This is a genomic window from Aliirhizobium sp. YIM B11859 (genome assembly GCF_057163345.1).
The window spans coordinates 557601-672943 of sequence record NZ_JBXHAY010000002.1; the positions used below are offsets into that span (position 1 = coordinate 557601).

At 60.3% G+C, this 115343-nt stretch carries 105 protein-coding genes and 3 tRNA genes (2 of these 108 cut by a window edge); 36 read left to right on the forward strand and 72 right to left on the reverse strand.

The window, feature by feature from the left end; genetic code table 11:
* Both AC2GXZ_RS08945 and AC2GXZ_RS08950 read right to left on the reverse strand, forming a co-directional pair.
* A protein-coding gene (locus tag AC2GXZ_RS08945; RefSeq protein ID WP_483758802.1) for a GumC domain-containing protein crosses the window boundary here: on the reverse strand, positions 1-690 show its start. It extends 1080 nt beyond the left edge of the window; 690 of the gene's 1770 nt are visible here — the first part of the coding sequence; its start codon is at positions 688-690; the stop codon falls past the left edge of the window.
* 88 nt (positions 691-778) lie between these two features.
* Positions 779-1420, reverse strand: a complete 642-nt coding sequence (locus AC2GXZ_RS08950; protein WP_483758803.1) for a hypothetical protein — start codon at positions 1418-1420, stop codon at positions 779-781.
* A gap of 239 nt (positions 1421-1659) precedes the next feature.
* On the opposite strand from AC2GXZ_RS08950, the gene AC2GXZ_RS08955 reads away from it, so the two are divergent.
* A complete protein-coding gene (locus tag AC2GXZ_RS08955) occupies positions 1660-3699 on the forward strand; it encodes an O-linked N-acetylglucosamine transferase, SPINDLY family protein (protein ID WP_483758804.1) in 2040 nt (679 codons plus the stop codon).
* 43 nt (positions 3700-3742) lie between these two features.
* Here the strand turns inward: AC2GXZ_RS08955 and AC2GXZ_RS08960 are convergent, their stop codons facing one another.
* From AC2GXZ_RS08960 to flhA, 17 genes are all read right to left on the reverse strand, one after another.
* A complete protein-coding gene (locus AC2GXZ_RS08960) occupies positions 3743-11062 on the reverse strand; it encodes a beta strand repeat-containing protein (protein WP_483758805.1) in 7320 nt (2439 codons plus the stop codon).
* Between the two features lie 284 nt (positions 11063-11346).
* Positions 11347-11613, reverse strand: a complete 267-nt coding sequence (fliQ, locus tag AC2GXZ_RS08965) for a flagellar biosynthesis protein FliQ (RefSeq protein WP_483758806.1) — start codon at positions 11611-11613, stop codon at positions 11347-11349.
* A 99-nt stretch (positions 11614-11712) separates the two neighbouring features.
* Positions 11713-12150: a flagellar hook assembly protein FlgD gene (gene flgD, locus AC2GXZ_RS08970; RefSeq protein WP_483758807.1), complete on the reverse strand. Its 438-nt coding sequence runs from the start codon at positions 12148-12150 to the stop codon at positions 11713-11715.
* Positions 12144-12590, reverse strand: coding sequence for a flagellar biosynthesis repressor FlbT (gene flbT, locus AC2GXZ_RS08975; protein ID WP_483758808.1), 447 nt, complete (start codon positions 12588-12590; stop codon positions 12144-12146). The genes flgD and flbT overlap by 7 nt, the downstream gene beginning before the upstream one ends.
* Positions 12587-12934 (reverse strand): flagellar biosynthesis regulator FlaF, encoded by a 348-nt coding sequence (gene flaF / locus AC2GXZ_RS08980; RefSeq protein WP_483758809.1) that lies wholly within the window; start codon positions 12932-12934, stop codon positions 12587-12589. The genes flbT and flaF overlap by 4 nt, the downstream gene beginning before the upstream one ends.
* 48 nt (positions 12935-12982) lie before the next feature.
* On the reverse strand, positions 12983-14002 hold the full coding sequence (locus AC2GXZ_RS08985) for a flagellar hook-associated family protein (protein WP_483758810.1): 1020 nt from the start codon (positions 14000-14002) through the stop codon (positions 12983-12985).
* Between the two features lie 2 nt (positions 14003-14004).
* Positions 14005-15456 carry a flagellar hook-associated protein FlgK gene (gene flgK / locus AC2GXZ_RS08990; protein ID WP_483758811.1) on the reverse strand — a complete coding sequence of 484 codons (1452 nt, stop codon included), beginning with the start codon at positions 15454-15456 and terminating at the stop codon, positions 14005-14007.
* 18 nt (positions 15457-15474) lie between these two features.
* Positions 15475-16734, reverse strand: coding sequence for a flagellar hook protein FlgE (locus AC2GXZ_RS08995; RefSeq protein ID WP_483758812.1), 1260 nt, complete (start codon positions 16732-16734; stop codon positions 15475-15477).
* Between the two features lie 220 nt (positions 16735-16954).
* Positions 16955-17626: a winged helix-turn-helix domain-containing protein gene (locus tag AC2GXZ_RS09000; protein WP_483758813.1), complete on the reverse strand. Its 672-nt coding sequence runs from the start codon at positions 17624-17626 to the stop codon at positions 16955-16957.
* A 589-nt stretch (positions 17627-18215) separates the two neighbouring features.
* Positions 18216-19364 carry a UDP-galactopyranose mutase gene (gene glf, locus AC2GXZ_RS09005; RefSeq protein ID WP_483758814.1) on the reverse strand — a complete coding sequence of 383 codons (1149 nt, stop codon included), beginning with the start codon at positions 19362-19364 and terminating at the stop codon, positions 18216-18218.
* A gap of 17 nt (positions 19365-19381) precedes the next feature.
* Positions 19382-20587 carry a glycosyltransferase family 2 protein gene (locus AC2GXZ_RS09010; protein WP_483758815.1) on the reverse strand — a complete coding sequence of 402 codons (1206 nt, stop codon included), beginning with the start codon at positions 20585-20587 and terminating at the stop codon, positions 19382-19384.
* Positions 20588-20698: 111 nt separating this feature from the next.
* A complete protein-coding gene (locus AC2GXZ_RS09015; RefSeq protein ID WP_483758816.1) occupies positions 20699-21250 on the reverse strand; it encodes a hypothetical protein in 552 nt (183 codons plus the stop codon).
* A complete protein-coding gene (locus AC2GXZ_RS09020; protein WP_483758817.1) occupies positions 21247-21615 on the reverse strand; it encodes a hypothetical protein in 369 nt (122 codons plus the stop codon). Before AC2GXZ_RS09020 ends, AC2GXZ_RS09015 begins: the two co-directional genes overlap by 4 nt.
* Before the next feature lie 31 nt (positions 21616-21646).
* Complete coding sequence (locus AC2GXZ_RS09025) at positions 21647-22213, reverse strand: rod-binding protein (RefSeq protein ID WP_483758818.1); 567 nt, start codon at positions 22211-22213, stop codon at positions 21647-21649.
* A 43-nt stretch (positions 22214-22256) separates the two neighbouring features.
* A complete protein-coding gene (locus AC2GXZ_RS09030; RefSeq protein WP_483758819.1) occupies positions 22257-22667 on the reverse strand; it encodes a hypothetical protein in 411 nt (136 codons plus the stop codon).
* An 8-nt stretch (positions 22668-22675) separates the two neighbouring features.
* A complete protein-coding gene (gene fliR / locus AC2GXZ_RS09035) occupies positions 22676-23428 on the reverse strand; it encodes a flagellar biosynthetic protein FliR (protein ID WP_483758820.1) in 753 nt (250 codons plus the stop codon).
* A complete protein-coding gene (gene flhA, locus AC2GXZ_RS09040) occupies positions 23425-25515 on the reverse strand; it encodes a flagellar biosynthesis protein FlhA (RefSeq protein WP_483758821.1) in 2091 nt (696 codons plus the stop codon). Before flhA ends, fliR begins: the two co-directional genes overlap by 4 nt.
* A 322-nt stretch (positions 25516-25837) precedes the next feature.
* Between flhA and AC2GXZ_RS09045 the strand changes: the two genes are divergently transcribed.
* The gene (locus tag AC2GXZ_RS09045) at positions 25838-28036 is read left to right on the forward strand and encodes a DUF1217 domain-containing protein (protein WP_483758822.1); all 2199 of its coding nucleotides are present in this window, start codon (positions 25838-25840) and stop codon (positions 28034-28036) included.
* Positions 28037-28159: 123 nt separating this feature from the next.
* Here AC2GXZ_RS09045 and AC2GXZ_RS09050 read toward each other — a convergent pair whose 3' ends face one another.
* From AC2GXZ_RS09050 to AC2GXZ_RS09100, 11 genes are all read right to left on the reverse strand, one after another.
* On the reverse strand, positions 28160-28831 hold the full coding sequence (locus AC2GXZ_RS09050) for a winged helix-turn-helix domain-containing protein (RefSeq protein ID WP_483758823.1): 672 nt from the start codon (positions 28829-28831) through the stop codon (positions 28160-28162).
* Between the two features lie 266 nt (positions 28832-29097).
* The gene (locus AC2GXZ_RS09055; protein ID WP_483758824.1) at positions 29098-29694 is read right to left on the reverse strand and encodes a lytic transglycosylase domain-containing protein; all 597 of its coding nucleotides are present in this window, start codon (positions 29692-29694) and stop codon (positions 29098-29100) included.
* On the reverse strand, positions 29627-31144 hold the full coding sequence (fliK, locus tag AC2GXZ_RS09060; RefSeq protein ID WP_483758825.1) for a flagellar hook-length control protein FliK: 1518 nt from the start codon (positions 31142-31144) through the stop codon (positions 29627-29629). The genes AC2GXZ_RS09055 and fliK overlap by 68 nt, the downstream gene beginning before the upstream one ends.
* Positions 31141-32415 (reverse strand): chemotaxis protein, encoded by a 1275-nt coding sequence (locus AC2GXZ_RS09065; RefSeq protein WP_483758826.1) that lies wholly within the window; start codon positions 32413-32415, stop codon positions 31141-31143. Before AC2GXZ_RS09065 ends, fliK begins: the two co-directional genes overlap by 4 nt.
* A gap of 12 nt (positions 32416-32427) precedes the next feature.
* Positions 32428-33744, reverse strand: coding sequence for a MotB family protein (locus AC2GXZ_RS09070; RefSeq protein WP_483758827.1), 1317 nt, complete (start codon positions 33742-33744; stop codon positions 32428-32430).
* The gene (locus AC2GXZ_RS09075) at positions 33737-34378 is read right to left on the reverse strand and encodes a hypothetical protein (protein WP_483758828.1); all 642 of its coding nucleotides are present in this window, start codon (positions 34376-34378) and stop codon (positions 33737-33739) included. Before AC2GXZ_RS09075 ends, AC2GXZ_RS09070 begins: the two co-directional genes overlap by 8 nt.
* Positions 34379-34569: 191 nt before the next feature.
* Complete coding sequence (locus AC2GXZ_RS09080; RefSeq protein ID WP_483758829.1) at positions 34570-35535, reverse strand: flagellin N-terminal helical domain-containing protein; 966 nt, start codon at positions 35533-35535, stop codon at positions 34570-34572.
* A gap of 286 nt (positions 35536-35821) precedes the next feature.
* On the reverse strand, positions 35822-36703 hold the full coding sequence (locus AC2GXZ_RS09085; RefSeq protein WP_483758830.1) for a flagellin N-terminal helical domain-containing protein: 882 nt from the start codon (positions 36701-36703) through the stop codon (positions 35822-35824).
* A gap of 298 nt (positions 36704-37001) precedes the next feature.
* Complete coding sequence (locus AC2GXZ_RS09090) at positions 37002-37877, reverse strand: flagellin N-terminal helical domain-containing protein (protein WP_483758831.1); 876 nt, start codon at positions 37875-37877, stop codon at positions 37002-37004.
* 339 nt (positions 37878-38216) lie between these two features.
* Positions 38217-39092 carry a flagellin N-terminal helical domain-containing protein gene (locus AC2GXZ_RS09095; protein WP_483758832.1) on the reverse strand — a complete coding sequence of 292 codons (876 nt, stop codon included), beginning with the start codon at positions 39090-39092 and terminating at the stop codon, positions 38217-38219.
* Positions 39093-39431: 339 nt separating this feature from the next.
* Entirely contained in the window at positions 39432-40307 is an 876-nt protein-coding gene (locus AC2GXZ_RS09100; RefSeq protein WP_483758833.1) for a flagellin N-terminal helical domain-containing protein, read from the reverse strand.
* Between the two features lie 389 nt (positions 40308-40696).
* Between AC2GXZ_RS09100 and AC2GXZ_RS09105 the strand changes: the two genes are divergently transcribed.
* A complete protein-coding gene (locus AC2GXZ_RS09105; protein ID WP_483758834.1) occupies positions 40697-42622 on the forward strand; it encodes an O-linked N-acetylglucosamine transferase, SPINDLY family protein in 1926 nt (641 codons plus the stop codon).
* Between the two features lie 366 nt (positions 42623-42988).
* Entirely contained in the window at positions 42989-43450 is a 462-nt protein-coding gene (locus AC2GXZ_RS09110; protein WP_483758835.1) for a hypothetical protein, read from the forward strand.
* Positions 43451-44012: 562 nt separating this feature from the next.
* On the opposite strand, the gene fliP is transcribed toward AC2GXZ_RS09110, so the two are convergent.
* From fliP to flgB, 10 genes are read right to left on the reverse strand one after another with little or no spacing between them, the layout of a single operon-like run.
* Positions 44013-44747 carry a flagellar type III secretion system pore protein FliP gene (gene fliP, locus AC2GXZ_RS09115; RefSeq protein ID WP_483758836.1) on the reverse strand — a complete coding sequence of 245 codons (735 nt, stop codon included), beginning with the start codon at positions 44745-44747 and terminating at the stop codon, positions 44013-44015.
* A complete protein-coding gene (locus AC2GXZ_RS09120; RefSeq protein ID WP_483758837.1) occupies positions 44744-45244 on the reverse strand; it encodes a flagellar basal body-associated FliL family protein in 501 nt (166 codons plus the stop codon). Before AC2GXZ_RS09120 ends, fliP begins: the two co-directional genes overlap by 4 nt.
* 34 nt (positions 45245-45278) lie before the next feature.
* Complete coding sequence (gene flgH, locus AC2GXZ_RS09125; RefSeq protein WP_483758838.1) at positions 45279-45995, reverse strand: flagellar basal body L-ring protein FlgH; 717 nt, start codon at positions 45993-45995, stop codon at positions 45279-45281.
* Positions 45992-46546, reverse strand: a complete 555-nt coding sequence (locus AC2GXZ_RS09130) for a MotE family protein (protein ID WP_483758839.1) — start codon at positions 46544-46546, stop codon at positions 45992-45994. Before AC2GXZ_RS09130 ends, flgH begins: the two co-directional genes overlap by 4 nt.
* Complete coding sequence (locus tag AC2GXZ_RS09135; protein WP_483758840.1) at positions 46543-47664, reverse strand: flagellar basal body P-ring protein FlgI; 1122 nt, start codon at positions 47662-47664, stop codon at positions 46543-46545. The genes AC2GXZ_RS09130 and AC2GXZ_RS09135 overlap by 4 nt, the downstream gene beginning before the upstream one ends.
* A complete protein-coding gene (gene flgA, locus AC2GXZ_RS09140; protein WP_483758841.1) occupies positions 47661-48149 on the reverse strand; it encodes a flagellar basal body P-ring formation chaperone FlgA in 489 nt (162 codons plus the stop codon). Before flgA ends, AC2GXZ_RS09135 begins: the two co-directional genes overlap by 4 nt.
* A 21-nt stretch (positions 48150-48170) precedes the next feature.
* Positions 48171-48959, reverse strand: coding sequence for a flagellar basal-body rod protein FlgG (flgG, locus tag AC2GXZ_RS09145; protein ID WP_483758842.1), 789 nt, complete (start codon positions 48957-48959; stop codon positions 48171-48173).
* A gap of 20 nt (positions 48960-48979) precedes the next feature.
* The gene (gene fliE / locus AC2GXZ_RS09150) at positions 48980-49327 is read right to left on the reverse strand and encodes a flagellar hook-basal body complex protein FliE (protein ID WP_483758843.1); all 348 of its coding nucleotides are present in this window, start codon (positions 49325-49327) and stop codon (positions 48980-48982) included.
* Between the two features lie 2 nt (positions 49328-49329).
* The gene (flgC, locus tag AC2GXZ_RS09155; RefSeq protein WP_483758844.1) at positions 49330-49743 is read right to left on the reverse strand and encodes a flagellar basal body rod protein FlgC; all 414 of its coding nucleotides are present in this window, start codon (positions 49741-49743) and stop codon (positions 49330-49332) included.
* 1 nt (position 49744) lies between these two features.
* Positions 49745-50152 carry a flagellar basal body rod protein FlgB gene (gene flgB, locus AC2GXZ_RS09160; protein WP_483758846.1) on the reverse strand — a complete coding sequence of 136 codons (408 nt, stop codon included), beginning with the start codon at positions 50150-50152 and terminating at the stop codon, positions 49745-49747.
* A gap of 215 nt (positions 50153-50367) precedes the next feature.
* On the opposite strand from flgB, the gene flgF reads away from it, so the two are divergent.
* The 8 genes from flgF to flhB all read left to right on the forward strand — a co-directional run bounded on the left by flgF (position 50368) and on the right by flhB (position 58177).
* Positions 50368-51099: a flagellar basal-body rod protein FlgF gene (flgF, locus tag AC2GXZ_RS09165; protein ID WP_483758848.1), complete on the forward strand. Its 732-nt coding sequence runs from the start codon at positions 50368-50370 to the stop codon at positions 51097-51099.
* A gap of 11 nt (positions 51100-51110) precedes the next feature.
* Positions 51111-52523, forward strand: coding sequence for a flagellar protein export ATPase FliI (gene fliI, locus AC2GXZ_RS09170; protein ID WP_483758849.1), 1413 nt, complete (start codon positions 51111-51113; stop codon positions 52521-52523).
* Complete coding sequence (locus AC2GXZ_RS09175; RefSeq protein ID WP_483758850.1) at positions 52523-53089, forward strand: hypothetical protein; 567 nt, start codon at positions 52523-52525, stop codon at positions 53087-53089. Before fliI ends, AC2GXZ_RS09175 begins: the two co-directional genes overlap by 1 nt.
* A gap of 107 nt (positions 53090-53196) precedes the next feature.
* Positions 53197-54069 (forward strand): flagellar motor stator protein MotA, encoded by an 873-nt coding sequence (gene motA / locus AC2GXZ_RS09180; RefSeq protein WP_483758851.1) that lies wholly within the window; start codon positions 53197-53199, stop codon positions 54067-54069.
* 47 nt (positions 54070-54116) lie between these two features.
* Entirely contained in the window at positions 54117-55031 is a 915-nt protein-coding gene (locus AC2GXZ_RS09185; protein ID WP_483758852.1) for a FliM/FliN family flagellar motor switch protein, read from the forward strand.
* A gap of 72 nt (positions 55032-55103) precedes the next feature.
* The gene (gene fliN / locus AC2GXZ_RS09190) at positions 55104-55631 is read left to right on the forward strand and encodes a flagellar motor switch protein FliN (protein WP_483758853.1); all 528 of its coding nucleotides are present in this window, start codon (positions 55104-55106) and stop codon (positions 55629-55631) included.
* A gap of 31 nt (positions 55632-55662) precedes the next feature.
* Positions 55663-56706, forward strand: a complete 1044-nt coding sequence (gene fliG / locus AC2GXZ_RS09195; protein WP_483758854.1) for a flagellar motor switch protein FliG — start codon at positions 55663-55665, stop codon at positions 56704-56706.
* 388 nt (positions 56707-57094) lie between these two features.
* Positions 57095-58177, forward strand: coding sequence for a flagellar biosynthesis protein FlhB (gene flhB / locus AC2GXZ_RS09200; RefSeq protein ID WP_483758856.1), 1083 nt, complete (start codon positions 57095-57097; stop codon positions 58175-58177).
* A gap of 116 nt (positions 58178-58293) precedes the next feature.
* Here flhB and visR read toward each other — a convergent pair whose 3' ends face one another.
* The 14 genes from visR to AC2GXZ_RS09270 form a co-directional block, all read right to left on the reverse strand.
* Positions 58294-59040 carry a transcriptional regulator VisR gene (gene visR, locus AC2GXZ_RS09205; protein ID WP_483758857.1) on the reverse strand — a complete coding sequence of 249 codons (747 nt, stop codon included), beginning with the start codon at positions 59038-59040 and terminating at the stop codon, positions 58294-58296.
* Between the two features lie 12 nt (positions 59041-59052).
* Positions 59053-59775: a transcriptional regulator VisN gene (gene visN, locus AC2GXZ_RS09210; RefSeq protein ID WP_483758858.1), complete on the reverse strand. Its 723-nt coding sequence runs from the start codon at positions 59773-59775 to the stop codon at positions 59053-59055.
* 310 nt (positions 59776-60085) lie between these two features.
* Positions 60086-61759 carry a flagellar basal-body MS-ring/collar protein FliF gene (gene fliF / locus AC2GXZ_RS09215; protein ID WP_483758859.1) on the reverse strand — a complete coding sequence of 558 codons (1674 nt, stop codon included), beginning with the start codon at positions 61757-61759 and terminating at the stop codon, positions 60086-60088.
* A 143-nt stretch (positions 61760-61902) separates the two neighbouring features.
* Positions 61903-62292 (reverse strand): chemotaxis protein CheT, encoded by a 390-nt coding sequence (gene cheT, locus AC2GXZ_RS09220; protein WP_483758860.1) that lies wholly within the window; start codon positions 62290-62292, stop codon positions 61903-61905.
* A 31-nt stretch (positions 62293-62323) separates the two neighbouring features.
* Positions 62324-62881, reverse strand: a complete 558-nt coding sequence (gene cheD, locus AC2GXZ_RS09225) for a chemoreceptor glutamine deamidase CheD (protein WP_483758861.1) — start codon at positions 62879-62881, stop codon at positions 62324-62326.
* Positions 62878-63267: a response regulator gene (locus AC2GXZ_RS09230; RefSeq protein WP_483758862.1), complete on the reverse strand. Its 390-nt coding sequence runs from the start codon at positions 63265-63267 to the stop codon at positions 62878-62880. The genes cheD and AC2GXZ_RS09230 overlap by 4 nt, the downstream gene beginning before the upstream one ends.
* Positions 63268-64320 carry a protein-glutamate O-methylesterase CheB gene (gene cheB, locus AC2GXZ_RS09235; protein ID WP_483758863.1) on the reverse strand — a complete coding sequence of 351 codons (1053 nt, stop codon included), beginning with the start codon at positions 64318-64320 and terminating at the stop codon, positions 63268-63270.
* Positions 64317-65225 (reverse strand): protein-glutamate O-methyltransferase CheR, encoded by a 909-nt coding sequence (cheR, locus tag AC2GXZ_RS09240; RefSeq protein WP_483758864.1) that lies wholly within the window; start codon positions 65223-65225, stop codon positions 64317-64319. Before cheR ends, cheB begins: the two co-directional genes overlap by 4 nt.
* The gene (locus AC2GXZ_RS09245; protein ID WP_483759388.1) at positions 65222-65701 is read right to left on the reverse strand and encodes a chemotaxis protein CheW; all 480 of its coding nucleotides are present in this window, start codon (positions 65699-65701) and stop codon (positions 65222-65224) included. The genes cheR and AC2GXZ_RS09245 overlap by 4 nt, the downstream gene beginning before the upstream one ends.
* Before the next feature lie 14 nt (positions 65702-65715).
* Entirely contained in the window at positions 65716-67944 is a 2229-nt protein-coding gene (locus tag AC2GXZ_RS09250; protein WP_483758865.1) for a chemotaxis protein CheA, read from the reverse strand.
* Between the two features lie 16 nt (positions 67945-67960).
* A complete protein-coding gene (cheY1, locus tag AC2GXZ_RS09255) occupies positions 67961-68326 on the reverse strand; it encodes a chemotaxis response regulator CheY1 (RefSeq protein WP_119938787.1) in 366 nt (121 codons plus the stop codon).
* Between the two features lie 2 nt (positions 68327-68328).
* Positions 68329-68622, reverse strand: coding sequence for an STAS domain-containing protein (locus tag AC2GXZ_RS09260; protein WP_483758866.1), 294 nt, complete (start codon positions 68620-68622; stop codon positions 68329-68331).
* Entirely contained in the window at positions 68622-70244 is a 1623-nt protein-coding gene (locus tag AC2GXZ_RS09265) for a globin-coupled sensor protein (protein WP_483759389.1), read from the reverse strand. Before AC2GXZ_RS09265 ends, AC2GXZ_RS09260 begins: the two co-directional genes overlap by 1 nt.
* 372 nt (positions 70245-70616) lie before the next feature.
* Positions 70617-72902 carry a tetratricopeptide repeat protein gene (locus AC2GXZ_RS09270; RefSeq protein WP_483758867.1) on the reverse strand — a complete coding sequence of 762 codons (2286 nt, stop codon included), beginning with the start codon at positions 72900-72902 and terminating at the stop codon, positions 70617-70619.
* Positions 72903-73151: 249 nt separating this feature from the next.
* On the opposite strand from AC2GXZ_RS09270, the gene bcsN reads away from it, so the two are divergent.
* Genes bcsN through AC2GXZ_RS09285 form a run of 3 tightly spaced genes read left to right on the forward strand, consistent with a single transcriptional unit; the run spans position 73152 to position 78993 of the window.
* Entirely contained in the window at positions 73152-74219 is a 1068-nt protein-coding gene (gene bcsN, locus AC2GXZ_RS09275) for a cellulose biosynthesis protein BcsN (protein WP_483758868.1), read from the forward strand.
* Positions 74220-74259: 40 nt separating this feature from the next.
* Positions 74260-76437, forward strand: coding sequence for a UDP-forming cellulose synthase catalytic subunit (gene bcsA, locus AC2GXZ_RS09280; RefSeq protein ID WP_483758869.1), 2178 nt, complete (start codon positions 74260-74262; stop codon positions 76435-76437).
* 9 nt (positions 76438-76446) lie between these two features.
* Positions 76447-78993 carry a cellulose biosynthesis cyclic di-GMP-binding regulatory protein BcsB gene (locus AC2GXZ_RS09285; RefSeq protein WP_483758870.1) on the forward strand — a complete coding sequence of 849 codons (2547 nt, stop codon included), beginning with the start codon at positions 76447-76449 and terminating at the stop codon, positions 78991-78993.
* Positions 78994-79033: 40 nt separating this feature from the next.
* On the opposite strand, the gene AC2GXZ_RS09290 is transcribed toward AC2GXZ_RS09285, so the two are convergent.
* Positions 79034-79255: a hypothetical protein gene (locus AC2GXZ_RS09290; protein ID WP_483758871.1), complete on the reverse strand. Its 222-nt coding sequence runs from the start codon at positions 79253-79255 to the stop codon at positions 79034-79036.
* Positions 79256-79372: 117 nt separating this feature from the next.
* Entirely contained in the window at positions 79373-79921 is a 549-nt protein-coding gene (locus tag AC2GXZ_RS09295; protein WP_483758872.1) for a DNA-3-methyladenine glycosylase, read from the reverse strand.
* 152 nt (positions 79922-80073) lie between these two features.
* Here AC2GXZ_RS09295 and AC2GXZ_RS09300 point away from each other — a divergent pair, with 152 nt between their 5' ends.
* The 13 genes from AC2GXZ_RS09300 (at position 80074) to AC2GXZ_RS09360 (ending at position 89744) form a co-directional block, all read left to right on the forward strand.
* Positions 80074-80322: a hypothetical protein gene (locus AC2GXZ_RS09300; RefSeq protein ID WP_483758873.1), complete on the forward strand. Its 249-nt coding sequence runs from the start codon at positions 80074-80076 to the stop codon at positions 80320-80322.
* A gap of 169 nt (positions 80323-80491) precedes the next feature.
* Positions 80492-80923 (forward strand): DUF2948 family protein, encoded by a 432-nt coding sequence (locus AC2GXZ_RS09305; RefSeq protein ID WP_483758874.1) that lies wholly within the window; start codon positions 80492-80494, stop codon positions 80921-80923.
* 56 nt (positions 80924-80979) lie between these two features.
* Positions 80980-82278, forward strand: a complete 1299-nt coding sequence (gene hisD / locus AC2GXZ_RS09310; RefSeq protein ID WP_483758875.1) for a histidinol dehydrogenase — start codon at positions 80980-80982, stop codon at positions 82276-82278.
* A gap of 3 nt (positions 82279-82281) precedes the next feature.
* Positions 82282-82755 (forward strand): UPF0262 family protein, encoded by a 474-nt coding sequence (locus AC2GXZ_RS09315; protein WP_483758876.1) that lies wholly within the window; start codon positions 82282-82284, stop codon positions 82753-82755.
* A gap of 2 nt (positions 82756-82757) precedes the next feature.
* The gene (locus AC2GXZ_RS09320; protein ID WP_483758877.1) at positions 82758-83249 is read left to right on the forward strand and encodes an arsenate-mycothiol transferase ArsC; all 492 of its coding nucleotides are present in this window, start codon (positions 82758-82760) and stop codon (positions 83247-83249) included.
* 132 nt (positions 83250-83381) lie between these two features.
* Complete coding sequence (infA, locus tag AC2GXZ_RS09325; RefSeq protein ID WP_004435948.1) at positions 83382-83600, forward strand: translation initiation factor IF-1; 219 nt, start codon at positions 83382-83384, stop codon at positions 83598-83600.
* A gap of 26 nt (positions 83601-83626) precedes the next feature.
* On the forward strand, positions 83627-84247 hold the full coding sequence (locus AC2GXZ_RS09330; protein ID WP_483758878.1) for a Maf-like protein: 621 nt from the start codon (positions 83627-83629) through the stop codon (positions 84245-84247).
* 77 nt (positions 84248-84324) lie between these two features.
* Complete coding sequence (gene yacG, locus AC2GXZ_RS09335) at positions 84325-84540, forward strand: DNA gyrase inhibitor YacG (protein WP_483758879.1); 216 nt, start codon at positions 84325-84327, stop codon at positions 84538-84540.
* 237 nt (positions 84541-84777) lie between these two features.
* A tRNA-Phe gene (locus AC2GXZ_RS09340) sits at positions 84778-84853 on the forward strand.
* A gap of 337 nt (positions 84854-85190) precedes the next feature.
* Positions 85191-86387 (forward strand): right-handed parallel beta-helix repeat-containing protein, encoded by a 1197-nt coding sequence (locus AC2GXZ_RS09345; RefSeq protein ID WP_483758880.1) that lies wholly within the window; start codon positions 85191-85193, stop codon positions 86385-86387.
* Positions 86388-86626: 239 nt separating this feature from the next.
* On the forward strand, positions 86627-87331 hold the full coding sequence (locus tag AC2GXZ_RS09350) for a GntR family transcriptional regulator (protein WP_483758881.1): 705 nt from the start codon (positions 86627-86629) through the stop codon (positions 87329-87331).
* Between the two features lie 102 nt (positions 87332-87433).
* On the forward strand, positions 87434-88396 hold the full coding sequence (locus AC2GXZ_RS09355; protein ID WP_483758882.1) for a dihydrodipicolinate synthase family protein: 963 nt from the start codon (positions 87434-87436) through the stop codon (positions 88394-88396).
* Positions 88397-88442: 46 nt separating this feature from the next.
* The gene (locus tag AC2GXZ_RS09360) at positions 88443-89744 is read left to right on the forward strand and encodes an NAD(P)/FAD-dependent oxidoreductase (RefSeq protein WP_483758883.1); all 1302 of its coding nucleotides are present in this window, start codon (positions 88443-88445) and stop codon (positions 89742-89744) included.
* 17 nt (positions 89745-89761) lie between these two features.
* Here AC2GXZ_RS09360 and AC2GXZ_RS09365 read toward each other — a convergent pair whose 3' ends face one another.
* Positions 89762-90337, reverse strand: a complete 576-nt coding sequence (locus tag AC2GXZ_RS09365; protein ID WP_483758884.1) for a LysE family translocator — start codon at positions 90335-90337, stop codon at positions 89762-89764.
* Between the two features lie 224 nt (positions 90338-90561).
* Here AC2GXZ_RS09365 and AC2GXZ_RS09370 point away from each other — a divergent pair, with 224 nt between their 5' ends.
* The gene (locus AC2GXZ_RS09370; protein ID WP_483758885.1) at positions 90562-92382 is read left to right on the forward strand and encodes a bifunctional diguanylate cyclase/phosphodiesterase; all 1821 of its coding nucleotides are present in this window, start codon (positions 90562-90564) and stop codon (positions 92380-92382) included.
* A 56-nt stretch (positions 92383-92438) separates the two neighbouring features.
* On the opposite strand, the gene AC2GXZ_RS09375 is transcribed toward AC2GXZ_RS09370, so the two are convergent.
* The 3 genes from AC2GXZ_RS09375 to AC2GXZ_RS09385 all read right to left on the reverse strand — a co-directional run bounded on the left by AC2GXZ_RS09375 (position 92439) and on the right by AC2GXZ_RS09385 (position 95051).
* Positions 92439-93281 carry an oxidoreductase gene (locus AC2GXZ_RS09375; RefSeq protein ID WP_483758886.1) on the reverse strand — a complete coding sequence of 281 codons (843 nt, stop codon included), beginning with the start codon at positions 93279-93281 and terminating at the stop codon, positions 92439-92441.
* Positions 93282-93422: 141 nt separating this feature from the next.
* Positions 93423-94715, reverse strand: a complete 1293-nt coding sequence (gene murA / locus AC2GXZ_RS09380; protein ID WP_483758887.1) for a UDP-N-acetylglucosamine 1-carboxyvinyltransferase — start codon at positions 94713-94715, stop codon at positions 93423-93425.
* A gap of 108 nt (positions 94716-94823) precedes the next feature.
* Entirely contained in the window at positions 94824-95051 is a 228-nt protein-coding gene (locus tag AC2GXZ_RS09385; protein ID WP_483758888.1) for a hypothetical protein, read from the reverse strand.
* Between the two features lie 155 nt (positions 95052-95206).
* On the opposite strand from AC2GXZ_RS09385, the gene AC2GXZ_RS09390 reads away from it, so the two are divergent.
* Positions 95207-95281, forward strand: a tRNA-Thr gene (locus tag AC2GXZ_RS09390).
* Between the two features lie 317 nt (positions 95282-95598).
* Here the strand turns inward: AC2GXZ_RS09390 and AC2GXZ_RS09395 are convergent.
* A tRNA-Thr gene (locus tag AC2GXZ_RS09395) sits at positions 95599-95674 on the reverse strand.
* Positions 95675-96107: 433 nt separating this feature from the next.
* Between AC2GXZ_RS09395 and AC2GXZ_RS09400 the strand changes: the two genes are divergently transcribed.
* The gene (locus AC2GXZ_RS09400) at positions 96108-96767 is read left to right on the forward strand and encodes a LuxR C-terminal-related transcriptional regulator (protein ID WP_483758889.1); all 660 of its coding nucleotides are present in this window, start codon (positions 96108-96110) and stop codon (positions 96765-96767) included.
* A gap of 81 nt (positions 96768-96848) precedes the next feature.
* Here AC2GXZ_RS09400 and AC2GXZ_RS09405 read toward each other — a convergent pair whose 3' ends face one another.
* From AC2GXZ_RS09405 to mscL, 4 genes are all read right to left on the reverse strand, one after another.
* Positions 96849-97721 carry a polysaccharide deacetylase family protein gene (locus AC2GXZ_RS09405; protein WP_483758890.1) on the reverse strand — a complete coding sequence of 291 codons (873 nt, stop codon included), beginning with the start codon at positions 97719-97721 and terminating at the stop codon, positions 96849-96851.
* A gap of 130 nt (positions 97722-97851) precedes the next feature.
* Positions 97852-98886, reverse strand: coding sequence for a UDP-glucose 4-epimerase GalE (gene galE, locus AC2GXZ_RS09410; protein WP_483758891.1), 1035 nt, complete (start codon positions 98884-98886; stop codon positions 97852-97854).
* Between the two features lie 155 nt (positions 98887-99041).
* Positions 99042-100217: a pyridoxal phosphate-dependent aminotransferase gene (locus AC2GXZ_RS09415; RefSeq protein WP_483758892.1), complete on the reverse strand. Its 1176-nt coding sequence runs from the start codon at positions 100215-100217 to the stop codon at positions 99042-99044.
* A gap of 118 nt (positions 100218-100335) precedes the next feature.
* Entirely contained in the window at positions 100336-100767 is a 432-nt protein-coding gene (gene mscL / locus AC2GXZ_RS09420; protein ID WP_483758893.1) for a large conductance mechanosensitive channel protein MscL, read from the reverse strand.
* A 211-nt stretch (positions 100768-100978) separates the two neighbouring features.
* Between mscL and AC2GXZ_RS09425 the strand changes: the two genes are divergently transcribed.
* Both AC2GXZ_RS09425 and AC2GXZ_RS09430 read left to right on the forward strand, forming a co-directional pair.
* Positions 100979-104491, forward strand: coding sequence for a PAS domain-containing hybrid sensor histidine kinase/response regulator (locus tag AC2GXZ_RS09425; RefSeq protein WP_483758894.1), 3513 nt, complete (start codon positions 100979-100981; stop codon positions 104489-104491).
* 209 nt (positions 104492-104700) lie between these two features.
* Positions 104701-105948, forward strand: coding sequence for an OpgC family protein (locus AC2GXZ_RS09430; RefSeq protein ID WP_483758895.1), 1248 nt, complete (start codon positions 104701-104703; stop codon positions 105946-105948).
* An 80-nt stretch (positions 105949-106028) separates the two neighbouring features.
* Here AC2GXZ_RS09430 and AC2GXZ_RS09435 read toward each other — a convergent pair whose 3' ends face one another.
* The 6 genes from AC2GXZ_RS09435 to AC2GXZ_RS09460 form a co-directional block, all read right to left on the reverse strand.
* Positions 106029-107003, reverse strand: coding sequence for a bile acid:sodium symporter family protein (locus AC2GXZ_RS09435; RefSeq protein ID WP_483758896.1), 975 nt, complete (start codon positions 107001-107003; stop codon positions 106029-106031).
* Positions 107004-107176: 173 nt separating this feature from the next.
* Positions 107177-107548: a PAS domain-containing protein gene (locus AC2GXZ_RS09440; RefSeq protein WP_483758897.1), complete on the reverse strand. Its 372-nt coding sequence runs from the start codon at positions 107546-107548 to the stop codon at positions 107177-107179.
* Between the two features lie 128 nt (positions 107549-107676).
* On the reverse strand, positions 107677-108447 hold the full coding sequence (locus AC2GXZ_RS09445) for an amino acid ABC transporter ATP-binding protein (protein ID WP_483758898.1): 771 nt from the start codon (positions 108445-108447) through the stop codon (positions 107677-107679).
* Complete coding sequence (locus AC2GXZ_RS09450) at positions 108444-109124, reverse strand: amino acid ABC transporter permease (protein WP_483758899.1); 681 nt, start codon at positions 109122-109124, stop codon at positions 108444-108446. Before AC2GXZ_RS09450 ends, AC2GXZ_RS09445 begins: the two co-directional genes overlap by 4 nt.
* 123 nt (positions 109125-109247) lie before the next feature.
* Positions 109248-110021 (reverse strand): amino acid ABC transporter substrate-binding protein, encoded by a 774-nt coding sequence (locus AC2GXZ_RS09455; RefSeq protein ID WP_483758900.1) that lies wholly within the window; start codon positions 110019-110021, stop codon positions 109248-109250.
* Between the two features lie 152 nt (positions 110022-110173).
* Positions 110174-110563, reverse strand: a complete 390-nt coding sequence (locus AC2GXZ_RS09460) for a hypothetical protein (protein WP_483758901.1) — start codon at positions 110561-110563, stop codon at positions 110174-110176.
* Positions 110564-111212: 649 nt separating this feature from the next.
* Here AC2GXZ_RS09460 and AC2GXZ_RS09465 point away from each other — a divergent pair.
* From AC2GXZ_RS09465 to AC2GXZ_RS09475, 3 genes are all read left to right on the forward strand, one after another.
* Positions 111213-111809: an ABC transporter ATP-binding protein gene (locus AC2GXZ_RS09465; protein WP_483758902.1), complete on the forward strand. Its 597-nt coding sequence runs from the start codon at positions 111213-111215 to the stop codon at positions 111807-111809.
* Entirely contained in the window at positions 111806-112609 is an 804-nt protein-coding gene (locus AC2GXZ_RS09470) for an ABC transporter permease (protein ID WP_483758903.1), read from the forward strand. The genes AC2GXZ_RS09465 and AC2GXZ_RS09470 overlap by 4 nt, the downstream gene beginning before the upstream one ends.
* A 150-nt stretch (positions 112610-112759) precedes the next feature.
* Entirely contained in the window at positions 112760-114880 is a 2121-nt protein-coding gene (locus AC2GXZ_RS09475; protein ID WP_483758904.1) for a bifunctional diguanylate cyclase/phosphodiesterase, read from the forward strand.
* Positions 114881-114973: 93 nt separating this feature from the next.
* Here AC2GXZ_RS09475 and AC2GXZ_RS09480 read toward each other — a convergent pair whose 3' ends face one another.
* Positions 114974-115343, reverse strand: partial view of a 3-hydroxyacyl-CoA dehydrogenase NAD-binding domain-containing protein gene (locus AC2GXZ_RS09480; RefSeq protein ID WP_483758905.1) — the final stretch only. 1847 nt of this gene lie beyond the right edge of the window; the window shows 370 of its 2217 coding nt (coding positions 1848-2217); the start codon falls outside the window, past its right edge; it ends in the stop codon at positions 114974-114976.

The window sequence follows — 115343 nt, forward strand, 5'->3', positions numbered from 1 at the left end:
ATTGCCAAGATCGGCGTCGATAGCGCGGCGGTCCTCCGCAAGCTTGTTCAGCCTTGCCCGTGTCGGATCATCGAGTTTGGCGGTGAAGCCCGCAAGTGCAGCCTGCGTCCTTGCGGCGGCGCTGCGCATCGCTTCGACTTGCGGGTTGCGCATCTGGCTGTCATTCGAGGCGAGCAGGCGACGAAGCTCATCGCCAAGATGGTTGGCAATCGTTGCGGCCTTTGCCGGATCGCCGGACACCGCATCCAGAAGAATTCGCTTGCCGCTTGCATCGTAACTGACGGAAAGGGCGTTGCGCAGCCGGTCGCGCACCGCATCCTCGGCCTGCGAAACCGTGGTCACCTCACCGGACAGGACTTCGGAAACGACTCGCGAGACGGTTGGGCGATTGGCCGAAAATTCGTCGCCGCTGCCGAGGTTGAGGGCGCGGATGACAGTGTCTAGGACAGGTTTGGAGCGCAGTTCCTGCATGGCGGAACGGATATGATCCGGGCCGCCATTGTCCGCGGCGATCTGGGTCTGCGCCCGGAAGCTGACATCGAGATATTTGGTGGCGGCGAGAGGAACCGCCGCACCGAGGCCTGCGGTAAGGCCGACGACGAGAAAAGCCGGTCTCAGGCGGCGAAGAACCGACGGCGCGGCCTCAGACGCCTGCCCGCCTCGTCGATCGGCATCCATCGGCCCGTACATCGATTACCACCTCTGCGCGCAGCGAGGCTGATTTTCCCCGCATTGATTAACGCAGTCTAAATTTTTGTGGCAAACAAAAGGTTAATTCTCAGGCGGCCATCGGCGTAGAGACATTGGACTGGGAGCTGGCCGGGACCGGATGCCGACCGATCAGGCGGGAAAGGCCGTTGCCGGCCATGATGACAAGGCCCGCATCCGATCCGGCAAGATGCTGCGCGATGCGGTTCTGGTCTGCCTGCCCAGCGGCATCGACAATCACCAGATCGAAGCGGCCGGACAGGGCAGCATTGCCTGCGACGGCCGAGACGTCGTGCCAAGGTGCATGACGGGTGAAATGCGCGCAGAGGGCATCGAGCCTTGCGGAATCGTCACCGACGATGGCTATGCGGCGACGTTCGCCGAGATAGGTCAGCAAGGCCGAAATGAAGGTCGCGGCCGAAAACCTGGCGGTTTCAGCCGCTTTTCCGCCGACCAACCTTAGCAGGAGCCGAACGAGCGGCCCGCCTGCGGGCAATAACAAAGACGGCGTTGATGGGTTTTTCGGCGCGGGCGTCAGCAACGCACCGGCAAGCTTGCCGTCATCGAGAAAACCGAGCGTCGCAGAAGCATCCCTGGCCGAAATCAGGGCCTGGGCACCCGCCAGTGCCGAATTCCAGCCGGAAGCCAGAACCTTCATGCCAAGCAGCATGACGTCGTGTTCACCGGAAGCTGATTTTTCGAATACGCGCATCGTTGTCTCTGTGCCAGGAACCATCGCTGTCCGATCTCATAACAGTGCGTCATCAACACCGGTTGAATTCGAACGCTCAAATGCGACCTTTTCCGCGTTTATGCGGGACAGGCGCAGGTTCCTGTGAATCCGATGGGGACACAGATTGGCGCAGCCTTGCCGTTCATCCGCCCGGAGCGATATGACGGCTAGGGTCAATGATTGCCTGCCACATAATCCCTTTGAATTTTATGGATGCGATGGTCGAGAACATGAGTTTAGCCGCCGATACCCCGCTTGCCGAAATCCTCGAACTCGCACGCACCCAGCGTCTTGCCTTCACGGATCTCTTCAATATCGCCGAAAGCCGCAGTGCTGCCGGGCAGAAGGAGGAAGCGGCCGATATTTACAAGGCGTGGATCGCATTCAACGACAGCAATCCGTTTCTCCATCTCGTCTATTTCAACTATTCCGTGACGCTGCGCCAGTTGAACGATCTTGCCGGTTCGATCAATGCTCTCAGGGCCTGCCTGAAGCTCGATCCGGCTTTCGGCCCGGCGCATATCAATCTGGGCCGGGCGCTGGAAGACGGCGGGCTGGCCGTACAGGCGATCCAGCAATGGCAGAGCTTTACGGCGATGACGGCGGAAAGCTCCGCGGATCGTGTCAGCCACCGGCTGATGACGCTGCAGCATATCGGCCGGGTGATGGAAAATGCCGGGTTGATGGAAGAGGCGGAAGCCGCCTTGTGGCAGGCGATCGAACTTCGTCCCGACAAGCCGGAAGCCGGCCAGCACTGGAGCGCGCTTCGGCAGCGTCAATGCAAATGGCCGATCCTGACACCATCGACGCATGCGACGCCGCGGCAGATGATCGATTCGATGTCGCCCTTGACGCTTTCCTGCTACTCGGACGATCCGATGTTCCAGCTGGCCAAGGCCTATCGCTACAACAAATCGCTGGTCGGGCGCGTCGAGACGAGCGCCTTGCAGCGCCGCACGGCGACGATGAAGACGGGCAGCGGCAAGCGGCTCAGGGTCGGTTACGTGTCGTCCGACCTGCGCGACCACGCCGTTGGTTTCGCGCTGCGGGAAGTGCTCGAACTGCACGACAAGGATAGCGTCGAGATCTACGCCTATTACTGCGGCGAGCCGGTGATCAACGATGCGACGCAGATACGGATGAAGAAGGCCGTCGATTGCTGGCGCGAGATCGCCGCGCTGAGCGACCTCGAGGCGGCAAAGCTTATCCATGACGACGAGATCGACGTATTGGTCGACGTCAATGGTTACACCAAGCATGCGCGGACGAAGATCTTCGCCTACCGCCCTGCCCCGGTCATCGTCAATTTCTGCGGTTATCCCGGGTCAATGGGCAGCCCGTTCCATCAATACATGATCACCGACGAGCATATCGTACCGCCGGAAAGCGAAGTCTATTATTCGGAAAAGGTCTTGCGCATCGCCTGCGACCAGCCGATCGACCGCAAGCGGGTGATCGCCACCAAGCCATCGCGCGATGAGGCCGGGCTGCCGAAAAACAAGTTCGTCTTCGCCTGCTTCAACGGCATGCAGAAGATCACCGAAACCACATTCGGCCACTGGACCAGGATCCTCAACGAAACACCAAGCAGCGTGTTGTGGCTGCTGACCGGCGGCGACAAGGTGGACCAGCGCCTGCACGAGATCGGCGAGAAGGCCGGCATTGCCAGGGACCGGATCATCTTCGCACCGAAGGCCCCAAATGCCGCGCATCTGGCGCGTATCGCGCTTGCCGACCTGTTTCTCGACACGTTCCCCTATGGCGCCCATTCGACGGGCGCCGATGCGCTGACGATGGGCTTACCGGTTTTGACCTTCCCCGGACGCAGCTTCGCCGCGCGTTTCTGCGCCAGCATCGTGCATGCCGCGGGCGTTCCGGAACTGATCTGCGACGATCCCGACAGTTATGTCCGCAAGGCGATCGGTTTTGCCAAGGATCCGGCGAGCCTGAAAAAGATCCGCGAGGCGCTGCAGGACAGGCGCGAGACGAGCGTGTTGCGCGACATTCCAGCCCTTGCCCGCCGTCTGGAAGCGATCTTCTGGGAGATGCAGGGAGAATGCGAACGCGGCGAGACGCCGGTGCCCGACCTTGCCAATCTCGACATCTATTACGAGATCGGCGCGGACCTTGTTCAGGCCCATACCGGCTTCGTCGACGAGGCCAGCTATCGGCAGCACTACCACGCGCGGCTTGCCGAATGGCATGACCATGCGGCGATTGCAGCAGACAGTCGCCTGTGGCCGGCGACGACCGCCTGACCGCTCAAGCCATGCCGCCTGTCCCGCAGGACAGGCGATAGTCTTATGCCGCCAGATAGAGTGAAATGATCGTCGAGACCTGGGCGGGGGTTAGTGCCGCCATATGGGTTTCGATCAGCGTGTCACGCTGTTCGCTCGACATGGCAGCGATGCTGTCGGTCGAGAGGCCCGGAAGCGCCGTGCTGTTGAAGGCGGCGATATCCGCCGTCGAGAAGGTCGCAAGATCGTCGTTGGACAGAGCCGCGAGCTGGCTGGAGGTCAGCGCATTGACCTGTTCGGGGGTCAGCGCTTCGGCCTGCGCCGTCGTCAGCTGCGAGATGACGCCGGTGGTGAGGCCAGCGATCGCACCAGTGCTCAGCGCCACGATCTCGTCGGTCGTCAGGACTGCGACATCGTCGGTACCCAGCGCTGCCGCCTGCAGCGCATTCAGAGCGTGAAGCTGGGCAGTCGACAGCGATGCCACCTGGGTCGTGGAGAGCGCCACGATCTGGTTATAGTTCAACCCACCGACCTGGTTTGCCGAAAGGGCAGCGATCTGATCCGTGGTGAATGCCGCGATGATGGCGGTCGACAGGCCCTTGATCGCCGCCGTGCCGATAGCGGCGAGATCGTCGGTCGAGAATGCCGCCATGTCGTCGGTCGAAAGGCCTGAAAGGCCGGCGGAACTGAAGGCCGCGATCTGCGTGGTCGACAGCGAGTCGAGCTGTTCGGCCGTCAGCGCATTGACCTGGGCACTCGTCAATCCGGCGATACCGGCCGTGCCGAGCGAGGCAAGTTCCTGCGTCGAAAGTGCCGCGATGAAGCCGGTCGGCAATCCGGCGATTGCGCTGGAATTGATCGCAGCCAGCTTTTCCGCAGAGAAGCTTTCGAGATCGTCGACCGTCAGGCCGGTCAGCGCCGTCGAGGTGAGCGCCCCGATCTGGGTGGTGGTGAGCGCCCCGATCTGCTCGAGGGTCAGCGCCTCCGCCTGGCTGCTGGTCAGGCCGGCGATACCGGCTGTGCTGAGCGCTGCGACTTGGGCGGTCGTCAATGCCGCAATGTCGGCGGTGCTGAGGACCGCGACCTGGCCAGAAGACAATGCACCGATCTGCGCGGTCGACAGAACTTCGAACTGGTCGAGGCTCAGCGCAGCGATCTGGCTGGTGGTGAGGCCCGAAATGGCAGCGGTGCCAAGGGCGGCGATCTGTTCCGTCGTCAATGCGGCGACGATCGCCGTCGGCAGTCCGGATATGGCGGCCGAGCCGATGGCTGCGATTTCTTCCGTCGTGAAGGTCCCGAGATCGTCGAGGCCGAGGGCGCTGATCTGCCTGGAACTCAAGGCGGAAATCTGCGTCGTCGTCAGCGCCTCTGCCTGACTGGTGCTGAGGAGGGCGATCTGGCTGGTTGTCAGCCCGGCAATGCCTGCTGTTCCGAGAGAAGCAACCTGTTCGGTGGTGAGCGCCATCAGCACGGCGCTGGACAGGCCTGAGGCGCCGCTGGAGCTGAGGGCCGCAATATCTGCGGTCGAGAAAACCGCGATATCATCGGTGCCGAGCGAGGCGACCTGGGCCGAAGTCAGCGCCGCGACCTGCGTCGTGGTCAGGGCCTCGACCTGGCTTGTCGACAGCGTCACGATCTGGTCCGAGGTCAGGCCGGCAATGCCGGCCGTGCCGAAGGCAGCAATCTGGGCCGTCGAAAGGCCCGCAAGGCTTGCGGTGCTGAGAACGGCGACCTGCTTCGAACCGAGGGCGCCGATCTGGGCCGTCGTCATGGCATCGACCTGAGCGCTGCTGAGAGCGGCGATCTGGCCGGTTGTCAGCCCGCCGATTGCGGCAGCACTCAGTGATGCCACGTCTTCGGTCGAGAGAGCTGCCAGAACCGCCGTGGAAATGCCGGCAATCGCTGTGGAACTCAGCGCCGAAAGTTCCTTGGTCGAGAAGACGGCAAGGTCATCAGTGCCGAGTGCCGAAACCTGCGTCGACGTGAAGGCCGCGACCTGCGTGCTGGTCAACGCTTCGACCTGTATCGTGGTCAGGGCCGCGACCTGCGTCGACGAAAGCCCGGCCAGTGCCGCCGTGCTCATGGCGGCGATCTGGCCGGTGGACAACACGGCCGCCCCGACGGTGCCGAGCGCCGTGATCTGCCTCGAAGACAGGGCGCCAACCTGCGCGGTCGTCAGGGATTCCAGCTGGGTGCTGGTGAGAGACGCGACCTGTGTCGTCGACAGGCCGACGATCGCCGCGGTGCTCAGCGCTTCGACCTGGTCGCCGGAGAGCGACGACAGGACTGCAGTCGACAGGCCTGCAAGCGCCGCCGAGCCAAGTGCGGCAATCTCGCGCGTCGAAAAGAGTGCAAGATCATCGCTGCCGAGTGAGGCGACCTGACTCGAACTCAGGACTGCGATCTGAGTACTGGTGAGCGCTTCGGCCTGGGCCGTCGAAAGCGCCGCGATCTGGGCCGTCGAAAGCCCGACGATGACGGCCGTCGTGAGTGAGGCGATCTCGTCGGTGGAAAGGGATGCGATATAGCTGGTTCCCAGCGATTCGAGCTGCTTGGAACTTAGCGCGCTGACCTGGCTGCTGGTCAGTGCCGCAAGCTGCGTGGACGAAAGTGCCGCCATCTGATCGGTCGACAGACTGGTGATCGCAGCGGTGGAAAGGGCAGCAACAAGATCCGTCGAGAACGAGGCAAGCGTCGCCGTCGAGAGCCCGGCGACAGCGCCGGACCCGAGTGCGGCGATCTCCTTGGTCGAAAACAGCGCAAGGTCGTCGGCACCGAGTGCGGCTACCTGCTTGGACGTGAGTGCCGCGACCTGGGTGCTGGTCAAAGCCTCGGTCTGGCCGGTCGACAGTGCCTGGATCTGCGTGCTCGAAAGACCCGATATGCCGGCGGTGCTGAGGGAGGCAACCTGCAGCGTGGAAAGGGCTGCAAGGTCGTTCGTCGTCAATGCACCGACCTGCGCAGAGCTCAACCTGGCAATCTGCTTGGTCGACAGTGCCTCGATCTGGTCGGTGCTCAACACCGAGATCTGCTTCGTGGTGAGGCCGGCAATCGCCGTCGTGCCGAGGCCCGCGATCGCTTCGGTGGAAAGCGAAGCCAGAGCGGAGGTCGACAATCCGGCAATGGCGCCGGAGCTGATTGCGGAGAGTGCCGAGGTCGACAATGCCTCCAGATCGTCAGCGCCGAGCGCGGCGACCTGCTGGGACGTCAGGGCAGCAGCCTGTTTGCTCGACAGGGCGGCGATCTGGCCGGTACTGAATGCACCGATCTGCTTGGTGGTGAGAGATGCGATGGCGCTGGTGGAGAGAGACGCGATCTGGGTGGTGGACAGCGAAGCGATCGCTTCCGTGGTCAGGCTGGATATCGCATCTGTATTGATTGCAGCGACGTCGGAGGTCGAGAACTTGGAAAGGTTCTCGGTTCCGATGACGGCGATCTGGGCCGAACTCAGGGCTGCGACCTGAACACTGGTCAGCGCGCCGGCCTGCGCCGTGGAAAGGGCCGCAACCTGCTTGGTTGTGAGACCGGCAACGCCCCCCGTACTGAATGCTGCGACCTGCGCCGTCGACAGGGCCGCAATATCGTCGGTGCCGAAGACGGCGGCCTGCTCCGAACTCAGGGCTGCGACCTGCTTGGTGGTCAGCGCCGCGGTCTGGCTTGTCGACAGGGCGGCGACCTGTGCCGTGGTCAGGCCACCGACACCGCTGGCGCTCATGGCCGCGACCTGCGCGGTCGACATGGATGCCATGACCGCCGTCGTTAGCCCCGATATGGCGCTCGAGCGGATCGCGGCGATTTCTTTGGTGGTGAACGTTGCGATATCGGCAGCGTCGAACATTTCGAGCTGCTCGGCGCTCAAAGCGGCGGCCTGGGTACTGGTCAAGGCTTCGACCTGCGCATTCGACAGGACCGCGACCTGCCTGGTCGACAGACCCGAGACGCCCCCGGTGCTCATCGCCGCGATCTGCGTCGTGGACAGAGCCGCGATGTCATTTGTGCCCAATGCCGCGACCTGCACCGACGTCAGCACGGCCATCTGTTTGGTCGAAAGGGCAGCGACCTGCGCGGTCGTCAGCGCTGATATCTGATCGTCGGACAAGGTCGCGACGGCAGCCGTGCCGAGTGCGGCTATCTGGGAGGAATCGAGTTGAGCGAGCGTGGCGGTGCTCATTGCCGCGATCTGGGTCGAGGTCAACGCACTAACCTGCTTGGTCGACAGGCTGCCGATCTGGGCTGAACCCAGCACGTCGATCTGGTCGCCCGTCAGGTTCGCGATGGAACTGGCGCTCAATACGGCGATCTGAGCGGTGGAAAGCGAGGCGATGGCGCTGGTGCTCAGGCCCGAAATGGCCTTGGTGCCGATTGCCGCCATGTCGGCGGTCGAGAAGGTGGCGAGATCGGCAGAGCTCAGCGCCGACAGCTGGGTCGTTTTCAGGACGCTGATCTGAAGTGTCGACAAGGCATCGACCTGAGCGGTCGACAGCGCGGCCAGCTGATCGGTCGTCAGGCTTGCGATGCCGGCAGTGCTTAAGGCCGCGATCTGGTTCGTCGACAGCGCAGCGACCACGTCGGTGGACAACGCCGCCACCGCGGAACCGCTCAGAACAGAAAGGCGGGCAGCCGAGAAACCGGCGATCGTCGCGGGAGCGAGGGCGGCAACCTGGGTCGATGTAAGCTTTGCCACCTGGGCGGTGGACAGGGCTGCGATCTGGGCGGAGGAAAGGGACGCGACCTGCTCGGTCGTCAGATTGGCAACGGCCGAGGTCGACAGGGATACGACCTGGGCGGTGGACAGGGCCACCAGGATTTCCGTGGGCAGTGAGCCGATCTGCTTGGAGGTCAGCGCCTTGACCTGGGCAGTGGACAAGGAAGCGGCCTGATCACTCGACAGAACAGCAATCTGGGCGGTGGACAGCGCAGCGATCGCCGTCGAACTCAGCGCGGCGATCTGGGCGGTCGAAAGAGCTGCGATGGTGCTGGTCGGCAGGCCGGTTATCGCCTTGCTGCTGATCGAGGCAAGATAAGTGCCCGGAAGCGCGATGAAATCTTCCGGCTTGATGGCGGCCAGCTGCGCCGACGTCAGGACAGCGACCTGCGTGCTGGCGAGCGCTGCGATCTGGCTGCTCGTCAGAACCGAGACCTGATCGGTGGTGAGACTGGCGACAGCGCTGGTGTTGAGGGCCGCAATCTGCGCCGTCGTGAGCGCTTCCATGATGCCAGTGTTCAGGCCGGTTATCGCCTTGCTGGTGATGGCGGCCATGTCGGCGGTCGAGAATGTCGCAATATCCTCGGGGTCCAGCGCGGCGATCTGGTTGGAACTCAGGACCTTGACCTGGGCCGATGAGAGCGCCTCGGCCTGGCTGGAACTCAATGCCGCAACCTGGACGACCTGAAGGCTGGCTATCGCGGCGGTCGTCAGTGCCGCAATCTGATCCGTGGAAAGTGCCGCGACGCCGTCGCTGCCGAGCGCCACGACCTGTGCGGTCTTCAACGCCTTGACCTGCGCGGTCGTCATGTTGCTGATCTGCGCCGTCGACAGGATGTCGATCTGCTCGGTGGTCATGCCGCTGACGGCACTGGAACTCAGGCTGGCAATCTGCGCGGTCGAAAGCGACGCCACGACGCCGGCACTGAGGCCGGAGATCGCGCTGCTGACGATTGCCGCCATATCGTCGGTCGAGAATGTCGCCAGTTGATCAGCGCTCAACATGGCCAGCTGCTTGGAACTCAGCACCTTCACCTGAGCGGAAGAAAGGGCTTCGGCCTGATCGACAGACAAGACGCTCATCTGGTCCGTCGACAGCCGCGCGACGGCGCTGGTGTTCAACACCGCAATCTGCGCGGTCGAGAGCGATGCAACGACATCTGTGCCGAGACCGAGAATACCCTTGCTGCTGATCGCCGCGATATTGGCCGTCGAGAAGGCCCCGAAGTCGGCGGAATCGAGAACGGCGATCTGGGTCGAGCTGAGGACGTAGACCTGGGAGGTCGTCAGCGCAGCGATCTGGGTGTTCTTCAGGGCATCGACCTGGTCGGTCGAGAGTGCCGCGACGGCACTGGTGTTCAGCGACGCCACCTGCGCCGTCGACAGCGATGCGATGACGCTGTTGGTCAGGCCGAGGACCGCCTTATTGGTGATCGCGGCCATTTCCGCCGTCGAGAAGGTGGCGAGATCGTCAGCACCGAGCGCTGCAACCTGGGTCGACGACAGGGCCTTGATCTGTGTCGATGTCAGCGCCTCGACCTGGGCTGTCGAAAGTGCGCCGACCTGGTCGGAAGAAAGGCCCGCAACCGCCTTGGTGGAGAGCGCGGCAATTTGCGCGGTCGTCAGTCCCGCCACATCGCCCGTCGACAGGACGGCGATCTGCGTTGCCTTGAGAACGTTGATCTGCGCCGTGGTCAGCGCCAGCAACTGCTTGCGCGACAGCGCATCCATCTGGTCGGTGGTGAGGGTTGCCACGCCACCCGTGCTGAGCGACGCGATCTGGCCGGTGGACAGGGCACCGATCGCAGCCGTGCTCAAGACAATGACCTGGGCCGCTTTCAGGGCAGCGACCTGATCGACGGTCAATGCCGCGATCTGGCCGGTGGACAGGGTCGTGATCTGCGCCGTCGACAGGGTTGCGATTGCACCGGTGCTGAGGGCGGCGACCTGAGATGTGGAAAGCCCGGCGATCTGGGTCGAGCTCAGACCAGTTACAGCATTATTGCTGAGCGCCGCAATGCTGGCTGTCGACAATGCCGCGATATCGTTGGTGCCGAGTACCGCGATCTGCAGCGACTTCAGAGCGCCGACCTGTGCGGTGGTCAATGCGGAGACCTGCGCGGTGGTGAGCGCTGCCATCTGATCTGTGGTCAGCCTGGCAACCGCTGCGGTAGAGAGCGCTGCAACTTGCGCTGTCTTCAGCGAAGCAACGACCGCGGTGCTCAGCCCTACCACGGCAGCCGCGTTGATCGCGGCCATGTCCTCGGTCGAGAAGGTGGCAATATCCGCGGTGCTCAAAGCTGCGAGCTGCGCTGTCGTCAATGCGCCGACCTGCGACGAGGTCAGCGCCTCGGCCTGACCGGTGGACAATGCGCTCATCTGCGCGGTGGTCAATGCCGCCACCTGACCGGTGCTCAGGCTTTCGATCGCAATTTTGCTCAGAACCGCAAGCTGATCTATCGTCAGACCGACGATCGCACTGGTCGCGATCGCGCTCAACTGTTTTGAATCAAGCGTCTCGATATCCTCGGCGTCGAGGGCGCCGACCTGATCGGAGGACAGAGCCTTGATCTGCGCCGTGGATAATGACGCCACATCCTCCGTCGACCATGCCGCAACCGCTGCGGTCGAAAGCGACCTGATCTGCGTGACGCTGAGCGAAGAAATGGTAGAGGTCATGTGCGGAGCCTTGACGCTTGATCAAATGCCTAAAACAAATCGAGACAATTCCCCCGTGCGGGCGACCGACACAGGGAAGCCGGAACCTCCATCCTCATCTGCCAGAGGCGCAGTGAGCTGCAATCGGTGGTTCATGCCGATTGTTACCGGAGGATGTAGGAAAGCCGCCTTGTGCGAGGCTGAACGCAGAGCGACAGCCTCGGCAAAATCCGTCATTCAATCATATTTTGAAAAGTGATTTTGTTCACGCCGGATATCATGTCGCGGCGGAGGCGGGACGGATGTCAGAAGCCGCTTTGAATGCGGGAGAAAACAAGGTCTGCGAACAATGTGATCTGGCCACCGATAAAGGACGCCGAAAGCCCGATGGCCACCATGACTGCGACGATCTTGGGGACGAAGGTCAACGTCATTTCCTGGACCTGCGTCAGCGCCTGGATCAGGGCGATGGTCACGCCGACGATCATCGCCGCGAGAACGGCCGGTCCTGCAGCCACCAGGATCGTCCACACGGCGTTACGCATGATGTCGAGCGCATCTGCCTCGTTCATCGCATCTTACCCTTCATAGGTACCGGCCAATAATATATCTCGCGCCTTCGCGCCGACAGACCGTCACAGTACCGTCTTTAGGGGATTCGCTCGCTTCCTTTAAGAGGAAGTTTCAGTCGTCGTCGCAGAAATCGTAATTCCCTCGCCGATCGCGATTTCCTTGCCAGCGACGGTCGTCGCGGTGAGGCCATCGGAGGTGACTTCGACGGAGGCGATGACGCCACTCGTCTTGCCATCCGCGCTGGTGATCGTCTTGCCGATATAAGACGAAGCGTTCGACAGGTTGGACTGGCTGATCAGGCTTTCCAGATTGGTATTCGTCTGGATCGTCTGTTCAACCTGGGAGAAAGTCGCCAGCTGCGAGATCTGCTCGGATGCGTCCATGGGATCGGTCGGATCCTGGTTCTGCATCTGGGCGATCAGCAATTGGAGAAAGTTGTCGTAATCGAGCGAAGCCGAGGCCGAAGCACTGGACGAGGCAGATGTCGAGCTGGACGTCGTTGCCGTCGTCGAGGTCGCAGAAGTAATCGTCACCATAGGGCAATTTCCTTTCGCAGTTCCATAACGGCTGCGGGCGTGATCTCGTTCTTGTTCAGAATGGATTCTTCTATCGGGTAGAGGGCGCGGATCGCCTTGAGGGCATCGAAAGGACGCCCCGAAGACACGAGCGTATCGACGCGCTTCAGCTCGGCACGGACTTCCTCATTCTGGAAGCACGCCATCAGCATGGTGATCGACTTGCGGAAGAGCACCATTGAATGCTCCTTGCCCTCGGGATTGATCAGCATCATCTGGGCGATGAAATAGAGCTGCCGAAGCGGCGTCGTCGTCTGCTCCGGCTGAAGCACATGGTTTTCCAGCAGGAACGTCACGTCGTTAAGGAATTCGATCGAGACCTTCCGATCCACCCGAAGGACGGCACCGTTGACGAAGATCTTTTCCCCGGATTTCAGCGAGAGGCGTAGCGTACTTTTCATTTCAATCCATCCCGGATGATGATGGTTATGTCTATGATACCCTGGTAATTGGTGGAGATTCGGCGACGAATATTCTCCAATTCCTTCAGTATCCATATGGCGATAGATATAAGGTTGGCCCTGACTTCCGTACTGAGCTGGTTGTCGGAGCTTCTGAGATCTTCGATGAAGCGCATCCACACCCGTCTGGTGTAGTAAATCGCTTCGATCGAAGCCTTGTCGTACTTGGCGCTCTGCGTTGCCGCCTCCAAAAGTTCGATCGATCGTGTCAGGATCTGACGTTCTCTTTCGCGGGCGACAGTGAGGTCATCCTCCATGACCTCCGCGTATGAAAACTGAAACATTCAATTACCCTTCATGGTAGAGCGCCCATCGTCGGTTCATGCCGATGACTAGAGATAGTCCGCCAGGCTCATGCCCAGTATTCGCGATGTGATGGAGTAGGAAGTCTCGACCTGGTTCAACAATGTCGACAGCCGTACCGAGACCTCCTCCGTGTTGACACCGACAAGGTCCGTCAGCTGCGTATCGATGATCGTGATCTGGTTGCTCATATACGTGTTCGCTTTGTCGATCCGCTCCTGGGACAAGCCAAGGGCCGACTGCTGAGCGGTGACACCCGAGATCGCGGTGCCGGCATATTCCGTCGCCTTCTGGCTCACTACGGACAAGGCTCCACTTCCGAGCCCGGCATTCGTCAGCTGCGACGATATCACGGACGAGAGCACAAGTTTCTCGAAACCGTCGGAATTGGCGCTGGTTGATGTCGCTACGGTTTCCGAAGAGCTTATGCGTGTCGACATGACTGTGTCAGACGCACCACTATAGTCCGACAAATCGAAAGATGCTTCATAATCGGACAAAAACTGGGTCATCTGGTCGGCGGTCACCTCGCCGACCGGTGTCGCACCCCGGAATGCCGTGAAGGCATCATTGAAGTCGGTCGTCACATTGGAGATGAAATCGTCGTCGAACGTCTGCACATCAGTCGAAATGCCCGAGAAGAGATACTCGCCGTTCGCAGCAGTGTTGGCGTAGCCGGTAAAGTTTTCCAGAACCGACATGGCGGTGTCGGAAGCGACCTGGAGGCTGTTGACATCCGAGTTGCCGCTGAGTGCCGTCAAACTATCAAGCAGCGACTGCCCTGCAGTGGAAATGTTGGTCAGCGCCAGCTGGGACGCATCCATTCGGGTTTCCGCAAAGGAATTCGCATCGATGACCGACTGAAGCCGGCTGCTTTCGCGCGAATAGTCGAGGCTGGTCGAGGTCCGCGTGCCGAGTTCCAACCCGACATCCGCATAGGTGCCCGTCACGGCCTCATCCTGCAGCTTGGTCACCTCGGTCATGGCGTTGGAGACCGTCGACTGCATCGACTGGCTTATGGCAAGAGATGAGATAGATGTGGTTTTCATGACTAGCTAGCCGCCTCCATCAATGAGTCGAGCATTTCGCCAATCGTCGTCAGCAGCTTGGTGGCCGCCTTGTACGACTGTTCGACATCCAGGAGAAGAATGAGCTCTTCATCGAGATTGACGCCGGTCGAGTTGGAATAGGCTTCCTTCGCCCGCGATTGCATCGCCGATGTATCCTCCGCTGCGGAACTCGCGTTGCTTCGGTATTCCTGAACCCAGCCGACCGAGTCGTTCGCATAGTCGAGCAGTGTGGCGCTCGTCGAGGTGCCGGCATCGCCATCGAAGGAAACGGTTTGCTCGAAGCCTGCGAGATAATCGTAAAGAAGATCCGAAAAGCCGCTGGCGCCTTCGGTATTCTGGCTGACGCCGGACACATTGCCATCCCGAAGCGTGGTCGGATCGTCCTGCGCGTTCGAATTGACGGTGATCAGACCGGCAAGACCCGAAATGACCGTGGCGTCATCGGGATCAAGGGTCAGGCCAGCCACTGCCGTCGTGGTGGTGAAGAGACCGGTGACCGGATCGCCGGCACTGTCTTCTTCAGCGAAGATATTGATGGTGGCGCGTGCAATCTCGTCGAGCTGATCCTGATAACCGGGATAAACTTCGTCGCGAAGCTGCAGAAGCGCCTGCAGCGAACCGTTGGCACTGGTGCTGCTGCCTTTGCCGGCGGCCAGGGCGACACCATCGATATAGATCGCATTGCCTGTGGTCGTCGCGTCATAGGCCGGCATCGACTCGAAAGTCACCGCACGCGGCGTCGTCTCGAACAGGGTGATCCCGTCGCTGGTGTAGAGCACCATGTCGTTGTTGTCGCGGGTCGAGGTGTTCACGCCGACGATCTCAGAGATCTGCTTGACCAGGCCTTCGCGCGTATCGAGCGCGTTGTTGGCATCCGTGCCGGCAGCAGTCGCCTGCTTGACGGCATTATTGGCCTTTTCGAAATCCTTGAGAAGCTGATTGAGCTTGTCGACGGTATTGGCGATTTCGCCGTCGGCCTCGGTGCGCAGCCCCTGCACGGCGGCAGTCTGCTGGTTGAGCGACGTTGCGACATCGCTGCCGGCGGCAACGGCCGCCGACGCAAGGGTCAGGTCAGAAGGAGACGAGGCATAGGTGTCCATCGCTTCGACGAATGCCGAAAGATACTGCGAAGGCGTCGAGGTGTATTCGTCGCCTCCCATCGCCGCGTCGAGAGATTCCAGGCCCGAAAGAAGCTTCTGCTGGCCCGCATCATCGGTGATCGCCGACAGTGTCTGCTTCAGCAGAGCCGCATCCTCGGTACGCTCGGTCTTGACCGTGGTCGCGCCGGTATAGGCATTGGTCGTCGTGATCGCAGTCCGGCGATTGTAATCCTCAGTATTGGTATTGGACGTGTTGGTCGACAACACCGACGTCTGTGTAGACGTGTTGCTCAGGATCGACTTCGTCGTGTTGATTGCGGACGCGAGTGACATTCAGCGGACTCCTACACCTTACCGGACGAGATTGATCAGGACATCCATCAGGTCAGAACCGGTCTGGAAAACCTTGGAGTTTGCCGTGTAGCTGCGCTGCGCCTGGATCATTTCGGTCAGCTCGCTGGCCAGATCGACGTTGGATGTTTCCAGCGCACCGGAGATGATCTCGCCGAAGCCGGTCATGCCCGCAAAGCCGATGGTGACAACACCGGAGTCGGCGCTCGGCTTGTAGACATTGCCCGACAGGACGGTGAGGTTGTCCGGGCTTGCAACGGTTGCGATGGCGATCTGATACAGAGCCTTCGGATCGCTCTTGGCGTAGGTTGCGTAAACGGTGCCATCGGAATCGATCTCGATGCCGGTCATCGCCTCGGCGGCGCTGCCATTGGCGCTGCCGTCGGTGATCGCGGAACTGGTGGCGAGCTGGCTCATGCCGGAAAGATCGAAGGATATACCATTGACGTCGATCGACAGATCAGTGGAACCGCCGACTGTCTGCAGGCCGGTCGAGTCGAACGCCAATTCCGACGTCGTGATCGCCGCGCTGGAATAGGGGAAGCTGCCGCTGCCCGATGTGCTTGCATCGGCCGCATTGTAGACCGAAACTTCCCAGGTGTTATCCGCCGTCTTTGTGTAGTAGAAATCGTAGGTAACGGACGCGCCATATTCGTCATAGGTGGTGACCGACGTCTTCAGGACGCTGTCCATATCGACGGTGGCATTGTTGTCGCTGGCGTAGCTTCCGACGTCCACGACATCGGCCGCCTGGTTGAGGTTACCGGTCAGCGAGCCGGCGGTCGTTGCAACTGCCGTGATGCTGGCATCGTTGGCCTTTACCGGCACGAGGCCGTCATAGGAGTTGACGACGGTGGTCGGCGTGCCGCCATCGGCCGAGTAACCCATCAACGTGTAACCCGAGTCGTTGACCAGATAGCCATTCTCGTCGGCCGTGAACGAACCGTCGCGCGTCAGGAAAATATTTCCGGCAGTATCCTGAACGATGAAGAAACCATTGCCCTGGATCGCAAGGTCGGAACCGGACGTCGTATATTCGAGCGCACCCTGTTCGGAGATGGAATAGGAAACATTGGTCTCGACGCCGCCGGAATTGTAGCTGCCATTGGTGGAAGGCAGAACCAACGACGAGAACGAGGTCGACGCGCCTTTGTAACCGGTCGTGCTCGAGTTCGCGATGTTGTCACCGACCGTCCCCAGGCGGTTTGCCTGGGCATTCATACCGGATACGGCGGTCTTCATGGTTCCAAAAAGGCTCATTTCGAATCCTCGCTGTGATAGTTGCTCCATCTTAGGGAGCGGTGCTTGCGTGAAGCTGTCTGAAAATGTGGGCCGGAAATTAAGAGAACTCTTTTCGAAGGCCCGATGGCCGCCAGCTGCGGGCGGAAAAACCAACACTCGAAACTACTAAAACCAACGGGCGCCGAGCGCCCCGTAGACCTTGCAAAAACGGGGGCAGGTAAACCCGCCCCCATCAATCTCAATTCCAGTCGATGCAGTAACCGAGGAAGCGCTTTGAATCGATCGGATCGGTTCCGAGCTTCTTGCGGAGTTTCTTGCGCAGCTTGCTGATATGGCTCTCGACGACGTTTTCCTCGACGTCCTCGTCGAAAATGCCGTAGATGGCCGAAAAGATCTGCGCCTTGGAAACCCGGCGTCCGCGGTTGGCGACCAGATATTCAAGAATGCGACGCTCGCGGCGCGGCAGTGGGAAAACTTCACCGGCAATCTCGGGATCACGGCCGTCGGAATAGACGCGGATCGAACCGATATCGGTGTGATTGGAAATGGCCGAGAGACGACGGCGGATGGCGGCGGCTCTTGCCAGGATCTCGCGGGGATGGACAGGCTTCCTGACGACATCGTCGACGCCGGCATCGAAGAGGGCAAGCGTCGCGTCGAGCGAGGGCTGGTCGGAGACGGCGATGACGGGAGCCTGCGAGCGATCGCGGATCGCTTTCGGCAGATCGCTTGCATTCCTGGTCTGACCGATGAGGAAGGCCTCGATGGCGCGGATATCGGCATCGGCTGCGGAATTGACCCATTCGCCGAACTCGACGGGATCGAAGCCTGCCGAGGGAATGCCCTCGCGGCCGAACAGGGATGTGTAACCTTCCGTTACGAGCTCTCGCTCATCAACCACGACGATCATTCACCCATCTCCGAATCAGCCCGTTCATTTGCTGATGCCATGAGTACGAATCGGGTGAGTCAGCGACAACTATGGAAAGTTGCGGGGACTAATTAATAATTGATTAACCATGCCTATCCGATTTGCCCCATATCTAGTGGGTACAAACGAAGATGGCACAAATCTCCTGGGGGAATCTGCCGCATCGCCGAGCGATCCCGAAGACTCCATTTGACACGCCTCATTGTCGTCAAATTCGAAACAGCATTGCCAACAAGCAATGGATTACCCCTTAGGGTTGCATATCGCGTCTTCCGCGAACCGCTTTTCGCTCCCTCCAAGACGAATCGCTTGCTTACAATCAAGTTTCAAACTTGACGCAGGCTGGTGTGATGTAGGGATTTCTCTGCTCTAGTGGGTCGGCCATCCGGCGCACCCGGCGTTTGCCACGACGACAACACGGAACACCGGGTAGAGTTTATTACCGGCCGAAAGGCAGCACTGTGCGCTGCTAAAACCTGGCGACAATCATATGCGCGACCCTCGCAAGAGAAGTGCTGAAGATCTGCATCGGCTCCATGCGGGAGGTCGAACCGGCTGCCGATCGAAATCAGGGCTCGGCGCTGAATACCGGCATGGCCGATCCGGCGGTGATATTCGCAAGGCAGGTCCGCGCGGTATCCAGTGCCTCGCGGATCGTCACGTCCATGTCGAGGTAACGGTAGGTCCCGAGGCGACCGACGAAAGTGACGGCCTTTTCACGCCGGGCGAGTGCAACATATTGCGAAAGCAGCGCCTGTTCGCCACTCAATCGTATCGGATAATAGGGTGTGTCGTCAGGACCGCAGGCGCGGGAGAACTCGCGGTAGCAGATACTCTTCTGATGGCTTTCCCAGGGCGAGAAATGTTTGTGCTCGGTAATGCGTGTATGCGGCACATCCGCATCCCCGTAATTCATCACCGCACAGCCCTGATAATCGCCATCGTGACGGAATGGCTCGAAATCCAGCGTGCGATATCCCAGACGGCCGAGTTCATAGTCGAAATAGCCGTCGAGCGGGCCGGAATAGAAGACATGGGCGAAGTTTTCGGCATCGGCACGGGAGAAATCCCGCTCAAGCTCCACCTCGATATTGTCATGCGAGAGGATGCTGGCGACCATTTCGGTATAGCCGTTCTCCGGCATGCCCTGGAACTTGTGGGCGAAATAGTTGTCGTCGTAGTTGAACCGCACAGGCAGGCGCTTCAGAATGCTGGCCGGCAGGTCGGCAGGCGAACAGCCCCATTGCTTGCGCGTATACCCCTCGAAGAAAGCCTCATAGAGATCACGCCCGACGAATTTCAGCGCCTGGTCTTCAAAGGTGACCGGCTCGCCGATCGACGGGTCGGAGAGGGACACAATGAAGTCCCTGGCCTCGTCCGGACGCAGCGTCTTGCCGAAAAACTGATTGATCGTGTGAAGGTTCACCGGCAGCGAGTAGACCCTGTCGCGGCTCGTCGTCTTCACCCTGTTGACATAGGGCATGAAAGGCATGTGCCGATTGACGTAGGCCCAGACTTCCTCATCATTGGTGTGGAAGATGTGCGGCCCGTAGACATGCACCATCACGCCGGTCGCTTCGTCGCGCTCGGTGTGGCAATTGCCGGCGATATGGGAGCGGCGGTCGATGATCTTCACCGCGTGGCCGGCCTCCGCGAGCTCGCGGCCAATGACGGCACCGGACAGCCCGGCTCCGACGATCAGCACCGATTTCGACATGACCGAGCTTCCACCCATCAGATGAACTGCTCGATATAGCTGCGAACATCGAAGGCGGCATCCTGTGGCCGCATCGGCTCGCCAAATCCGGGATCGAGCTTGAGCCAGGCCCGACCGCCTGCCTCCTGGGCGGCAGGAACAGTTCTCGTCAGCCTTTCCTGTACCTTTGCCGGCAGAAGATTGATGAGTTCGGCCGTCACGGCCGGATCGACAATGGCCGGCAGGGCGCTGAAATTGGCAGCTTCGGATGCGGCCATCGCGACACCAGCCAGCTGGCGCAACATGTCAACGGACGTGCCCGGCAGGGTGATCTGCCGATAGGCAGCCATTCTGTGGTAGAGAATGTACGCCTCGACCCAGTTCTTCGTCTGGATGTGCAAGCGCAGTGCCACCGACTGGCGCTTGTACATGAATTCCATGATCTTCTGGGTAATTTCCTGATAGTCGAAAGCCGTCGGCTGCTGGTCTTTCCATCGCTGCGAGGCGAGATATTCAAGCCCGCCGCGATAGGTATCCCACTGGAACATGCATTCGTTGTTGCCCTGCTGCATGCGCGGATCGTCGGACACCGCCGTCACCCGTGCAAAGGGCTCGGGCATGAACATCACGCCGGCCTTGTCCAGCGCGCGGGTGGTGTAGAGATAGGCCCAGAAGATGAAGGGCGTGCCGCTCGATATCGACTTTTCCAGGACATCCCGGCGGACGATGAGGAATTCGGGAAAAATGTGGTAGGAAAAGATAAATTCGAGGAGGCCGCGGAAATCTCCCTTGGCAAAACGCGTCGGGCCGGGCATCCGATAGAACGGTCCGATATCGCCACGGCCGGGACGGGCATCGACCAGCAGCCAGGGAGCCTGGATCATGCCCAGGTCCGGGTCGGCTTCCATTACGCGCAGATATTCGACCACCTTTTCCGGGATCAGCAGATCGTCGTCACCGAGAAAGACCGCGTAGCGCCCCTTGGCCCTGCGCATGGCAAAAGCGTAATTGCTGACGAAGCCGGAATTGCTGGCCCGGCGAAATGCCGAGATCTCGGGCTCATGCGCCAGAGACTTCATATAGTCTGCGGTGCCATCAGTGGAGCAATCATCAACGACGACGATCTCGAAGGAAATCCCGAGTTCGCGAAACGACTTCAGGTGGAACGAGACATTCCGCTGGAGAAGGAACTGGCGATTGTAGGTCGGCACGCAGATGGACAGCAGGAGTTCGGTATCGGACATGGCTGGAACCGCTTGAGAGTTGTTGTTGAACACCGCAGGCAGTCTGCCGATGCTTAAGGTGCCGGCTTCTGCAAGGTCCTGGCCGCCGGCGCAGCCAGAACAGCGACCGCATCAATGCGACTGAGCCGGAGCGCCTTTCCCGGAGCTGGCGCCGGCACCGGCAGGTGCAGCTTCCGGCGGGATGATCTTCTTGGTCGCCGTTCGCTGGCTCGGCCTGCCGTTCAGATCGGTCTTGGACAGATAATCGAGCTGCTCAAAGATCACCGACGTGACGAGCTCGTCCTTGGCCTTGGCGTTGAGGTCGGTCTTGATCTTGGCTCGAAGTCCCTCGACATCGATATGCCCCGCTTTCGGCAGGTCGATCATCTTGTCGCCGACCAGCAGGGTGTAAAGTTCGTCGGTGATATAGGGGCCCATCGGGATATGCGTCTTTGCCGCCTTCTCCTGATCGATCATCACCGAGACCTTGGTGAGGAAATAACCGGTCACCGCCCCGTCGGACAGGACGGGGATGCTGAGGACCTCACCGGCAACGTAGGCCGGCGGGATCTCCTGCTTGGCGGCCGCGCTGTCTGCGCCGCCACCCGCCAGGGTGACGGCCGCATAAACGCCACCGAGCGAGATGATGCAGACCCAGGCGCCGATCAGGACAATCTTGATCATCTATCGGTCCGGACCATGAACTGTTCCTGCGAATAGGTGCCATCGTCATCGGCGCTGCGGACGGCGTTCTTCAGCAGTTCGGCAACGGCACGGACAGCACGCATATGCGCTTCGACACGGCGCTCGTTGAGCTTCAGCTTGGCCTTCAGCGCGTGCAACTGTTCCACATGCGCAGCGGTGATCTCGTTTCGATCGCTGTTGCGAAACAGCATGGTCAGTTCATAGAGGCAACGGCTCTTATGGGCGTTCGACAGCTTGAAGTCGAAATCCGCATCCGTGCCAATCCGCTGGTTTTCGTTCTCGATGATCACATCAAGCCGACCAAGAACCGCCTTGATGCGGTATTCGCTATTCAGAACTTCCATAGAGACCTTCTCCCTCGAATTGTTGTTTTATTCAGGCCGCATCGCTATCGGTTTTGCCCGCAGCGTCCGGCGATATCAGCGTCCGGCGCTCGAAGTCGGTGATCATGTTGAGCGCCATGTTGCGGTCTTTCTGATCGGTTTCGAGATTCGGCGCTTCGACACGCTGCTTGTTCAGTGCCTGCTGGAAGACCTGCTGGGCGATGCCGATGCCACCGTGTTTGGAGACGGAATCGGCCATCTGTTCGGCCATCATGCCTTTCCAGAAATCGCCGGCCGAGCCCTTGCCGTAGACCGCCTCGCTGTCCTTCGGCATCATGTCCTTAAAGAAGGTCGACAGGATGCTGGCTTCGAACTTGCGGTAGACTTCAGGAACTTTTTCGGTGCCATTGACGGGATGAGCATTGCCAAGACCGGCCTTCGTCGCGTCGCTTGAGCCCGTGCCGATCATCGATGCGAAGCCCGCGTTGCTGGCCGTCAGTACCGCAGCCTCTTTCTCCGCGCTTGCAGAACGCAGCTTTTCACGTGCTGCCAGCATGCTGCCGGGATCGGCGGCCTTGACGACATCGAGCACGAGATCGCTGGGAGGAGATATAGCCACTTCGTTTTCCTATTTGCTGAAAATCGAAGTCGATGTTGGCATCCTAACCTTGCTGGAAGCTGGCGTCCTTCAAGGTGATCATCATCTCCAGCAGGTTATAGACCGCGTCGTCCTCGCGCGCCCGCTGTTCCTGCTCCACGGCTTCCTTGCGCCGCTCGTCCAGTTTGTCGCCCTTGCTGCGCTCTTTTGCGAGCCGCGCCTCCTGCGCCTTGCGCGCGGCAGTCAGCTGCTTTTCCTCCGATGCGAGACGCGAAAACCGACCAAGATAGTGACGCGACAATCCGCGATGAATGGGATCGAGCGACGTCATGACATTCGCCGTCATGTCCATCGCTGCGGCCACTTCCTCACGCTGGCGGACAACCATCGCAAGATCGTTCTCGATGATCTTTTCCATGTGCCGCTGGACCCTTACCAGCCGCTTGAGCTTCTTCGATCTTTCAAGGTCCGCCATCGTCGATCCTAGATGTTGTTGAAGATGACGAAGAAGCCGTCGGCGAACTGGCCGAGCATCGCGGCTATGGCGAAATAGAGGAGCAGGATACCGCCTGCGAGAGCATAAGGGGTCGAAATGAAATAGAGGGGTATCTGCGGCGCAAGCTTGTTCACCAGGCCGACCACGACGTTGAACAGCAGGCCGTAGAGAATGAAGGGGCTCGCCAGACGCAGCATGATCTTGAAGGATGCAGACAGCGTATCGGTCAGGCTGATCAACGATCTCTGGGCACCGATCAGGGTACCGACCGGAATGGTGACGTAGGACTCCGCCACCGCCTTGATCATGTAGTGATGGAAATCGAGGATGAAGAGAATGAGCAGCGCGCCGGTTGCGAGCAGGCTGGTGAGCTGATTGTCCGACGTTTCTTCGAATATGTCGCCCGACGGGCTCGAATTGAAGGCGATCGCCATGCCGATCACCGAGCCGGCAAACTGCATGCCGAGGACATATATGCGCGCGACAAGGCCGAAGATCACGCCGGTTATCGTTTCCGAGAAGATCGTCGTCAGATAGACTTCCGGTGCTGCCGAGGCCGGCGGATAAAGGACATCCCAGAACATAGGCAAAAGCGCCAGCGATAACGCCAGCGCTATAAAGAGCCTTATCTGCATCGGCAATCTTGCCGATGCGAACCCGGGCATCACCATCAGGCATCCGCCGATGCGGCAGAATGCCAGGAAAAGCGCCATAATGGCGCCTTGCGGGTCGGGGATCATGAAATCGAACCGAGTATCTTGATTTCCGTGCCTTTCGCCAACTCGACGTGAGAAAGTACCGGCAGCGTCGAAAACAGCCGCTCGGTGATCATGCGGACATAGGAGCGCGTTTCGGGCAGGGTCACAAGTACAAAAGGCAGGCCCTCGTCCATGAATTCACGGATAACCTTGCTTGCCTCGTTGCTGAACTCTTCAAGGTGGCGCGGATCGATGTCGAACTCGATGACTTCGCCCTTGGCATCACGCTTCAGCGCCTGCTGGAAGATCAGGTCCCATTTGGTGCCGATGCGCACGACACGCAGGACGCCGTTGTCGGAAAGATCACCGCAGATCTGCTGTGCCATGCGAACGCGCACGTGCTCGACGATCTGCTCCGCCTTCTTGAGATGCGGGGCAAGCTCGGCCACGGCTTCGAGGATCAGGTGCAGGTTGCGGATCGAAACACGTTCGGCGAGCAGCAGCTTCAGGATGGCCTGCAGGCCGGAATAGGACATGTGCGACGAGCAGATCTCGTCGGCAAGCTTCTTGTATTCGGGGTCCAGCCGGTCGATGAGGATCTTGACATCCTTGAACGACAGCAGCGACGGCAGATTGTTGCGGATCACCTCGCTGACATGCGTCAGGAGTGCCGAAATATTGTCGATCGGGTGGAAGCCTTCGCGCTTCAGGTCGTCGACGAAATGTTCGAGAACGGAAACCGCCGGCATGCCGAATGCGGGTTCGCGAACCTCGTCGCCCGGAACCGACGGCTTGTGCCTTTTGCCGGTGATGACCAGCACTTCCCCGACGCGCAGCGTGCTTGCCGCCACCGTCGTGCCATGGATGCGGATCTGGTAGGACTTCTCGGGAATGGCGATATCGTCGGTGACCTTGATCTCGGGTACGACAAAACCATACTGGACGGCAAATTTCTTGCGCATCTTGCTGACGCGGAAGGCCAGTTCCTGATGGGCACCGAGCAGGCGCGGCGAAACCAGCTTGCCGAGCGCCAATTCGATTTCCGTCGTCCTGAGGACGTTCTTGACGGTATCGCGCTCGACCTCCTGCTTGTGGACGGCCTTCTTTTCTTCCTCTTCACGCAGAGCCTTGTTCTGCGCTTCGACCTGACGCGGGACGACCCAGGCACCTGCGGCCAGAAGACCACCAAGGACGGTGAACGGCAGGAATGGCAGTCCCGGCATCAAGGCCAGAAGGAACATCAGTCCCGCAGCAACCGACATCGCCTTCGGGTAGCCGCTGAGCTGGCCGATAACGGCCGTGTCGGTGGAACCCTGGGCGCCGCCACGCGTGACGATCAGGCCGGCGGCGAGCGAGACGATCAGCGCCGGGATCTGCGAAACGATACCGTCACCGACGGAGAGCTTGACGAACACGTCGGCCGCTTCGCCGATATCCATGCCGTGGCGGAAATAACCGATGATGATGCCGCCGAAAACGTTGATGGAGGTGATCAAAAGACCGGCCACCGCATCACCGCGAACAAACTTGGAGGCACCATCCATCGCGCCGTAGAAGGAGCTCTCTTCTTCGAGTTCGCGCCGGCGGCGCTGGGCTTCCTTCTCGTCGATCGTGCCGGATGAAAGATCCGCGTCGATCGACATCTGCTTGCCGGGGATGGCGTCGAGGGTGAAGCGGGCGCCGACTTCCGCGATACGCGTGGCGCCCTTGGTGATGACGATGAAGTTGACGACGATCAGGATCAGGAAGACGATCAGACCGATGACGAAATCGCCGGACATCACGAGGCTGGAGAAACCGGCGATCACGCCACCGGCCGCATTATGCCCCTCATGACCGTGAGACAGGATGACACGCGTCGTGGCGATATTGAGCGACAGGCGGATCATCGTGGCGATCAGCAGGATGGTCGGAAAGGACGAGAAGTCCAACGGACGCTGAATCCACAACGCGACCATTAGGATCAGCACGGACAAGGCGATGGAAAACGCCAGGCCGATATCAATCATGAAGGCCGGTATCGGCAGGAAGAGAATGCACAGGATCGTGACTATGCCGATGGCAAATCCGACGTCACGGCCTCGCGCGGCAACCTTCGGCAGCGGCAGGATACTTGGAGGGGTGGCCATTTCTGCTCCGTCTCGTCATGAGATGCGGAAACCGCCTGAGGCGCTTTCGCTTACAACTTCCTTAGACACCGGCGACCATCGCAACATCCGAGAGCCGGCCGGTTTGGTTGAAATCTAGGAAACGAAGCTTGCGTGAGAGTGACCGGAGCAAACCCGAATGCCCGAATAGGTTGGCAATGGGGATGACAAAAGGTCGTTTTTCATCTATGGTCACCTGAAAATCAGGACGCGTGGCATACAGGCCGTGCGGACTCATGCGCGATGGAAGCGCAAGGCTAGGCCATGATATCGGCCGCTGTAGCAAGCAAGAGGCCTCCATCGCATGACGTCGACTACCCTTTCCACGTATACCAGCTACCTGATCGTCAACAGGGACATGAAGTCTTCGTTGTCGCGTGTCGCAAGTGAAGGTGACGTGGCGAGTAACACCGCCTACTACAAGGAAAACATCGACAAGGTGACCAGCGTCGACGACTTCGTCGGCGACTACCGGCTGTTTTCCTACGCGATGAAGTCCTATGGCCTGGAGGACATGACCTACGCCAAGGCCTTCATGAAGAAGATCCTTGAGAGCGATCTCAGCGACGATTCCAGCTTCGCCAACTCGCTGACCGATACCCGCTACAAGGAATTCGCGTCGGCCTACAATTTTTCCGGCGATACCGCGACGGCGCAGACATCTGCCCAGACCGACGCCCTGACGACGGCCTACCAGGATTCGTTCGAGCAGGAAGAGACGGATATCAAGACCGAGGTATCCTATTTCGCCAACCAGATCGGCAAGGTCGACGACGTCAACGACATCATCGGCAATGACCGGCTGAGAAGCTACGTACTCGATTCCTTCGGCCTCGATTCCACCTACACGTCCAAGACCTATCTGAAGCAGGTCCTGACCAGCGATCTCGACGATCCCGACAGCGTGGCCAATACGGCGAGCAGCGATGCCTGGCGGCAATTGGCGGCAGCCTTCAATTTCAGCAGCGACGGCACGGTGCCTGACGGAGAAAGCGCGCAGACTGCGGACCAGACGGAAGACCTGCGGCTCGACTATATCTACAACAAGTCGACCTATCCTTCCGACCTTCTGCTCGACGCCAACCAGGAATACTGGGAGAAGCATGTCGCAGATGCAAGCACTGCGACCGAGATCACATCCGACGATCGCATGCTCGATTATGTCAAGACGGCCTTTGGCCTGCGTGACACGTTGATGGCATCGAGCGTCGCCAGTATGATGTATAGCCAGACCTTTGCGGAGACGATCGGCAACACCGAACTGCTCGACTATTTCAATTTCCAGAGCGACAATACTCTCGCCGACGGCGATACGGCGCAGACGGCCACACAGATCTCCAGCCTCGCCTCGAAATACAAGACGGCCTTCCTGGCAAACCAGACGGACGCGATGGACACCGCCGTTTCGAACTTCGAGACCCGCATCGCAACCGTCACCAATCTCGACGACTTCCTCACCTCCAATGCGGATGACGAAGACGAGAACAACGACGATGTGACCGAGATCTGGGATGTTGCGCTACGGGCCTACGGCATCGATCCGGATGAAGTTTCGACCTCGGGGCTGCGCAAGATCCTGTCCAGCGATCTCGACGACAAGGACAGCTACGTCAATCAGCTCGGCGATGAACGTTACGTCAACCTGGTCAAGGCTTTCAATTTCGATAGCGAAGGCGATGTGGACGTTCCGCTGCTTGCGCAGTCGGAAAACGTCACCGACGATTACGCAGACGACTATCTCAGCCAGAAGACGCGCTTCCTGAAGGGCTCGGACTATACGGATGCCGAGGACGCGGCGAATGAAGAGATCGATTATTTCAAGAAGCAGATGGAAACGATTACCAGCGCGGACCAGTTTCTGTCCGACGACCGGCTGGTGAAATTCGTTCTCGAAAGCCAGGATATCGATCCGGACAGCGTCACGACCGACGAGCTGAAGCAAATGTTCGCCTCGGATCTCGACGACAAGGACAGCTACGTCAACCAGCAATCGAACACCGCGTTCGCCAAGATCGTCTCGTCGTTCAACTTCGATATCGAAGGTAATATCACGACCGAGACGCTGGGCACGGTCCAGCAGAGAGGCGACGTCTACAATACGGTCAACAACTATTACCGGCAGACGATGGAAGAGGAACAGGGCGATTCCAACGAGGGCGTCCGACTGGCACTGTATTTCCAGCGCCAGGCTCCGACGATCACCAGCGCCTACGATATTCTCGGCGATACGGCACTGCTGCAGTTCTTTACCAGCGCCTACAGCCTGTCGGACTATTTCTCCAGCCAGGATCTGGAAAAACAGGCCTCGACCGTCAAGAACTTTATCGATCTCGACCAGCTGACCGATCCCGATTATGTCGAAAAGATCATCCAGCGCTTCACGGCTCTTTACGACACCGAGAATGGCACCGCGAATTCCCCCGCGCTCAGCATCCTTCAAGGGGGATCGACCTCGATCAGTGCAGACACGTTGCTCGCGGTGGCACAGCTCTCCGCCGGCTGAATGGGATAAGACACACAAACACGCAGGCTTTGGCCTTCGCAAACGAAAACACCGCCCGATGCGATCGGGCGGTGTTTTTGTTTGGTCACGACCTTGCGGATGCAGGCCTCAAGGTCGTCGCGGTCAACCCCAGTCGATGCAGTAACCGAGGAAGCGCTTTGAATCGATCGGATCGGTTCCGAGCTTCTTGCGGAGTTTCTTGCGCAGCTTGCTGATATGGCTCTCGACGACGTTTTCCTCGACGTCCTCGTCGAAAATGCCGTAGATGGCCGAAAAGATCTGCGCCTTGGAAACCCGGCGTCCGCGGTTGGCGACCAGATATTCGAGAATGCGACGCTCGCGGCGCGGCAGTGGGAAAACTTCACCGGCAATCTCGGGATCACGGCCGTCGGAATAGACGCGGATGGAACCGATATCGGTGTGATTGGAAATTGCCGAGAGACGACGGCGGATGGCGGCGGCTCTTGCCAGGATCTCGCGGGGATGGACAGGCTTCCTGACGACATCGTCGACGCCGGCATCGAAGAGGGCAAGCGTCGCGTCGAGCGACGGCTGGTCGGAGACGGCGATGACGGGAGCCTGCGAACGGTCGCGGATCGCTTTCGGCAGATCGCTTGCATTCCTGGTCTGGCCGATGAGGAAGGCCTCGATGGCGCGGATATCGGCATCGGCTGCGGAATTGACCCATTCGCCGAACTCGACGGGATCGAAGCCTGCCGAGGGAATGCCCTCGCGGCCGAACAGGGATGTGTAACCTTCCGTTACGAGCTCTCGCTCATCAACCACGACGATCATTCACCCATCTCCGAATCAGCCCGTTCATTTGCTGATGCCATGAGTACGAATCGCGTGAGTCAGCGACAACTATGGAAAGTTGCGGGGACTAATTAATAATTGATTAACCATGCCTATCCGATTTGCCCCATATCTAGTGGGTACAAACGAAGATGGCACAAATCTCCTGGGGGAATCTGCCGCATCGCCGAGCGATCCTGAAGACTCCATTTGACACGCCTCATTGTCGCCATACTCGGAACGGTGGAAGAAATCCGGACGAAACTCTACTTCCAGTTGCCGCCGGCGCAGAAGGTGGATGCGCCGCTGGTCCACTGTCCGTAGCCCGACGCGACCAGGTTTGCGATGACCCGACAGACGTAACGCTGCTGTGCGGGATCGTTGTTGGGGCCGGCATGGTAACGGGCGACCGCCATCGTCCAGGTTTCGTGACGATCATAGAGTTCTCGCAGGAAGCGCGCCGCATAAGCGACGTTCTTCGCCGGGTCGAACATGTCCTGCAGCGAGGAGAACCGCTCGCCGTGATACATGAGGTTGATCTGCATGCACCCGATGTCGATCAGTTTTGCCCCCTGCCCTCTCGCCGTCGCGACCTGAGCGAAGGCTTCCTGCAACGAGCCGGGGAAATAAGCCTTTCCCTCGACGTTCAGGGCATAGGGGCTGAGCGATCCCTTGCGCCCCGTTTCCGTGAGGCCGACGGAATAGAGAATTCCCTCCGGGATGCCATATTGTGCCGCAGCGTTCTGTATCTGCCGTTCACATGCGAGGCTCGGGCTGATCGCCGCCTTACCCTGCTCAGAGATAAACGTGGTCGGGGCGACTATCAGTGCGGCCGCCAGCGGTACCCTGAGCCAAGCTGTCATCACTACCTCCGGAAGAGCTGCCGCGCACGGTGATTTCCGGCGTGTCAGTCATGCTGCGGCCGAAATTGCCCCCCTGGCGGCCGCTCTGCTGCTGCTGTTGCTGCTGTGCCTGCCCCATATCGGAAGACTGCCTTCCGTTGGCAGACTGGTCATCGCCCTTGTCGGACGATGTCGAGCTGCTGCTGGCAATGCTGACGGTGATCTGGTCAACGCTATAGCCCTGCGCCTTCAGGCTGTCCAACATCGAGGAACTGTCCGTGAGGAGCTGCTTGTAAGCCTTGCTGCTCTCTACCGACAGGTGGATGTTCAGCTCTTCGCCGACCATGCGCATGGTGGCCGTCACATGCCCGAGACCGTTCGGATTGAGTTCGATCTTGAGCGTATTCACCACCTTGCCGGTGCTGGCGTAAAGCGCCTCGTTGGACAGTTTGGCGCTGGGGTCCATGGCTGCCGACCAATCGGGGTCCTTACCGAAGGCGGTGGCGAGCGACAGGGCATTCGAGCTCGGTGCCAGGCCGACAAAACGCCGGCTTTCACTGACGGTCACGGACGGCATCTCGATATCGGAGGAGAGGTCGTCATCATGATCGAGCGCGTCGTGGACGGCCGCAACGGAATCCGCTGCAGAGGCGGTCGCCTTGGCCGTGCGATTGCTATCGGATGTCGTCGCGGGAGTGGTGGTTGCCGAAGAACTGTCGGAAGCAATTGCCTGGCCCGTGGCACTTGCACGCGAGGCGAGAACGTCCGTATCGACCTTCGTCCCGACACTGTCGACCTGCGACTGAACGGCCTGCTGCGGATCGACGACTGCGTCTGACTGCGTTGGCTGGGCAACCGGCACTTCCGACGTGGCCTGAAGAATTGCCAGCGCATCCTCAGCCACGGCATCACCGGTGCCGGTACCGGCATCCGTCGCATCGGCATCGGCCTGATCCGTCCTCGGCTGGTCCGTCGTCGTATTGCGCACCTGCGTACCCTGGGCCTTGGCCGGAACGGGGATTGCCGCCTGCAGGTCGGCAAGCAGATCGGTCGCGGCGCTGAGATCCGCATCCGCGGCATCGGCCGTGACAGGCTGCTGAGGCAATTGAGCGTCGTCTGCGGGCAATTCCACCGCCGCATCAAGAAGCGCCTGATCCAAGGCCTGCCCGTCCTGAACAGGGACCGTCTGCGACAAGGCATTTGCGGTCGCGGCAGCCGATTGGTTGGCACTATCGCCTGTCTTGGCGCCAGTGGTGTCGGCTGCAGATTTTCCCTGCCCGGACTGGGCCGATGCCGTCGAGCCGTCGTCGCCTGCGGACTTTGAGCTTTTTCCCTGCCCGTCCCCGTAGGAATTGAGCGTCTTGGCAAACCCATCGTCCCCGGTCGAGCGCGTTCCCTTGCCGGAAGCCGAGGAGGCCGCCGTCGCCGCATCGGCCTTCGACGCAACAGCACTATTGACTACATTCATCATCGGTCACCATCCTCCTTCGCAAGGAGCGTATCTATCTCGCCCAGCTTGTTTCTGCCTTGCGTGACAAAATTATCGACCACAGCATCCTGCGCTGCTGCCGCCGTCACTGCAGGCGCTTTTGCGCCAGAAGGGGCAGGCGCGGCAGCTTTGGCCACAGGCATTGTGTCGCGGGCATTCGCTTCGTTCGTGGAATTTACGTCTTCACTGGCAACGGGAGCCGCCACGGGCTTGACGATCTCCTCGCCTATTCTTTTTGCAGCGTCGAGCAACGCCCTGTCGCGGTCCGACAATCCTTCCCGCGGAATCGACGACAAGCCGCCGATCACGTCGGACACATTGGAAGACGAGACCTTGGCGATCTGCTCGTAGAGGCCCGGCAGCACCGCCATTCCCTTGCCGCCAAGGACATCGTTCAACTTGCTAGCCTGTTCGGCCGCAAAGCTTGCCAGCTCATATTTCCCCTTGAGCGTCGCCAGCCTGGATATGCGCAGATAAAGCTCCTGCGCGCGGTCCGCGTCCATCAGCGCCGCCACTTCCGAAACGCGGTCCTGGCCGATGACCGGCTGCCCGGTTACGGCAAGATCGACGAAAAGATCGGCAAACTGGCTGGCATAGGGCGAATGAAGGAAACGCCGCGCATAGCGTACCGAATAACCGAAAGCCCGTTCGGTATCCTTGAGGCCGACGCTGGCGACGATCGAACGGCGCAGTGCCGCCTCTTCCAGAATGGTGCCAGGCGCATTCAGCCGCGTGCGGTCATAGAAGGTCAGGGCCTGCCCGGGATTGGTGGAATAGGTGACATTGCCTGCGACGAGGTTGAGATAGGGGCCGATCGTCGAACTCTGATATTCGTCGGCGAGCGCGGCAATCGAATTCGACACCTGGGCGCCTCGTCCGTCGAGATATTTCTGCAGGACGTTGACCACCCGGGCATCGAGATAACCCTGCGTATCGCGCGCCGCCAGGAAATTGAGTGTGGCGGGGTTGCCGCCGCTCATGACGTAAATGAAAACAGCATCGGCGTTGCGGGTATCGGAAAGCGAGGCGTTTTCGGCCGATCGCAGCCTCTGGTCCAGCGAATCAAGAAGATAACGCTGGAGCTCCGAGGCGGAATGATCGCCGAGCACCAGGGAATCCTGGACGAATTGCAGGGACCGCAGGATCTTGTAGGCGTCGAGCGACTGGTCCTGGGCGCGCACATCCGTCGACCATGCTGCCAGCGCGGCGGCAAGGAAGGTGAAACGGGCAAACCAGGGTCTACGAGCGAACATCAGCGCTTACCTTCAACCATCGGCAATCAGGATTTCGATGCGGCGGTTCGTTCCGTCCTCGGGATTGTCGACGGCCTGGGGTCGCCGGTCAGCGAAACCGGAAAGCTGCTTTACCCTGCTTTCGTCAAGCCCGCCGCGCATGAGCATGAAATAGGCGGCGTGGGCGCGTTCCATCGAGAGCGTCCAGTTGTCGTCCTTTCCGCCGCGATAGGGCTTGCTGTCGGTATGGCCGCGGATAACGATGGAGCCCGCCTTGGCTTTCAGCACTTCGGCGACCTTTGCCATCGCCAGCACGGTTTCCCGCCGCGGCACGGCCGAGCCGAGATCAAACATCGGCGTTGCGGCCTGATCCGAGATGCTGACCAGCAACCCGCCCTCAGAAGGCGTGACGACGATGCCTTCGGCAAGCTTGCCGGGCACGCCGCTCATGGCCTTGACGATCTCGGTCCTGAGTTCGTCGGCCTTTTTGGTTTCCTCTGCAGAAGCCTTGTGATCTTCGGTCTTGTCGGCAGTCTTGTCAGCCGTATTGGCTTCCGGCTTACCGCCGACAGTGGCGTCCTGGCTGCGGGCAGCCTCCGGTGGGGTGTCGGCGCCGGCCGGTCCCTGAAGCGCGGCCATCTGCTGTGCTTCAGCCTTCGACTGGTTCGGGTTCTGCTGCTGCGCTTCGGCGGCTTCCGCCTTGGCCTGCTTGCTCTCCAGCGTTTCGGGCAATTTGCTGTCCTGGGTGACGGCGATCGCGCCACCCTGTCCCGATTGCGAGCCAGAGGCCTGCTTGCTCCAGAAATCCGGATCGAAGGGGTCGCGATAGGCCTCGCCGCCGGATGCTCCAGTGGATGGGCCTGAATTGGCGGCGCCACCCTCACCCTTGACGCTGACATTCGCCTGCTGGCCGACTTCCTGGGCGATCTCCGCCAGAACCGCGTAGGGGTTCTGGAAAAATGCATCCTCGGAGAAGCTGGTATTATCGCCGGTCGAGGCTGCAAGGTCCTCGCCGGATGCAGCTGCTGCCCCCTCCTGCGACTTGTCCGCCTTGACGTCCGAACGCTGGCCGTCCTGCTCGCCTTCGGCCTCGTTCGCCGGATTCTTGACACCTTCCGATGCCGGAACCTCGTCGGTCAGCTTGATCGGATTGAAATAGCTCGCGATCGAGGCCTTGGTTTCCTCGTTGGAAGCGTTGACGAGCCACATGACCAGAAAGAAGGCCATCATTGCCGTCATGAAGTCCGCATAGGCAATCTTCCAGGCACCGCCATGAGCACCGTCGTGGTCACCCTTGTGGCGCTTGACGACAATGATCTCGTTCTTGCCGTGATGGTGGCTCTCACTCATCTATCTGCTCTTCCATCGCTTCGACACAAGTCTTCAGACGTGTCACCAGAACCGTGTCGCCAATTTCCAGCGTCATGTCGATTTCCGAAGACTCCTTGTAGTCGACCTCGGTAACCAGCGGATCGAGCCGTTTGCGCATCAGGTCGATGAATGTGCCGGGGCCAGTCACGGCCAGCTTGACCGTCCTGCCCTGACCTATCTCTTCGGCGACGTCCTCGGCAAATTTTGCACCGGCAGCGCGGGCGACCTGATCCTCGACGAAAGGCGTCAACACGCGAACGACCGACATCTCGACGGAGCCGGCAAGCGACACATGCATCTGTTTGAGGAATTCCCCGACGCGTTCTGCGACCGCCTCTTCGTATTTCCCGGCAAGCGCATCGATTTCCTGACGATGCCGGGCGGAAAGCTCTGCCAGTTGTTCTTCATGGCGCGCTGCCATGTCGCGCACGGCGGCTTCATGGCCTTCGGCATAGGCCTGGGCTTTCTCCGCCTCGATGTCGATGGCTGGCTCGACGGAAACCTCGGGCATATCGAACGCGTTGTCGGGGAAATCGAAATCCGAGACGAAGTCCTGCGGCTGCGGCTGAGGCGCGCCAAAATCCTTCAAGTAACGGGCAAGCGGCACACTCATGGCAGTTTCCTTACCGGGCCGACATGCGGATAATGAAAAGGCTTACCGTAAAATATATCAAGAGAACCCCTTCCTTCGCGCCATAGAAAGGCTCGCGTCGAAATCAACGGTCGAACCACCCGGGAACGGACGCATCACCGCCAGAGATCAGCTACGATGCCAAACTTGTGCGAGGATGAAGAGGCTCATATTCACTCGAAAAGAACCCGGGCGCTCTGCTGGTGGCTGTTCAGCATCGAGAGCAGCTGGGACGACAGCGACTGCTGGGTCTGATAGGCCGTCAGCTTGGTAGACTCTTCTTCCATGTCGGCATCCACAAGACGGCCGACCCCCGTATCCAGAATATCCTGAAGCGATGCAACGAAGCTCGTCTGCTGTTCGATGTTGCTGGACATGGTACCAAGCGAGCTTGCAAGCTGATTGAGCTGGTCGGTCAGAGTGCCGACAACCGACACCATGTCGTCGAGCTCCGATTGTGTCGTATCGTCCGATATCGCGATCGCCGTGCCGCCGGCGGGAATGTCGGATCCTACGTCGAGCAGATAATAGTTCCGGGCCGTCGTGGTGCCATCCGGGTTCAGGCTATTGGCGTCGATTGCCCCGGTCAGCAGCCCGCGGCTTGCATCCGCGGTGTCGACCAGCGTCGTATCTGCTGTGTCGATCGAGACGTAGCTGAGGGAAACCGCCCCCGAGACGCTGCGCTGAAAGGATGTCGGAATTGATTTCGACGCGCCGAGGATGGCGTCGTCATTGTAAAGCCAATTATCGCCGGAAAAACTGGCCGCGTGAAGAACCGAAGACAGGTTATCCTTCAGCGAGCTGATGCGGCTGTTCAATGCGTCGCGATCGGTGCCCGCCTCGTTGGCGGTTATCAGCTGGCCATTGATTTCGTCGAGGATGTCGATGGCGGACGTGACCGCCTCATAGCTGGTGTCGACCTTGGATGCACCCAGATTGAGCGCATCGCCAACACTGCCCAGGACACTCTGGTCAGACGACATGTTGGTGGCAGCCGACCAGTAGCCGGCATTATCGGCAGCAGTCTCGACCGCCAGACCGGAGGAGGTCTTCTTCTGGGTATCTTCGAGATTGTCGCTGGCGAAGAGGAGCGTCTGCAATGCGCTCTGCACGTAACCGACCGTCATGATATTCGACATGTTCTAACCACCTATGTTCGGAATCAGGACATGCCGGCTCACAATCCGGCTGTGACGCTGCGGCTTCATGCAGGCCTGCCACTGGCACAGGCGCGTCACATCTTTGGCTCTCGGCCTTGGCGCGAAGGTTAATAAAAACCTACGATTCGAACAAGCTGCAATCGGCGCCCTATGGAGGGAAAAGAGCAAGCATGTGCGAAAGGCAAGAATTGCCGTCCAAGCAGATTGAGCCGCGTTTTGAAAACGCGGCTCAGAGATCGATCCATCTTTCGGAGTGCCGAACCCCTTAGCCCTGGAAGAGGGTAAGGATGTTCTGCGAAGAGGAATTGGCAATCGACAGCGACTGGATTGCAAGCTGCTGCTGTGTCTGCAGTGCCGAGAGTTTGGCGGATTCCTCTTCCATGTCGGCATCCACCAGGCGGCTAACACCCGTTTCGATGGCGTCCGACAACGTCGAGGCGTAGTTGTCCTGCAGGTCAATTCGGGTGATCAGCGCACCGAGGGCTGCGCCGGAATCGGTCAACTGCGAAAGAGCCAGCTCGACCTGGTCGAGATAGTCCTGGATGTCGCCGGTCGTCGACGTGCTGTTGATGCTGACTGCCATGACGCTGCCGAGCACGCCACCCGAACCGACGCCATCCTGGATGGTGGCGAACATGGCGTAGGAAGCGACTGCGAACTCTGCCGTGGTGACCTTGACCGTGCCGTCGGAGTTGCGGATGAAGCCATCGACAACGACCGTGTTCGATGCGTCGGCGGCGGCGACCGTCCAGTTTTCACCGGAGAAGGAGGCAGCCTGTGCAACCGCGCTCAGCTGCTCCTGAAGCTTGCTGATTTCAAGCTGAATCTGGTCCTTGTCGGTCGAGCTTTCAGTCGCGGTAACGAGTTTTGCCTTGATCTCATCGACGACATCGATGGCGCTATCGACGGCAGAATATGCGGTATCGACCTTGGCCGCACCGACACCGAGGGCGTCCTGGGCGGCATTGATAGCCTTGTTGTCGGAATTCATCGTGGTCGAGATCGACCAGTAGGCAACGTTATCCTCGGCATCCTGGACGCGATATCCGGAAGATACACGATCCTGGGTGTCTGCAAGGTTGGAGCCGATGCCGCGCAGTGTCTGAAGTGCGGACATTGCGGAGGTGTTGGTCAAAATGCTCGTCATATGAAATTGCCCCTATGGCTAAACGGTGGAAGGGACATTCCGGCGTGAACCGGTAACCGCGATCAGCTTCATGCTTGCCGGGCGTCTGATCTTTGCTGCGCACCGGTCCGCTGTTCCAATGGCGAGGAGAAAACCTCATCGTGGTTAACAAGCGGTTAACAAGAGTGACGACTTGTTAATGGAGTTGAACGAAACCCTAACGGGCTGCGTGCGGTGAAATAGAAAATTAACAAATAAAAACAACTCATTAAAAAAGGCCGCGCTTGCGCGCGGCCTGGTTTTCCCAAGTGGGATTTTTTTATTGGAACAGGGTGAGGATGTTCTGCGAAGAGGAATTGGCGATCGACAGCGACTGGACCGCGAGCTGCTGCTGCGTCTGGAGGGCCGAAAGCTTCGCTGATTCTTCTTCCATGTCGGCGTCCACCAGGCGGCTTACGCCGGTTTCGATGGCATCCGAAAGCGTGGAAGCGTAGTTGTCCTGCAGATCGATGCGGGTCGTCAGAGCACCGAGTGCGGCGCCGGCATCCGTCAGGCTCGCCAAAGCGGTTTCAACCGTATCCATGTAGGCGTCGATTTCGCCCTGCGTCATCGTCGAAGTCAGAGCAATGGTCATGACGTCGGCGAGAATGCCGCCCGAACCAACGCCATCGGCGATCGAGTCGAACATTGCGTAGGTCTGGATATCGTAGGTCGCAGTGGTGACCTTGACCGTGCCGTCGTCCTGGCGAATGAAGCCGTCAACCACCTGACCCTGGGTCTGGTCGCCTGCAACAACCCAGTTTTCACCGGAGAAGGAAGCGGCCTGGCCGATCGCGGAAAGCTGTTCCTGAAGCTTCTCGACTTCGAGCTGGATCTGGTCCTTGTCGGTCGAGCTTTCGGATGCGGTGACCAGCTTCGCCTTGATTTCGTCAACGACGTCGATGGCGCTGTCGATCGCCGAATAGGCGGTGTCGACCTTGGCTGCGCCGACGCCGAGAGCGTCAGAAGCTGCGTTAAGTGCCTTGTTGTCGGAATTCATGGTCGTCGAGATCGACCAGTAGGCAACGTTGTCCTCGGCATTGGCGACGCGGTAACCGGAAGATACGCGATCCTGGGTGTCGGCAAGGTTGGAGTTGATGTCACGCAGCGTGGACAGCGCGGACATTGCAGAAGTGTTGGTCAGAATGCTGGTCATAAAAGTCGCCCCTTTGGCATGATGTTGGAAGGGACATTCCGGATTGCGCCGGGAACGACAGTCAGCGTCATGCTTGCCAAGAAAGTTAATTTCGGCTCGTCGTTTTGATGAGCCGATTAGACACCGTTAAGGTTAATGATTTGCAAACGCGAAATAGAGAAATCGATAATAATTTCATCTACTTGGAATTAACTTTTTGGTAACGATTGGAGCTGCCCCCAGCGCTCGAAGAGGGATTTCCCACAACGGCAGCTGCCTTCTTCAAGGCGATGACAACGCCAACGAAAAAGGGCCGTACCCTGAAGGTACGGCCCAATCTTTTGAGAGCGATGCGAGCTCTTACTGGAACAGCGTGAGGATGCTCTGCGAAGAGGAGTTTGCGATCGACAGCGACTGGACCGCGAGCTGCTGCTGGGTCTGCAGTGCCGAAAGTTTGGCCGATTCTTCTTCCATGTCGGCGTCCACAAGGCGGCTTACGCCCGATTCGATGGCATCCGAGAGGCTGGAAGCGTAGTCGTCCTGCAGGTCGATGCGGGTCGTCAGAGCGCCGAGTGCAGCACCGGCGTTCGTCAGGCTCGCCAGAGCGGTTTCAACCGTATCCATGTAGGCGTCGATATCGCCCTGCGTCGATGCGGACGACAGAGCAATGGTCATGACGTCGCCCAGAATGCCGCCCGTACCAACGCCGTCTTCCATCGAGCTGAACATTGCGTAGGTTTCGATGTCGTAGGTCGCCGTGGTAATCTTGACCGTGCCGTCGTCCTGGCGAATGAAGCCGTCAACCACCTGACCCTGGGTCTGATCGCCTGCAACAACCCAGTTTTCGCCGGAGAAGGAAGCGGCCTGGCCGATAGCCGAAAGCTGTTCCTGAAGCTTGGTGACTTCGAGCTGGATCTGGTCCTTGTCGGTCGAGCTTTCAGACGCGGTGACCAGCTTTGCCTTGATTTCATCAACGACGTCGATGGCGCTGTCGATCGCCGAATAGGCGGTATCGACCTTGGCTGCGCCGACGCCGAGAGCGTCAGAGGCTGCGCCGAGGGCCTTGTTGTCGGAATTCATGGTCGTGGAGATCGACCAGTAGGCAACGTTGTCAGATGCGTCGGCAACGCGGTAACCGGACGAAACGCGGCTCTGGGTGTCGGCAAGGTTGGAGTTGATGTCACGCAGCGTGGACAGCGCGGACATTGCGGAAGTGTTGGTCAGAATGCTGGTCATAAAAATTGCCCCTATGGCACTATGATGGGAGGGACATTCCGGATTGCGCCGGGAACGACAGTCAGCGTCATGCTTGCCAGGAAAGTTAATTTCGGCCTGTCGTTTTGATGAGCCGATTAGACACCGTTAAGGTTAACGAGCTGCAAACGCTAAAAGACAAAATTGATAATAATTTCAGATATTTGCAATTAACTTTTTGGTAACGAACAGAGCTGGGTTCCGCGCTGTAGGACGAATTTCGCTCAGCGGAACCTGCCGTCTGTATGGCGGTGACGACGCCAACGAAAAAGGGCCGCACCCTGAAGGTACGGCCCAATCTTTTGAAAGCTGTGCGGGCTCTTACTGGAAGAGCTGCAGGATGCTCTGCGAGGAGGAGTTTGCGATCGACAGCGACTGAACTGCAAGCTGCTGCTGCGTCTGCAGTGCCGAAAGCTTGGCCGATTCTTCTTCCATGTCGGCGTCCACCAGGCGGCTTACGCCGGAGTCGATGGCATCCGAAAGCTTGGAGGCGTAGTCGTCCTGCAGGTCGATGCGGGTCGTCAGAGCGCCGAGTGCGGCGCCGGAGTTCGTCAGGCTTGCCAGAGCGGTTTCAACCGTATCCATGTAGCCGTCGATATCGCCCTGCGTCGATGCGGACGACAGAGCAATGGTCATGACGGCGCCCAGAATGCCGCCCGTACCAACGCCGTCTTCCATCGAGCTGAACATTGCGTAGGTTTCGATGTCGTAGGTCGCCGTGGTGACCTTGACCGTGCCGTCGGTGTCGCGAACGAAGCCGTCGACGACCTTGCCCTGCGTTGCGTCGCCTGCGACGACCCAGTTTTCACCGTTGAAGGATGCAGCCTGGCCGATAGCCGAAAGCTGTTCCTGAAGCTTGGTCACTTCGAGGTTGATCTGGTCCTTGTCGGCCGAGCTTTCGGACGCGGTAACCAGCTTTGCCTTGATTTCGTTGACAACGTCGATGGCGCTGTCGACAGCTGCGTAAGCCGTGTCGACCTTGGCTGCGCCGACGCCGAGAGCGTCAGAGGCTGCGCCAAGCGCCTTGTTGTCGGATTTCATCGTCGTGGCGATCGACCAGTACGACACGCCGTCAGACGCGGAAGATACCTTCTCGCCGCTCGACACGTGGTTCTGGGTCTTTTCCAGGTTCTTGTTGACGTTGCGGAGCGTTTCGAGAGCAGAAGTCGCGCCGGCGTTGAAGTTGATGCTAGACATGAAAGTGTCCCCTAAAGACTGAAAACAAACGGTGAGGACATGCCGGGTTCTATGCGGCTGCGACGGTCCGACATCATGCCACTCGGTTCCGTTTTTCGTTTAGGACACCAACCCGTCGCAGCAGAAAATTAGGCCCCAAGGCCTTGCTGCATTCTTAATTTCGGGGGCGAAGCACCGCCAATGCGGTGGCGTAGTTAACAAAGAACTAAGCCCAGCCCGTTCCGATGAAAAATATTCACGACCGGGTTTTTGGACCGCCATCGCCATGTGCACCGGTTTCAAGCAAGCTTCGCCAGATAGCAAATGCGGAATGATTTTCAGCCTTGCCCCTTCGCCAGCGCGTTTGCGCGGTTAAACGGGCTAGTTGCAGCATTGAAACGGAGCAGACGTTGAACGAGATCAGCTACAAGGCCGCGTCCCAACAGTTTCGCAGTGGCCAGTACACGACATCGCTCGCCATCATCAATCGACTGCTCGACGTTCAGAAGGACGCCCGCACCTATATGCTGCTTGCCCGGACGCTGCATCAGCTGGGGCACAAGGCAGAAGCCGCTCAATCCTACCAGCTCGCGGCCGAAGCCGGCGGCCAGCATGCCGATGACAATCTGATCGAGAGCATCAAGCTCTATTTCGAACTCGGCGACAAGGATAAGGCACTCGCACTCGCCAACCGTATCCTGCCGAAAATCACTCGTGATCCCGGCCTTGCCTACATCGTCGCGTCTCTGCTGGTCGAGCGCAACCAGGCACGCCTTGCCCGTGTGTTCAAGACCATGCTGATAAAGAGCAACGAGCTATCGCATATGCAGCTCGGTGCGCGTATCTCGCTGCATACATGGGATATCTTCGATCCTTCAGACATCGAGACCGGACGTGTGCTGCTGAGCCGTCTACCGAACAACAATTCGGTGCGGATCATGTATCTCACCTTCAGCCGCGAACACAGCAAGTTCGACGCACTGGAGCGGCACCAGCCGATCATCGACGCGGCCGTCGCGGCAGGCGAGGTCGATTTCATCAAGTGGGACGGCACGTTCTTTAACCTGCACTGGACCGGTGACGAACATCTGAACCAGCTGGCACGCAGCAATACACCAAAGTTCTCGCCGCAGATGACCACCCTCCGGCACCAGATGCCGCATAAATGGTCGGACAAGATCCGCATCGGCTATCTGTCTTCCGACTTCTTCGACAAACACGCAACGATGAAGCTGCTTCGCAGGGTTCTCGAACTGCACGACCGCGACCGTTTCGAAGTCACGCTGTTTTGCCATTCCGAGCCCCGCATGCTGACGACGAACGAAGCCGACCGCAGCGAATGGGGCAACGTCGTTACCATCCGCGAGATGGAAGACGAGCAAGTCGTCAAGGAGATCCGGGCCCGCGGCATCGACATCCTCGTCGACCTCAAGGGCCATACGGTCGGCAACCGGAACAACATCCTGAACATGCAGGCAGCGCCGATCCAGGTGGCATGGCTGGGCTTCCCCGGCTCCACCGTGAATGTCGACCTCGACTACGTCGTCGGCGACCAATACGTGCTGCCGGACAGTTCCAAGCCGCATTATTACGAGAAATTCTGCCGCCTGCCGGAAACCTATCAGCCGAACGACCCAGTCCACAGGCCGCTTGCGCATCCGATGACGCGCAAGGAAGTGGGCCTTCCCGAAGATGCCTTTATTTATGCGTCATTCAACGCCAACAGAAAAATCACTGCGAAGATGATCGATCTGTGGGCTGCAATCCTGAAGGCCACGCCGAAGGGCATCCTCTGGATTTTGACCAATAATGCGGAAGGGCGCATCAACATTCAGAAGAAGCTGGTTGCGAGCGGGATTCCCGCCAAGCGCATCTACTTCATGACCAAGCTGCAGTTCGAGCACCACCTCAATCGTATCCCGCTCGCAGATCTCGGTCTCGACACCTATCCCGTCAACGGCCATACGACCACCTCGGAGCAGCTTTGGGCCGGCTTGCCGGTCCTGACCTACAAGGGTACGAACTTCGCTTCGCGGGTCACCGAAAGCCTGCTTCACGCGATCAATACTCCCGAGCTGATCGCCGAGGACGAGCAGGATTACCTGCGCAAAGCGATCGAGTTCGGTAACTCACCCGAACTCATCCAGCCAACGCGCCAGCGCCTTGAGGAAAATCGTTTCCTTAGCCCACTTTTCGACGCCGAACGTTTCTGCCGCCACATCGAAACGGGTTTTGAGATGATGGCTGACCGCGCAAGACAGGGGCTGAAGCCGGATCATATCGACATTCCGGCCCTTCCGGCTCGCACAGAGCCCTTTATGGACAAGGCCGACTGACGGCTGGACCACAAGGCGACCGACACCGACGCAGGCTGAATTCTGCGGTTCGCCATTTTCCAAGCATGATGCTTCCCAACGACCCTGCTTCCCCCGGCGGCACTTTGCCGGGCAAGGGATATCCTTGCCGAAACGCCGAAACGCGCTAGGCATATAGTGCAATCGAAGCTGGCAGATACGTGCCGGTGCGCGACACCGCGCCTTTACGTCAAACGCAGGAAATTTGCCAATTTCTCTTTAATTTCAACAATCCATGCCTGCACAAGTCTCGTGAACTAACCTTATCCTTGAGCGATTTCCTGAACCGATCACAACCTCAGGAAGCCCGAAAACAACGTTAACCATAAAACTGGCTAGACGGCTCACATGAAAACATGCCCCTACTCCACTGAACGCGAAGAGATCCTTGCCAAGGCGATAAGCCCGCTGGCAGCAGAACTGAGGTTGCTCGATGCGGCCGATCTCATTTCGCTCCTTCATTTCGAATATCACAGCACCATCGCTGATCTCGTGGAGTCTGCTGCAGAACTCTATTTCCATCCAGGCACGATCCGCTTCGGCGTCGGCGGCGACTTCGAGCTCGACTGGGGCACCTACCCGTCCGTGACGCTCAACCTGGAAATCCTCCTGCATGGTATCACCATCTACAGCCGGCTGAAGCTGGAACGCGACACCGCCAGCATCTCGATCAACTACATCAATTTCCAGAGCCCCTCGTCTGACCCTCACGAAAACACCTCGATGCTGGCCGACAGCCTGGAAAAGGTGATTTTCCGCAATAACAAGACCAGGGCGGCGCTGCGGCTGAGCGAACCGGCGGCGCATTAGGTTTCGCCGCGACATTTCATGCGGCGGCCTTCAAGGCGCCCGTTCCATACTTTGAATTCATTTGCCGCGCATTGCGCGGCAAATCTGTTTTGGGGATTGGCGGCAATTCATCGGCCGCACCTTTGGGGCGATGAGCGTTACGCGCATTTCTGCATCGCCATCGCCGCGCCCTGGCCTTCCTTCCTATCTTTTCGCAATAATCTCCAACGCCCGTATAACCGATGCAAAGGTACACTGCTCCCGTTTGCAGACAACCAGCAGGGTCCGGGAGTGAGACGACGGAGATCCGGCAAGCCCGCGGCGTGTGGCCGGGGCAGGTCGCAATGCGATCCTTCAGATAGTTCAGGGTCCTTCAAGCCGCTTATCCAGCCTGTCGCAGCGCCAGGACGTGCCCGCAATCTTCTGCGGCAGGTCTCGGCGTCACAGCGTGAACAGCAATGGGGATCTGTGCGATGGAGCGCTCACAAGAAGGGCTCGGATGGCTTCAGGCAAAAGAGAGCGGTCCAGATGGCCCATAGTCGCGGGCACTGTCGTGCGCTCCCTTGCAACGATCCATAGGTAATTAAGAGAAAGAGCGAACCAGCGAGCCGACGAGCAGGTTCCAACCATCGATCAGAACGAAGAACAGGATCTTGAACGGCAGCGAGATCGATGTCGGCGGCAGCATCATCATGCCCATGGCCATGGTGATCGTTGCGACCACCATATCGATGACGAGGAAGGGCAGCACGATCAGGAAGCCGATCTCGAAGCCGCGCCGGATCTCCGACAGCATGAAGGCCGGAATAAGAACCCGATAATAGGGCCGGCCATTGTCCGCGGTCTGCTGGCCCCGCTCGGTCGCCAGGTCGACGAACAGTGCAAGGTCCTTCGGACGAGCATTGGCCATCATGAAGGTGCGAAAGGGTTCGGCCGTGCGCTCGATCGCCTCGACCTCGGTCACCTGGTTCTGCAGCAGAGGCTGGATGCCGTTCCGCCATGACTGATCGAGCGTCGGCGACATGACGTAGAAGGTCATGAACATCGCCATGCTGGTGAGGATCATGTTGGAAGGCGTGGTGGCCAGTCCCATGCCGGTTCTCAGGATAGAGAAGGCAATGATGAAGCGCGGGAAGCTCGTCACCATCATCAGGATGCCGGGCGCGACCGAGAGAACGGTCAAAAGCCCGAAGGTGCGGACGATCCAGGCCGCCGCCGACCCATCGACCGGGACGTTGATCAGATCCTGCAATTGCTGCGCATGCGCAAGTTCAGGCGCCAGAGCCAGTGCAGCAACAAAAATAGCGAGACGAATCATTCGACAACAAAAGTCCTAATCAGAACCTTTGTTACACGCCCTTGGGACCTCAGGCTAGCAATCTCCTGGAGGTCGCCTTTCAAATATGTGAATCCACGCGGCCCCTGCAATTGCTGCAACGGAACGGTGCGCAGGTAGTTGACGATATTCTCGTTGACCGTATCGGCAAGTGTCGGATCCGGGGCGCCGTCGAAAACGAGTGCGACCTGAAGGCGGACCACATTTTCGGCCGGATAACCGATATTGGTAAGGATCGGCGAAAGCTCAAGCAGGTTTGTCTGGGCAGCGCCGGGCTTGGCCTCAGCCGCGGCCTTTTCGCCTTCGGCTGCCGGCGTTGCGGCCTCGGCTTCGGCCGGTTTCGGTGCCGGAACCAGCAGCTTGCCGGTAAACCAGCCGCCGCCGGCGCCGACAAGAGTCAGCACGACCACGGCACCGATCGTCGGGATCAGCGCGCTTTTCTTCTTCGGGACGGTTTCGTCCTCAGCCGTGATAGCCATGTTGTTTTATCCCTCGGCAAAAGGCCCGGACGCCTCAGAGCGGCGAGAACAGGTCCATGAGCTGCTGCCCGACCGGCGGCTGTTGAATTTCGGTGACACGACCGCGACCACCGTAGGAAATACGTGCCTCGGCGATCTTGTCGTAGGAGATCTTGTTATCCGAATCGACGTCCTGCGGCCGGACAATACCGGCAACGTTGAGGATACGGATCTCGTGGTTGACGCGGACTTCCTGCGAGCCGCTGATCAGCAGATTGCCGTTTTCCAGAACGCCGGTGACGACGGCGGCGACGAGCAGGTTCAACTGTTCGGACCGGGTGGTCGATCCCTTGCCGTCGGAGTTCGATGAGCCGTTGAAGCCGATGGTGGAGTCCGTATTGGGCTTCCATCCGAAGATGGTCGCATTGGCATTCCAGGCCGTCGTCTTGTCGTTGCTCTTTTCGAGCTTGGTCTCGTTGTCGAAATCGGCCTTGTCGTTGATCTTGATGGTGACCGTCAGGATGTCGCCGATATTGAGCGCGCGGGCATCCTTGAACAGGGTGGCCTGGCTGTCGCTCCACAACGAATAACCGTTGTTCATGTTATGTGGCCGCTTCGGATAGGAAGCGAGCTGAGGCGCCTGGCTGAACTGCAAGCCACTGCCGATCGGGCTCATCGACGGCACGTTGCCGATTTCCTTGACCGCCTGGGGCGTCTGGCAGCCGGTCAGAAGCGCCACGGACATCAGTATAGCGGGAGAGACTTTGTTCATGACGGATCTTTCGACGTGTTGGGATCCGCTGCACTGGCAATGATGGACGCAACGGCGGCAGCCTTCTTGGAATCCATCTCGCTCAGTATCAGGCCGGATTGACGAGGCGGAAGCCGCATGATGATCGCAGCGGCGAGGCCGGCCTGCATCTCTGACAACTGGGGTGCTGCGGTATCGGGCTTCATCGTCTTGAAAATATCGACAAGCCCGCCTTCCGCCTGTTTCATGAAGGCATTGCGGCGGGCAAGCCAGTCTTCGTACTCGGCCTTGCGGGTCTCCATGACCGCGATACGATCATTGATCCCGGACTGAAGCTTATCGAGATCTTCCTTCTGCAACGCATAACGACGATCGCGCGCTGCATCCGCGATGTTGTTGCAGTACTGGAGGACCTCGTTTTCGCTCGTCTGGCCGGTCGTGTCGCGAACCTGTTCCTGAGCGTCAGCCGAGGGAAGCGCGACCAGAAGGCCCAACAGCGCGAGCGCGGGAAGAAGGACCGTGGAGCGTTCCCACGGTTTCGTTTTTGAGGCAGATAGATCGGGACCACTCATTGCAGGACGAGCTCCGCTTGCAGCGCACCCGCGGACTTGATGCCCTGGAGGATGGCGATGATTCCATCAGGCTTGACGCCGATGCTGTTGAGACCGGCCACCAGCGAGCGCAAGTCCGGACCTTCAAGAACCGCCACCGGACCACCGGTCTTCTGGGCAGTGATGTCGGTCTGCGGCTGGACGTAGGTCTCTCCCCTGGAGAACGGCAGCGGCTGGATGACCTGGGGCATTTCAGTAACCTGGACCGTCAGCGTGCCGTAGCTGACCGCCACCTTCGAAATACGCACGTCGGCACCGATGACGATCGTCCCTGTGCGTTCGTTGATGACGACCTTGGCCGGCGTGTCGGTCTCGACCGCAAGGTTCTCTATCCGCGCCATGAGGCGGGCGAGATCTTCCTGCGGCGGTTTCTGAACGGCCACGACCTGGCTGTCGCGCGCCTCGGCGATCGGCATCCGGTAGGTCGCGCTGGAAAAGGCGTTGATCACGTCGGCGACGCGGATGGCGGTCGAGAAATCCGGATTGCGCAATTGAAGGACGAGTGCGCCCGAATCCTTGAAGCGCGACGGCAATTCGCGTTCGATGATGGCACCGCCGGGAATACGGCCGGCCGTGGTGATGCCCTCGGTAATCTGGGCCGCGGCACCTTGCGCGTTAAAACCGGAGACGACGACGGCGCCCTGTGCGACGGCATAGATCTGCCCGTCGGCACCGGTCAGCGAGGTCATCACCAGCGTGCCGCCACGAAGCGAAGTCGCGTCGCCGAGCGAGCTGACCGTCACATCGATACGGCTGCCGGGACTGGAGAACGGCGGCAGGTTCGTCGTTACCATGACGGCAGCAACGTTCTTGGCGGCGGATTGCCCACCCTGGGTCGAGATGCCGAGGTTCTGCAGCATCGCCCGCATGGACTGATCGGTAAACGGCGAGGAACGCAGGCTGTCGCCGGTTCCCTGCAGACCGACGACGAGACCGTAGCCGATGAGCTGGTTGTCACGTCCGGCCTGTAGCGAAACCACGTCCTTGATGCGGGCATTCGACGCCGCCTCGACGGCCGAGGCCGCGGCGAGGAATACCAGCAGACTGGCGACGATCCTTGTGAGCATTCTGCCGATCATTTCTGAGCAACCTCGACATTCCCATCGGTTCTGACCGTGCCGTTGACGATGACGCCGCTTTCCACGTTTCTGACGCGGATGCTGTCACCAGCCATGGCGTCCTGCAACGACGACCCTGAGGCCGAAATCGTCAGGCCTCCGACGTTGAAAAGGATACGCACCGATTTCCCCCGCTCGATGGTGAAGGGCTCGCGCAGGGAAGAAGCCAGTATGGTTCTTCCCGGAACGAGTGTGCGTTTGGCGACCTTGCCGATCACCTGAGTGACGTCCGAGGTGTAGCCGCCGGCAATATTCGGATTGGTCACTTCTACCTCCGTCACCTGCCCCGCGGAGATGATATCTCCCGGGAAGATCGTCGAGGTCGGCACGACTGCATAAATCGGCTGGGCAATCGCGACCTGCGATCCGGCACCAGCAATGACCAGCAGCGCAAGAATTGCGCTGCTGATAGCCGACCGAAATGCATTCCTGATAGGAAACATCATGTTTGCCCCGTCCGTTTTTCGTTACTTCAGGTTCTTGCTGACGATCTGCGCCATCTCGTCGGCCGTGGTAATGACCTTCGAGTTCATTTCATAGGCACGCTGCGCAGAGATCAGATCGGTGATTTCCTTGACAGAATCGACGTTGGAATTTTCCACGTAGCCCTGCTTGAGGTAACCGTAGCCGGTTTCCGTCGGCGTCGAGACGACGGCGTCGCCGGAGGCCTCGGTAACGCCGAACAGGTTGTCACCCATCGGCCGCAGGCCTGCGTCGTTGGCAAACAGCGCCAGCTGAAGCTGGCCGAGCTGCGTCATGTTCTCGTCGGAGCCGATACGGGCGGACACGGTGCCGTCCTCGGCAATGGTCACCTCGGTCGCATCGGTCGGAATGGTGATTGCCGGGATAACCCCGTAACCATCGATCGTCACCAAGCGGCCGGTCGAATCCTTGTTGAGCGAACCGGCACGCGTATAGAGCGTCGTGCCATCCGCACCTTCAACCTGCAGCCAGCCGTGGCCGACGATGGCAACGTCGAGATCGTTGCTGGTCTGGGTGAGTTCACCCTGTTCGAAGAGCTTGCGCGTGGCTGCGGTCTGTACGCCGAGACCGATATTGGCACCTTCCGGGACGACCGCCTGGTTGGCGCGGTTGGCCACGCCTGCAGCGCGCTCGGTCTGGTAGAGAAGATCGGTGAACTCCGCACGGCCGCGCTTGAATGCGGTCGTATTGATGTTGGCGATGTTGTTGGCGATGACTTCGAGATTTGTCTGCTGGGCGTTCATACCCGTAGCGGCAATGGCCAGTGCTCTCATGACGGTAAAACCCCTGCTTTCTAGATTTGCATTTTAGTGATGTCGAGATAGGCCGAAACGACCCTATCTCTCAGTGCAACGGCGGTCTGGAGAGTACGGTTTGCTTCCATGACGGCATCGACGACTTCGCGGGTCGTTGCCTTGCCCTGGATGCCAGCAAAGGACATCGCCTCGCCCTGCTTGACGCTATCGAGCGCACCCTTGGCAGCATCGCCGAGGAAGCTGGCAAAGCTTGGGCCGGCGACACCGGTGGCAGCCGTACCGACTGCAGCGCCCAGCATGTTCGACAGGCTGCTGCCGGTGGATTCGGTCTGGTCGAGGCCACTGGACTTCGTCAGCGAACCGATGCCTGAAATGCTATCGATCATAATTAACCTTTCAACAAATCGATTGTCGACGAGATCAGATCCCGCGTCTGCTTGATGCTCTGGAGGTTTGCCTCGTAACTGCGATTGGCTTCGCGAAGGTCGGCCATTTCGATCATCACGTTGACGTTCGGATATTTGACCATGCCCTGCTCGTCGGCAGCCGGATGATTGGGATCGTATTCCTCGACGAAATCGCCCTGATCGGTGCCGATCTTCTTGACATCGACCAGACTGACGCCGGCGGTACGATCCATCTCATCGCCGAAGGTGATGATCTTGCGGCGATAGGGATCGGCGCCTGAGGTGTCGCCGGTGGTCCGTGCGTTCGCGATGTTTTCGGAGACGACACGCAGGCGGGTGGACTGAGCCTCCATGCCGCTGCCTGCAATCTTCAATGAAGCGATCAGTGAATCCATCTTACTTACCCAGCGCCGTCAGCATCATCTTGTTGAGGGATTGAACGAGCTGCGTGTTCAGTTCGAACTGACGCTTGATCTCGCCCATCTTGGTCATTTCCCCGGCAAGCGAGACGGTGTTACCCGATTCCTGCACGCCGATTTCCTGATTGAGCTTGCTGTCCTTGAGCTCGACCGCGCCGTTGCCGGCGATGTCTGCGGTCATGTGAGCCGGATTGGTCCTTGCCATTTCCATGGAGCCCATGCCGCTTGCAGACTTCAGTTCGGAATCGAAAGGCGACACGTCCTTCGAATGGAACTTCGGCGTATTGGCATTGGCAACGTTCGTCGTGACTACCTGCTGTCTGACGGAAAGCCATTCTGCCTGCCGAGACGCAAGCTCGAACAACTGGATCGGCTGGGTGGTCATGGGTGTTCTCCATCTTGTTGTCCCGGAAGCTAGAGGGACAATCTTGCGCGGGACTTGCCGGCGGGGACAGCGCGCAAATTTCGGGAAAAACGAAGTAATTTCCGCTGTCGCGGCCAAACAGGTTCGCGCAAGCCATGGCACTTAACTGTCTCTGGAAATTGCCAGAGCTCTCCCCCGCGAGGGCATGCGGCGTATCCTCAAGTCAGGAGCAACACATGCAATCCGGTCTCTATGTCGGCCTGTCCTCGCAGATAGCACTCGAGCGTCGTCTCACGACGATCTCGGACAATATCGCCAACATGAATACGGTGGGCTTTCGCGCCACCGAGATGAAATTCGACCAGGTCCTCAGCCAGACGCAGAACGAGAACCGCACCAAGATCGCGTTCGTGTCGCAGGGCAACGACTATCTCTCGACCCGCAACGGCGAACTCGAGCAGACGGGCAATTCGCTGGATTTCGCCGTCAAGGGCGATGCATGGTTCCAGGTCCAGACGCAGCAGGGTCAGGTGCTGACACGCGACGGTCGCTTCTCGATGGCAACCAACGGCGACCTCGTGTCGACACAGGGTTATCCGGTGCTCGATTCTGGCGGCGGGCCGATCCAGCTCGATCCGACCGGCGGCACGCCGAGTGTCGGCACGGATGGCCGTATCACCCAGGCCGGACGCGTCGTCGGGCAGATCGGCATCTTCACGGCCGATATCAGCAAGGGCTTCTACCGCGCCGACAATAGCGGTGTCGTGCCGACCGATACGCCACAGCCCGTCGTCGACACGGCTGGAGTTGGCGTGATGCAGGGCTTCCTCGAGCAGTCCAATGTCAATGCCATCGGCGAGATGACGCAGCTCATCCAGGTGAACCGTGCCTTCGAGAGCATTTCGTCGCTGATGGACACCAGCGAAGACAGCTTCTCCGAGGCCATGAAAACGCTCGGCGGTAGCTGACGGACAAGGTAATGATGACCACGGCCCAAACCGACGACTTCCAGCCGGTCGAGATGAACCGCCTGGATCGATTGGCCGACATGGCGGCCTTTTACGCCAATCCGGCCCATGTACTGTCATGGGGCGGACGGGTGAGAATGATCGCCGCCGGCTATTATACGGTGAGCGGCCTTTCAAAACATGTCCGGCTGGGCGAGTTCGTTTCCCATCAGAGCGCCACGGGCACGCATATGGGCGAGGTCGTTCGCGTCGAGCCGGATCTCATCTATGTCTGCCCGATCGAGCCGGGCGAACCGATCGGCGTCGACGACCTGGTCCTGCGCGCCGGCGAATTTCGTCTCGCTCCCAGCGACAGCTGGTGCGGGCGGACGATCAACTCGATGTGCAAGCCGATCGATGGCAAGGGGCCGCTGCGCGAAGGACCGCTGCAGCGCTCGATCAATACCCAGCCACCGCCATCGATGACGCGCAGACGCGTCGACACCTCATTTCGCACCGGCGTGAAGGCCATCGATATCTTCGCGCCGATCTGTTACGGCCAGCGCCTCGGTGTTTTCGCCGGTTCCGGCGTCGGCAAGTCGACGCTGCTGTCAATGCTCGCCAAGGCCGATGCCTTCGACCGCGTGGTGATCACGCTGGTCGGCGAACGCGGCCGTGAAGTGCGTGAATTCATCGAGGATACGCTTGGCGACAATATCGCCAAGGCGGTGATCGTCGTTACCACCAGCGACGAAAGCCCTATGCTGCGCAAGATGGCGCCGCTGGTCGGCATGACGATCGCCGAACATTTCCGCGACCAGGGCCAGAACGTCCTGTTCATCGCCGACAGCGTGACGCGGTTCGCCCATGCCATTCGCGAGGTCGCGATCGCCGCGGGCGAGCCGCCGGTCGCGCGCGGTTATCCGGCATCCGTGTTCACCGAGCTGCCGCGCCTGCTCGAGCGGGCCGGTCCGGGCATGGAAGGCGCCGGCACGATCACGGCGATCATCTCCATCCTTGTCGACGGCGACAATCACAACGATCCGATCGCCGATTCGACGCGCGGTATTCTCGACGGGCATATCGTGCTCGACCGGGCGCTTGCCGACGAAGGCCGTTATCCTCCGGTCAATCCGCTGTCATCGATTTCCCGCCTGTCGCGCAAGGCATGGACCAGCGACCAGGAACGGCTGGTGTCGAGGCTGAAGGGGCTGATCAGCGTCTTCGAGGAGACCAAGGATCTGCGACTGATCGGCGGCTACAGGCCGGGTTCCGACCCGGATCTCGACATGGCGGTCAAGCAGGTTCCGATCATCTACGAGGTGCTCAAGCAGTCGCCCGGAGACCCGATCGTCATCGACGCCTATACGGAGCTCGCCAACGCGCTCAAGGCATCTCTCACCAACAATAATCGCGCAATGCCGGCAGCAAAGAGGGGCCCATGATGGCAAAGTTCCCAGGCAAAACGGGACTTAGGCCGCGCAGACGTGCCTCATCCGGCAGTGCCGTAACGAAGCCGGTCGACCGCTGGCTGGTCGCCGTGCTGGTCGGCTTCTCCATGCTCTGCGCAGCCTTCCCTTGGTATGTCTTCTTCAATCAGGACAAGTTCGGCGTCAATGTCGCGGGATGGGAAGGCATGCGGGATGTCCGGCACAACCGTCCGGCAGGTGAAGCGGCTATCGGCGCCCTGCGCGACCCGCTGGCCGACGAGACGGAGAGAAACCTCATGCCGCCTCCGGCCGACGACCGCCTGACGACCGCGGCCATTCCAGCAAGCCGATCGGATGATCGCGGCGAGGCCTCCGGCTTTCAGGATCAGCCTTTCCCGGGCGGGACGGAATTCAAACTCATGCATGTTGCAAACGGCCGCGCCCTGATCGAGAATGCCAGCGGAATTTTCCTGGTTCAGATCGGCTCTAAGCTGCCGGACAATTCGCGCCTTGCGAGCCTCAGGCAGCGTAGCGGTAAATGGGAAATCGTCACCTCTGCAGGCAAGATCTACAGCCAATAGAGCGCTGACGCTGCATACCGGGAAATCGGGAATAGGCAGCAACAGTCTCACGCAAGGCAGACACTTTATCTGTCCATTCAAGCACAAGCGTTGGATACGAGCTTAAAATGAATCTTATTATCGGATTTGTAATCACCATTGGCTGTATCATTGGCGGCTTCATGGCCATGGGCGGCCACGTCGGGCTCCTCATGCAGCCTTTCGAACTTGTCGTTATCGGCGGCGCCGGTGTCGGCGGCTTCATCATGGCCAACCCCATGAAGGTGCTCAAGGATTCCGGCAAGGCGCTGGGCGAGATCTTCAAGAACGCGGTTCCCAAGGAACGGGCCTATCTCGAAGTCCTCGGCGTTCTCTACTCGCTGATGCGCGATCTGAGAACCAAATCACGAAACGAGATCGAAGCTCATATCGACAACCCCGCAGAATCGCCGATCTTCCAGTCGGCGCCTTCCGTTTTGAAGGATGTCGAGCTGACGTCGTTCATTTGCGACTACGTCCGCCTGATCATCATCGGCAATGCCCGTTCCCACGAGATCGAGGCGCTGATGGACGAGGAAATCGAAACGATCCTTCACGATCGCCTGAAGCCGTACGGCGCGATCCAGCTGATGGGCGACGCCTTCCCTGCCCTCGGCATCATCGCCGCGGTGCTCGGCGTCATCAAGGCGATGAGCCACATCAACGAATCTCCGGAAGTCCTCGGCGGTCTGATCGGCTCGGCGCTGGTCGGCACGATGCTCGGCATCTTCCTGTCCTATTGCCTCTGCAATCCGATCGTATCGCAGATCAAGATCGTGCGGACCAAGCAGCATCGGCTCTACATCATCGTCAAGCAGACCCTTCTTGCCTACATGAACGGCTCCGTGCCGCAGGTGGCGCTTGAATACGGTCGCAAGACGATCTCCTCCCACGACCGTCCGTCGATCGACTCGGTCGAGCAGGAAATGATGAAGCCCGGCGGCGACACGAAGGCGGCATGACGACCATGCAGAATAGCAATTCTCAAGCTTCGCAGCCGAGACCGGCAATGGAACGGGCACTGCTGGCCCGCCTGACCGGCGCCCTTGGCGATCAGAAGACGCTGGAGCGGCTGACGCAGGATTTCGGCAGTCTCTACCTGGCCTTCCTGCCCGACGTTCTGCAGAGCGAACTCGATCTTGCCGTGGAAGTCACCTATGAAGGCTACAAGTCGGGCGTGATGAGCGAGCTTGTCGGCGGGCTGGGCGACAATGTCGCGCTGGCCGACGCGACGTTGCGGAACTGGTGTCCAAATTTCGTGATCGCCTGCGGCAACGCTTTCGTCATCACCATGATGGAAACCCTGCTCGGAGCGGCGCCAAGCACCATTTTCCAGCCGCCCATGCGCCCTCTTTCGCAAATCGAGCTGGATCTTTCGGTGGTGGTCTTCGACAAGATTTCCCAGATCCTGCGTTCGGGCGTCAATGCGACGGGTGGTTTCGAGCCGGCGATCGAGCCGCCGCATAATGCCGATGCAAGGCTGAAGCCGGAGGATGATGCGGCCGATCCATTCGCCGTTTCGATCCGCATCGGCCTCAAGCTCGGCAAGGTCACGTCCGATTTCTATCTGATCGTTCCGCAGCAGCATCTGCTGAAGACAACGGTGACGCTTCCCAAGCCCAAGGGCGAGTTTTCCCGCGACCGCGAGCAGTGGACGGAAAGCATGTCCGACCAGGTTCGCCGCTCGCGCGTGACGCTGGAAGCGAAGATCCCGCTCGAGGCCCTGACGCTTGCAGCGATCTCGAGACTTTCTGCTGGCGACGTCATTGCCTTCCGTGACAGCGAAGAGATCGTCGTCGACGTCAGCGCAAACGGCCGCGAGATGTACAACTGCGAATTCGGCAAAAGCGGCGAGAACTACACGGTTCGCGTCAAAGAAAACGTCAGCAACGAAAACGACATTTTGAAACATTTGCTCGGCTAGAGCAGAGGACCGCTGTGACCGGGCGAAGACAAGTCTGGTGGCCGATAAATTTGGAACGGGAATGCTAATTTCATGGCGACAAAGAAAACAGCTTCGACGGAAGAAAACGCACTGGACACTCCGGGTTCGGATTTCGACTTCGATAACGCAGTCGACGAACTCCGTGGTGTGATGAAGCACGACGCCGATGGCACAATGCCTTCGGCGGACGACAGTTTCGGTTTCGACTTCCCTGCCGGCGCCGAAGCCAGCCCGGAAATGCCCTCATTCGGCGACGATGCCGGTCCTGGCTCCGATTTCGGTTTTGCAGCCAGCACGGCAAGCGAAAATACCGGAGCCGGGCTGCACACCAATCTTGACCTGATCATGGATATCCCGATTGATGTTCATGTCGTGCTTGGAACGAGTCGCATCTCGGTCTCGAATCTGATGAACCTGCAGGAGGGTGCTGTCGTGGCACTCGACAAGAAGATTGGCGAACCTGTTGACATTACGGTCAACGGCCGCCGCATCGCCCGCGGAGAGATTACCGTTCTCGAAGGCGACGATACCCGCTTCGGCGTAAAGCTCATTGAAGTCATGAGCTCCAGGACCTCCTGATCCTGACGTCGAAAGCAAAGAGGAAAAGACCATGATGGACTTTGAAGACTTCGGCGGGGCATTGACAGAAAGCCCTCTTTCCCAGGCGGAAAAGGCAGCAGCCGTGCTGCTCGCCATGGGAAAGAACGTCGCCGGAAAGCTGCTCAAGTATTTCACCCAGGCGGAACTGCAGGCAATCATCGCCGCAGCGCAGACCCTGCGCACCATCCCGCCGAACGAGCTTGGGCAGCTGGTCAACGAGTTCGAGGACCTGTTCACCGAAGGTGCAGGCCTGATGGACAATGCCAAGGTCATCGAAAGCATCCTCGAAGCGGGTCTGACCCCTGAAGAAGTCGACAGCCTGCTTGGCCGCCGCATGGCTTTCCAGTCCTATGAAGAATCCATCTGGGACCGTCTGCAGGAGGCCGATCCCGACTTCATCTCCGCCTTCCTGATGCGCGAACATCCGCAGACGGTCGCCTATATCCTCTCGATGCTGCCTTCCGGCTTCGGCGCCAAGGTGCTGCTGAAACTGCCCGACAGTCAGCGCGCCGATATCATGAACCGTACGGTCAACCTGAAGAACGTCAATCCGAAGGCGGCCCAGATCATCGAGAACAAGGTCATCGACCTGATCAACGAGATCGAACGCGAGAAGAATTCCGCCGGCCCGGCAAAGGTTGCGGAACTGATGAACGAGCTGACCAAGCCGGATGTCGATACGCTGCTCAACTCGCTCGAGGAGATCAGCCAGGAAGCCGTGGCCAAGGTCCGACCGAAGATCTTCCTGTTCGAAGACATCCTGCTCATGCCGCAGCGCAGCCGCGTCCTGTTGCTCAACGACATTTCCGGCGAAGTGCTCACAATGGCGCTCCGGACATCGTCGCCGCAGCTGCGCGAAAGCGTGCTTTCGTCGATCAGCCCGCGCTCGCGCCGCATGATCGAATCGGATCTTCAGGTCGAAATGGCCGGCACCAACCCGCGCGAAATCGCAATTGCCCGCCGGGCGATCGCCCAGGAAGCGTTGCGGCTTGCCAATTCAGGACAGATCATGCTGAAGGAGAAGCAAGAGGAGCCGGCAGGCGCCGCGGCCTGACGCCTAACGCAATCTCCCGCGGTGGCTCGCGATGTTTTCGCTCATCGTCTTGCACGCCCCACCCCAAATACATCGACCCGAAAATCGGCAACGATTTTCGGGTCGATGCGTATGCAGCAGGGCTCCGAAGCATCCTGCTCGCATGGCCCAAGCTCTGAAGCGGCCAATCGCTGTTGAAAACGGCGGTTCCATCCGATCCTCCGATTGCCCGTGTCCGGCCACGCGAATAGGGTCTCGGCAAAGACGAGAGCAGGTGACGATCCTTCCGGACCGCTCCTTTCGCTTTAAAGTTTTTGTTTCGCCGCATGTCGTCCCCGCAAACCCGGCACAGCCTTGCGCGACATGCTCCAGTTCGCATGGTCAGTCATAGACCGCCAGGAAGACGCCCGTGGCAGACGATCAGGACAAGGACAGCAAAACAGAAGAGGCAACCGAGAAAAAGATTCGGGACGCATTCGCCGAGGGCAACACTCCCTCGTCTCGTGAAGTTCCGATGTTCGCCTCGGCGCTCGCCTTCTACATCTACCTTGTCTTCTTTATGCCAAGCGGCGCGTCACATCTTGCCGAAACGCTTCGCGACCTCTTCGAGAAACCGGATCAATGGACGATACAATCGTCAAGCGACCTGGTGTCGCTGGCCGTTCGTCTGATGTGGGATGCGAGCAGCCTGGTCTTGCCGGCGGCAATCCTGTTCATGGTCTTTGGTGTCGGTTCCAACGTCGCGCAGCACATGCCGCAATTCGTCCTCAAGCGGATCACACCGCAGGCGAACCGCATCTCCGTGGTCAAGGGCTGGAGCCGGATATTCAGCGTGCCCGGCCTGGTCGAATTCGGCAAGTCGCTGTTCAAGATCGTCATCGTATCGATCATCATGGTGATCGTCCTCCGCAACGATTATTTCAAGGCGCTGGATGCGCTTTATTCGGACCCCCAGGTGATCCTGGTGGTGATAACGGCGGTGATGAAGAAGATCATGATCGTGATCCTGTTTGCCACCGGCATCCTTGCCATCGTCGACTTCTTCTGGACGCGGCATCATTGGTACACCTCCATGCGAATGACCAAGCAGGAGGTGAAGGACGAATTCAAGCAGTCCCAGGGCGACCCGATCGTCAAGGCACGCATTCGCTCCATCGGTCGTGACCGCGCACGCCGCCGGATGATGGCCAATGTTCCGCGTGCCACGCTCGTCATCACCAATCCGACGCATTACGCCGTCGCATTGCGCTACGCACAGGGCGAAAGCGAGGCTCCGATGGTGCTCGCCAAGGGCCAGGATCTCGTCGCGTTGAAGATCCGCGAAGTCGCACAGGAGCACAACATCCCGATATTCGAGGATCCACCGCTGGCACGTTCGATGTTTGCGCAGGTCACCGTAGACGGGGTCATTCCGCCGCCATTCTACAAGGCCGTCGCCGAACTTATCCACCGCGTCTACGCGCTGAAGGCGAGACGCGGCCAAAGGCGCTAGGGCATTCCCGCTAAAAACGGTGCCGCCTTCGATGCTCTACGTTCCCGTTTTCGAGCGATCGAAGATGCGAGGCCATTTCAAGCCTTTTTCCGAACCGGCTCGGAAGCGCTTGTGGTTCAGGTGATGTAACCAAGCCTGATCGCCTTGGCGATCGCCTGGATGCGGTTGACGGAATCGAGCTTGATCGTCGCCGAACCGAGATAGGCATTCACCGTGTGAACGGACAGGCCGAGTTTTTCGGCGATTTCTTCGCTGATCCGCCCGTCGCCTGCCAGCTGCAGGCAGGTGATTTCGCGCTCGCTCAATGTTTCCGACGGCAGGCTGCGCCGCTCGTCGAGCGCCAGGAGATCCATCATGATCTGGCTGCTCTGGACGTGATGTTCGATGACCTGATCGGCTGTCGGCTCAAGCACGCCGCCGAGAAACGCCACATATCCGTTTCCGAGCGCGCCCAGCCGCACCGGAAAAACCAGGCCCGAAAAAGGCAAGTTCGTCGCCTCCAGGCGCCGGATCAGCGGTGCGAACTCACCAGCATCGGAGATACCGCCGACATCCGATCCGTTCCAGATCAGAGGCAAAAGAGACATTTCGATATGGTCGAGCAAGATTTCCTCGACCTCACCCATCAGCCGGGCACGATCGTCCACCGCTCCGGTTCCCCAGTTTTCCAGTTCGCATACGAGTTTGCGCTTGTTCGGCAGGCCGGCGCCGGTGATGCGGAAAACCGCGAAGTTGCGAGCCTTGAGGCTCTTCTGCATGGCGACCAGTTTGGGAAATATGTCGGATCGGCTCGATCCACGCTGCAGGCGCAGGTATTGAATGCTGCCTGGCCCGTCTGTCGTGCCGCCTCGTGAATATCCCATTCGATCGCCGCCCTAGACCAGATTGTTACGAACCGCGTAGGCAATCGCCTCGGAGCGGGTCTTTGTCGCCGTCTTTCGCATCACACTTGTGATGTAGTTGTTGATCGTATTGCGCGAGATACCGAGAATAACGGCGATCTCATCACTGGTCTTGCCTTCGGCAATCCAGAAAAGGCATTCCAGCTCGCGCTCGGTCAGCTCGAAATCGCGCTCCGTGCGTAATTCAACGCTCTCGACGAAGCTCGCGCCATAAGCGGCCAGAAGCCCGACCTCCTTCAACTGCTCCTGAGACAGGATGATGCCCTCAAGGAACAGCAGCATAAGAGAAAAGCGCGTCCGACCGACGCAGAAGGTCACGGAGCAATACTGACGGCTGATCTTGTCCGGCAGCGCGACATCATCCGGCAGAAGTGAAAAGCTCGGCGTCAGAACAGAAAAACATTTCTCCAGCTCGGTCGAGCGGGCATATCCGCTTGCCAGATCGGAGCCAAGCCGCCGGACGAGATCGAAGGGCCAATTAGAGGTGACGATGAAATCGAGACCCTGATCCTGGATCAGGTCATATCTGACAAGCAGAAAATGCGAGGCGCCGACATGATCAGCAAGCAACCGCATGATGACCTGGAGATTTTCCGATCCCGTCAGGGCAGAGAGGCGGCGGGCAAGCTGCTCGCGAGACAAAGAACGAGTGCCGTTTGGTTCAGGAAGTGAACGGCCTTGCGGCTTGGCATCCATGCCCGATAGCTCCATTCGTTATCTGCTCCCGTTGCGTGGACCATGACCTCGCGTGAGAAGCCGTCCAATATCCCGTTTCGCCAATAACTACTTCAAACCGCGAATCGACAGTTCCTCGGGACCGCCGACGAATCATGGCATATCTTAGGAGATGCACTCACATTTGCCATCGCCCGTAACGGGGATTTCGCCATTTGCGTTCCGAGTGTCGCATTTTGGCCAGATCTTTCACGACGGAAAGCCTGATGAAAGCATGAAAAAGGCCGGAGATAGCCCCGGCCTTCCATAATCATATTTTCGTGACTGCTTATTAAGCGGCCTTTTCGAAGGCCCATTTGCGGAGAATTTTTGCCGCACGCTCTTCGGAAATCTCGACCATGCGGGAAAGGCGCTTCTCGGGACCTTCCTTGACGCGGCGGTTGAAGCCATCGCCGTCTTCGTCGCCGAGCAAATCGTTGCTGCCGTCGAAGCCGAAGTCGGAGCCGAAACCGTCCATGAGAGCAGGTGCGCCACCGGCCGGAGAGAAGTCGGGCAATTCGAGCCCGGCGCCCTCGGCCAGCGCCTCGCTCGAGGCATTGGTGCCCGTGACGGTGCGGATGATCGGACGCAGGCCAAGCCAGACCACCAGGAAGGCGACCGCGAGGAAGGCGAGCGAGTTGATGATGCCGCCGGCATTGCGGGTCAGGACTTCGGTCACGCTCGGGCCAGTTGCGGCCTCGTCGAGGAGCTGGGTTTCCAGGAAGTCCATCGCCGTCAGGGTGACCACGTCGCCGCGTTCGGTGCTGATGCCTGCTGCAGACGAGACGATCTTCTGCATCTCTGCCAGATAGGCATCGATCTTCGCCTGGTCGACCGGCTCACCGACCATCTTGGCGATGCGGCCCTTGTTGACGACGACGGCAATTGACACCTTTTCGATGGCATAGCTGTTGCGGGTCGTTGCTGTGGTCTTCTGGTTGATTTCGTAGTTGGTCTGTTCTTCGCGCTTGTCGGACTGGTCGGAAGATTTCGGTCCGTTGGCGCCGCCCTGATCCGGAGCGGCCTGCGGCACGTTCTGCTCAACGGTCGTGGCATTGTCGTCGGCCGACTGCTGCGACTGCGAATTCTCCTTGGTGGTGCGAACGGAACGTTCGACGCGGGAATTCGGGTCGTAGACGGTCTCCTGGATCTGCTGGCTATCGGTGTTCAACGAAGCCGTGACGCTGGAGCGGAAGTTGTCCATGCCGAGGAACGGCGCCAGCGCCTTGTCGATATTGGTTTCGATTTCGGACTGAACCGACTGGACGATGCCGAGCGAACGGTTGAGCTGGTTGTTGCTGCCGTCGTCGCCGGAGGCAAGCAGCTGGCCGGTCGAGTCGAGGATCGTGACGTCTTCCACATCAAGGCCCGGAACGGCGGATGCGACCAGATGACGGATCGACGATGCGGCCTTGCGGCCGGTCGAGGAATTGGCGCGAATCATCACCGAAGCGGTCGGCTTCTGCTGCGCGCGACGGAAGTTGCCGACGTCGGGCATGACGAGGTGGACACGTGCGGCGGAGACGCCGCTGATCTGCTGGATCGACCGGGCGATCTCGCCCTCAAGGGCTCTGACGCGGGTCACTTCCTGCATGAAGGAGGTCAGGCCGAGCGAACCAACATTGTCGAAAAGCTCGTAACCGGCATTGGTGCTGTTCGGCAGGCCCTTTTCGGCCAGCATCAGGCGAGCCTTGCTGGTGGTGCCGACCGGAACCTGGATGCTCTTGCCGTCGGAACCGACCTCAAAATCCATGTTCGCTTCGGCAAGCGCCATGCTGACCTGATTGAGATCACTGGTCTCTAGGTTCACATAAAGCGTCTCGTAGGCAGGCTTATTCACGAACATCGCGGCAGCCACGACGATCGCGACAGAAATCGCAGCTGCAGCGCCCATGGCAATAAGTCTGGTCTGGCCGAGTCCCGCCAGATTTTTAAAAATTTGTGAAAATTGAGCTAACAGATTCATTCTGTTCCCACATCGCCGAACACGGTTATAGAGCTTCTGCTCAAGCGCACCCTAGGATGCGAAGCTTGTGCGAGCGTTTCGGCAATATGGAATGTCGGAGATGAGCAGCGGCCGAAGTCGGCAGCGGTGGCGCCAAGGCCGGATCAGAAGAAATCGAAGTCGCCGGCTGCTTTGCTTAAGGGTTGAGAGTGGCCATGACGCAGGCCGTTTGCAAGCGATTTCTGCATGTCGGCCAGTTTCACCAGGCTGAGCGCGGTGGAGACATCGACCCGCCAGCTGTCGGGAATGGTGCCGGTAATGGTATCGACAAACTCGGCAAGGCCACGGGTTTTCTGGACCGCAAGGTCGATACCCTGCAGGATCTTCATCGTGTCGGGCGAATTCAGGATATCCGCACCGCCGACTTCCAGGATCTGGGGCTCGACCCGCTCGATCAGATAGGCAACGTCATGCAGTTCCGAGACCAGCCGCATCAGGACGTCCGGCAGAGATTCCTCCAGGGTATCGGTTGGCGGCGTCACAATGTTGTTCATGAGTGTCCCCGGAAATCGCTTGGAATGAAGGTCAGAAGAATTCGATGGAATTGTCGACAGGCTTTGGCGGCGTACGGACCGGGCGTTGCTCGAGTGCGACGGTTCTTTGGGTTTCCGCCCCCGTCAGCGGGTATTGCCGAGCACGGCCATGCACCGGCCAGTATTCCAGCTTGCGGCCGTGTTCGCCGCCGGTGGAGGAGCCGACGACCTGGATCCCCTCGTCCCTGAGGAACTCCATGGCGAAGGCAGCATTCTGCTCGCCGACGTTGGAGAAACTCGCAATCGTCTTGGCTCCGCCGAATACCTTGGCTTCGAGCCGGTCGCGCCGGGCGCCCTTCTTCAGCAAGCCGTTGATCAACAGCTCCATCAGATGCACGCCGTAACGCGTGGCGTCGCCCCCCGATGCCATGGCCCCGCCCGAGCCCGGCAAGAGGAAGTGGTTCATGCCGCCGACACCGGCGACCGGATCCCGAAGACATGCGGCCACGCACGATCCAAGTATCGTCGACAGAACGACTTCAGGGTCGTCTATGACCTTGTACTCGCCCTGGATGATATGGACGCGCCTGACCGCGATGGCATCATTCATTTTAGGGCTCCGAACACCGCCTCAATCGCGGCCTTCATCTTTTCGATGGTGAACGGCTTGGCCAGCACGTTGTTGGCGCCGAGCTGGGCGGCCTTCTGAACCAGCGCCCGGTCACCCTGGGCTGTCAGAATGATGAAGGCAGCCTTTTTCGTCGACGGGTTCGCTCTGACAGCCTGCAGGAAGCCGATGCCGTCCATGTTGGGCATGTTGAAGTCGGAGATGACCAGATGGTGCGGCTGCTCGGACATGATCTTCATGCCCTGAACGCCATCGCCGGCAGAGGTGATCTGCTTGAAGCCGAGCTGTGTCAGGGCGTCGCTGAGCAGCAGCCGGCTGGTCACCTGATCATCGACAATCAGAACTTTGATTTTTTCAGCGAGAGACATTTATTCAGTACCTTCTTTTCGGGCGGCAGTTAACTTCAAAACTTCTTCTCCGATGGAGCCCAGGGGAAGTTGCAGCTCGACGGCACCCAGCTCGTGGGCAACCCTCGGCATCCCATAGACCACACAGGTCTTCTCGTTCTGTCCGATAGTGCGTGCGCCGGCGCTGCGCATCTTCAGAAGTCCGGAAGCCCCATCGCGCCCCATGCCGGTGAGAATCACGCCTACCGCGTTGCGGCCGGCCAATTCCGCGACTGAATCAAAGAGAACATCGACCGACGGCCGGTGGCCGTTGACGGGTTCCTTCTCGATCAGCCGGCAGCATGGTGCTGACGGGTTTGCCACCTGCATGTGTCGTTCACCACCGGGCGCGAGGTAGACCTTGCCGATCTCCAGGCGTGCGCCATCAGTCGCTTCCTCCACAACAGGAGCGCAGATACGATTAAGACGTTCAGCAAAACTTTTGGTAAACGTCGAAGGCATATGTTGAGTAATCACGGTCGGCGGGCAGTTTTGCGGAAACTTTTGCAACACCGCGATCAGTGCTTCCACACCTCCGGTCGAAGATCCGATAGCCACAACCTTGCGGCCGACGCGGTATTCATGAACGGATGGTGGTGGAACGACTTGCGCCGGCGTCGGCGCGGAGGCCCAGCGGCGGCCGGAACGGGCCGCAGCCTTGACCTTCTCCGCCAGATCCATGAAGGGCCGACGATCGCCAGGTGAAGGTTTGCCGACGCAATCGAATGCACCGATCTCGAGAGCCGCCAGTGTCGCGTTGGCGCCGTGATGGGTCATCGTCGAGACCATGATCACCGGCATAGGCCGCAGGCGCATGATCTTCTCAAGGAATTCCAGACCGTTCATGTTGGGCATCTCGATGTCCAGCGTGACGACGTCCGGGTTCAACTGCTTGATGGCTGCGCGGGCTTCCATCGCGTCACCCGCCTGACCGACCACGTTGACGTCGGGATCGGAATTCAGGACAGCGGTGATCAACCCACGCATGGTGGGGCTATCGTCGACAACGAGGACGCGGGCGGGTGCTGCACTCATGCCTTGCGTCCTCCATGCTTGCCGATATAGCGGTAGGTGGTGATGCCGATATTGTCGAAGAGGTTCTTCGCATCGCCCGACACGCGCTCGGAATGGCCGATATAGAGATGGCCGGCATCCGGCAGCAGCGAGGCAAAGCGCGACCAGATCTTCATCTGCGTCGGCTCGTCGAAATAGATCACCACGTTGCGGCAGAAGATCACGTCGAAGCCGCCCTTGAACGGCCATTGGGCCATCAGGTTCAGTTCGTTGAAGGTGATCAGCTTCTTGACGCGATCGTCGACCTGGCACTTGCGGCGGCCGCCGACATCAACGTCGCGGAACCACTGCTTGCGCATCGCCGGAGAGACGCTTTCGAGCGCGCCTTCGTCATAGGCACCGGCGCGTGCGATGGCGAGGATCTTGGGGTCGATATCGGTCGCCAGGATGCGGAAATCGTAGTCGGCAGCGTTGGGGAAAAGCGCAAGCACCGTCAGCGCGATCGAATAGGGTTCCTGGCCGTCGGAGCAGGCGGCCGACCAGATGCGGACCCTGCCGCCGGCCTTGGCGCGGTTTATGAGACCCGGCAGGACTTCGTCGCGAAGATGCTCGAAATGATGGTTCTCGCGGAAGAAACGGGTGAAATTGGTGGTCAGATGCGACAGCATCTCGCGCCGCACCGGAGCCCCTTCGGGAGAGGCAACCAGGGCGCAATACTCGCGAAAGCCGCGCAGGCCGAGATTGCGGATATGCTTCGACAGGCGCGAATACACGAGCGAGGCCTTGGAATCATTGAGATAGATTCCAGCATCCGCATAGATCATCGCAGCAATTTCGGAGAGGTCCTTACGGGTCAGCGGATATTCTCCGCTTGCCAGCACCTCATCCGGCGACTGCCGGGTTTCAATCGCGCCCAACGGCATCATGCAGCTTCACTTTCCTTGTCGTGAGCTTTCTCGGGGAAAAGAGCGTCCAGATCGATCAGGCAGATCATCCGCGTGTCGATCGCCAGGATACCCCTTGCGTACTGCTTCTCCAGTTCCGACGAAATTTCCGGAACTGGCTGGATAGTATCGTCCGAAATCGTAAGGATATCGGAAACGGCCTCTACCAGCAGACCGACGGTGCGGCTTTTCACCTGCGCCACGATAATCACGTGGCGAGCCGTCGGCTCCGCTTCCTTCATCCCCAACCGGGCTGACATATCGATGATCGGCAACACCGCGCCGCGAAGATTGACCACGCCCAGGACATAGGCAGGCGCATGCGGCATCGGGGTCGCCTGCGTCCAGCCGCGAATTTCGCGGATGGACATGATGTTCACGCAAAACTCCTGATCGCCGATCCGGAAAGCGATCAGCTCGCGGTTTGCCTGCGAGAGAGACCTTGCGGAATCAGACACGCTCATGAGCCTGGTTACCCTGCTGCGGCCAGAGACATTTCAGGCTTCATCGACTGCCCGCGCGAGGCTCCGACGACCGCATCAACGTCGAGAATGAGCGCCACGCGGCCATCCCCGAGGATCGTTGCTGCAGCGATACCCGGAACGTGGGTGTAGTTCGCCTCAAGCGACTTGATGACGACCTGACGCTGACCCTGAATGGCATCGACCATCAGAGCGCGCTGACCACCGCCTTCGGATTCGACCAGCAGCGCCACGCCATCGACCGGATTGGCCTGGTTGGCGCGGAAGTTCAGGATGCGGCCGACATCGACCAGTGGGCAGAACGAGTTGCGGATCGAGATCAGCCGCTGGTTTGCACCGAAAGAATGGATGGCGGACGCTTCCGGCTGCAGGGTCTCGACGATCGCCGTCAGCGGCACGACCAGCGTCTGGCCGGCAACGGTGACGACCATGCCATCAAGAACGGCGAGGGTCAGCGGCAGGCTCATGGTGAAGGTCGAGCCAAGTCCCGGACGCGAGGAGATCGAGATACGGCCGCCGAGTGCCTGGATCGAACGCTTGACCACGTCCATGCCGACGCCACGGCCGGAAATGTCGGAGATCTTGTCGGCGGTCGAGAAACCCGGGGCGAAGATCAGGTTGTCGATCTCTTCGTCCGAAAGGTTGGCATCGGGGCTGATCAGGTCGTTGTCGATCGCCTTCTGCTTGACGCGTTCCCGGTTGATGCCGGCACCGTCGTCCTGCAGTTCGATCAGGATACGGCCCGAACGGTGCTTTGCCGAAAGCTTGATCGTGCCCTCCGGATCCTTGCCGGCGGCCTCGCGCTTTTCAGGGCTCTCGATGCCGTGGTCGACGGCATTGCGGATCATGTGGGTCAGCGGCTCGGCGATCTTGTCGATGACCGTCTTGTCGACCTCGGTGTTTTCACCTTCGGTGACGAGGCGGATCGACTTGCCGACCATGTCTGCGACTTCGCGGACAATACGCGACATGCGCTGGAAGACCGGCTTGACCGGCTGGGCGCGGATCGCCATGACCGAATCCTGGATCTCGCGGGTGAGCTGCTGCAGCTCCTCGAGGCCCATATTGACGGCCGACGTGCCGGTCGTGTCATTTTCGATGACGCTCTGGGAGAGCATCGCCTGGTTGATGACAAGCTCGCCGACAAGGTTGATCAGACGGTCGACGCGATCGAGATCGACGCGGATGGTCTGGCCGACCGAAGACGCGGCGGCTGCGGCATTGTTCTGGGCAGCTGCCGCAGCAGCAGCGGCACTTTCCTTCTTTTCGACCGCGGCATTGACGGCCTTGGTAACGCTGGCGGCCGTTTCCGCTGCAGCGGCAGCCTGTTGTGCAGGCTCGTGGGAGGCAACCTCTTCCGCAACATCGTCGAGTGCCGAGAGATCGAACGGCACCGGGACCATTGGAAGCTCTTCACTGGCCGAGGCTTCGGCCGGCTTCACTTCAAGTTCGCAATCCCATTCGGCAAATTCGAAGACCGCGCGGACGTCGTCTTCAGACTTCGGCGTGACGATGGAGATCTTCCAGCCGAAATAGGACGCTTCCGGATCCATGCTTTCCAACGCGGGCAGCTGATCCATGTCGCAGGCGATGCTCATCTCGCCGAGACGGGAAAGATCCCGGAGCAAGAGAGCAGCCTCGTTGCCCTTGGAATAGAGCTCGCGCGTCGGCTTGAAGGTGATTTCGAAAGTGGCGTCGCCGGCAGCATCGTCGTCTTCACCAAAACCGTCGAAAGTGAACGGGATCGGCGCGAAGCCGCTGTCGTCGGTCGGCTTGACTGCGGGCGCAGCCGCGGCAGGCTTGGCAGCCTTGGGTGCTTCTGCGGCGGCCGGCATCTCGCCGTTGGCCAGTGCCTCCAGCTCCTTGACCAGTCCACGCGTCCGGCTTTCCTCGACGCTGCCGCCATCACGCGAGCAGGTTACCAGGTCGGCCAGAACGTCAGCCGACTTGAGCATGACCTTGAGGACATCCTGGTTCGGCTCAAGCTTGTTGGAGCGAACACAGTCAAGCGTGGTTTCAAAGACGTGCGCGAAAGCCACCAGGTCGTCCAGACCGAAAGCGCCAGCGCCTCCCTTGATGGAATGAACGGCACGGAAAACGGCGTTGACCGTTTCGGGGTCGCGATCCCCGTCGTTCAGCTTGAGAAGACCCGACTCCAGTTCAGCGAGCTGCTCTTCGCATTCCTGAAAGAAGATCTCTTTGATTTCGTTCATATCCATCGGAAGAATTCCCGGTTCAGGCGGTTACACGTTCGATCGCATCAATCAGCTTTGCAGGATCGAAAGGCTTGACGATCCAGCCGGTCGCACCAGCCTGGCGCGCGCGGTTTTTCTTTTCGGCATCGCTTTCCGTGGTCAGGACCAGGATCGGGATGGCGCGATACTTCTCGTTACGGCGAACACCTTCGATAAAACCGAAGCCGTCGAGGCGCGGCATGTTGATGTCGGTAACGATGACGTCCGGCTCGCAACCTTCGAGAACCTCAAGGCCCTCGACGCCGTCTTCCGCCTGGATCGTTTCGAAACCGGCATTGTTGAGCGTTACCAGAAGCATGTTCCGGATCGTCCGCGAGTCATCCACGGTCAGCACTTTTTTCTTCATTGCTAGATCTCCTTAGCAAGCAAATTGTCGTCATTGATGCCGATCAGCTGCATCGTCTTGGTGAAGGCATCCGATGCCTTTGACACCTGAAAGGACTTCTTGTCCGCCTGCCATGCCTTGGCGCCGGCAACGAGCACCTGGGCGCACTGGACGCCGACACGTTCCACCGCCGATGCATCGATCGCGATATCCTTGCCGCGCATGGACATCAGCTTGCCATGCAGCGCAGATGCCTCGTTAAGGTCGAGAACCGACGCGAGCGCCAGACTTCCCGATGCGGCCTTTCTTGGTGCCATCAGCTTCTTCCTTGCCGTTTATATTGGGGTTGAGCCTCGGCCTCGGCCAAAGCGTAATGTCTTTCGGCAGCAGCCGGGATCCCGGCGCCATGGGCTGCCGGGCGGCGCGTGTCATAATCGTCATCGAAGCTTTTCTGACGGGCGATACGGAATTCGCGCACCGTGCGGCCAAGCTCGAGGATCACGGTATGCAATTCGTCGGCGCTGTCGCCCGAGTTGCGGGCAAAGCTTGCATTGGCATTCATGTCCTGGCTGAGCGTGGCGATGTCGAGCGTGACGCGGCCGATCCCGTCGGCCTGCTCGACGGTGCGACGGGCAACACCCGATATCGCATCGTTGATTTCGCCGACCTGCTGGACGATGCCGCCAATCGCGGTCTGCGTGCGGTGAACCATCTGCACGCCCGCATCGACCTGCCCCTTTGTGCCGGTGACCAGCGTCTTGATTTCGCGGGCAGCTTCGGCAGAACGCTGCGCAAGGGCGCGGACTTCCTGGGCGACCACGGCAAAGCCCCTGCCCGTATCGCCGGCACGCGCCGCCTCGATACCCGCATTCAATGCCAGGAGATTGGTTTGGAAGGCGATATCGTCGATCACGCCGATGATCTCGCCGATCTTTTCAGCCGATTTCTCGATGTCGGACATGGCGGTGATGGCGCGGCCAACGATCTCGCCGCTTTCCTCAACCGACCGGCGCGTTACCGCGGCAGCCTTCTCGGCGACGGAGGTTCCGGCAACGCTTTCCTTGACGAGCACCGAGAGCTGGTGGAGCTCCTGATGCGCGGCCTCGGCGCGGCGCGCCTGCTCTTCCGAAGCGGCAGCGAATGTGGAGGCATTTCCGGCCATCGCACCGGCAAGACCTGCGGCTTCGGCATTGGCGGAACCGATCGCCTGTACCGATTGGCGCATGCCGCCGATGGCCTGCGTCAGCAGATCGGCAAGTTCGCGGTAGGCATCCGGCATTTCGCCGGGAAGGGAAGCCGTCAGATCGCGGTCTGCAAGTGCTGCAATCACGGCCGTAAACGTATCGACCGCTTCCGCCTGGTCGGTGGCGTGCTGTTCGGCAAGTGCGCGCTGGTGCTTCTGGCGCAGCTCGTTGAAGCGAAGCGAGACGGCGATCTCGACGTCGACCATGACCAGTCGCATGATGGCGGCGAGCAGGTCCCTGAGTTCCTGTTCACGCTTGCGGGCACCGGGAAGAAATGAGCGCGGCGCGCGATCTTCGACAGCGCCAAGGATGAGATGTTCGAGCATCACCGAATGGCCGGCAATGTGCCAACGGGGGTCGAGACCCATGCGGCTTTCGGTATCGGAGAGAACCTTGACGCGATCGGCGTAAAGCGCATCAAAGCGCGCATCGGTCAGAACCGACCAGTGGGAAGACTGAAGATCGCTCAGCCGTTCGACCTGCTGTTCGCTTTCGAAATGACGCGAGGCTTCGGGAAAGGACTGCAGGCGGTGAAAGAGATCGCGCAGCCCGTTTTTCAAATACCCTTCAAGCTTTGGGCGGGAGCGGCGGAGCAGGTCGCGCAGGTCGCCGTCGAGGCCGGCGAATGCCAGTCTCTCGCCAAGGCTTCCCGCCTGGCCACGTCGCACCTGATCGCTTGGCGTATCCTGCACCAAAATCGTCCCCAAAACCAAACATTCCGCGAGTGCGGCTTGAGATAAGCCATGCCGGTCAGGTGCTGGAGACGAACGATCAGCGACCGGCACAGGGGAACGTAATCCCGTGCAGCGCAAACGCGGTCATCGCAGTTTTTCCTGACTATTTCATGAGAGGATACCGGATTGAAACCGGTACGGCTTTGGTGGCTTCATGCCTGGTGGGAAGACCGCAGTCGTCCCACTCCGCCGTGCTAACCAATTTGTATGGTTAATTCCTTGCCCGAAGGTTAATAGATAGTAGAGCAACGCCGTTTTGCTACAGAATGACTATGGATGCAGCGGCATGATGGTACCGCTGCAAGGCCTATACAAGCAGGGGTTTCACCCGGCTCAATGGCCGGGTGTCGTCTGGTCGGCGAGAGCGCTCAAACCATCGCGATTGCCAAGGTTGGCAAGTGCCTCGAATATCCGCATCGCATCCGGCTTGCGGCCGACATTCATATAGGCGTAACCGCGTATACTCATCAGATCGGTCTGCTCCGGCACGATCTGGGCGCGCTGGTCCAGTGCAATCAGGGTCTCCTGATACCGTCCCGACTTGAAAGCATTGATAGCCCGGTCGGAGAGGATCGCCGCCTGGAGTTCGACGGCCCGCGTGTTGTTCTGCGGTGCGGTGGTTGCGGCGGCGGCCGCCTTGTCGGTCAGGCCGACGCGCAGATAGGCAAGGCTCTTGCCGTAAGCGGCATCGGATCTTGCAGCCTGCGAGGATGCCGCGCCCGCAGCGTCAAAAGCCTGAACGGCTTCCAGCGGGCGGTTGAGATCCATCAGGCACCATCCTCGCGTCAGGGCCTGTTCCGGCGCCAGCTGCCGCGGGTCAATGGTGCTGGTGCATCCGCGCGTCGCCGGCGCATTCGGCGTCGGCGCGGCGCGGACCACGCGCGGTGCCGCTCTGCGCACGGGTGCCGGCGCATAATTTTCGGCATAACCGGAACTTGCCTGTCGGACAGAGGGCTGCCGGACTTGCTGCTGAACCGGATATTGCGGGGTCTGATACTGTTGGGTCGGCTGCTGGACATATGCCTGCGCCAGATAGTTGTCACCCTGACGACGGTTATCGTCTTCGCCCAGATTGGCGATACGCTCGGAGCGCCCGGCCCAGGTCCGCTGGATGGCTGCAACGCCTCCCTTGTCGCCGAGATCGTTGCGGCTCAGCACGAGGCCGTAGGCAGAGGGTTCGTCATCCGGTTTCCATGAGAGAGCCGCGGCAAACCACTGAGCCGCCGTGCCAGGCTGACGCATATAGCGCGCATACCAGCCGAATTGCTGTGCGGCGGCGGCATCCCTGGTTTCGATCACGACCGGTGCCATGCGGGTCAGAACCTGTTCCTGAAGAACCGGTGGCGGGTCGATCGCCAGGAGGTTGGCAACGGCTGCCATATAGGCCGCCTTCGCGCCCGGCGAGTCGTCGCGCCATTTGTAAAGGACCGTTTCTGCTTCGAGCGGCGAATTCTGGCGTGTCAGCGTCAGCGCCAGGCCTTCGGCGGCCGACGCGGTATCCTCCTTGGTGAAGGCCTTGCGGAACCAGCGTTCGGCACCACCGAGATTATCGCGGCGATAATAATACCAGCCGAGAAGGAGCGCATCGGAAGCAAGCTCGTCCTTGTCGGCCAGCTTTTCCAGGCGCGTCAGGTATTTGTCCGCGACGACCAGCTTGGCGTCGGTATTGCCCTCGCCGACAAGACGGCGGGCGAGGTCGTCCCGCAGACTGTCGAATTCCGGCTGGCCGTCGGCACCGGTGCGCTCCTTGGCCAGCAATTGCTCGATCATGTCGGGGGTGAGAAGTTCGCTTGCCTTCTGGACCGTTGCCAGCCGCTCGGCAGGGCTGTCGCAATTGCTCAGCACATAGAGATAGGCGTCGCGCGCGCGCGTCTTGCGGTCGGTATCGGCAAAGGCTTCCGCCAGTCGCCAGAGAACATCGACTTCGCTGCAGGTCAAAAGCGTCGGATTTTCCGCGGCGATCCGGATGACCTCCTCATAGGTTTTCGAATCCGATGCCGCCGTCAGCCGCATGCGCGCCTCAGCAAGCTTCAACCGATCGATAAGATCGGCCGGCGGTTGCCAACCGGCATCGCCTGCCTGGCGGTCGGCGATCGCCTTTCGCACGTCGTCATAACGCGCCTGCGCATAAAGCTGCCACATGTTTTCAAGCTGCGCATCGGTCGTCGGGCGTACGGCAAGCGGATCGGATGGTGGCGTCCAGCTGGGGTAAAGCGCACGCAGACGGGAAATTTCCGCCTGCAGACGCGCGGTGTCGCCTCTGGCGGCGAAATATCGGAGCGCACTTTCATCGACCTGCGGCGCCGCGGTCCCGGCGGCGGCGGAAGCCAGCGGCGTGATCTGCGCATGCTCGGCCGGTGGCGGCGATGCGTCGGCACTTCCGGCAGACGGTTGGGACTGTGCAATGACGAGAGGAGCGCGCGGGTATTTCTGATCGGGCGACGGCAGCTGGGTGGAAATGCGATTCGTCCGGTCGACATCCCGCGCAGCGGACATTTGACCGCCGCCAGACAGCGATCCGGTCACTTCGCCGAAGTCGACCGCCGGTCGACGTTCGAAGACGACGATTGCCGCCACCGCGACACCGAAAACTGCCAAGGAGATCAGCGAAAATCGCATATGCACTCCGGTCCCTGTCTGTCCAAATATCAAGGCGCGTGTCTACAAGCCCAGATTTGAGCTCGAATGGTTAAAGAATGAGGCTAGATGGTTAACGAACAATTTAGATTTCGTCAGTAAATAAGAAATCACGAATAAACGACAAAGTGACTCGTCGCTGCATCGCAGAATAACAATGGCGAAGCGGTGATCCTCGCAGGCACGCGGGCAGATTAGTAATGAGTGGCAGCCCCCAACACTGGAATTTCGATGACGGACAGGCTCATTACCAAGACGTCCAGAAACCGGCGGGTGATCCGCCCGGTACTTGCCACTTTCATGGGGCTCGCGTCGCTGACGCTTGCCGGTTGCGGCGGAAAGCCGATCCAGGCGGAGGCCTTCGTCAAGAGCGCCGAGCCTGAACAGGCGATCGTCATGCCGCCGCCTGCCGGCCCCGGCGTCATCAACGTCATCGAGCGGCGATTCGACAACGCAATCAGCCAGGACATCTATCTGGCCAATAACGCATCGACACCTGGCCAGAACCTGATCAAGGTCCAGATGTTCGGCACCGAGAGCACGTTCAGCCAGACGGACAATGGTCTGGGCGTACACTCGATCACCGACGGACGCATCTCGGCGGAAATGCGCAAGGCATTGCCACGGGTGCCGATGGCGCGTTCGCAATATTATGTGCAGAACGCTTACGGCCCGTTCGGCTACGCTTTCGGGCGCGGCGCAGGCTCCGATCTCTGCCTCTACGCATGGCAGCAGATCCGGTCGCGGCCGCAGAGCATGTCGCCGGTCGCCAACTATGGCGTGATCCAGATCCGGGTGCGGATGTGCGAGGCGAATGCGACCGAAGCGAAACTGCTGTCGCTGATGTATAATTTCACCATCACCGCATCGGTCGATGCGCCCGGGTGGAACCCTTATGGCGCATCGCGCGGCCTCAACCCGGCGATCGGTACGACCGGTTCACCGATCTATCCGCGCCCGGCTTCGCAGGAACCGATCGTCCAGACATTGCCGCCACGCGCAGCCGCTGCCCCCGCACCGCGGAACCGGATCCGCCGAGCCCAGCCCGCACGCCCGGTCGTTGCGCCGCAGCCACGGATGACGGAACCGGAGTTTTCGCCGGAACGCCCAAGGGTGCCTGCGCCAGCGGGTGCTGCCAGTGTGTCTGGTTATCCGTCGGGCAATCTATCCGCGACCGGTCGCCCGGCAACGGGCTACGCCATGCCGACCGCCGCGACGGCGCCGGCCGGGCAACGCGTCAACGTGCCGTCTCCATCCTGTACCACGACAACCAGCGGAACAGGGGTTGCCTGCCGCTGACTTGCCATTCCGCCGCCCGGTCTCATTGAGGTAGTCCGTCATGAGGACACTATATTCAGCCGTCATCTGGGCCATCGCCACCGCGATGATCATCCTTCTGGTGACCTTGCCGATCAACACGCGCACGCAGCTGATCGCAAGTATTCTGATCGTCACCGTGATGGCGGTCATCAAACTTCTGGATGCCGGCGGCAAATGGCGGCTGGTGGCACTCGCCTTCGGTACCGGCATGGTGCTGCGTTACGTCTACTGGCGCACGACCAGCACGCTTCCGCCGGTCAACCAGCTGGAAAACTTCATCCCCGGCATGCTCGTCTACCTAGCCGAGATGTACAGCGTGCTGATGCTGTCGCTCAGCCTGTTCGTCGTCGCCATGCCGCTACCGCCATCCCGACCCAGCAGCCGGTCAAGCAGCGACGACAACCTGCCGAAAGTCGACGTCTTCGTCCCGAGCTATAACGAGGACGAACAGCTTCTCGCCAATACGCTGGCCGCCGCCCGCAACATGGACTACCCAGCCGACAAGCTGACGGTCTGGCTGCTCGACGACGGCGGTACGATCCAGAAGCGCAAGGCGAACAATGTCGCCGATGCCCGCGCCGCAGAAGCGCGCCACGAAAAACTCAAACAGCTCTGCGACGATCTCGGGGTGCGCTACCTCACCCGCGAGCGCAACGAGCATGCAAAGGCCGGCAATCTCAACAACGGGCTTGCCCATTCGAACGGCGACCTGATTGCCGTCTTCGACGCCGACCACGCGCCGACGCGCGACTTCCTTCTGGAAACCGTGCATTATTTCGAGAGCGATCCGAAACTCTTCCTCGTCCAGACCCCGCACTTCTTCCTCAACCCGGACCCGGTCGAACGCAACCTGCAGACCTTCGAAAAGATGCCGAGCGAGAACGAGATGTTCTACGGCATCATCCAGCGCGGATTGGACAAGTGGAACGCGTCGTTCTTCTGCGGTTCGGCCGCGGTCCTGAACCGCAAGGCGCTGGAAGTCTCCAACGGCTTTTCCGGCGTCAGCATCACCGAGGACTGCGAGACGGCGCTCGACCTGCACGGCCTCGGCTGGAACAGCATCTATGTCGACCGCCCTCTGATCGCGGGCCTTCAGCCGGCGACGTTTGCCAGCTTCATCGGCCAGCGCTCACGCTGGGCACAGGGCATGATGCAGATCCTGCGCTTCCGCTTCCCGCCCTTGAAGCGTGGCCTCTCTTTGGCCCAACGTCTCTGCTACATGTCCTCGACGCTGTTCTGGCTGTTCCCCTTCCCGCGAACGATCTTTCTGTTCGCGCCGTTGTTCTACATCTTCTTCGACCTCGAAATCTTCACCTCGTCGGGCGGCGAGTTCCTCGTCTATTCGCTGACCTACATGGCGGTGAACATGATGATGCAGAACTATCTCTACGGATCGTTCCGCTGGCCGTGGATTTCCGAACTCTACGAATATGTGCAAACCGTGCATCTGCTGCCAGCCGTCATTTCGGTGATGCTCAATCCGCGCTCGCCGACCTTCAAGGTGACGGCCAAGGACGAGTCGGTCGCCGTCAGCCGCCTTTCGGAGGTCAGCCGGCCGTTCTTCGTGATCTTCTTCATCCTGATCGTGGCGCTCGCGATGAGCATCTACAAGCTCTATACCGAACCGTTTAAAGCCGACGTGACGATGGTCGTCGGTGGCTGGAACCTGCTGAACATCATCATTGCCGGCGCGGCGCTCGGGGTTGTGTCGGAACGGGGCGAACGGCAGGCATCGCGTCGCGTCAAGGTCAGCCGCCGCTGCGAACTCGGCGTCGACGGCAAGTGGTTCACCGCGACGATCAACAACGTCTCGGTGCAAGGGGCATCGCTGGAGGTCTATACCGAAGGTGCGACGGGGATTGCCAACGACACGATGGCGCAGATCCGCTTCCAGCCTCTCAGTGACCTTCCGGTCAGCGAATTGCCGGTCGAGATCCGCAATTTCGACCGGACCGGGGATGTGACCTCGCTCGGCTGCCGCTACATGCCGCAGCAAGCCGTCGATCACCGACTGATCGCCGACCTGATGTTTGCCAATTCTGCACAGTGGACCCAGTTCCAGACATCGCGCCGCAAAAATCCGGGCCTGTTCCGCGGAACCTTCTGGTTCCTGTGGCTTGCCGTCTACCAGACAAGCCGCGGACTGGGTTACCTGATGCGGGACATCAGCAAGTCCCGCGGTTCGGAAAACGGTTAGGAGCGCGACATGAACAAGCTCATCGTCATCGCGCTGGCCGCGCTTGCCGCTACACCGGCGCTCGCCCAGCAGGGAACCGGGCAAGCTGGTGCCACTCCCTTCGACATGGGAGCGGAACGGCGCGACCAGGGTATCCAGACGGTACCCAATTCGCCGCCTCCATCATCCCAATCACCACAGTCGTTGCAGCCGCCGGCGGCCGTCACGCCTGCAAGGCCTGTCCAGCAAAATCCCTTGCCGCAACAGCAGACGCCCGCCCAGTGGAGCGCGCAGCCGCCACGGCCGGGCGAGATGCAACAGGCGGCACCGATTAGGACTGCCCCTGTTTCGCCCGCCCAGGCGCCTGCCGCTCCTGCATCGGCCTCCCCTACCCAGGCTCAACCCTCGCAGCAGGCCGCGGCAACGGCGCCCGACCAGACACGGCGTTACCTGCTGCCGTTTTCGGACATGCGCCTGAACGGCGAGATCGAACAGCGCTCGTGGTCAGTCTATCTCACCGCCGAGCAGGCAGGCCGCGCCGCGAAACTGCATGTCGCCTATCAGAACTCCATTTTCGTCGCGCCGGAAACCTCGAAGCTAACGATCACGATCAATGACGTGGTGATCGTCGCCGAACCGATCGCATCGGCCGAACGGCCGGCCGAGCGGAGCTTCGAAATCCCGGCCGGCCTTCTCAAGGCGGGCGGCAACATGGTCCGGGTCGGCGCCAGCCAGCGTCACCGCACCGACTGCACGATCGAATCCACCTACGAATTGTGGACGGATATCGACCCGGCGGGAACCTACCTCTCCTTCGACGGTGCCAACGACCGCCGGCTGGGGACACTCGACGACCTCAGAGCCATCGGTGTCGATGGCAAGGGCAATACACGCTTCAGGATCATCGCGCCGGCGCTCGATCAGCTGGGCGCGACCGATCCGCTGATGCGGCTTTCCCAGGGGCTTTCGCTGGTGGGCGGGATGCCCAGCCAGTCGTTCAGCTTCCGACGGCAGGCGGACGGCTCCATCCAGCCGGGCGAAGTCGCCGTGTTTGTCGGGACGACCGACGAGCTGCGGCCCGTGCTTCCGCAACTGACACCGGCCGCCAACAACGTCGCGATGGCGAGCTTCATCGATTATCCGGGCCAGAGCGGTGTCTCGGCGCTGGTGCTGTCCGGCCCGAGCTGGCCATCGATCAACGGGTTGATCGACAGCTTCATCGCATCGATCGACGGCGGATCGATGGAACGCCGGGACATGCTGTCGACGGAAAGCTGGCGCGGCGCGGACACACCTTTCCTGTTTTCCGACTCGGTGCTCGATTTTTCGACGCTCGGCGTCAACAGCCAGGAATTCAGCGGCCGCCTGTTCCGCAGCAGCTTCACCATAGGTGTTCCAGCCGACTTCTACGCCAATGCTTATGGCGAGGCCCGCATCCTGCTCGATGCCGCCTATACGCCCGATGTATTGCCGGGCAGCCATCTCGACATCTTCGTCAACGGCAATATCGCCTCGACCGTGCCGATCACCTCGGCGGGTGGAGCGATACTGAGGCATCTGCCGATCAAGCTGACACTGCGGCATTTCCGCCCCGGCGTGAACACGATCACCGTCGAGGCGGCACTTCGTACCGCCGCCGATGCCGCCTGCGCCCCCGGCGCGAGCAGCGAAGACAAGCCGCGCTTTGCGATCTTCGGCACCTCGCAGTTCCACATGCCGGATTTTGCCCGCATCGCACAGGTGCCGAACGTCGCTGCCACGATCGGCACCGGCTTTCCCTATTCCCGTGAACAGCAGCCTGTGTCGCTGTTCCTCGGGCGGATCGACGAACCGACCCTTTCGGCGGCAGCGACCTTTGCCGGCAAGGTGGCGATTGCCGCGCATCGCGTCATTCCCTTCAACGTGACGATCTCGGCTGCACGCATGACGGAACGCAACGCGATCTTCGTCGGCGGCATATCTGAAATGCCGCTCAACGTCCTTTCACAGCTGAAAATCGATCAGGACAGCCGTAACAGCTGGAGCCCTGATCTGACGCCTCACACAATCACCGCACCCGGCATCAACCTGCAGGACTGGCAGCAGCGGGCCGACAGCAATTTCCTCAGCCGGCAGTTCGCCGAGATCAGCGACTGGGCCAAGGAAAATTACGACCTGTCGCTTTCCGCCCTCCGTTTCGCGCCGGCCACCGATGAACTCTACAAACCGCCCAGATCGGCACAGCTGATCGTGGCGCAGGAGAGCGACCCGACCGGTCTTGGCACCTGGACCGCCGTGCTTGCACCCGACGCGACGGAACTTGATGAAAGCATGCAAAAGGTCTCCTCCCGCGCGGAATGGGAGAAGCTCGGCGGCCGCATTGCCATCTATAGCGGGTCGGACAAGGAAATGGGCAGGGTTCCTGTCAGCTGGTTCCGCTTCATGCCGACAATCGATATCAGCTTCGCGAATGCGCGGCTGATCGCGGCCAACTGGCTTTCGGACAATATCATGTCCTATGCCCTGCTTCTGGCTGCCGGAAGCCTGCTGCTGGGTCTGGCAACGGGCGGGCTGCTCAGCCTGCTCGGGCGCCGCTGACGCATCAGGTCAAAAATCGGTGGACTGATCGCAGCGGCGGTCAGTCTTCCGGGAGATGCTCGGTCAAGCCATCAAAGACTTCCATCATCGCATTGGTGATGGCCTGTCCGAGTGCGTTGCCAGCCTGGCGGAGCTCTTCCTCGCTGCCGTCGCGAGCCGCCCTGGCAAGCTCGAAGCCCTGCTCGCTGACGAGCTGTTTGGCGACTTCGATGGCCCAGAGGCCGAAATCGCCGCGATTGTCGATCTGCATCATGTCGTCCATGGCTAGTCTCCGCCGGATTGTCGTGCTGTCATTTATCGGATGGTTTCAACAAGGCAAGCTTTCGGATGTCGCGATCTCCTTCATGCCACAGCCGTCGATCGCCGAACCGGGCTGTGCCTAGCCGGGAAAACGCCGGCTGAGATAGGGCGACCCCTGCAATCCGAAACGCCAGGGGCGATCGACCGCCTGGGAAATGCCGATCCGCTTGCCGATCGAAACCAGCGCCGGTTCGGCGGGATCAGACAGGTCGAACGGAGGCTTGAACAGCGACATACCGTCATGGCCGATATCGACGCCCAGCGCCTGGCAGAGGCGGCCCGGACCTGAACACAGCAGAAGCGGATCGCCTCGCCCGCGCCGCATCTCCATTTCTGCAAGACCCGAAACCGGTTGAAGCGCGCGGATCAGAACGGCGCTGCCCGGCCGGCAGACGAAATTCAGGCACCAGTGGATGCCGTAGGACCGATAGACATAGGCGTGCCCGGCCGCCCCGAACATGGCGCGGGTACGCAGGCTCTCGCCTTTGTAACTGTGCGAGGCCGGATCATCGGGCTCGTAGGCTTCCGTCTCGACGATGATGCCGCCCATATTTTCGACATGCAGCCCGACACCGATCAGATCATGTGCCACCTCGACAGCCGATCGGTCGAAAAACTGCGGTTCCATGCCGTCTCCTTATGCCAGTCTTTGCGACAGGCGGCATGTGTCGGTTTACCATCCTTTAGGGTTGTTTGCCCCGCCCTCTTTCACATCGCCGCAAAATCTGCGCCTATTAGATTAATCTAAAATATCCTTGAGGTAGGCAAGGAATGGGACTGTTGAAGACAGCAAGCTACGAGCCGATCGGACCGGACGAACTGGAGCGCCTGCAGACGATCTTCGAGACCGCCCGCTATATCGCGTGCATGTCGCGTCACGACCCGGCTTCCGAACGCCTCGCCGCCATGGCGATCCGTTTCTACCAGATGGGCATCCGCGACGACGATGTGCTCATCCATACGATCGTCAAGACCAACCGGACATTGCGGCCATTCGGGCAGGATCTGGCAATGGCCGAATCGGCCTGACGCATCGCCCGCAAAACCCGGCGCATGATCGCTTCATCCCCCGCTTCAACGACGAAGAGTTCGCAAGGCGTGGTTGCTTCACGCGGCCGGCCATCCTATCTCCCTAGTCATGGAACAATGGACTGCCGATGGCAGTCCCCGACCAGCCGGGAAGGATGGAATAACGCGCATGACCGGGCTCAAGCTTCTGGCTCTCGATACGGATGATCTGGGCGTCGTATCCGCCCATATGCAGGATGCAGTGTTCAAGCTGGAAGACGTGCACTGGTCCTCGTCCGACCGTACATTTTCGCTTGCGGCCAATCGCTTCGACTGGGCGGCGGCAGAGGGCAAACGCAAGGGCTTTGAGCGACACCGCGCAGCCATCGTGCTGAAACGGGTCGAAGCCGTCCGCTCGACGGGCATCAACCGCAACCGGCCGGAGGACGTGCTTTCACTTATGGCGCTGCGCTTCTTACAGAAGGGCGAAGGTCCCGAAGGCACGATCGAACTGGTGCTTTCCGGCGGCGGTACGATCGCTCTGGATGTTGAATGCATTGAAGTCGCACTTGCGGATATCGGCGGCGCGTGGGAAACCGCATCGAGGCCGCAGCATCCCTGACCCGGATCCCTGACCGGCCATCGAATGACGGCAGTGGAATGGGAAGGACGACCCGCGTGGCAAGCTGGCTTGAACAGACATCCGAGGATTTCGAAACCCGCTTTGCGGCGTTTCTATCAACCAAGCGCGAGGTCTCGGAAGACGTCAATGCCGTCGTCAAACTGATCATCGATGACGTGCGTGGCCGCGGTGATGCGGCGCTGATCGAATATTCGGCGCGTTTCGACAAGGTCGACCTGGCGAAGGACGGCATCCGGATCACCGAGGCAGAGATCGACGCCGCGGTGGCCGCTACCGATGCCACCGTCATCGACGCATTGAAGCTTGCAGCGGCGCGGATCGAAAAACACCACGCCCGGCAGATGCCGAAGGACGACATCTACGAAGACGAGATCGGCGTCGGGCTCGGCTCCCGCTGGACGGCGATCGAAGCCGTCGGACTTTATGTTCCAGGTGGTACCGCGAGCTATCCGAGCTCGGTGTTGATGAATGCCGTGCCGGCAAGGGTTGCCGGCGTGCCGCGCCTGGTCATGGTCGTGCCGGCCGGCGGCGGCAAGATCAACCCCGCCGTATTGACGGCTGCCCGGATTGCCGGCGTCACCGAGATCTACCGGGTCGGCGGAGCGCAGGCCGTGGCAGCGCTTGCCTATGGCACCGAGACGATTGCGCCGGTGGCCAAGATCGTCGGTCCCGGCAATGCCTATGTGGCAGCCGCCAAACGCCAGGTATTCGGCACGGTCGGCATCGACATGATCGCCGGCCCATCGGAAGTGCTGGTGATTGCCGACAAGGACAACGATCCGGACTGGATCGCCGCCGATCTTCTCGCCCAGGCCGAACACGATGCCGGCGCCCAATCTATCCTGATGACCGATGATGCGGATTTCGGCCACGCGGTCGAGGCTGCCGTCGAGCGGCAGTTAAAGACCCTGTCCCGGTCGGAAATCGCGACCGCCAGCTGGCGCGACTTCGGCGCGGTGATCCTGATCGAGAGTTTCCAGAAGGCGCTGCCGCTCGCCAACCGGATCGCCGCCGAACATCTCGAACTCGCGGTTGCCGATCCGGAGGCACTGATGCCCGGCATCCGCAATGCCGGCGCGATCTTTGTCGGCCGCCATACGCCGGAAGTGATCGGCGATTATGTCGGCGGGTCGAACCATGTTCTGCCAACGGCGCGTTCGGCGCGCTTTTCGTCCGGCCTCGGCGTGCTCGATTTCGTCAAGCGGTCGTCGATCCTGCGGCTTGGGGTCGACCAGCTGCGTCAACTTGCCCCGGCCGCCATCACGCTGGCGACTTCCGAGGGGCTGGATGGCCATGCCCGTTCGGTGTCCATTCGTTTGAACCCCGGAGACTGAGGGATGGGCACCGGGGAGTTCCGTCTCTGCGACGTCGTCCTGGACGACTCGATCGGGCGCTCCACCCCCGATGTCGAGCACGAGCGGGCTGTCGCCATATTCGATCTGGTCGAGGAGAACTCGTTCACGCCTTTCGGTCACGCAGGCGGACCCTACAAACTGCGCCTTTCGCTGGCCAGCGCGCGGCTGGTTCTGACGATCACCACCGAGGGCGACGAGGATGTCGCCACCCATATTCTTTCGCTGACGCCGTTCAGGCGGATCATCAAGGACTATTTCCTGGTGTGCGAAAGCTATTATGAGGCGATCAAGACGGCGACGCCGAGCCGTATCGAGGCGATCGACATGGGTCGCCGCGGTATTCACAACGAAGGTTCGCAGACCTTGATGGACCGTTTCGACGGCAAGATCGGCGTTGATTTCGATACCGCAAGGCGGCTGTTCACGCTTGTCTGCGTGCTCTACTGGCGCGGCTGACGATGGCCATTGACGCACCGAACAGGAAACAGACGATCGGCATTCCGACGGCGATCCTGTTCATGTGCGGACAGAACTCGATCCGTTCGCCGATGGCCGAAGCCATTGCAAAAAGCCTGCTTCAACCCGATATATACATACAGTCTGCCGGCGTGCGCTCCGGCGAACCGGATCCCTTCGTCGATGTCGTGCTGGAAGAGGTCGGTCTTTCTCTCAACCACAAGCGGCCGCACCGGCCGCGTACTCTGGAAGAGATAGAGGACGATTTCTTCGACCTGATCGTGACACTTGCGCCGGAAGCGCATCACGTCGCGCTGGAGCTTACCCGTTCCAGTGCCGTCGATGTCGTCTATTGGCCGACCATGGATCCGACCGTCGTCACCGGAACGCGGGAGCAGATGCTCGATGCCTATCGGGAGGTCCGCGACCATCTCTGGAAGCTAATCGACAAGCGGATGAAGCCCATTCGCCGCCCGCCACCGGCCAGTGGTTGACGGCTGACAAGAATAGATGTGAAGCGAGGTTCACAAAGCGGACACGATTGTGTAGTTTCCGCCCAATTTTGCGGCGCCGGTTCGAGAAAACCTGACCAGGCCTGCTATCAACCACAGAAAGAACACCAGTAAATGGCTAAAGAAGAAGTCCTTGAATTTCCGGGCGTCGTCACGGAACTGCTGCCGAATGCGACCTTCCGGGTGAAGCTCGAAAACGAACACGAAATCATCGCCCACACGGCAGGCCGCATGCGCAAGAACCGTATCCGCGTGCTCGCAGGTGACAAGGTACTGGTCGAAATGACACCTTACGACCTCACCAAGGGCCGCATCACCTACCGCTTCAAGTAAGCGGTTCGGCGGGGTTGAGTATCACCATGGCGCTCGAACAAAAGCTGATACTGGCATCCGGTTCGCCGCGCCGCCTCGACCTGCTCAATCAGGTCGGTATCGAGCCCGCACGGCTGATGCCGATGGATATAGACGAAACGCCGAAGCGAGCCGAACATCCGCGCTCGCTGGCGCGGCGCCTGTCGGCCGAGAAGGCGGAAGCCGCTTATCGGGCGACCAAGGATGATCCTGCGTGGCGGCACAGCTATATCCTGTCTGCCGACACGGTCGTCGCGGTTGGCCGGCGTATCCTTGAAAAAACCGAGTATACGGAAGAGGCGTCATCGGCGCTCAATCTTCTCTCCGGTCGCGGCCACTGGGTCTATACCGGTATCTGCCTGGTCACCCCCGGCGGGCAGTTTCGCCAGAAGGTGGTCGAAACGAAAGTGCGCTTCAAGCGGCTTTCGGCTCGCGAGATCGAAAACTACATCGCATCCGGCCAGTGGCGCGGCAAGGCCGGCGCCTATGCGATCCAGGGCATTGCCGGCGCCTTCGTGCAGAAGCTCGTCGGGTCCTACAGCAATGTCGTCGGGCTGCCGCTGCACGAGGTGACGACGCTGCTTGCCGGCGAAGGTTTTGACGTGGCACAGGGCTGGCCGGAAGCCTGATCTCATAAAGTCCCGCATGCGGCTCTGGCGAGACTGCAGGCGCGATCATTACATATCCAGGAAGAGGAGTTGCTCCAATGGCATCCGGACCGATCAAGACGGGCGGCAAGGTCGAGCCGCTCAGGAAAGCAAGACCCTGCCCCGAATGCGGCAAACCGTCGTCGCGCGAAGACTATCCGTTCTGCTCCGAGCGTTGCCGTACGCTCGACCTGTCGCGCTGGCTGAATGGTTCCTACGCCATTCCGGTTGCCGACGACGAAAGCAAGGCGGATGACCCGGACGGACGCGATTAACGAACCGCAGACGGCGGCGGTGGGCGCTTTCCACAGGCGCAGTCCTCGTGCATGTCATGAAGGCCTCCGCTTCATGCCTGTTTTTGCTGGGAAATTTTCGTTTTTCGCAAAGCTGTCAAAAAAGTCTTCGCGGGTGCTGGACATGGCCGAACAAGATGTTATAACCCCGCTCGCTCCCGGGGAATACTTCCTCCGGACGGTCAAAATGACCGGCAGGCTTTCCATAAAGCCTTGGATGCCCGGATAGCTCAGTTGGTAGAGCAGCGGATTGAAAATCCGCGTGTCGGTGGTTCAAATCCGCCTCCGGGCACCATTTACTCCTTTGTTGCGGCTGGAGTTTTCGTAGTAACGCAACTTCTTTCATGTCAAATTTAGACAGTGTCAGGCTGCCTAATTCGCCACCGTCGGTTTTTTGATTTACTCAGCTGCGAGGCTCGCACTGATTGAGCGGGATCATGTCTGCACCTGGATGCCCCCTACCAGAACTGCCGCGTGAATCCATCCAAACTGGCTAGGCGCCAAGTAGCGATTGAGACGAACCCCGCAAGGCCCACGTGTGGTCTCCATCTGAGCGCAAGGGAAATAAATAGTTAACGTATCGTAGCTAGCCTTTGTCAGGAACCGAGCAGGACACGACGAGGGGAACCAGAATGCGCCTTTCCAACTCGCCTTATTTGTTGGCCGTGGCATCGATGACGTTGCTGACGGCCTGCCAAAGCGATCTTGCTCCTCTGGCCTCCGGCCTGCAGCAGAGCATTCTTCAACCGGGCTATGGCACAAGCAGGCCAGTCCCGGTGGCGTCTCAGCCGCCGGCTCAACAACCGGCTCAACAGCCCGCGGCACCCGCACCGGCACCTGTTGCGGCTGCGTCTCCGGCCGGCGCCTGTTCGGGTGATGTCGTTCAGCAGCTTTTGACCCCCGCCTCGTCCGACCCGTCCCCTGTCAAGCTGAGCTGCAGCGTCAAGCTGCCGGCCCAGTCTGTCGTCACCCGCCAGGTCGTTTTCGAGGGCAGTGCCGCAAGCGGCAGCAGCCTCGATTGCGGCGGCGGGCGGCTTGAGGGCACGGCATCGAAGGGAGACAAGGATGCCGTCGTCGTACGCTCCCGCAATACCGGCGGGGCGTGGAGCAGACCGGTGGATGTGACGGTCCGGAACTGCCAGATTGCCAATGGTGTAAGGATCTACGGCCTTGGCCGCAACGGCGAGGCCGACGCCGTAAAACAGTCGTCGCTAAACGCCAACCACACGGCCTTCGCTCAGGCTTCCGCGCCGAGCGGCATCACTTTCGACGGCATCCGCTTCATCGGCTCAGGCGGAGTGCCTTTCTATGTCAGCCCCGGGGTCACCAACGTTACCCTGTCGAACTCGCAGTTCACCGGGTCAAGCTCCAGCGTGGCGGTCTATCTCGACGCGGAATCGGCCGGCGCCAGGATCACCAACAACACGTTCGACCTCAGCACCAAGAGCCGGGAACAGATCGCCATCGACGGCTCCGCCCACAACACGATTACTGGAAACAAGTTCGACAAGGCATCAAATGGCGGCATCTTCCTCTACCGGAATTGCGGTGAGGGCGGCACGATCCGGCATCAGGCACCGCAGTTCAACCGGATCGAGAAAAATACATTCGTGATGAATGGCGGCCGCGAACCTGCCGTCTGGCTCAACTCCCGCAACGGCAACAGGTCCTACTGCTTCACGGATCCGAGCCATCCGTTCGGCAGCAGCCTGAGTTCGCTGGACATGGCGCAAAACAACGTGGTCGACGACAACAATGCCGTCGGCGGCGGTCGCGATGCGTTTCGCAACAGCGACCCGAGCAACCGGCTGTCCAACAACGGCGGCTGATTTTGCGAGGAGCGAGTTCGCAGGATGATCGCGAGCGGCAGGCAGCCGCTCCTTCCTTCCCTTCGTCCGGCATCCGGCCATCCCATGGATTTCGGCGTAGGCTGCTTTTAACGGCCGGCAAGACCCACCGGCTGCGCCCATGATGCGTCTGTCGTTCATGCCAAGCGAGATATAAGGCAGACGCAACGGCTTCAATACGCTAAAGGCATGGTACATCATGTCGACAAGCGGGGGCCAGCATGACGGATATCGAAACGAACCAGATGGCAGAGCGCAAGCGCGGGTCCGGGGTGAAACTGGTCTATGACCTTTTGCGCGACGAGATTCTCGATCTCAAGCTTGAACCGGGCAGTGCGATCGACGAGGTGCAGCTTGCCGCGCGGTTCGGCATGTCGCGCACACCGATCCGCGAGGCGTTGGTCCGGCTGGCCGGTGAGGGGCTGATCGAGACCCTGCCGAACCGCTCGACGATGGTGTCGAATATCGATTTCCTCGGCATGCCCGCCTATTTCGACGCACTGGTGCTGATGTACCGCGTGACGACGCGGCTTGCCGCGCAGCACCACCGCGAAGACGACCTCATCCTGATCCGCGAATGCGAGGATGAGTTTGCGGCCGCCGTCGAGGCGCAGGATGCACTTGCCATGATCGCCACCAATGCAGCCTTTCATTCGGCGATCGCGGCCGCCGGCCGCAATGCCTATTATGCCGGCTTCTTCGACCGGCTGCTCGGCGAAGGCCGGCGCATGCTGCGGCTCTATTACCAGTCCTATGACGACCGCCTGCCGCCACGTTTCGTCGAGGAACACGAGGAAATCATCGCGGCCGTCACGGCACGCGACGTCGCCGCCGCCGACCGTCTCGGCAAGGCCCATGGCGAACAGATCGTCGAACAGATCGGCCGGCTTCTGACCCGCAATGATCGCCTCGATATTGATCTTTGATATCTTGTATTTTTTTTGTCGACAAAGAAAATGGAAGGAGTATTCTCCTTATCCAGAGGCTGGCGATCGTCTGCGCAGGCCATGACCATTGAGGACCATTGGATGAAATCGACTATCTTTTCGGGCGTCGTGCCCGCGCTGATGACCCCCTGCAAATCAGACCGCACGCCGGATTTCGACGCGCTGGTGAAAAAGGGCAAGCAGTTGATCGAGGCCGGCATGTCGGCCGTCGTTTATTGCGGTTCGATGGGTGACTGGCCGTTGCTCACCGATGCGCAGCGGATGGAAGGCGTGGAACGCCTGGTCAAGGCCGGCATTCCGGTGATCGTCGGCACCGGCGCGATCAATTCGGCCTCGGCCGTCGCCCTTGCCGCCCACGCCCAGAAGGTCGGCGCTCAAGGTCTGATGGTCATTCCGCGCGTGCTGTCGCGCGGTTCGGTCATCTCGGCCCAGAAGGCACATTTCAAGGCGATCCTGTCGGCAGCTCCCGATCTTCCGGCGGTCATCTACAACAGCCCGTATTACGGCTTTGCCACCCGCGCCGACCTGTTCTTCGCGCTGCGTGCGGAACATCCGAACCTTGTCGGCTTCAAGGAATTCGGCGGTCCGGCCGACATGCGTTATGCGGCCGAAAACATCACCAGCCGCGATGACAATGTCACCCTGATGATCGGCGTCGATACCGCCGTCTTCCACGGTTACGTCAACTGTGGTGCGACCGGCGCGATCACCGGCATCGGCAACGTGCTGCCGAAGGAAGTGCTGCATCTTTGCAATCTCGCCCAGGCTGCCGCCAAGGGCGATGCCGATGCGCGCGCCCGCGCAATCGAACTGGAAGCCGCGCTCGGCGTGCTGTCCTCTTTCGACGAAGGCCCGGATCTGGTGCTCTATTTCAAGCACATGATGGTACTGAAGGGAGACAGCGAGTTCGCTTTGAACTTCATCGAGACCGATGTGCTGTCCGACAGCCAGCGGGGTTATGTCGAAGCACAGCTGAAGCTGTTCGACAGCTGGTACGCCGACTGGAGCAAGCTTCCCGGCGCGGTCCAGACTTACAAGGCCTGAGAGGCCATAACGAACGGATAAGCCCTCCCCTGGAGGGCTTATCTATATGGGGACCACGAAAGCAGATGCGTGCCACGGACGGCATGCCGGAAAGTGTCGGGGAATGAGCAGGTCGGATGTGATCGTCATCGGGGCGGGGGTCGTTGGTCTCTCCATCGCCATTGCGGCGCAGATGCGTGGTCTCGGTGTCACGGTTATCGACCGGGAGGGGCCGGCATCCGGCGCCTCGGCCGGCAATGCGGGCGCATTCGCCTTTACCGACATCCTGCCGCTTGCTTCTCCCGGAATTCTCAGAAAAGCACCGAAATGGCTGCTCGATCCGCTCGGGCCGCTGTCTATCCCGCCCGCCTATGCGCTCAGGATCGCGCCGTGGATGTTCCGCTTCTGGCGCGCCTGCCAGGCCTCGCGCGTTGCCCATGCGACCAGCGCCCAGACGGCTCTGATGGATCTCTCCCGTGCCGAGCTCGAGCCGTTCCTGTCGGCCACGCAAACGCTTTCCCTGCTGCGCAAGGAAGGCAACCTGCAGGTTTATGAAAGTGATGCCGAATTTGACGCCTCGCTGCCGGGCTGGGAAGCGCGTCAACAACACGGCATCGAATTCCGCCACATGGATGCCGTTGAAATGGCCGGCATCCAGCCGGGGATTGCGCCACGTTTCATCCGCGGCACGTTCACGCCCGGCTGGTTCTCGATCGCCGACCCAAAGCTCTATACGCTGGCGCTTGCCGAGAATTTTCGCGCCCGCGGCGGCACGATCGAGATTGCCGACGTGACGGGACTGACACCTGTGGCCGACGGCGTGGAAGTTGCCACGGCCGGAGGCACCGTCAGCAAGGCAGGCAAGGTGGTGCTGTCGGCCGGCGCATTCTCGCATCGTATCGCCCGGTCGCTCGGCGAACACATCCCGCTGGAGACCGAACGCGGCTACAACACCACATTGCCTGCGGACGCGCTGGATCTGCGCACCCAGGTCACGTTTGGTGGTCATGGTTTCGTCGTCACCCGGCTGACAAGCGGCATTCGCGTCGGCGGGGCGGTGGAACTCGGCGGCCTTGATCTGCCGCCGAATTATGCCCGCTCGCAGGCCATGCTGAAAAAGGCAAAGAACTTCCTTCCGGGCCTGAAGACCGAAGGCGGCACCCAATGGATGGGTTTTCGCCCGTCATTGCCCGATAGCCTGCCGGCGATTGCCCGCGCCAAGGCAACGCCGAATGTCGTCCATGCCTTCGGCCACGGCCATCTCGGCCTTACCCAGTCGGCCGGCACGGCGCGGCTTGTCGCCGATCTTCTGACCGGCCAAAAGACGGCCATCGACATCGCACCTTTCTCCCCGGCGCGTTTCGGCTGAAAGCCGTAGAACCCGGATCAGGACCGCAGAACACCGGCAATCAGCGTCACCGAGACGAGGGCCAGCCAGATTGACGCGATGCGCTGTACGAAGAGCAGGCGACGGCTGCCGCCCTCGCCCGCCTGTGTCAGCCGTCCGAAGGCGCTCCACAGAAGCGCGACTGAGGCCACCATCAGACAGAACAGGCCAAGCTTCGGAAAAAACTCCCCTTCTGCCGGCGCCGGCAGCAGAACGAGGCCGAAGATGAGTGCCTTGGGATTGAGCACGGTGGTCAGGTACACCCGCCTTGCCGTCACGGCGCTGCCCGTGCCGGGCTTTCCGGTCATGCGCCAGAGCTTGACCGCCAGAAACATCACCCAGGCTGCAGCAAGCGCCTTCAGGCAAGTGGCAGCAGCAGGATGGCGCGATAGAAGCTCCGCCCCCAGCCACGTGAGCGGCATGATCGTGGTCAGATAACCGGCAAGCTCGGCCGGCAGAAGGCGGGATGCGGCTTTGACGCCGCCACGCGCGCCGGCAATGCCCATCAGCGTGTTGGTCGGGCCCGGCGCCAGCAACAGGGCGAGCGAGGCGGATATAAAAGCCAGATAGGTCATCGCGCGACCGGTTCCTTCGGGGATCGTTCCAAAGCCTCACAGAGTTAGAAGAGCCAGGCAGGGGCGACATTGACCTGCATCAGTGCAGGCTCGCACCTGATTTTTCGAAAGAAACCGGTTTTGACAACAACTACACCCAATCGCATAACATTATGATTACCTTTCATAGAACATCATCCGCCCAATCGATTTCCCAGCCAACATCACGCAGGAAAAATTGACGAATGGCAGCGACACAAGGAAGACTCCAGGCGGAAATACTGGACATGCTTGCCCGCGGCTGCTCTGTCGAGGATGCCGGCAATCATATCTGCACCCACGCTGAAAGGCTTGCGGAAGGCGTCATCTGCTCACTGGTGACGATCGATCGCAATGGCCTCATTCACCCGCTTGCCGGGCCGACCATTGCCAAAGACTATTGCGAGGCACTGGACGGTATTCCTATCGGTCCGGGCGTCGGCTCCTGCGGCACGGCTGCATTCCTTGGCCGGCAAATTGCCGTAAAAGACATATTTACCGACCCCTACTGGCTTCCCTATCAGGCGCTCGCCGACATCCTGGCGAAAGAACACGGCGTCAAGGCCTGCTGGTCGAGCCCGATCCTGCAGGGCGATGGTCGGGTTCTGGGCGCCTTCGGCTTCTATTACACAGAACATCGCGGGCCGACCGACGAGGAAAGGACGATCGTCTCGGAATGCGTCGATCTGTGCTCGCTCGTGCTCGAACGGGAGGAAGTGCGAGCTGAGAACCAGAGGCTTGCCTATTTCGATCCGCTGACCGGGCTCGGCAATCGCGCCAATTTCATTCGGTCGCTGGAAGAAAGGGCAAAAGCGAGTTGTGCGCCCTTCGGCACGTTGCTGATCGACATGGATCACCTCGGCCGGATCAACGATGTTTTTGGTCATGCGGTCGGTGACGCGGTCATTCTCAAGGCAGCCGACGCCATCGGTCGCATTGTAGGCCCTGACCGGACCTTCAGGGTGGATGCCGACGAGTTCGCCGTGCTTGCGGATGGCGATCCGGACGATCTTGCAGCGGTCTGCCGGCACGTGCTTGCCGCCGTGGAACAGCAGACGCTGGCAACCGATGGACACACGCTTAGGCTCTCCGCAAGCTGCGGCGGCGCGATCTGCGATCCGCTGCCTGCACCCGATGTGCAGACCTATCTGCAGCATGCGAACCTTGCGCTGCATCAGGCCAAGCGGACCGCGAGGGGCAGTTTCGTGCTTTACAGCGAAGGGCTGGCGGGGGCCGTGGCCGACCGTTTCCGGGTGCTCCAGACGGTTGCAGACGCGCTTTCCGAAGATAGGATCGAGGCCCATTACCAGCCGATCGTGCGGCTGGATACGCGGGAGATTGTCGGCCTGGAGGCGCTCTGCCGCATCCGCGCTCCCGACGGCGCCATCGTTTCAGCCGGACAGTTTTCCGACGCCTTGCAGGACGGCTCGCTCGGCCACAGGCTGACGGACCGGATGCTGCGACAGGTCGCCCGCGATCTCCGCCGCTGGCGCGAGAACAAGGTCACGCTCGATTATGTCAGCGTCAACGTCTCGATGGCCGATTTCGACCAGGGAAACCTGCGGGAACGTCTATCCAAAACATTCTCGGAGCAGAACGTTCCGCTCCAGCATGTGGTGGTCGAGGTGACAGAGTCGGTCTACATGGACGAACGGGACCGCAAGGTCGGCCAGACGATCGAGGATATGCGCTCGGACGGAATGCCCGTCGCGCTCGACGATTTCGGCACCGGCTATGCCTCACTGACACATCTCCTCAATGTGCCTGTCGATATCGTCAAGATCGACAAGACCTTCGTCGACCGGATGTCGAGCGGCCCCGGAGAGGTGATCATTCGGGCTTTGCTGAACATGGCGGCGGGGCTTGGTGTGCGGATGGTGGCCGAGGGGGTCGAAACCGCAGATCAGGCGCTGAGACTGCAGCGCCTCGGCTGCGACTTCGCCCAGGGCTATCTGTTCGGCCGCCCCGCGGATTGCGAGGCGACCACCGCTGCCCTGCAGCGTCAGGCGCGGCAGCGGTCCGCCTGACGCTGCAGAAAAAAACGGGGCCGCCGACCCCGGCTGGCGCCGCTTCGCGCCCGATCCTATTTCGGGAAGTCGGCGGAAAGGCTTGTTTCCTTCCAGGCCTCGATCTCGCTCAGGCGTTCGGCAAGCTTGCCGGTAATGCCGTTATAGGCGAGTTCGCCAAGCACCAGATGGCGCGGCGGGTTTTCCGTCTCGACCGCCTTGATCATCGCCTCGCCGGCACGAACGGGATCGCCCGGCTGCTGGCCGCTATAGCCTGCGGTCGCCGACATGCGGCTGCCAGCGGTCTGCTGATAATCGGCGATCTCGACCGGCGTCTGTTTCAGCGAGCGACCGGCCCAGTCGGTGCGGAACGGTCCCGGCGCCACGCAGGTAACCTTGATGCCGAGGGGAGCACCTTCGGCTGCCAGCGCATCGGAAAAACCTTCGACGGCATGTTTGGTAGCAGCGTAATAACCGGAGCCCGGAAAACCGATGAAACCGGCCTGCGAGGTGAGATTGAGGACATGGCCCTTGCGGCGGGCGCGCATGCCCGGCAGCACGGCACGCGTCATGGCAAACAGGCCGAAGACGTTGGCATCGAACATGGCGCGGATCTCGCTTTCCTCGCCCTCTTCAATCGATGCCTGATAACCGTAACCGGCATTGTTGACCAGCACGTCGATACGGCCGAATTTTTCCTCCGCCGCCTTCACTGCCGCATCGATCTGCGCCTTGTCGGTGACGTCGAGATCGACGGCGAGTGCGTTGTCATACCCGTCGATCAGATCGGCAAGCCGGCTCTTGTCGCGGGCGGTGACGATGGTCGGAAAACCGCGATCGAGCGTCAGCTTGGCGAGCTCACGGCCGAAACCTGTCGAACAGCCGGTGATGAACCAGACGGGGGAGGAAATATCAGCCATTGGGAAAGTCTCCGTGGGAAGCCGGATCATGAAATATGAGGCGGGGACAAAATGGGATGCCGGTTCAAGATAGGAATATGAAAAAGGACGGCAAGGGGTTTTCCTGCCGTCCTTTCGAATGTCCGAGCTGTCGGGAGGTAATCAGTCGCTGACGCGTTCGACCACTGCGCCGCAGCGGGTAAGCTTTTCTTCCAGACGCTCGAAACCGCGATCAAGATGATAGACGCGGCTGACCATGGTTTCGCCTTCGGCGGCGAGGCCGGCGATGACGAGCGAGACGGAGGCGCGCAGGTCGGTTGCCATGACAGGCGCACCTTTGAGCCGCGGCACGCCCTCGATGCGCGCCATCTGGCCCGAGAGCGAGATGCGAGCGCCCAGGCGGGCAAGTTCCTGCACATGCATGAAGCGGTTTTCGAAGATCGTCTCCGTCACATGCGAGACGCCGGACGAACGGGTCATCAGCGCCATGAACTGCGCCTGCAGGTCGGTCGGGAAGCCCGGGAAGGGTTCGGTGACGATGTCGACCGGCTGGATGCCGTTGCCATTGCGCACGACGCGCAGGCCGCTTTCGGTATCGGTGATCTCCACACCGGCGAGACGCAACGTATCAAGCGCGTTGTCGAGCAGCGAGGCGCGGGTGCCCGACAAGGTCACGTCGCCGCCGGCCATGGCAACCGCCATCGCATAAGTGCCGGTCTCGATGCGGTCCGGCAGGACCCGGTGCCGGGCGCCATGCAGGGAATCGACACCCTCGATGGTGATGGTCTTCGTGCCGGCACCCTCGATCCTGGCGCCCATGGCGATCAGGCAATCGGCAAGATCGACGATTTCCGGCTCGCGCGCGGCGTTGTCGATGACGGTCGTGCCCTTGGCAAGCGTTGCCGCCATCATCAGGACGTGGGTGGCGCCAACCGAGACCTTGGGGAAGGTGTAATGCGCGCCGACCAGACCGCCCGCGGGTGCTGCGACATTGACGTAACCGCCATCGATCTCGATCTCGGCGCCAAGGGCTGCGAGGCTGTCGAGAAAAAGGTCGACCGGGCGCGTGCCGATGGCGCAACCGCCCGGCAGCGAAACGCGGGCCTTGCCCTCACGCGCCAGAAGCGGGCCGATGACCCAGAACGAGGCGCGCATCTTCGACACCAGCTCATAAGGGGCGGTCGTGTCGACAATGGTACGGCAGGTGAAATGAATGGTGCGGGCGTAGCTTTCCGCCTGGCTTTCGCGACGGCCATTGACGGAAATGTCGACGCCGTGATTGCCGAGGATGCGCAGGAGCTGCTCGACATCGGCAAGATGCGGCACGTTTTCGAGCGTCAGCGTGTCGCTCGTCAGAAGCGAGGCGATCATCAGCGGCAGGGCCGCGTTCTTGGCGCCGGAAATCGGAATGATGCCGTTCAGCTTGTTGCCGCCGGAAATGCGTATGCGATCCATGATTGAAAAACTTTCCCTCTCAAGCGCGGAAGGCTTGTGTCCTTAGACGAAATGCCCCGTCGCTTCAATGTTTGATGAAACCTCGTGATTGTCCCTGAAGGACATAGATCAGGATGATTCGTCCGATTTTGCGGCAGACGGCGTGGCGGCGGGCAGGCCCGTCGTTTCATCCGCATCTCCGGCGCGGCGCGCGCGGGCCTGGCTCTTGCGGCGCATCAGGTTCTCGCGCAGCTTGGCGGCCGCCTTGTCCTTGCGCTCCGCCTCGCGCGCCATCTGCGCCCTGCGGGCACGATCGCCTCGGCTTTCAAGATTCTGCACGTCGTCATTTTCGTCCATGGACTTCCATAGCCAAAAACCCCGGCAAACAAAAGCATCACCGCGGTTTTCCCCATGCCTAATGAAATAACTTGGAATTTGCTGCTTGCACTCACCAAGAACCTATGGCAATAGGCCCTCGCCGACGATGCGGAGACGCTCCGAACCGGTTCTAAGCTGCTATAGCTCAGGGGTAGAGCACTCCCTTGGTAAGGGAGAGGCCGAGAGTTCAAATCTCTCTAGCAGCACCATTTTCCCCACTCGGACTTACTGAACTGCGGTAAGCGCTTTGCGCGAGGCCAGCCTCATGAATGGCGCGCCGGTCATGACGCACGGGTTGACCCGTTCGCGCAGCGCGGTTGGCGGGCGGCCGATATTTGCGACCATGAATGAAACCGCAGCCTAGCTCGATGAAGGCTGGGGTTCCTCGGACACAGTACCAATCGGATCGAATGCGGCGTCGCCTGAACGTGAGGCGGAGTGTTGGACCGGAATCGGGTAGCAAATACACTGCCGGAAACAGTTGGACAGCTATTTGCGGAAAGGTCCGTACTCTAACGGAATTTTATGGTGCCCCCGACAAGGTTCGAACTCGTGACCCCCTGATTACAAATCAGGTGCTCTACCAACTGAGCTACAAGGGCATCCATAAACGCGGGAGTTACCAGATTTTTTGCTGCTGTAAAGCAAAAACGTCGCATGCAGGCCGAAACAACCACCAATCTGAAGTCGATTTCCCCGCAGACAAGGCCAGGCATATCAGTGGTTACAGTCTCATATCTCTTGTCGATGCAGCCTGATGTGAAGCGCAGTCCACTCATCATGGCGGTGTAACGACCTCCGGCCGATCAAATTGCGGACGCTCCGGAAAACGATGGTGAGCCCACAGAGGCAGGTCAGCGTCTATGTTATCCGATGGCCTGCATCCGAAAGACATTCCCGCCGCATGCGTTATTCCTCGGCGGCGTTGCCGCTTTTCGTGATCTGGAATGAAAAACGCTTTTTTATCAACGATTTGATAACTGGGATGCGGTGTATGTCAGCAAGTATGTATATTTACCGGTTGGCGCGTATTTAATGGCTTTATTCAATTCACTTTCCCAGGGGCTGATCGATGCCTGGCTGCAGTCCGACATGACGGCAACGCCGGAAAGTCTCTATGGCGATATCAGCGACAAGCTCAGCATCAAGATGGCGCTTTCCGTCGTGACGACGGCCGAAGACGATCCTTATGACTGGCGATTTCGAAGGATCAGGGATTTCGGCTTCAAGAGCCTTCAGCTGGAGCGGATGAAGCGGGAATTTCCCGACGCAGTCCTACGCGACCTCAACAGAAGCTTCATCGACGATGCCGTCATCCCCGCCTATTCCAAGGCGCTCGAGGTGCGACGCCCGATACTGGAACTGGTGACGACGAGGCTGCTGGGTGTCCGCATCGGTTACGAGCGGATCATCCTGCCGCAGAAATGCGATGGAAAGCCCGCCTGGTGCATCAGCCTGATCGAGGGGCGCTTCTTCGTTTCCCGAAGCGAGGAGACGAAGACCGACATTACCGACGACAACATCGTCCAGCTTTTGATCGAAGGCCATACAAGCAAGGAGATCGCCGACTTTCTGGGGCTCTCGCCGAGGACGATCGAGCACCGGGTGGACAAGCTGAAATATCGCTTCGAGGCGAATAATCTCGTGCATCTGGTGGCAAAGCTTGTGGCCGCCCAACTGAGCCACCGGGGCTAACGCCCTCTTCGATCGGCATCGATGCTCCAGGGCGCCGTATCAGCAAAGACTATGCGGTCGAGCCTCAGCTGGGTAACAGCGTCAAAACAATCCCGGCCGTGCTGTCGTCGTGCCGTTATCGCCGTCAGTCGCGACATCCGAGAGGCGGACGAAATCGACACCACGGGCTTTCAGCTTGAGGATGGCATTTGCCACGCCCTGCCCCGCCGCATGGGTCGGCTGGTTGATATGCGAAATCACCACGTCGCCGTCCTTTGCCGCGGCAATGCGCTTTTCCGCGGCACCGGCGCCAAGCAGCGAACCGTCGTCGCCGTTCAGAGAATAACCAGCGACGCGATAGCCCATCTTGCGGATCTCATCGATCGAGGAGGCGTCGTATTTGGCGGTCGCGCCACGGAACCAGCGCGGCGCCGGAAGGCCGGCGGCCAGCATCGCTTTCGCGCCATTGCCGACCTCACGGGCCACCGCCTCGGGCGAGCCGGCCGAAGCTATGCCATAAACGGGAACGGCGACATCGACGGCGGGCACATGGTTTTCGCCGTGGTTCTCGATCTCGAAGAGGTCGGGATTGGCAAGGAAGATCGCCACCGTCTGAGGGTTCTTGCGCAACCAGCGGGCGGTGACGAAGACGGTCGCCGGGATGCGCTGGCCAACCAGGGTCTGAAGGATACGTTCGTCGACCGCGCCCATGCAGGCATCGAAGGTCAGCGCCACACGCGGACCGGCGGTGCCTGTCCCTGCCTTGGCAAGATGCAGGCGCGGCTCGACCAGCTTCACTTTCGGTGACTGCGATGACGGCAGCGACGGGATCCAGACCTTGGCCGGATTGGAGAGAGTTTCTGCAGTCGGAGCCCTGGCGGTGCTTGACGTCGTGCCGGTTTCAGCCGCGCGGGCCGGGGCTGAAACACTGCCGCAGGCAAGGAGAATGAGGCCGGCCGTCAAAAAGCTGCGCATGGGATCCGTCGGGTTCGATTGGCAAATCCTGATATCTGCCTCGCTCTACTCCTCAAGCGATCGCTTATCCATCACTGTTTTGGCATGGCAGGCCTGTTCGGCGCAGATTTCGACGCCCGGGCCGAAGCGCTCAAAACCGTGCTGCGGCCAAGCGCTGGTGCAGCGAACGCAGATCCTCGACCCTGCGCGGTGCAAGCTGCGCTTCCCAGGCAATTGCCGTGTCGACGATCAGGTCGAGATTGTCGTGGCGCGGCTTCCATTCAAGCAATCCGCGGGCGAGCGTCGAATTGGCGACCACACTTGCGGCATCACCCGGACGGCGCGGGCCGTAGCGGGTGTCAAAGGACTGGCCGCTGACACGTTTGACCGCATTCAACACTTCGAGCACGGAATAACCGCGGCCATAACCGCAATTGGCGATCAATGGCTCGCCGCCGCGGCGCAGGTAGCTCAACGCCTTCAGATGCGCCTCGACCAGATCCGTCACATGGATATAGTCCCGCACACCGGTTCCATCGGGCGTGGCATAATCGGTGCCGTAGATATCGACGCCGGAGCGTTCACCAAGGGCCGCCTCGCAGGCGAGCTTGATGAGATGGGTCGCGCCGATGGTGGAAAGCCCGGTGCGGCCGAGCGGGTCGGCGCCGGCGACGTTGAAATAGCGCAGCGCGACAAAACGGAAATCGTGAGCGGCAGCGGCATCGCGCAACATCAGTTCCGACATCAGCTTAGACTGGCCGTAAGGGTTTTTCGGCAGGGTCGGAGCGCTTTCCAAGACCGGCGTGTCATCCTTCTGGTCGCCATAAACGGCGGCGGTGGAGGAAAACACGAAATGCCTGATCCCGGCCTCGATGGCGGCGGCCGCCAGCAGCCGGGTCTTGCTGGTATTGTTCTCGTAATAATCGAGCGGATGGGCAACCGACTGCGGCACGACGATCGAGCCGGCAAAATGCATGATTGCCTCGATGCGGTTTTCGGCGAAAATCTGCGACAGCAGGTCATGGTCACCGACGTCGCCAAGATAAAAGCGGGCCGCATCCGGCACGGCCCAGCGGAAACCGGTCGAAAGACGATCAAGCACGACCACGTCTTCCCCGGCATCCAGTAATGCCCAGACCATGTGGCTGCCGATATATCCCGCTCCGCCCGTCACCAGGACTGCCATTGCGATACTTCCCTGCTCTTGTTTTTTGCAGGAAAGCATCGCAGCGCTTGATCGCGGGTTACTTATCGATGCCTTGGGGAACTATATCCGGCAGCGTGGATAAGGGAGGTTTTCGAGGATTGTTCGAATTTTATCGAAACTCCCCGCAAGCGGTTTCAGAGTGCCTTGATATAGGTCGAAAGCCGCGCTGCCGCCTCTTCCACATGTATTGGATTGCGCAGGAAACAGGCGCGGAGGAAATTTTCGCCGCCCTTGCCGAAGGCCGAACCAGGCGCCAGCGCAACCCCCGCCTTATCGACGATATCGAAGGCTGCGGCACGGCTGTCGGTGATGCCGTCGACTTTCAGGAAGGCATAAAGCGCACCTTCCGGCTTCAGCGTCTGGACGCGGTTGGTGGCGATCAGCATGTCGCAGAGAATGTCGCGCGATTGCTTCGCACGGGCGATATTTTCCTCGACGAAGGCATCGCCCTCGTTGAGGGCCACGACGGCACCGCGCTGCATGAACTGGGCAACGCCGGAATTGGAATATTGAACCAGGTTCTCGATCACCTGGCCGAGTTCTGCCGGCGCCACCAGCCAGCCGACGCGCCAGCCGGTCATCGACCAGTTCTTGGAGAAGGAATTGGCATAGATGATGCGGTCATCCGGTTCCGAGACATCGAGGAAGGACGGTGCGCGGATTGCACCGCCATAATAATAACGCGCGTAGATCTCGTCGGCGATGATCCACAGGCCATGCTTGCGGGCGAGTGCCAGGATGGCAGCCAGGTCTTCCTTCGTCGCCGTCCAGCCGGTCGGGTTCGACGGCGTGTTGATGAACAGGCCTTTCGTCTTCGGCGTGATCGTCGCTTCAAGCTTGCCGAGATCGAGCGACCATTTTCCGCCGATGAATTCCAGTGGCAGGCCGGTGGCAACGGCACCGGAAATCTCGATCGCCGAGACGATGTTCGGCCAGGTCGGCGACAGGTAGAGCATCTCGTCGCCCGGACCGCAGATCGCCTGCACGGCCATCATGATCGCGTGCATGCCCGAGCCGGTGACGTAGAAATGCTCCATCGGCAGCGAGACGGAAAAGTGGCGGGCGTAATAATCCGACAGCGCCTGGCGCAGTTCGGGAATGCCGCGCTGCCAGGTGTAGAAGGTTTCGCCGCCGAGGAGAGCATCGGATGCCGCACGGTTGATGAAATCCGGGCTCGGCAAATCGCCCTCGCCCGCCCAGAGCGGGATCAGATCATCGCGGCCGCCGATGCGGGCATGATTGATGATCTCGACGATGCCGCTTTCGGGAGCGGCAAGAGCGCGGGGGCTGAGGGAGCTAAGAAGAGACATGCGGATTTCCTGTTTTTCGAGGCTCTGTCTTAACCCAGAAGCCTTGGAAAATCCCATGAGTTTCCTTGAGCCTGCAATTCATTGTTCTGATGAATTGCAGGCCGGAAAAGACTTGGTGTTACCTGGTCTTCAGCAGATCCCTGATTTCCGACAGGAGCAGGATATCGGCCGGCGGCGGGGCGGGCGTTTCGTCGGCCGGCTTCTTTTCTTCCATGGCGCGGAGCTTGTTCACGCCCTTGACCATCAGGAAGATGATGAAAGCGAGGATCATGAAGTTGATCATCACGGTGATAAAGCTGCCATAGGCAAAAACGGCGCCCTGTTTGCGCGCCTCTTCCAGCGACGGCGCGGTGACGGCGCTCGACAGTGCAAGGAAGTAATTGGAGAAATCGAACCCGCCACCGGTGATCGCGCCGACAACCGGCATAACGATATCATTGACGAGCGATGTAACGATGCCGGTGAAGGCACCACCGATGATGATACCGACTGCAAGGTCGATCACATTACCCTTGGCGATAAAGGAACGGAATTCGCTAATGACTGACATGACAATACCCCTCTCATGGTTTCCGTCGTGCTTAACATAGCGTTTCCTCACATGCTGAAAAGGTGCAAAAGCCCAAAGGCTTAAAGCTGACAATCGATCGGAACAGATCCGGCTGCATTGGACTTTTTGACAAGGCGCGGCCGATTTCCAACGCCGCATGTTTCTCGTAATATTTAACCCGAGGACCGCATTTGTTTGCGGCGGAGGAACGATGCTTCCAGGCTGGGTCATCCTTGTCTCGGCATTCGCCTATATCCTGCTGCTTTTCGCAGTGGCGAGTTATGGCGACAGAAAAAGCCGCCTTTCCGGCGTGCCGAAAGGCGGGCGCCCGCTCGTCTATGCCTTGAGCCTTGCCGTCTATTGCACCTCCTGGACCTATTTCGGCGGGGTGGGGCTCGCCTCGCAACGCGGTCTGGAATTTGCCGCGATCTATGTCGGGCCGATCCTTGCCTTCACGCTCGGCATGCCGGTGATCCGCCGGATCGTCGAACTGGCCAAGGCAGAGAAACTCACCTCGATTGCCGATTTCATCGCTGCCCGTTACGGCAAGAATGCCGCGGTTGCGGCAATCGTCGCGGTTCTGGCGCTCGTCGGCACCGTTCCCTATATCGCGCTGCAGCTCAAGGCGGTGTCCAGTTCCGTCGCGGTGATGGTCGATCCGTCGGATTTCGGCATCGGTAGCGGCAACCTGCATTTCATCGACCTCGCGCTGATCGTCACCCTGCTGATGTCCTGTTTCGCGGTCGTGTTCGGCACACGGCATACGGATGCGACGGAACATCAGGACGGGCTGATCCTGGCGGTCGCAATGGAATCGCTGGTCAAGCTGGTGGCTTTTGCGACGGTCGGGATCGCCGTCACCTTCTTCGTGTTCGACGGCTGGTCGGATCTCGCCGCCAAGGCATCGGAAAGCCTGCTCGTCACTTCCGCCGCGTCCTATGAAACACCGCTCAGCCGCTGGATCCTGATCATTCTTCTTTCGGCCTTCGCGATCGTCATCCTGCCGCGGCAGTTCCATGTCACGGTGGTCGAGAACCGTACCCCGCGGGAAAGACGGGCTGCCGGTTTTCTGCTGCCTGTCTATCTGATCGCCATCAACCTCTTCGTTCTTCCGGTTGCCGCCGCCGGGCTCATCACTTTCGGCGGCACGGGCGATCCCGATCTCTACGTCCTGACGCTGCCGCTCGAAGCCGGGCTTCCGTTCGTGACGCTGATGACGTTTATCGGCGGATTTTCGGCGGCGACGGCGATGGTGATCGTCGAATCCGTCGCGCTTTCGATCATGATTTCCAACGATATCGTCATCCCGCTTTTCCTGCGCGGCAAGCTCGCCTCGACGCCTGCCGGCCAGAAGGATTTCACCCGCACGCTGCTCAATGTCAGGCGCGCATCAATCTTCGCCGTGATGCTGCTCGGTTATGGTTATTACCGCATGGCCGACAGCCAGTCGGGGCTTGCCTCGATCGGGCTACTTGCCTTTGCGGCAATCGCCCAGATCGCCCCTGCCCTGCTCGGCGGGCTGATCTGGCGGCGGGCGAATGCACGCGGCGCGATCCTCGGTCTTTCCTTCGGTTTTCTGTCCTGGGCCTATCTTTTGTTCCTGCCGAGCCTCGGCGGGCCGGACAATTCCCATATTGCCGCGGCGGTGCTGAACTTCCTTTTTCCCGGCACAACGATCTTTGCCGGCCCGGAGATCGACCCGTTCGTGACGACAACGATCTTCAGCCTTTCGCTCAATACGCTTGCCTTCGTGCTCGGCTCGCTGTCGCGCAATCCGCGCCCGGTCGAGCGGCTGCAGGCGGGCATTTTCGTCAAACGCCACCGCCGGACCGAGTTTGCCACCCGCGGCTGGAAAACCCGGATCAGCGTCGGGGATCTCAAAACCGTGATTGCCCGGTATCTCGGCGAAGAGCGGATGCTGCGCTCCTTTTCCAATTACGAAAAGACCGCCGGGCGCCGCTTCCGTGACGACCAGCCATCCGACATGGCGATGATCCATTTCTCCGAACAGCTGCTCGGCAGCGCGATCGGCTCATCGTCGGCAAGGCTCGTTCTGTCGCTGGTGTTGCAGAAGGTGGAAGACACCAATGCCGATACCGCCTGGCTGCTCGATCAGGCGAGCGAGGCGCTGCAATATAACCAGGACATGATGCAGACGGCGCTGTCCCAGATGGATCAGGGCATCGCCGTGTTCGACAATTCAGACCGCCTGACCGTGTGGAATCGGCGGTTCCGGCAATTGCTCGATCTTCCCGAACAGGCGGGTCAGGTAGGCTTTCAGCTCACCGACGTGATCGGACTGCTGGCGGAGCGGGGTGATATCGCGGGAACGGAGAAAGACGCGCTTGTTGCCCGGTTCAAGACGCTGGGCACATCGTTTCCGCTGGTTGTCCACGGCGGTAAACGGATCATTGAGGTGCGCAGCAATGCGATGCCGGATGCAGGACTTGTCGCCACCTTCACCGATATTTCCGAACGCGTTGCCGCCGATCAAGCGCTGAAACAGGCAAACGAAACGCTGGAACAGCGCGTCGGCGAACGCACGGCCGAGCTTACCCGTGTCAACCACGCGCTTGGCGAAGCGCGGACGGCCGCCGACGATGCGAATGTGAGCAAGACCCGCTTCTTCGCCGCCGCCGGCCACGATATCCTGCAACCGCTCAATGCCGCGCGGCTTTATTCCTCGGCTCTTGCCGAACGGCTTGGCGGAGATGACAAAAATTCGGCGCTGGCCCGCAATATCGACAGCTCGCTCGAATCCGTCGAAACCATTCTCGGTGCCGTGCTCGACATATCGCGGCTCGATACCGGCGCGATGAAACCGCGCTTCGGCTCAATCGAGCTGGAAGACTTGCTAAAAAGGATCGAGACCGACTTCTCACCGATGGCGCGGGAGAAGAACCTCAAATTCGTGGTGATGCCGACTTCGCTCAGGGTGGTTTCGGATGCCAATCTTCTGCGCCGCCTGGTGCAGAACCTCGTCTCCAACGCGATCAAGTATACGGTCAGCGGCAAGGTGATCGTCGGGGCACGGCGGCGCGGGCAGAAGGTGGTGATCGAGGTGCTTGATACCGGGATCGGCATTCCGCAGTCGAAATTCCGCACCGTGTTCAAGGAATTTGCCCGGCTGGAAGATGGCGCAAGGACGGCCAGCGGGCTGGGCCTCGGACTGTCGATCGTCGACCGACTGTCGCGCATGCTCTCCCATCCGGTGCAGCTTTCCTCGACACCCGGTCACGGTACGGCATTCAGGGTGGAAATTCCGCGCGATCTCTCGGCCCCGCAGGCGGTCGCAGCAAGAGGCCGCCGGGAGCGGACCAAGCCGGCCAACCCGCTCGGCGGACTGCGGGTTCTGTGCATCGACAACGAGCCCAATATCGTCGAAGGAATGGCATTGCTGATCACCGGCTGGGGCTGCACGGTCGGCCAGGCGCAGTCGCCCGGCGACATCGAAGCGATCATTGCAAGGCTCGAACCGCCTCCGGATGCGGTGATTGCCGATTACCATCTCGACGATGCGAGCGGCATCGAGGCGGTTCTCACCCTCAGAACCCATTACCAGGCCGATATCCCGGCCCTGCTGATCACGGCGGACCGCACGCCGGAGGTGAGAGCCGAGGCGGAACGGCACGGAATCGCCATGCAGCACAAGCCGGTGAAGCCCGCGGCGATCCGCGCCTATCTCACACAGGCGGCCGGTTTGCGCCGCGTCGCCGCCGAATAGTTCTCCACAGTCCCGCCTCATATGTCGTTCATGTGACAGTCATCACGGACTGTTTACGGTTGAAATGTCTGAACGTCGGTTAAAACCGATTCTTGCCGGAACTCTCTGGCTTCTCGCGACGTTTAGGCGCGTGACTTCCCGGCCCGCAGAGGCCTTACGGACCGAAGGGCAGCTGCCATCAGGACCGGCAAAGACGGAGACCGCGACCGATGAAGCGCTTTGAAATCATTGACGGAATGCGGGGATATTTTCTCGTATTCATGGTCCTCAACCACCTGATTTTTGCCGGTGGCTATTTCCTCGTGAAGATCAATCACAACCAGCTCGCCTTTGTCGAAGACGCGCAGGGGTTCGTGTTCCTGTCCGGCCTGATGATCGGCATGGTTTATGCCCGCAAGATGATGAAGGCGGGTTATGCCGCCGGGCGTACTGCCGTCTACAGCCGCGCCTTCGAGCTTTATCGTTACGCAATGGGTATCGTGCTGGCCGTCATGGTGGCGCAGATGATCCTGCCGGGCGCCTATTCGACCTGGTTCAACTGGATCGGCTACACGAATTTCGACGATCCGCTGCGTCTCGCCGCGATCGCCACCTTCCTCTACCAGCCGACCTTCATGGATATCCTGCCGCAATACATCATCTACATGCTGTTTGCGCCGATGCTGATCAAGCTGGTGCTGGACGACAAGTGGCATTACGTGGTTGCTGCCTCGATCATGCTGTGGATGGCCGGCCAGCTTGGCCTGCATCAACTCGTCACCATTCCGCTCAACGACATGATCATGGGCGCGGACGATCAGGGCCTGCGCGTTTCGTTCAACCTGTTCGGCTGGCAGATCGTGTTCTTCTCGGGCCTGGTGCTCGGTGCCTTGACCTCGTCCGGCAAGATCAACTGGGGTCGGGTTCTGTCGCCCGACAACATGTTCATCCCGAAGGCGGCGCTGGTTCTGGTGCTGTTCTTCCTGCCGCTGCGCCTGATCACCGCCAACGAAATGATGCCGGCGCATATGATCGGCAAGTTCGCCTCGATGGAAATCCGCGCCGATTTCGGACCGGTCTATCTCTTGAACTTCGCAGCCGTCGGCCTGCTCGTCACCTGGCTGATCGTTGCCGGCCCCAAGCACAAGGCCGCCTGGGTTCGCTCGGTCGCCTCGGCACTGACCTGGGTGTTCACCCTGCGATACCTTCGCCTGCTCGGTCGCCACTCGCTTTACGTCTATGTGTGGCACGTCGCGATCGTCTATTTCGTTTATTATTTCGACGGCCGCACGCCGGAGCTCAACGAGTGGACAAAAACTGCGATCGCACTGACGGCCGTGGCGCTGCTGTCGATCCCGGCCCTGTGGCGCGAGCGGGACAAGCTGCTGGGAACCGCACCGGAAACGGCGCCCACCAAGCGAAGCGAGCAGAAACCGGTTGCTGCGGCAGCCGGGCCACAGCAGATGGTGATCCGTTAACGTCGGTTCCCATCCTTCTAAAATTCAAAGGGCGGCTCCAGGGCCGCCCTTTTTCATATTTGCGATAGCTAATCCTGCCGTTAGTGCGGCATGACCGCCGCGCGATTGGCGGCCGCGGCATCCGCGTCAACGTCTTCCTTGCCGGCAAACCAGTTGGCCAGAAGTGCTCCGGAGATATTGTGCCAGACCGAGAAGATGGCGCTCGGGACAGCGGCAAGCGGCGAGAAATAGGCGGTTGCCAATGCGGCACCGAGACCGGAATTCTGCATGCCGACCTCGATCGCCAACGCCTTGCGCTTGTAGAAGTTGAGGCCAAGCGCCTTGGCGGCGAAATAACCGAACAGGTAGCCGAGGCCGTTATGCAGCATGACGACGGCGAAGATCAGCAGGCCGGACTGGGCGATTGCGCCCTTCGAAGCGCCGACGACGGCGGCGACGATCAGGACGATGCCGACGACGCTGACCAGCGGCAGGACCGGCAAGGCCGTGCGCACGAGGCCGGGGATCAGCTTCTGAGCGGCAAAACCCAGAGCCAGCGGCAGGATGATGACCTCGACAATGCTGCGGAACATCGCCCAGGCATCGACCGGCAGATACTGGCTGGCAAACATCCAGACGAGGAAGGGCGTGACGATCGGGGCGGCCAGCGTGGTGACACTGGTGCAGGCGACCGAGAGCGCCACGTCACCGCGGGCGAGATAGGTCATGACATTCGACGAGGTGCCGCCCGGGCAGCAGCCGACGAGGATGACGCCGGCGGCGACTTCCGGCGGCATGGGGATGAGCTTGGTGAGCAGCAGTGCCAGGGCCGGCATGATGGCGAAATGGGCGACGACGCCGACGGCCACTTCAAACGGACGACGCGCCAGTTCGCGGAAATCGTCGAGCGAAATGGTCAGGCCCATGCCGAACATGATGATGCCGAGAAGGGTGACGATCCACGGTGCGAACTGCTTGAAGAAGACCGGAAAGAAAAAGCCAAGAACGGCAAAAACGATGACCCAGATGGCGAAGGTCTTTCCGACGAAGGTGGAGAAGGATGCCAAGGATTTCAAAAATTCACTCCCGAACGAAATAATGTGTCGCGCGGTCTAGCGCGGACGAATTTCCTGTCAAGGCCGGTTTGACGCGGATCGGTTCGGTCGGGAAAAGCTGAAAGGAACCCGGCAAAGGACTGACTTCGCCACGAAGACGGCCCGCGGCCGCCTCTCGGGCTCATAACCTGCGCTCAGGAGAGGAGGTGATCGGTCGGGTGTACGATGCCGGCATAATGGGCCGGGACGCCCGTCTTGTCGCGGAAACACCGGCCGAACGCGACGACCGGCCGGACCGTGCCGAAGGCATCCACCACACGGTATTCCGCCTGATAGGGCTTTCCGCCCTCGACCGCGATCCGGATCAGATCTGCAAGGGTCTCCTGATCGTCGGGATGGACGCGGGCGATGTAGTCCGTGACGGGAAGTCCGCTCAGCGTGTCTGCGGGATCAAGCCCGAACAGGGCAGCGAGCGCTGTATCCCCGTACAGGGTATCGTCCCCCAGACACCAGGTATATATCCCCGCCTCTTCGCAGAGGTCGGCATAAACGTCTCTTTGTTGCATGCTGCATATCTCCAATACATCTAATTTTAGAGATTCGAGATGTAATCTCAAGAGGCCACGAAGCAGAGTTCATCGGTTCGTACGCTTGCGGACAAAGTGACGGCTTGCGGGCGACGGCGGCGTTCGCCTCAGATCCCCTCTCCGTATCCTCCCTGGGCGGCACTGATGGAGGAGACGAAGCGACGGGTACGCTCTTCGACCGGCGCGCCGAAGACACGGTCTGCCGCTCCCTGTTCAACCACCTTGCCGGCCTCGAGAAAAACCGCGTGATCCGCCACGCGGGAGGCGAGGCGCAGATCGTGCGTGGCAATGACCATGGTCGTGCCTTCGCTCGCGAGCTTGCTCAAGACCTCGACGACCTCCGTTGCCAGTTCAGGATCGAGCGCAGAGGTCGGTTCGTCGCAGAGCAGAACACGCGGCGACATGGCGAGCGCTCGGGCAATTGCCACACGCTGCTGCTGGCCACCGGACAGAGTTGCCGGCCAGGCTTCCACCTTGTGCGCCATGCCGACCTTGGCAAGCAGCTCCCGCGCATGGCTTTCCGCCTTCGCACGTGGCCATTTCAGCACCGTCACCAGCCCCTCCATGACATTTTCCAGCGCCGTGCGATGCGGGAAAAGCTGGAAATTCTGGAACACCATGCCGGTCTGGCGGCGGATCTTCTGGATTGCGTCCCAGCCGATCTTCCTGCCGGGCGAGAACTCGATCACGGCGTCGCCCAGCCGGACGGAGCCCGATGCCGGGATTTCGAGCAGGTTGATGCAACGGAGCAGCGTGCTCTTGCCACCGCCGGACGGGCCGACCAGCGCGGTGACGCTGCCTTCGTTGACCTTCAGGCTGACATCGTCGATGACCTGGAGATCGCCGAAATTCTTGCGGATATGGGAAAGCTCGATCATCGGTTTGCCTCCAGCATGCCGCCATACCGTGAGAAACGCTTCTCCAGCCGAACCTGCAGCGACGACAATACGGAACTCAGCGCCAGATAGATGATCGCGGCCTCGATATAGAGGATCAGCGGCTCATAGGTGGTGGCAACGATGCGCTGGGCGGCCTGAAACAGTTCCGGCACGGTGATGGCGGCAGCAAGCGACGTATCCTTGACCAGCGAGATGAAGGTGTTGGAGAGCGGCGGTACTGCCACGCGGGCCGCCTGTGGCAGGATGGTGCGGGCCATGGCCTGACGCCAGTTCATGCCGATCGAATAGGCCGCCTCCCACTGGCCCTTGGGGACGGAGGCGATGACGGCACGGATGATTTCCGACGAATAGGCGCCGATATTGAGGGTGAAACCGATCAGCGCGGCCGGAAAGGCATCGAGCAGGATGCCGACGCTCGGCAGGCCATAAAAGATGACGAAAAGCTGGACGAGGAGCGGGGTACCGCGGATGATCCAGACATAAAACCGCGCGATCCAGACCAGCGGGGTCGGCCCGAACAGCCGGGTGACGGCCGTGACAAGCCCAAGCGTCAGGCCCAGGGTGAAAGAAAGCAATGTCAGCGGCACGGTGAATTTGATGCCCGCCCATAAAAGCGTGGGCAGCGAATCCATCATCAGTTGAAGCCAATGCGGCACGGGTATTTCCCTACTCTGTCCAAGACCAGCAGCCTGAAGCACAAGAAAACGTCCGGCCTGAGCCGGACGTTTCGGTTCATTCGGTTCTATCCTAGCACGGTGGTGCCGGGTGGGGAGAGATGCTTACTTGGAGACGTCCTGACCGAAATACTTGTCGGAAATCTTTTTGTAGGTGCCGTCGGCCTTGATGTCGGCGAGCGCCTTGTTGACCGCGGCGACCAGATCCGCATCGCCCTGACGCAGCAGAATGCCGGAATAGCTGGCATCGGACTGTTCGGCGACGATCTTGACCGGCGCGTCCGGCTTCTGCTTCTTGAAATCGAGGAAGGAGAGGCTGTCGTTCAGTGTGGCGTCGGCGCGCCGGGTGAGAACGAGCTGGATCGACTGATCGAAACCATCGGTACCGACGAGTTCGGCGCCGGCTGCCTCCGCCATCTTGCCGTAATTGCTGGTCAGCGACTGGGCGGCCTTCTTGCCCTTCAGATCAGCGAAGCCCTTGATATCGTCATTGCCGTCACGGACGATGAGCACGGCCTTGGAGGCGATATAGGGTTCGGAAAAGGCGTATTTCTGCTTGCGGGCATCGGTGATGCCGACCTGGTTGATGACGGTGTCGTAGCGATTGGCATCGAGGCCGGCGATCAGGCCATCCCACTTGCCTTCGATAAATTCCGGCTTGACGCCAAGCTTGGCGGCGAGCGCCTCGCCGATTTCCACATCGAAGCCGACGAGCTTGTTCGACGCATCGTGGAAGGTGAAGGGCGCGTAGGTGCCTTCGGTGCCGATGCGGATGACACCGGCCGACTTGATCTTATCGAGGTTTTCGCCCGCCATGACCGGCGCGGCAATAGCGGCCTGGACGAGAAGAACGGCGGCAAGGGTTTTGAAGAGCTTCATTTCAGGGTTTCTCCAACGAATGAGTTGCCGTGTTGATCGCAGAAAATGGAGCGGTTGGGAGGAAAGAAAACTGCCGTCGAAAGCGGCAAATGCGAATATTTTTTGCTCAACTTGGATTCCGGAGCTGCGAATGTCGATCTGTCGCAGGGCGATCATTCGGTTTCGCCACGATCCGCAGGGCGGCCTGCATATTTTGGCGTCGCGTCCCGAATACCGGCCAGAACATCGAGACCATCATGGATAATTCTTGCGCGTCTTGCTTCCTCGCCTCGTGTGCAGGGCGGGAAAGCGGCGGGATAATTCAATGCATATTGTGCCTCTGTCAGAAAACCGCAGCAGCGTTTTGCGCGCCGGCACTTGCTCAGGCTGCAATCCTTCCAGAAGCCGACATGGGTGGCGCCGAATTGGGTGACCCGCTGACGGATGCGTTGCTGCTCGCGTTTAGGCAGGACGCGGAACTCGCCCCAGGTCATGCCGAAATACCATGGCTCGGCATCCTCTTTCTCCTGCCTGCGTTTCCATTCCGCCGCGCTCACCGCCATCACCATTCTCCCGTGGGTACGATCCATCGTTCACGTGGCCGATTGTGGCCTGTGCTTCATCCTGTCTCCGTTTACCGGCGAACCGGGCATGCACTCGATACAGTGGAGAGCTCACGCGAATGCGGAACCTCACTTTATGTTTTTAGTCTGTGGCTCCGCATTCGCGTGGCCTTCGGCGTCTTTTCGGGACTTCCGGTCCCTACGGATGATCCTCTCGCCTCGCTGCACGCAAAATCTCTCCTGCGCTTGGACGGCTCAACCGAACCCGGCACGGCTGCCAGGGGAAGGCTTGATCAGAAGCGGTTGCCCGCTCCCGTGAGTTTCACCCCTTCCGCCCTTGCCGCACGTTACGGTTCGAACGAAAGCGCCGGCCCCACCTGCCCGCGAACGTCTCGCGAAACACTCCGGCGATGGAAGCGGGAGGATTGTGCGCACAGGTTTGGAGGGTGGGCATGATATTTCGGGTAAGGCATTGTTTATGTTGAAACCCAGGCTCGAAACGTCCCCGCAATCTCCGGCATTTTTGCAGCCGGACCTGTGCCCTTTCTTTCGGGACAGGCCCGAAGGCGAGGCCGGCAGGGCAGAGTGGAATAGAGCGGGGCAACCATGCCGTATTGCATCGCCTCGCGCCGGGTGCCATTACCGTGCGATGCAAGATGCAGCGATCAGACTGAGGGCCAGAGCCCTGCAATTCCAATCGATTGGACCGATCGACCTTGATGTTGAGGCAGGCAGATGCCTTGCGGTGAGCGGCCCGTCCGGTGCGGGCAAAAGCCTGACGCTGAAGATGCTGGCCGATCTGGTGCCGCATAAGGGGGATTGCTTCGTCGACGGGATCGCGGCCGCCTCGATGGCGGCACCGCAGTGGCGGCGCCTTGTGCGTTATGTCTCGTCGGAACCCGGCTGGTGGGCGGCGACGATAGCCGCACATTTTTCCGACACGTCTGCCCAGGCGGAATGGATGAAACGATTGGGTCTCGACCCATCGCTGCTTGAGGCGGCGCCGGACCGGCTTTCGACCGGCGAGCGACAGCGCATGGCATTTCTGCGAGCGATCGAAGACGGGCCGAAAGTGCTGCTGCTCGACGAACCGACTTCGGCGCTGGACCCGGCTTCGGTGCGGGCGGTGGAGGAAATCGTCAGGGAGATGATGTCGACCGGGTGCGCCGTGGTGCTGACCTCGCATGACCCCGAACAGGTGGAACGGCTGGCCGATGACGTGATGACGCTTGGGAGCAAGGCATGAACGGTCTCGTTTTCGGTCCGGTCGAACTGGCGCTTGCGGCAGCCCTGGTGATCGTCAATGCCGGGCTTTCAGCCGCCTTCAATCTCGGCATCCACCGCTCGGTCTTGATTGCCGCCGCCAGAATGGTGGCGCAGCTGCTGCTGGTCGGACTTGTTCTCGGCTTCATCTTCACCCGCGCCGATCACTGGTTGAGCCTTGTGGTGCTGGCGGCGATGCTGATCGCCGCCACGTTCGAGGTTGGCTCCCGGCAGCGCAACAAGCTTTCGGGCTTCTGGCATTACGGGCTTTCGGGAATTGCGGTCAGCGGCGGCACGATGCTGGTCGCGGCCTTTGCGCTGATGACCGTTTCGACGAGCGAGGACTGGACGGCGCCGCGCATCGTCATCCCGATCTTCGGCATCATTCTCGGTTCGGCGATGAGCGCCAGCAGCATCGCGCTCAACAACATGTTCGAAGGCGTGTCGTCGCAGCGCGCGGCGATCGAGGCGCAGCTTGCGCTTGGCCGCACGAGAGGCCAGGCGATGGCACCGTTGATGCAGCGTGCCATCTATGCCGGCACGCTGCCGGTGCTGAACCAGATGGCAGGGGCCGGCATCATCACCCTTCCCGGTATCATGAGCGGCCAGATCCTGGCCGGCGCCAACCCGCTGGTGGCGGCGCAATCGCAGATCTTCCTGATGCTGCTGCTGTGCGCCGCATCGACCGCCAGCGTCGTCACCGCCGTCTGGCTGGCGGCCAAAAGCCTGAGCGACGATCGCGAACGGCTCAGGCTCGACCGGTTTCGCAACCGCAAATCCTGACAAAACGATCGCATTGGGAAGCCTGCAACGTCTCCGGCATCGACCGGACGGCGCAATTGATTCCATAAACACCTTATTTAGAAGATCATAATATATAAAGACAGAACGGGAACAACAGACTGAACCCGGATCGACGCGCAGCGGGGTTTCATGCGGACATTGCTTCATCTCAACCTGCTCTCTCGCAGCCGTCTCGTCATTCTCACCACCGCGTTCTTCATGGCCATTGCCGGGATATTGGCGGTGCTGATCGCGATTTCGGTGCGTGACATGACCGGGGCCGCAACGACGATCGACGACGCGCGCGCCTCGCGTGCGGCGACAGCCGCGGTGCGGGCGCTGGAGGCACATCTGAGCGCCACCGTTCAGGATAATACCGTCTGGGACGATGGCTACGAACACATCACCTCCGATGGCGCCAAGGAATTTGCCGATTCGACCTGGGGACAGAGCAGCGACGACAATCCGCTTTTCGACGCGGCAGTGGTGCTTAATCCGGATCACAGCATTCTCAGCAGCTACAAGAAGGGCAGCGTGTTCGATCCGTTCAGTTTCTTCGGCCCTTCGCTTGCCGCGATCGTTTCGCGCGCCGACGCCTCGGGACGCATTCCGGTCGTCAGTTTCGTGCGCAGCCCGGACGGGCTGGCGATCATTGCGGCCTGCAACATCCAGCCCTATGACAAACAGACCTCCGTCAGCGGGCCGTTCCATACGCTGATCCTTGCGCGATCGCTCTCTGCCGAAGCGCTTGTCGATATCGAACAGACTTTCGATCTCAACGACCTGCGGCTTGGCGAAACGCCCGATACAGGCCTGTTGAACATTCCGCTCAGCGGGGCGGATGGTGCCGTTCTCGGTTATCTCCAATGGCCGAGCCGCGACCCGGGCACGATGATCTATGACCGGGCACGCGGTTACCTGCTGGCCGCAGGTTTCATTCTTTTCGCCTTCCTGCTGGCGGTGCTGATCACCGGCATCTTCTCGACGCGCATGCTGCAGCGTTCGGCCGACCGTGCCCGCCACCGTGCCACCCATGACGTGCTGAGCGGCCTTTTGAACCGCGCCGGCATCGTCGAGCGGCTCGACCAGGCGATTGCCACCGGCACTGCCGGGCTGACGCTGCATCTCATCGATCTCGACGGGTTCAAGGGGGTCAACGATGCCTGGGGCCATGCCGTCGGCGACGAGCTGATCAAGCTGGTGGCCGAGCGGGTGAAATACCGGCTACCCCCTGGCGCCCTGTTCGCCCGGCTCGGCGGCGACGAATTTGCCGTGGCGACGGGGCCTGAAGATGCCGCAAAACTTGCCCAGTCGATCGTCGACTGCCTTGCCGAGCCCTTCATGATCGGCGGGCGCACGATCGAGATCGGTGCCAGTATCGGGACAGTCATATCCACCGATGCCGTGAGCGATGCGCTGGAACTGCTCAGGCGCGCGGATATGGCGCTTTATACCGCCAAGGAAGGCGGCCGCGGCCAGGCCGTTCATTTCACCGAGGACCTGGACCGTGACCGGCAGATGGCCGCGGAGGTGGAGGACCGGCTGCGCAAGGCGCTGGACAGGCAGGAAATCAGGGTTGCCTACCAGCCGCTGTTCGATGCCAAGGCGGGGCGGGTGTGCGGGGTGGAGGCGCTGGCGCAATGGAGCCCCGACACCGGGCGGATCAGTCCGGAAATCTTCATCACCATCGCGGAACGATCGGGCCTGATCGACCAGCTTGGCATGCAGGTTCTCAAACTGGCGATCGACGAGGCGCGGCAATGGGCCGGATTGCAGCTTTCGGTCAATGTCTCGCCGATACAGCTGCGCAATCCAAACTTTCCCGCCGATGTCATCAAGCTGCTGGAAAAGACGGGGTTCGATCCGCGCAAGCTGACACTGGAAATCACCGAGGGCGTGCTGATGTCCAACCCGGACCAGGCGCGGCGGGCGATCGAGACGCTGCGCAATGTCGGGGTGAAATTCGCGCTCGACGATTTCGGTTGCGGTTATGCCAGTATCGGGGCGCTGCGCACCTTCGGCTTCGACCGGATGAAGATCGACCGGTCGCTGGTGAGCGGGCTCAGCAACAACGAAGGAGCGCAGGTGCTGACGGCAACCATTTCGCTGGCGCATGCGCTCAACATTCCGGTGACGGCCGAAGGCGTCGAGACGCAGGAACAGGCGAATGCCCTGACAATTTCGGGGTGCGACCAGTTGCAGGGATATCTGCTCGGCCGGCCGATGAGCGGCGGTGACATTACAACGCTGCTGCGCTCGAGCGCGGCATGAGAAGATGGGCGGCAGCGGCGAAGAAACTGCCCCTCATCCGCCTGCCGGCACCTTCTCCCCGCAAGCGGGGCGAAGGACGGTTCTAGCAACCGCCTATGCTGCCGCCTTCGCCTTTTCGTATGGATCGAAGCGGCCGTAGAATGTCTCCCCCTTGGCTGCCATGTCCTTCAGGAGTGGCGTCGGCCTGAAATGGTCGCCATAGGTTGCGGCCAGTTTTTCCGCCAGTTCGACGAAATTCGTGACGCCCATGCCGTCGATATAACTGAGCGTGCCACCGGTATAAGGCGCAAAACCGAAGCCGAGAATGGAGCCGACATCCGCCTCGCGGGGATCGGTGACGATGCCTTCCTCCACCGTGCGGGCCGCTTCGAGCGCGATCGTCACAAGGAAGCGCTGTTTCAGCGTGTTGACGTCGATTTCGGAGGCGGGTTTCTGCGAGTAGAGATCCCTGAGGCCCGTCCAG

Bases quoted from the DNA above. Each gene is read 5' to 3' on its own strand.
- AC2GXZ_RS09135 (WP_483758840.1), bottom strand. From the start codon at position 47,664: ATGATCGGCAGAATGCTCACAAGGATCGTCGCCAGTCTGCTGGTATTC.
- AC2GXZ_RS09030 (WP_483758819.1), bottom strand. From the start codon at position 22,667: ATGGCGGACCTTGAAAGATCGAAGAAGCTCAAGCGGCTGGTAAGGGTC.
- cheD (WP_483758861.1), bottom strand. From the start codon at position 62,881: ATGAATGATGCCATCGCGGTCAGGCGCGTCCATATCATCCAGGGCGAG.
- AC2GXZ_RS09290 (WP_483758871.1), bottom strand. From the start codon at position 79,255: ATGGACGACATGATGCAGATCGACAATCGCGGCGATTTCGGCCTCTGG.
- AC2GXZ_RS09465 (WP_483758902.1), top strand. From the start codon at position 111,213: ATGCAAGATGCAGCGATCAGACTGAGGGCCAGAGCCCTGCAATTCCAA.
- AC2GXZ_RS09330 (WP_483758878.1), top strand. From the start codon at position 83,627: ATGGCGCTCGAACAAAAGCTGATACTGGCATCCGGTTCGCCGCGCCGC.
- galE (WP_483758891.1), bottom strand. From the start codon at position 98,886: ATGGCAGTCCTGGTGACGGGCGGAGCGGGATATATCGGCAGCCACATG.
- fliR (WP_483758820.1), bottom strand. From the start codon at position 23,428: ATGATCCCCGACCCGCAAGGCGCCATTATGGCGCTTTTCCTGGCATTC.
- fliK (WP_483758825.1), bottom strand. From the start codon at position 31,144: ATGATGAATGTAGTCAATAGTGCTGTTGCGTCGAAGGCCGATGCGGCG.
- infA (WP_004435948.1), top strand. From the start codon at position 83,382: ATGGCTAAAGAAGAAGTCCTTGAATTTCCGGGCGTCGTCACGGAACTG.
- flgA (WP_483758841.1), bottom strand. From the start codon at position 48,149: ATGATGTTTCCTATCAGGAATGCATTTCGGTCGGCTATCAGCAGCGCA.
- fliP (WP_483758836.1), bottom strand. From the start codon at position 44,747: ATGATTCGTCTCGCTATTTTTGTTGCTGCACTGGCTCTGGCGCCTGAA.
- fliI (WP_483758849.1), top strand. From the start codon at position 51,111: ATGATGACCACGGCCCAAACCGACGACTTCCAGCCGGTCGAGATGAAC.
- glf (WP_483758814.1), bottom strand. From the start codon at position 19,364: ATGTCGAAATCGGTGCTGATCGTCGGAGCCGGGCTGTCCGGTGCCGTC.
- AC2GXZ_RS09425 (WP_483758894.1), top strand. From the start codon at position 100,979: ATGCTTCCAGGCTGGGTCATCCTTGTCTCGGCATTCGCCTATATCCTG.
- AC2GXZ_RS09445 (WP_483758898.1), bottom strand. From the start codon at position 108,447: ATGATCGAGCTTTCCCATATCCGCAAGAATTTCGGCGATCTCCAGGTC.
- motA (WP_483758851.1), top strand. From the start codon at position 53,197: ATGAATCTTATTATCGGATTTGTAATCACCATTGGCTGTATCATTGGC.
- flaF (WP_483758809.1), bottom strand. From the start codon at position 12,934: ATGTTTCAGTTTTCATACGCGGAGGTCATGGAGGATGACCTCACTGTC.
- AC2GXZ_RS09185 (WP_483758852.1), top strand. From the start codon at position 54,117: ATGGAACGGGCACTGCTGGCCCGCCTGACCGGCGCCCTTGGCGATCAG.
- flhA (WP_483758821.1), bottom strand. From the start codon at position 25,515: ATGGCCACCCCTCCAAGTATCCTGCCGCTGCCGAAGGTTGCCGCGCGA.
- AC2GXZ_RS09065 (WP_483758826.1), bottom strand. From the start codon at position 32,415: ATGTTCGCTCGTAGACCCTGGTTTGCCCGTTTCACCTTCCTTGCCGCC.
- AC2GXZ_RS09375 (WP_483758886.1), bottom strand. From the start codon at position 93,281: ATGGCTGATATTTCCTCCCCCGTCTGGTTCATCACCGGCTGTTCGACA.
- AC2GXZ_RS09110 (WP_483758835.1), top strand. From the start codon at position 42,989: ATGAAAACATGCCCCTACTCCACTGAACGCGAAGAGATCCTTGCCAAG.
- flgB (WP_483758846.1), bottom strand. From the start codon at position 50,152: ATGACCACCCAGCCGATCCAGTTGTTCGAGCTTGCGTCTCGGCAGGCA.
- AC2GXZ_RS09055 (WP_483758824.1), bottom strand. From the start codon at position 29,694: ATGACAGCTTGGCTCAGGGTACCGCTGGCGGCCGCACTGATAGTCGCC.
- yacG (WP_483758879.1), top strand. From the start codon at position 84,325: ATGGCATCCGGACCGATCAAGACGGGCGGCAAGGTCGAGCCGCTCAGG.
- AC2GXZ_RS09385 (WP_483758888.1), bottom strand. From the start codon at position 95,051: ATGGACGAAAATGACGACGTGCAGAATCTTGAAAGCCGAGGCGATCGT.
- AC2GXZ_RS09250 (WP_483758865.1), bottom strand. From the start codon at position 67,944: ATGGATATGAACGAAATCAAAGAGATCTTCTTTCAGGAATGCGAAGAG.
- bcsN (WP_483758868.1), top strand. From the start codon at position 73,152: ATGACGGACAGGCTCATTACCAAGACGTCCAGAAACCGGCGGGTGATC.
- AC2GXZ_RS09000 (WP_483758813.1), bottom strand. From the start codon at position 17,626: ATGATCGTCGTGGTTGATGAGCGAGAGCTCGTAACGGAAGGTTACACA.
- AC2GXZ_RS09010 (WP_483758815.1), bottom strand. From the start codon at position 20,587: ATGTCCGATACCGAACTCCTGCTGTCCATCTGCGTGCCGACCTACAAT.
- mscL (WP_483758893.1), bottom strand. From the start codon at position 100,767: ATGTCAGTCATTAGCGAATTCCGTTCCTTTATCGCCAAGGGTAATGTG.
- AC2GXZ_RS09350 (WP_483758881.1), top strand. From the start codon at position 86,627: ATGACGGATATCGAAACGAACCAGATGGCAGAGCGCAAGCGCGGGTCC.
- AC2GXZ_RS09085 (WP_483758830.1), bottom strand. From the start codon at position 36,703: ATGACGAGCATTTTGACCAACACCTCCGCAATGTCCGCACTTCAGACA.
- AC2GXZ_RS09130 (WP_483758839.1), bottom strand. From the start codon at position 46,546: ATGAGTGGTCCCGATCTATCTGCCTCAAAAACGAAACCGTGGGAACGC.
- AC2GXZ_RS08950 (WP_483758803.1), bottom strand. From the start codon at position 1,420: ATGCGCGTATTCGAAAAATCAGCTTCCGGTGAACACGACGTCATGCTG.
- AC2GXZ_RS09365 (WP_483758884.1), bottom strand. From the start codon at position 90,337: ATGACCTATCTGGCTTTTATATCCGCCTCGCTCGCCCTGTTGCTGGCG.
- AC2GXZ_RS09100 (WP_483758833.1), bottom strand. From the start codon at position 40,307: ATGTCTAGCATCAACTTCAACGCCGGCGCGACTTCTGCTCTCGAAACG.
- AC2GXZ_RS09355 (WP_483758882.1), top strand. From the start codon at position 87,434: ATGAAATCGACTATCTTTTCGGGCGTCGTGCCCGCGCTGATGACCCCC.
- flgK (WP_483758811.1), bottom strand. From the start codon at position 15,456: ATGTCACTCGCGTCCGCAATCAACACGACGAAGTCGATCCTGAGCAAC.
- AC2GXZ_RS09315 (WP_483758876.1), top strand. From the start codon at position 82,282: ATGGGCACCGGGGAGTTCCGTCTCTGCGACGTCGTCCTGGACGACTCG.
- AC2GXZ_RS08960 (WP_483758805.1), bottom strand. From the start codon at position 11,062: ATGACCTCTACCATTTCTTCGCTCAGCGTCACGCAGATCAGGTCGCTT.
- flgF (WP_483758848.1), top strand. From the start codon at position 50,368: ATGCAATCCGGTCTCTATGTCGGCCTGTCCTCGCAGATAGCACTCGAG.
- AC2GXZ_RS09305 (WP_483758874.1), top strand. From the start codon at position 80,492: ATGACCGGGCTCAAGCTTCTGGCTCTCGATACGGATGATCTGGGCGTC.
- visN (WP_483758858.1), bottom strand. From the start codon at position 59,775: ATGGATGCCAAGCCGCAAGGCCGTTCACTTCCTGAACCAAACGGCACT.
- AC2GXZ_RS09370 (WP_483758885.1), top strand. From the start codon at position 90,562: ATGGCAGCGACACAAGGAAGACTCCAGGCGGAAATACTGGACATGCTT.
- AC2GXZ_RS08985 (WP_483758810.1), bottom strand. From the start codon at position 14,002: ATGAAAACCACATCTATCTCATCTCTTGCCATAAGCCAGTCGATGCAG.
- fliN (WP_483758853.1), top strand. From the start codon at position 55,104: ATGGCGACAAAGAAAACAGCTTCGACGGAAGAAAACGCACTGGACACT.
- AC2GXZ_RS08955 (WP_483758804.1), top strand. From the start codon at position 1,660: ATGGTCGAGAACATGAGTTTAGCCGCCGATACCCCGCTTGCCGAAATC.
- AC2GXZ_RS09455 (WP_483758900.1), bottom strand. From the start codon at position 110,021: ATGAAGCTCTTCAAAACCCTTGCCGCCGTTCTTCTCGTCCAGGCCGCT.
- AC2GXZ_RS09345 (WP_483758880.1), top strand. From the start codon at position 85,191: ATGCGCCTTTCCAACTCGCCTTATTTGTTGGCCGTGGCATCGATGACG.
- AC2GXZ_RS09070 (WP_483758827.1), bottom strand. From the start codon at position 33,744: ATGAGTGAGAGCCACCATCACGGCAAGAACGAGATCATTGTCGTCAAG.
- AC2GXZ_RS09020 (WP_483758817.1), bottom strand. From the start codon at position 21,615: ATGGAAGTTCTGAATAGCGAATACCGCATCAAGGCGGTTCTTGGTCGG.
- visR (WP_483758857.1), bottom strand. From the start codon at position 59,040: ATGGGATATTCACGAGGCGGCACGACAGACGGGCCAGGCAGCATTCAA.
- AC2GXZ_RS09415 (WP_483758892.1), bottom strand. From the start codon at position 100,217: ATGTCTCTTCTTAGCTCCCTCAGCCCCCGCGCTCTTGCCGCTCCCGAA.
- fliQ (WP_483758806.1), bottom strand. From the start codon at position 11,613: ATGAACGAGGCAGATGCGCTCGACATCATGCGTAACGCCGTGTGGACG.
- fliE (WP_483758843.1), bottom strand. From the start codon at position 49,327: ATGATCGATAGCATTTCAGGCATCGGTTCGCTGACGAAGTCCAGTGGC.
- AC2GXZ_RS09095 (WP_483758832.1), bottom strand. From the start codon at position 39,092: ATGACCAGCATTCTGACCAACACTTCCGCAATGTCCGCGCTGTCCACG.
- AC2GXZ_RS09015 (WP_483758816.1), bottom strand. From the start codon at position 21,250: ATGATCAAGATTGTCCTGATCGGCGCCTGGGTCTGCATCATCTCGCTC.
- AC2GXZ_RS09075 (WP_483758828.1), bottom strand. From the start codon at position 34,378: ATGAGTGTGCCGCTTGCCCGTTACTTGAAGGATTTTGGCGCGCCTCAG.
- AC2GXZ_RS09400 (WP_483758889.1), top strand. From the start codon at position 96,108: ATGGCTTTATTCAATTCACTTTCCCAGGGGCTGATCGATGCCTGGCTG.
- cheY1 (WP_119938787.1), bottom strand. From the start codon at position 68,326: ATGAAGAAAAAAGTGCTGACCGTGGATGACTCGCGGACGATCCGGAAC.
- AC2GXZ_RS09320 (WP_483758877.1), top strand. From the start codon at position 82,758: ATGGCCATTGACGCACCGAACAGGAAACAGACGATCGGCATTCCGACG.
- flgG (WP_483758842.1), bottom strand. From the start codon at position 48,959: ATGAGAGCACTGGCCATTGCCGCTACGGGTATGAACGCCCAGCAGACA.
- AC2GXZ_RS09440 (WP_483758897.1), bottom strand. From the start codon at position 107,548: ATGCAACAAAGAGACGTTTATGCCGACCTCTGCGAAGAGGCGGGGATA.
- murA (WP_483758887.1), bottom strand. From the start codon at position 94,715: ATGGATCGCATACGCATTTCCGGCGGCAACAAGCTGAACGGCATCATT.
- AC2GXZ_RS09470 (WP_483758903.1), top strand. From the start codon at position 111,806: ATGAACGGTCTCGTTTTCGGTCCGGTCGAACTGGCGCTTGCGGCAGCC.
- AC2GXZ_RS09050 (WP_483758823.1), bottom strand. From the start codon at position 28,831: ATGATCGTCGTGGTTGATGAGCGAGAGCTCGTAACGGAAGGTTACACA.
- AC2GXZ_RS09475 (WP_483758904.1), top strand. From the start codon at position 112,760: ATGCGGACATTGCTTCATCTCAACCTGCTCTCTCGCAGCCGTCTCGTC.
- flgD (WP_483758807.1), bottom strand. From the start codon at position 12,150: ATGGTGACGATTACTTCTGCGACCTCGACGACGGCAACGACGTCCAGC.
- AC2GXZ_RS09270 (WP_483758867.1), bottom strand. From the start codon at position 72,902: ATGCGATTTTCGCTGATCTCCTTGGCAGTTTTCGGTGTCGCGGTGGCG.
- AC2GXZ_RS09460 (WP_483758901.1), bottom strand. From the start codon at position 110,563: ATGGCGGTGAGCGCGGCGGAATGGAAACGCAGGCAGGAGAAAGAGGAT.
- AC2GXZ_RS08995 (WP_483758812.1), bottom strand. From the start codon at position 16,734: ATGAGCCTTTTTGGAACCATGAAGACCGCCGTATCCGGTATGAATGCC.
- flbT (WP_483758808.1), bottom strand. From the start codon at position 12,590: ATGAAAAGTACGCTACGCCTCTCGCTGAAATCCGGGGAAAAGATCTTC.
- bcsA (WP_483758869.1), top strand. From the start codon at position 74,260: ATGAGGACACTATATTCAGCCGTCATCTGGGCCATCGCCACCGCGATG.
- AC2GXZ_RS09120 (WP_483758837.1), bottom strand. From the start codon at position 45,244: ATGGCTATCACGGCTGAGGACGAAACCGTCCCGAAGAAGAAAAGCGCG.
- cheT (WP_483758860.1), bottom strand. From the start codon at position 62,292: ATGAACAACATTGTGACGCCGCCAACCGATACCCTGGAGGAATCTCTG.
- AC2GXZ_RS09175 (WP_483758850.1), top strand. From the start codon at position 52,523: ATGGCAAAGTTCCCAGGCAAAACGGGACTTAGGCCGCGCAGACGTGCC.
- AC2GXZ_RS09045 (WP_483758822.1), top strand. From the start codon at position 25,838: ATGACGTCGACTACCCTTTCCACGTATACCAGCTACCTGATCGTCAAC.
- cheR (WP_483758864.1), bottom strand. From the start codon at position 65,225: ATGATGCCGTTGGGCGCGATTGAAACCCGGCAGTCGCCGGATGAGGTG.
- flgC (WP_483758844.1), bottom strand. From the start codon at position 49,743: ATGGATTCACTGATCGCTTCATTGAAGATTGCAGGCAGCGGCATGGAG.
- AC2GXZ_RS09405 (WP_483758890.1), bottom strand. From the start codon at position 97,721: ATGCGCAGCTTTTTGACGGCCGGCCTCATTCTCCTTGCCTGCGGCAGT.
- AC2GXZ_RS09230 (WP_483758862.1), bottom strand. From the start codon at position 63,267: ATGTCTCTCGCTGAAAAAATCAAAGTTCTGATTGTCGATGATCAGGTG.
- AC2GXZ_RS09090 (WP_483758831.1), bottom strand. From the start codon at position 37,877: ATGACCAGCATTCTGACCAACACTTCTGCAATGTCCGCGCTGTCCACG.
- AC2GXZ_RS09430 (WP_483758895.1), top strand. From the start codon at position 104,701: ATGAAGCGCTTTGAAATCATTGACGGAATGCGGGGATATTTTCTCGTA.
- AC2GXZ_RS09295 (WP_483758872.1), bottom strand. From the start codon at position 79,921: ATGGAACCGCAGTTTTTCGACCGATCGGCTGTCGAGGTGGCACATGAT.
- cheB (WP_483758863.1), bottom strand. From the start codon at position 64,320: ATGAGTGCAGCACCCGCCCGCGTCCTCGTTGTCGACGATAGCCCCACC.
- fliG (WP_483758854.1), top strand. From the start codon at position 55,663: ATGATGGACTTTGAAGACTTCGGCGGGGCATTGACAGAAAGCCCTCTT.
- AC2GXZ_RS09260 (WP_483758866.1), bottom strand. From the start codon at position 68,622: ATGGCACCAAGAAAGGCCGCATCGGGAAGTCTGGCGCTCGCGTCGGTT.
- AC2GXZ_RS09285 (WP_483758870.1), top strand. From the start codon at position 76,447: ATGAACAAGCTCATCGTCATCGCGCTGGCCGCGCTTGCCGCTACACCG.
- fliF (WP_483758859.1), bottom strand. From the start codon at position 61,759: ATGAATCTGTTAGCTCAATTTTCACAAATTTTTAAAAATCTGGCGGGA.
- AC2GXZ_RS09360 (WP_483758883.1), top strand. From the start codon at position 88,443: ATGGGGACCACGAAAGCAGATGCGTGCCACGGACGGCATGCCGGAAAG.
- AC2GXZ_RS09080 (WP_483758829.1), bottom strand. From the start codon at position 35,535: ATGTCGAATATCATGACGGTCGGTTACGTGCAGAGCGCATTGCAGACG.
- flgH (WP_483758838.1), bottom strand. From the start codon at position 45,995: ATGAACAAAGTCTCTCCCGCTATACTGATGTCCGTGGCGCTTCTGACC.